Origin of the sequence: Cupriavidus sp. OTU4054 (genome assembly GCF_038440175.1) — a bacterium.
In the GTDB taxonomy this organism is placed as follows: domain Bacteria; phylum Pseudomonadota; class Gammaproteobacteria; order Burkholderiales; family Burkholderiaceae; genus Cupriavidus; species Cupriavidus pauculus_D.
Window position 1 is genome coordinate 115,344 of record NZ_JASATF010000008.1, and the last position, 104,474, is coordinate 219,817.

Genomic DNA, 104,474 nt, shown 5'->3' on the forward strand with positions numbered 1-104,474 from the left:
CGTCGAGCAGATCGCGGACCGGTTGTCGGATCTGGCCGATGCCATGCTCGAGGTCACGCTGCAGGCGGTATGGCGGCAACTGGCCACGCGCCACACCGAGACGCCGCGCTTTGCGGTGATTGCCTATGGCCGGCTCGGCGGCAAGGAGCTCGGCTATTCGTCGGACCTCGACATTGTGTTCCTGTACGACGATCCGCACGAACGCGCGCCCGAGGTCTACGCGGCCTATGCGCGGCGGCTCATCACCTGGCTCACCAGCCATACGGCGGCCGGCATGCTGTTCGATGTGGATACGCGCCTGCGGCCCAATGGGGAGGCGGGCCTGCTGGTGACGAGCTTCGATGCGTTCCGCCGCTACCAGTTCCGCGAGGGCGACAACACCGCGTGGGTGTGGGAGCATCAGGCGCTGACGCGCGCGCGCTTCTGTGCGGGCGATGCGGAGATCGGGGCGCGCTTCGAGTCGCTGCGCGAAGACGTGCTGCGCCAGCCGCGCGATGCCGATACGCTGCGCGCGGAGATCGTCGAGATGCGCGGCAAGGTGTCCGACGGGCATCCGAATCCCACCGGCCTGTTCGACCTCAAGCACGACCGGGGCGGCATGGTCGATATCGAGTTCACGGTCCAGTACCTCGTGCTCCTGCATAGCAGGGAGCACCCCGCGCTCACGCGCAACGCGGGCAATATCGCGCTGCTGCGCATCGCGGGCGAACTGGGGCTCATCGATGCGACGCTGGCGGGCGAGGTGGGCGACGCGTACCGGTTGTTCCGCGCGCGGCAGCACCAGATCCGGCTCGACGGCCACGCCCAGGCGCGCGTTCCGGCGGCCAGCGTCGCCAACGAGACCGCACGCGTGCGGGCGCTCTGGCAGGCGGTGTTCGGTGGCGGCTGATTGCTGGCGGCCGGGCAGGGCAGCGCGCCGTGACGACTGAGCCCACGGCCCCGGCCGCCGGGCCCGCATACCGGCGCACCGGCACCGGCGCGATGGTCCTGACCGTGGCGACCGTGGCCACGCTGTCCGCGCTGTTCACGTTCGTCCCATGGCTCCACGCGCATGGCCTCTACCTGCGCGATGCCGTGCGCGTCGACGGCCAGTGGTGGCGCGTCGTCACGGCGATGTGGGTACACCTGGGCTGGAAACACTGGCTGACCGATGTGGCCGCATGCGGCGGCCTGCTGCTGCTGATCGCCCGCGAAGCGCGACCCCGCGAACTGCTCGCGGTGCTCGCGATCTGCGGTATCGCCACGCAGGTCGCGATGTTGCAGATGGTATCGGTAGGGTGGTACGGCGGCCTGTCCGGCGCGCTGCACGGCCTCGCGCTCTGGGGCGGCCTGAGACTGCTTCAGGCGCCCGGCCTGTCGCGCGTGATCGGCGTGGTGATGTGTGTGGCCGTGCTGGTGAAGGTATGGGCCGAACAGTCATGGCTCGCCGCCATCGTCTTCGACCCCGCCTGGAACTTTGGCGTCGTCCGCTCGGCCCACGCTGCGGGCGCGATCGCGGGCCTTGCGTGCTGGGTGCTGCAGGAATGGTGGAGCAACCGGCGCGGCTAGGCCTGCCGGCTGGCTCCGCTCGGATCAAGCCCGCCGCCGTAACACGAACCCCGCCACACCTGCCGCCACGAGCAGCATCGCCAGCCACGGTGCCATGGCGCCACCGCCGCCACCGCCGCTATCGGTGCTCGGCGTCGCCACCGGCTGCGAAGCCGGCGGCGGCGTGGTGGCCGTCGAAGGCGGATTCGGCGCAAGCGCGACCGCCGCTTCGGCATCGAGCAACCCCGCCCCGCAAACCGCTGTCGACGTCCGCGTGCAGAACGTATTCGCCGGATGCGGGCGCGCGGAGGTTTTCAGCGTCGCGATGATCTGCGTGGGCGTCAGCGAAGGATTGACCGCGAGCATCAGCCCGATCACCCCGGACACCATCGGCGCGGCGAAGCTCGTGCCCTGTGCCGACGACACGTTGTAGGTGGTCGGCGACGACGTCCCGTCGTTGGCCAGCGTGCGAATGAACGACGAGCCGCCCACGCAGGCGCCGTTCTGCACCTTGGAGTTGCCGCATCCGCCGCCCGGCGCGCTGATCGCGACCTCGGGCCCGACGTTGGCGAAACTGGCGTTCTCGCCGTCGTTCGCATGCGCGGTCACGGCAATCGCCCCCGGGCAGTCGGCCGGCGCTTCCACCCCGCCTGCCACTTGCCCCGGCAGGGCATTGCCGGCGGCCGCGACGACCACGGCGCCGCGCGCGGCCAGGTCGGCAATCGCCTGCTGCTCCACCGAGCTGCAGGTCCCGCCTCCCAGACTCACGTTGATCACGCGCGCCGGCGTCGGATTGTCGGGTACCCCCGGCACCGACAGGCCGCCGGCCCACCGCATGCCATCGACGGTATCGGACAGCTGCGCCCCGCACCGCCCGGAGACACGCACCGGCTGGATCAGCGCATTCCAGTCGACACCGGCGATATTGGTCCCGTTGTTGGTGATGGCGCCCAGCACGCTGGCCACACGCGTGCCATGCCACGTGCTGTTCGTCGGCGTGGTCACCGTGCCATCGGAACACACGGTGCCGGCCGGCTCGTTGTCGCCCGGGTCGAGCGGATTGCTGTCGCGGCCATCGCCGTCGTTGGACACGGTCGGCTGCGTGATGAAGTCGTACCCGGGCACGATGCGGCCCGCGAGGTCGGGGTGGGGCAGGTAGCCCGTATCGACCACGGCGATCACGATCGCGTTGGTGCCGCGCGAGCGATCCCACGCCTTGGGGAGATTGACCCCACCCACGGCCACCTGCGGCGACTGGAGGTAGATCTGGTTCGCGACGAACTCGGGATCGCTCGGCACGGTGTCATGCACGCGCAGCCAGCGATCGGGCACCGCATCGGCAATGCGCGGGTCCTTGCGCAGCCGCGCGGCGACGGCCTCGGGATCTTCCCCGGAGGCGTTCGACACCGACAGCAACTGCAGCGCGCCGCCCATCCTGCGCTTGACCGAGAGCGCCACGCCCGTGCTGTCCTGTACCTGCTGCATGCGCCGGGACGTCTCGGCGGTGTTCTCGGACGGTGCCTGCCCGTCGCGCCAGCGCACGATGTAGTTGCCCGTGTAGCGCGGCGCGGGCTTCAGCCGCACCGCGGTGTCCGCATGCGCCGCGACCGGCACGGCCAGCGCGGCCGCCGCGGCCAGAAGCGCCAGCGAAGCCAGCGAAGCCAGCGAAGCCAGCGAAGCCAGCGGAGCCAGCGGAGCCAGCAACGGGCGCCCATCGCGCCATCGCCGCCATCGGCTCGGGCGGTGTGCAATGTTTGACCAGGACATTGACTGCGGCGCTGCTGTGGGCATCGAGGCCTCCTGTGTATGTTCTAGCGACAGCGAGAGATGGTGCGTGGGTAAGCGAGAATCCTGTGCCCGTCAGCCGGGCGGCATATCGCGCGTCTTCGGCATCGTGCGATGCGGCTTGAGCACGCGGTCCGGCTCGGCGGTCTCGATGCGCGGCGCGCCGCGCAGGACCGTCACGGCCTGGTCGAGCGTGGCATCGGTGGACTTGCTGATGGCCGTCACGAGCCACACGCCCCCGGACATCGGCCGCTTGACCACATAGCGGTACGGACCCGTAATGCCCGCGAGCAGCTTGCCCGCGTCCTCGGACACGATCACCTCGGGCGGCGTAAAGCGAACCATGATGTCGCCGATCGCGCGGTCGTCGGTAATGCTGCCCGCCGGCGGCGCATACGAGCGCGACTCGGAGGCACAGCCGGAAATCGCGCCCAGGGCGGCGGTCGCGGCGATGGCCGCGACGGCGGCCTTCGCGGCCAGCGCACGGCGGCGGGGGGCGGAGGGGTCTTGCGCGGAGGGATCTTGTGTTTTGCCAGTCATCATCGTTGTCTTGCTCCTCGGTCCGTCAGTATTTATCCGACCGCGCGCCGCGCGCGCCGGCCTTCCTTGTCGGACTTGTTACCTTTGTTCGTCACGTTGGCGGCGCTTCCGCCGCGGGCGCCCTGTGCAAGCATCTCCTCGGCATGTTGCAGCGTGGTGGCAGTCACGGTCGCGCCGCCGAGCATGCGCGCCGTCTCGGCCACGCGGCCCTCGGCATCGAGCGGCCGGATGCGCGAGCGCGTGATCGGGCCTTCCTTCCCGTCGCCATCGACGGTCTCCTTGCTGACGAGCAGATGCGTGCCCGCCTGCGCGGCCACCTGCGGCAGATGGGTGACGCACAGCACCTGCCGCGCGCGCCCGAGTTCCTGCAGCCGGCGGCCGACCACTTCGGCCACGGCGCCGCCGATACCGGTATCCACCTCGTCGAAGATCAGCGTCGGCGTGGGCGCGGCCTCGCTCGTGATCACCGAAATCGCGAGGCTGATCCGCGCCAGTTCGCCGCCCGACGCCACGCGCGCGAGCGGGCGCGCGGTCACGCCAGCGTGGCCGGCCACGAGGAATTCCACCTGCTCCAGCCCGTAGCTCTGGCCTTCCTCGAGCGCGTTCAGCGCGACCGAGAACGTTCCCCCGGCCATGGAGAGGCCCTGCATGGCCTCGGTCACGGCGGCGGACAGCGCTTCCGCGGCCCGCGCGCGCGCGGCCGACAGATGCTGCGCGAGCGTCAGGTACGCGCCCCGCGCGGCGGCCTCGCGCGCGGCAATCTTGTTCACGTCCTGCGCGGCCTGCAGGTCGTCGAGCTGCTGCCGCCGCGCGAGCAATTCGTCGGGCAGCTGTTCGGGGGGGAGGCGGTATTTGCGCGCGGTGGTGTGCAGCGCCTGCATGCGCGCTTCCACGGCCTGCAGCCGTTCGGGGTCGAGTTCCACGCGATCGACGTAGCGCGAAAGCGAGTGCGCGGCTTCTTCCGCCTGCACCTGGGCCGGCTCCAGCGCGGCCAGCACGTCGTTGAGCGCGGGATCGAGGTCCGCGAGCTGGCGCACCTTCTGCACGAGGCTGTTGAGCGTGGACAGCACCGAGCCGTCGGCCTCGTGCAGCGCGTCCAGCGCGGCGCGGCTGCCGTCGATCAGGCTGGCCGCGTGCGACAGCCGGTTGTATTCGGTCTGGATCTCGTCCCACTCGCCGGGCTGCGGCGCCAGCTTGTCGAGCTCGCCCACCTGCCATTCGAGCCGCTCGCGCTCCAGCTGCATCTCGCGCGATTGCTGCTCGGCGGCCTCGCGCAGCTTCACGCAGGCGCGCCAGGCCCGCCACGCTTCCGCCACGGCGGCGGTCTGCAGCGTCAGCCCCGCGTGGGCGTCGAACAGCAGGCGCTGCGCGTCGGGGCGGAGCAACTGCTGATGCGCATGCTGGCCATGGATATCCACGAGCTGGTCGCCGACCTCGCGCAACTGCGCGAGCGTCGCCGCGGCGCCGTTGATAAAGGCCTTGCCGCGGCCGCTCGCATCGACGGTCCGGCGCAGCAGCACTTCGCCGTTGCCATCGTCACCGCCGAGTTCGCGCTCGGCCAGCCAGGCATCGAGTTCGGGATGCGTGCCGAAGGTCGCGCCGATGCTCGCGCGCGCGGCACCCTCGCGCACCACGCCGGCGTCGGCGCGTTCGCCGAGCACGAGCGCGAGTGCATCGATCAGGATCGACTTGCCGGCACCGGTCTCACCGGTAAAGACCGTGAAGCCGGCGGAGAAGTCGAGGTCGAGCGTATCGACGATGACGAAGTCGCGGATGGACAGGCTGCGCAGCATCGTGGGCGGTGGGCGGGAAGGGTGACGGTGAGAGTGGCGAAAGTGGCCGGCGTGCCGGGGCCCGGGTCGGATCAGAGCCGGTTGTCCTCGGTCGGATACTCGTGCCAGTGCAGTTTCTTGCGCAGCGTGGCGTAGTAGTTGTAGCCGACCGGATGCAGCAATTGCACGGCTTTGTCGGAACGGCGCACGACGATGCGGTCCCCGGGCAGCAGCGACGTCAGCGACTGCATGTCGAAGTTCACGCTGGCGTCGCGCGCGGTCGCCACCTCGATCGTCACCTCCGCGTCATGCGGCAGCACGATCGGCCGGTTCGACAGCGCATGCGGGGCAATTGGCACGAGCACGAGCCCGGAGAGCGTAGGATGCAGGATCGGACCCCCCGCGGACAGCGCGTACGCGGTGGAGCCCGTCGGCGTGGACACGATCAGGCCGTCCGAACGCTGGTTGTACATATGGTAGCCGTCCACCGACACCGAGAGTTCGACCATGCCCGAGATGCCCGAGCGGTTCACCACCACGTCGTTGAGCGCCAGCGCCGTGAAGATGATCTCCTCGTCGCGGATCACCCGCGACTCCACCAGCATCCGCGTCTCGGCCTCGTAATGCCCGGACAGCATGGCGGGCAGCACGGTCGTGACGTCATCGAGCGGGATATCGGTCATGAACCCGAGCCGGCCGTGGTTGACGCCGATCAGCGGCACCCCGGCGCCGGCCAGTTGCCGGGCGATGCCCAGCAGCGTCCCATCGCCGCCGAGCACCACGGCCACGTCGGCGATACGGCCGATTTCCTCCGGCGTCAGCGCCGGATAGCCGGTCAGGCCGGTGGCCTGCGAGGTTTCGCGCTCGAAGACCACATCCTGGCCGTTGCGCGACACGCAGGACGCGATCTCCTCCAGCGGGCCTTCGATCCCGGCGGTGGAGTGGCGGCCCACGAGGGCGATGGTCTTGAACGGCGCGCGCGGCGCGTTGGCTTTGGGGGGTACAGACATGGCGGGATTAGACCATACCGATATGAACGTTGTCAGCAGCCGCTCCGGGGGATGGCGCAAGCCCGCCCAGAGGTGGAAAACTTGATTAGAATCTGGGCATTATGGACGAACGTTCGAAAACCCTTCTCAAGACGCTGATCGAGCGGTATATCGCCGAAGGCCAGCCCGTCGGCTCGCGTACGCTGTCGAAGTACTCGGGCCTCGACCTGTCGCCGGCGACGATCCGCAATGTCATGTCCGATCTCGAGGAGATGGGCTTTATCGCCAGTCCGCATACCTCGGCGGGCCGTATTCCCACGCCGCGCGGCTACCGCCTGTTCGTCGATTCGATGCTGACCGCGCGCCCGCTGGACCGGGCGCCCGAACTCGCGGCGCAGCTGGCGGACCTGGCCGGGCAGATCCAGGGCCAGCTGGCGGGGCCGCAGCAGACCCCGCAGCGCATGATCACGACGGCCGCGCATACGCTCTCGAACCTGTCCCACTTTGCCGGCGTGGTCATGACCCCGCGCCGCGCGCAGTCGTTCCGGCAGGTCGAATTCATGCGGCTGTCGGAAAAGCGCATCCTGCTGATCATCGTCAGTCCCGAGGGCGATGTGCAGAACCGCATCATCCAGACCGAACGGCCGTATACCCCGGCGCAGCTGATCGAGGCCGCCAACTACTTCAACACGCACTACACGGGCATGAGCTTCGACGCCGTGCGTAACCATATGCGCGTGGAACTGCAGGACCTGCGGCGCGACATGTCGTCGCTGATGCAGGCCGCGGTGGAGGCGGGCAGCAGCGCGATGGCCGAGGAAGACGATCAGGTCTTTATCTCGGGCGAGCGCAAGCTGCTCGAGGTCGAGGATCTCGCCTCGAGCATGGACAAGCTGCGCCGCCTGTTCGACGTGTTCGAGCACAAGACCAATCTGTTGCAGTTGCTGGACGTGTCCAGCCACGCGCAGGGCGTGCAGATCTTTATCGGCGGGGAAAGCCAGCTCGTGCCGCTCGAGGACATGGCCGTGATTACCGCGCCGTACGAGGTGGATGGCCAGATCGTCGGCACCCTCGGGGTGATCGGCCCCACGCGCATGGCCTACGAGCGCGTGATTCCCATCGTGGATATCACCGCGCGGCTGCTGTCCAGCGCGCTGAGCCAGAACTGAACGCCAGCGCCGCGCCGGCCGCACGGCCCGCGGCGCCAACGGAAACTCTATGACGTTTGCACCGGAACCGACCTACCAGCATGGGCAGGCCCCGCGCACCGCGATCCTGCTGATCAACCTGGGCACGCCCGATGCCCCGACGCCGAAAGCGGTCGGCCGCTATCTGGCGCAATTCCTCGGCGACCCGCGCGTGGTCGAGATTCCCCGGATCGCATGGCTGCCGATCCTCCATGGCGTGATCCTGCCGATCCGCTCGCGCGCGTCGGCCATGAAGTACGAGTCGATCTGGCTGCGCGAGGCCCATATGACCGGCTCGCCGCTGCTCGTCTACACCGAGCGGCAGGCCCATGCGCTGCAGCAGCTGATGACCCAGCACGGGCACGATGTCACGGTGGCCTGCGCGATGCGCTACGGCAACCCGTCCATCGGCTCGGTGCTCGAGGCGCTGCGCCGGCAGGGCACCGAACGGATTCTCGTGCTGCCGCTGTATCCGCAGTTCTCGGGCACCACCACGGCCACCGCGTTCGACGAACTGTTCCGCGTGCTCGGCGCGTGGCGTAATCAGCCCGAACTGCGGCTCGTGAAGCATTTTCACGATCATCCGGCCTATATCGGCGCGCTTCACCAGCAGGTCGGCGCATACTGGGCGCAGCACGGCACGCCGGACTTCGCGCGCGGCGACAAGCTGATCCTGTCGTTCCACGGGCTGCCGCGGCGCCTGCTCGATCTCGGCGATCCGTACCATTGCGAATGCCTGAAGACCGGGCGGCTGCTCGGCGAGGCGCTCGGCCTGCAGCCGGGGCAGTACCAGGTCACGTTCCAGTCGCGCTTCGGCAAGGCCGAATGGCTGCAGCCCTATACGGCGCCGACGCTGACGGAACTGGGCCGGGTGGGGACCGCGCGTGTCGATGTGTTCTGCCCGGGGTTTCCTGCGGACTGCATCGAGACGCTCGAGGAGATCGCGATGGAAGGGCAATCGGAGTTCCGGGTCGCCGGCGGGAAGGATTTCCACTTCATCCCGTGCATGAACGACGCACAGCCGTGGATCGTCGGGCTGGCCGAGATCGCGCTGCAACATCTGCAGGGCTGGCCGCTGCGCGCGCCGCATCCGCACGAACTGGACGCGCGCCGCGCGCGGGCGCAGACGCGCGGGGCCGCTGCCTGAGGGCATGACATGCATGTAGATTTCGAATCCGATGCGCGGCTGCGCATCGACAAATGGCTCTGGTGCGCAAGGTTCTTCAAGACGCGCTCGCTGGCGGCGGAGGCCGTGGAGCGTGGCCGCGTCGAAGTGAACGGCCAGGCGGTCAAGAATTCGCGCGAGGTCAGGCCCGGCGACACGATCGTGATCGAGGCGTACCAGCAGCGCTGGGAAATCGTGGTGCGGGGGATTGCCGCCGCGCGGGGCCCGGCATCGGTCGCGCAGACGCTATACGAGGAAACGGCCGCCAGCGCGGCAAAGCGGGAGCAGGCGGCCGAGCAGCGCCGGTATCAGAGCGAGCCGACGGCGCAGCTGCAGGGGCGGCCGACCAAGCGCGACCGGCGCCGGATCGACCATTTCAGGCACTGAGCAGGCACTGAGCAGACACTGGCCTGCGCTGCACCGGTACCGCGCGTCATCGTACGTAGTGAACGAGGTAGTGCTTGAAGACGGCCTTGCCGCTCCCGTACTCGGTTTCGCGCGGGGTAAAGGCACCCGAGACGCAGATAAACACGGTCATCAGCGCCAGCACGGCAATCAGGCAGAACGTCACCACAGGCATCTTGTGCATGACTAACCTTCTGAAGTCGAAATACGAACGATCAACAGAGCGATCCACGCCTACCTCCCGCATCATTTTTGTCATTTTTTCACCATGAATAGTAGTGTGTGCGCCGCAGCAAGGCAATGACGACCCGGTGACGATTCACCCGCGTTTGTAACGGCTTGTTTCGAAGGCTCTGAACCGCCACCCCTTGAAAAACAGCCGCCCGTCGCCAACTGCGCGCTACACTTGCCGATTCCCAAAGCCTTTTTTGCATACAGATTGATCGACATGGAAGAACAGAATCAGACGCCATCTCCCGCTGCCGCAGACGACGCCCAAGCCGCGCCCGGCGCACAGCAAACCGGCGGTGACGACCTGGTCGCGCAACTGACGCAACAGGTCGCCGACCTCGAAGCCAAGGCCAAGGAGCATTACGACCTGCTCCTGCGCGCCACCGCGGAAGGCGAGAACATCCGCCGCCGCGCGCAGGAGGACGTCGCCAAGGCCCACAAGTTCGCGATCGAAAACTTCGCGGACAATCTCCTGCCGGTCATGGACAGCCTGATGGCTGCCCTGGCCGACAACACCAACGATCTCGCCAAGCTGCGCGAAGGCGTGCAACTGACCGCGCGCCAGCTGGCCAGCGCCTTCGAGCGCGGCAAGATCGTCGAACTGAACCCGGTGGGCGAAAAGTTCGACCCGCATCGCCATCAGGCCATCTCGATGGTGCCGTCCGAGCAGGAACCGAACACCGTCGTCAACGTCCTGCAGCGCGGTTACCTGATCGCTGACCGCGTCCTGCGTCCGGCGCTGGTCACGGTCTCGGCCCCGCGCTAAGCCGCCGGACCCGGTTCACGCCAGCCCATCACGAACGCCCGGTGCCCTCGGCCCGGGCGTTCGGCTTTTCAGGAGGTCCTTCATGACCGAACAGACGTCTGCCACCCCGTCCGGCGCGACCGATACCGCCGCGCCCCATCTCGACCACCGAGCCTTCGAGGCATTCGGCATGCGCGAGGTCGATGGCGAAACCATCGACGCGGCCATTGCCGAGGCCGGCGACGACCTCGTCTGCGTGTTCTTCTGGGGCGTGGACTGCTTCAACTGCGAGATGGCCAAGAAGGCCATGCTCGCCAACCCCGAGCCGATCCGCGCGCTCAACGTGCACTGGCTCCATGCCAACGTCTACGCGCACCCGGAACTCGGCCGGCGCTTCGGCCTGCACGGCATTCCGGTCTTCATGTTCTTCCACAAGGGCAAGAAGCTCGGCCGCGCGACGGGCTGGCATGGCCACGGCCAGTTCGCGGCCGCGGTCGGCAACGCGCGCCTCAAGGCCGGCGGCAAACCGCTGGCGGGCTGACCCGTGAACGCCCCGTGAAAGCCTTTATATCGCGCATGCCGCGTCCACCTGTCGCCGGCCTCGTGCTGATCGCGGCCGCATGGACGATGGCCGGATGCACCATCATCAGTGCGACGGCCGCGGTCGGCAGCGCGGCCGTGTCCGTGGCCACCACGGCCGGTTCCGCAGCCGTGAGCGTGGCCTCGACCGCCGTCGAGACCACGTATTCCGTCACGAAAGCCGTGGTGACCAGCGGCGAGGAGGCAGCGCCCTGAGACACTCCGGCGCCGTTATCGGGACAACGCGTAGCCGATGCGGAACTGCCACGGCGACTTCTGGTTGTAGTCGATCAGTGATTCGCCGTAGCCATAGAACCATCCGGCCATCAGATAGCCCGCCGTGCCCGGCACCAGCCGCGCGAGCGGATAGGTCAGTGCCGCATTGACGCTGCCATAGCCCTTGCGCGTGCCCTTGCGCAGCGTGGCGGCCACCTCCCACGAATCGGGTTTGCCATACGCGATATTGAGGTCCATATAGCCGCGATAGTGCGCGATGTCCTCGTTGTCGCTCTTGCCCACGTACGCATACAGCTTCGGCGCGACGCGCCAGTGCCAGTCGGTCTGATCGCCGAAGTACATCGTCGGCGTCACGAACAGCGTGTTGATGCCGCGCGAGCTGTCGCCGCCCAGCCCGTTCGATTCATGCTCGAAACCCGTGGCGACCGACAGCCGGCTGATGACGCTGTTGCGGACGCCCGTATCGGACAGGTAGTAATAGAGGCTCGGCCGGTAGTTGGTGTCGCGGAAAGGCCGCGATTCGCCGCTCAGGTCCCAGAGCGAGAACTGCGTGTAGCCGAAATACAGGTTGTCGAGCACGGACTTCGACGCCGGGTCCTTGCCCTCGAAGATCCGGAACTTGAAGCTCAGCTGGAATTTCGCGTTCGCGCCGTTATGGCCGCCGAACATGATGTACATCGGCTCGTTGAACGACAGCCGCTGCGCGTCGCGCAGGTCCGCCGGCGCGGGACCGGCCTCGGCGGGCACCGTGGCGACCGTCGTCACGGGCCCCGTGGCGGCATCCGCGGGGGCGATCTCGGGCGCCGTGCCGTTGGCGGGCAGCGGCCCCGCGGCCCTGGGTGCCACGGCGGCAACCGCGGCAGCGCCATTCGCGTCGGCCGCGCGATTCAGCGTCACAAGCACGGGCGCGGCATCGATCCCGGCCACATCGAGCCGCACCTGCCCGCGCAGCGCGTCGGGCCACGGGGCGGTGTAGCGGATCGTGCGCGTCTCGCCATGCCTCAGTTGCAGCACGCCCGGTCCCGCGCCCACGCGGCGCGCTTCCACGCGGATCGGCGCGGTCATGTCGGCCGAGGCGGTCACCGCGAGCGTGGCGGGCACTTCGAAGCGCCGCGTTTCCGCGTCGCCGACGACGAGCAGCGTGACCGTGAGCGGCTGGGTACCGTCCACCACGCGCGGCGGCTGCAGCAAGGTGACGGCGGCCTGTGCCGCGAGCGGCGCAATCAGGAGCGCCGACGCAAGTGCGGCGGCGGTGAGGGAGCGCGTGTGGAGGGCGCGATGCAGCGGCACGCAGAACGGCCGGACGCGAACAGACGCGGCGCGGGAGGGCGCAGTGACGGTCATGGGATGGGCATTGCGCGTCCGGCGCCGAGAGAGTCGGGGCGGCACGCAACCTGTCAGATTGGCAATGCCGCAAAGGCTAGCACGTCACCGCAAAATCACTTGTCAGTGTTTGTCGGACGATGACGTCAGGCACCCGCCCGCCGTTTCACGGCGTCGATGTAGGCCTGGCCATCGGGCGGCAGGCCTGTGCGCTGGGCATTCCAGAGCATTTCGCCCAGGCATTCCATGACCTGATGCTGGGCCTCGTGCGGCGAATCGAGCCGGCGGGCCAGCGCCTCGTAGGCGGCGCGGATGCCGGGCGGCTGGTCGATCGACACCTGTTCGGAGATCGACAGATGCATCGACAGGTGCAGGAACGGATTGGTCTGGCCACGCTCGGGCGTGTACGCCTCGGCCAGCGCGCCTTCGGTATCGGTCAGCAGCTGGTGGTATTCGGGATGCTCGCCGATCCAGTCGACGGCCATGGCCTCGAGCGGCGTCAGGACACTGCCCGCGAGCTGCTTCTGCCAGGCATCGCAGAAGAACCGGCGGACTTCTTCTCGTGAGGGATTGAACATGATGGCCGCCATTGTAGACGATCAAAAGAATTGACGAACTTGCACAACGCCATTGTGCGGCGCGGCGGGACGTGCCGGTAAAATCGCACGGTCTTTTGCCCATAAACAGAGCCGCTACAACATGACAACGATCGATCCGGCCGTGATGGCCAAGCTGTTCACCGAAGCGCGTACCCATAACGTCTGGCAGGACAAGGGCGTCGACGACGCCGTGCTGCGCCAGATCTACGAAGCGATGAAGTTCGGCCCGACCGCCGCCAACAGCACGCCCGCCCGCATCGTCTTCGTGAAGTCGGCTGCGGAGAAGGCCCGCCTCGTGGAGTGTGTGTCGGCCGGCAATGCCGAGAAGACGCGCACCGCGCCAGTGACCGCGATCATCGCGTTCGACAACAACTTCCACGATCAGTTGCCGAAGCTGTTCCCGCATGCCGACGCGCGCTCGTGGTACGCGGGCTCGCCCGAGAAGATCGCGCGCGACGGGCTGATGAACAGCTCGCTGCAGGGCGGCTACTTTATCCTCGCCGCGCGCGCGCTCGGCCTCGATTGCGGCCCGATGGCCGGCTTCGATGCAGCCAGGGTCAACGCCGCGTTCTTCCCCGAGGGCAACTGGTCGGTCAACTTCCTCGTGAACCTGGGGTACGGCGTGGGCGACAAGCTGCATCCGCGCCTGCCGCGCCTGTCGTTCGAGGAAGCCTGCCGCATCGTTTGAGCGGCTTCGGGGGCAAAGCGCTCAGGCCCTGGGCGCTTCCGTCTTTTCCCGAAACTCGCAAAGCGGCTCGATCGCGCAATGCCAGCACTCCGGCTTGCGCGCCTTGCAGACATAACGTCCATGCAGAATCAGCCAGTGGTGCGCGTCATGCAGGAACTCGGCGGGCACCACCTTGAGCAGCTTCTGCTCGACGGCATCGACGTTCTTGCCCGGCGCAATGCCGGTGCGATTCGACACGCGGAAGATATGCGTATCGACCGCGATCGTCGGCTGGCCGAACGCCGTGTTCAGTACCACGTTGGCCGTCTTGCGTCCCACCCCCGGCAGCGCCTCCAGCGCCTCGCGATCGGGCGGCACCTTCCCGCCATGCCGTTCGACCAGAATCCGGCAGGTCTCGATCACGTGTTTCGCCTTGGTCTTGTAGAGGCCGATCGTCTTGATGTAGTCGATCAGTCCGGCCTCGCCGAGCGCGAGCATCTGCTGCGGCGAATGCGCGACCGGAAACAGCTTGCGCGTCGCCTTGTTGACGCCCACGTCGGTCGCCTGCGCGGATAGCAGGACCGCAATCAGCAACTCGAACGGCGAGCTGTACTCGAGCTCGGTGACGGGCGCCGGGTTGATCTCGCGCAGCGTCTCGAAAATGGCGTGAATCTTCTTGGCGTTCATGCGGGCATCAAGGCTTGTCGTTTTTCTTCGGGTCCGGTGTCAATCCGGCCCGCGCGCGGCGCGCCTCGGCCGCATCGATCTGGGCCTGCACCGCGGGCGAGACATCTTCCGTATTGCGCGGGCGTGTGCCAGCCGCCGCCTGCTTCTGCCGCGCGCGCTCGATCGCGGCCTGGATGATGGCCTGCTTGCGCGCCTGCGCGGCGCGTTCCTCGTCGCTCTGCGTCGGTTCCGCGCGCAGCGCTTCGAGCTTTGCGGCCGCCTTGGCCGCCAGTCGCGCGTCGTTTTCCTCGCGCTCGCGCACGAGCCGCACCTTGCGCGCGTCGTAGCGCGCGTGGGCAAGATCGGCCTGCGCCTGCGACCATGCGGCCCAGCCGGTACGCTCGCCCGTTACGGGCACCATGTCGATGCAATCGACGGGGCAGGGCGCCACGCACAGATCGCAGCCCGTGCACCAGTCCGGCAGCACCGTATGCATCTGCTTGGCCGCGCCGACGATTGCATCGACGGGACAGGCCTGGATGCAGAGCGTGCAGCCGATGCACAGGCTTTCGTCGATGCGCGCGACCGCGCGCGGCTGCTCGACACCGCGCGTCGCGTCGAGCGGCAGCGGCGCGGCGCCCAGCGCCGCCGACAGCCGCACGATGCCTTCGGCGCCGCCGGGCGGACACCGGTTCGCGAGCGCTTCGCCCGTCGCCATGGCCTCCGCATACGGGCGGCAGCCATCGAACCCGCACTTCGTGCATTGGGTTTGCGGCAATAGCGCTTCGAGCCGATCGGCAAGGGAGGCAGCGAGGGAGGCAGCGGGTGGGTTCACGACGGGCAAGGCTGGCTTCTGAAGGGCAATCGGGTGAGACGGCCTCTGTGGGCCGTGCGCGGCAAGGATTATCCCCGATTTCGTCCTGACCCAGAATCGGCGAACATGCGGACGATCATACGAAGGTCCCCCGGCGGGGAACCTGACCAAGCGATATGCCATAATCCGCCGCTATGACCGACCCGGAACGCATCACCAACGAGCCTAGAACCAAGCGGGATCCCGAAGGAACGCGGCGCCGCATCCTTGCCGCCGCCACCGAGGAATTCGCCAAGGGCGGTCTCGCCGGCGCCCGCGTCGACCAGATCGCGCGCCGCGCCGAAACCAACGAGCGCATGCTGTACTACTACTACGGCAGCAAGGAGGGGCTGTTCCTTGCCGTACTGGAGAAGCAGTACGCCGAATTCCGCGCCGACGAGGAGCGTCTGCATATCGTCGACGAAGATCCCGTCGCGGCCGTGCGCACGCTGGCCCGTTTCGTATGGGACTGGTATTACCAGCATCCGGAATTCATCCGGCTCGTGAACAGCGAGAACCTGCACGAGGCCAAGCACCTCAAGAAGTCCGCGCAGCTGCATCAGCTCGTGAACCCCGTGGTCAACGTGCTGGCCGACATCATCCGCCGCGGGCAGAAGCAGGGCGTGTTCCGCGAGAACGTCGACGTGCCGCAGTTCTACCTGACCATTTCCGCGCTGGGCTATTACGTGCTGTCGAACCGCTACACGATCAGCGCCGTGATCGGGCGCGACGTCGCATCGCAGGAGGAGCACGAGCGATTCGCCGCCCTCCACACGGATATGTTGCTCAGCTACCTGACGCGGCAATAAGGCGCAAAAAAACGCCCGCGGAAGCGGGCGTTTTTCTTAGCGATACTTGCGAATGAAGTCGCGCAGTTCCGGGTAGATGTTCTCGCGCCAGCGCCGGCCCGAGAAGATCCCGTAATGCCCGCACTTGGGCGCGATCAGATGTTGCTTGCGCGTCTTCGGAATACCCGCGCACAGGTCATGCGCGGCGGCCGTCTGGCCCATGCCCGAGATATCGTCGAGCTCGCCCTCGATCGTCAGCAGCGCGGTGCCCTTGATGTCCTGCGGCCGCACGGGCTCGCCCTCGATCTCCCACGTGCCGTTGGCGAGGCGAAACTCCTGGAACACCTCGCGAATCGTGTCGAGGTAGTACTCGGCGGCCATGTCGAGCACCGCGTTGTACTCGTCGTAGAAGCGCACGTGCGACTCGGCATCGTCCGCATCGCCCTCGACGAGGCTCAGGTAGTAGTCGTAGTGCGACGACAGATGGCGGTCCGGGTTCATCGCGACGAAGCCGGCATGCTGCAGGAAGCCCGGATAGACCTTGCGGCCGTGACCCGGATAGTTCGCCGGCACCGTGTAGATGACGTTGTTCTCGAACCATTCGTACGACTTGTTCGTCGCGAGCGAGTTGACCGCGGTGGGGCTCTTTCGCGCGTCGATCGGGCCGCCCATCATCGTCATCGTGCGCGGCGTCTTCTCGCCGGCCGAGGCCATCAGCGAGATCGCGGCCAGCACCGGCACCGTCGGCTGGCACACGGACACCACGTGCAGCTGGTCGGCGCCGATATGGCGGATGAATTCCTGGATGTAGCGGATGTAGTCCGCCAGATGGAAGTCGCCTTCGTCGATCGGCACCATGCGCGCATCGACCCAGTCCGTCACATAGACCTTGTGGTCCTGGAGCAGGGTGCGCACGGTATCGCGCAGCAGCGTCGAATGGTGGCCCGAGAGCGGCGCGCAAACCAGCACCGTCGGCTCGTCCTTGAGCAGCTTGATGGTGTCGGGATCATCCGCATAACGCTTGAAGCGCACGAGCTTGCAGAAAGGCTTTTCCAGCACCGTCTGCTCGACGATCGGGATGTCGCGCCCGTTGGAACGAACCGACTTGATGTCGAAGGCTGGCTTCTCGTATTCCTTGCCAAGCCGGTACAGCAACTCGTAACCGGCTGCCAGGCGCGGTGCGCCCGGAACGAGCGAAAGGGGGCTGAGGGGATTCGTGAACGTCTTCGCCGTTGCCTGCGCCCACGCTGTCAGCGGGTTCAGAAGCGAGCGCTGGAACTCGTGCAATTGATAAAGCATGCCGGATACCTATACCTTGGTGCCTGTGGTGCCGTATTGTTGGCCCCTCGTTGTGGCGATGGAGGCGCCAACGATTATGCCCGCAATCCATCGATCGTGCTTTGCAGCATATAACTGGAAGTTACATCGCCATGAGGAAAGCACAATAAGACAAACGCCTTAATTCCGCATGAGAATGTCTGACGGACATAAAAAAGGCGACCGGAGGTGATCCTCCGGTCGCCTTTCAGGCTACCTCGGCAGCGGTTTGGCTATCGAGCTTCCTGTTTCAATAAACGGCGGCGATGGCGTTGACCACGGCGTCGATGTTCCGGCTGTTCAGCGCGGCCACGCAGATGCGGCCCGTGCCGACGGCGTAGATGCCGTGCTCGTTGCGCAGGCGATCCACCTGGGCCGACGACAGGCCCGAGTACGAGAACATGCCGCGCTGGGCCTTCACGAACGAGAAGTCGCCCGGCACGCCCTTGGCGGCCAGCTTGTCCACGAGCGCGTTGCGCATCAGCTTGATGCGGTCGCGCATCTCGGCCAGTTCGGCTTCCCACATGGCGCGCAGTTCCGGGCTGTTCAGCACCGTGGCCACCACCGTGCCGCCGTGCGTCGGCGGGTTCGAGTAGTTCGTGCGGATCACGCGCTTGATCTGCGACAGCACGCGTTGCGCTTCGTCCTTGCCGGTCGTCACGATCGACAGGGCACCCACGCGCTCGCCGTACAGCGAGAAGCTCTTCGAGAACGAGCTCGAGACGAAGAACGGCAGGCCCGACTCGGCGAACAGGCGCACGGCGGCGCCGTCGGCGTCGATGCCCTCGGCAAAGCCCTGGTAGGCCATGTCGAGGAACGGGATCAGGTTGCGCGACTTCACGAGTTCCACCACCTGCTTCCACTGGTCGTCCGACAGGTCCACGCCGGTCGGGTTGTGGCAGCATGCGTGCAGCACGACGATCGTGTTGGCCGGGAACGACTTCAGCGATTCCACCATGCCGGCGAAGTTCAGGCCGTGGCTCGGCGCGTCGTAGTACGTGTAGTTGACCACGGGGAAGCCGGCCGCTTCGAACAGCGCGCGGTGGTTCTCCCAGCTCGGGTCGCTGATGGCAACCTTGGCATCGGGGTACAGGCGCTTCAGGAAGTCGGCGCCGATCTTCAGGGCACCGGTGCCACCGAGTGCCTGAGCCGTCACAACACGGCCTTCGGTGATCAGCGGCGATTCCTTGCCGAACAGCAGCGTCTGGACGGCCTGGTCGTAGGCGGCGATACCTTCGATCGGCAGGTAACCGCGCGGGGTGGCGGTGGTCAGGCGTGCCTTCTCGGCTTCCTGCACGGCGCGCAGCAGCGGAATTTTCCCTTCGTCGGTGAAGTACACGCCAACGCCCAGATTCACCTTGGTGGGACGCGTATCGGCGTTGAAGGCTTCATTGAGGCCCAGGATCGGGTCGCGCGGGGCCATCTCGACGGCAGAAAACAAACTCATTTGAGATCTCGTGGTCAGCTGTGTAACAAAACGGAGGGCGTAGAATGCTTCGGACTGCGCTGGCTGCAGCACGCCTTGAAGCGTACCGCACAAGCCCAAGATTCTAGCGTATTCGCCCGTTTTCCTGAGGTTTTTCCCTACCCTATGTCGAATCTCGCCGAAGCCGCCCCGGCCCTGGACGAAAGCAAGTTCATCTCGTTCCCGGGTTCCCCGTTCCAGCTGTACCAGCCGTATCCGCCCGCAGGCGACCAGCCCGAGGCGATCCGCCAGCTGACGGAGGGCGTGGGGGACGGTCTGTCCTTCCAGACGCTGCTCGGCGTCACGGGTTCGGGCAAGACCTACACGATGGCCAACGTGATCGCCCGCGTGGGCCGGCCGGCCATCGTGTTCGCGCCCAACAAGACGCTCGCGGCCCAGCTGTATTCGGAGTTTCGCGAGTTCTTCCCGCGCAATGCGGTCGAGTACTTCGTCAGCTACTACGACTACTACCAGCCCGAGGCCTACGTTCCGCAGCGCGACCTCTTTATCGAGAAGGACTCGTCGATCAACGAGCATATCGAGCAGATGCGGCTCTCGGCGACCAAGAGCCTGCTCGAGCGGCGCGACACGATCATCGTGGCGACGGTGTCGGCGATCTACGGTATCGGCAATCCGAGCGAATACCACAAGATGATTCTCACGCTGCGCGCCGGCGACAAGCTGAGCCAGCGCGACATCATCACGCGCCTGATCGCGATGCAGTACACGCGCAACGAAACCGACTTCCAGCGCGGCACGTTCCGCGTGCGTGGCGACACGCTCGATATCTTCCCGGCCGAGCACGCCGAGATGGCCGTGCGCGTGGAACTGTTCGACGACGAAGTGGAGACTCTCCAGTTCTTCGATCCGCTCACGGGCCGCGTGCGCCAGAAGGTGCCGCGCTTCACGGTCTACCCGTCGAGCCATTACGTGACGCCGCGCGATACCGTGCTGCGCGCGATCGAGGACATCAAGGTGGAGCTGCGCGAGCGGCTGGACTTCTTCTACAAGGAGAACCGCCTCGTGGAGGCGCAGCGCCTCGAGCAGCGCACGCGCTTCGACCTCGAGATGCTCGCCGAGCTCGGCTTCTGCAAGGGCATCGAGAACTATTCGCGCCATCTGTCGGGTGCCGCGCCGGGCGAGCCGCCGCCGACGCTCGTCGACTATCTGCCGCCCGACGCGCTGATGTTCCTCGACGAGTCGCACGTGCTCATCGGCCAGCTCAACGGCATGTACAACGGCGACCGCGCGCGCAAGACCACGCTCGTCGAATTCGGCTTCCGCCTGCCGTCCGCGCTCGACAACCGGCCGCTCAAGTTCGACGAGTTCGAGCGCAAGATGCGGCAGGTGACGTTCGTCTCCGCCACGCCCGCGCAGTTCGAGAACGAACACGCGGACCAGGTGGTGGAGCAGGTGGTGCGTCCCACGGGCCTCGTCGATCCGATCATCCACGTGCGGCCCGCGGGCACGCAGGTGGACGACCTGCTGTCGGAGATCCATATCCGCGTGGAAGCGGGCGAGCGCGTGCTGGTGACCACGCTGACCAAGCGCATGGCCGAGCAGCTCACCGAGTTCCTGTCGGAGAACGGCGTCAAGGTGCGCTACCTGCATTCGGACATCGACACCGTGGAGCGCGTGGAGATCATCCGCGACCTGCGCCTCGGCACGTTCGACGTGCTCGTCGGCATCAACCTGCTGCGCGAGGGCCTCGACATTCCCGAGGTGTCGCTGGTCGCGATTCTCGATGCGGACAAGGAGGGCTTTCTGCGCGCCGAGCGCTCGCTGATCCAGACCATCGGCCGCGCGGCCCGTAACGTCAATGGCACGGCCATTCTCTATGCGGACCGCATGACCGACTCGATGCGGCGCGCGATCGACGAGACCGAGCGCCGCCGCGTCAAGCAGATCGCGTTCAACGAGGCGAACGGCATTACACCGCGTGGCGTGGTCAAGCGCATCAAGGACATCATCGACGGCGTCTACAACCCCGACGAGGTCAAGGCCGAGCTGTCGGCGGCCGCGGAGCGCGCGAAGTACGAGGACATGAGCGAGAAGCAGGTGGCCAAGGAAATCAAGAAGCTGGAAAAGCAGATGCTCGACCATGCGAAGAATCTTGAATTCGAAAAGGCCGCGCAGGTGCGCGACCAGCTGGCCAAGCTCCGCGCACAGGTCTTCGGTGCGAGCGGCGATCATCTGTAAGTCGCGCGTTCGCGCTGCGCGTGGCGTACGCAAGTGCGCCGGGGCTCCTATAGTGGAGGGCGGAGCCCGATCGCGAACCAGGAGCGCGCCATGATGACGGAGTTCGAATATGGTGGTTATTCGGTAGTGGTACGGGCAATCCCGCATGCCAGCGGCGGCTACGCCGGGATGGTGCAGATTGCCGATGCGTTTGGCGAGCCCGCCGGTCCGACCTTCGAGACCGAGGCAGGCTCCGCGCCGACGCCGGAAGCTGCGCTTGCCCTGGGCGAAGCGTCCGCGATGCAGACGATCGACGCCGGCGAGGTGAACTGAGATCCCGGGCCAAGGGACCGCCGGCCAGACAGGAGACAACGTCATGGCCTATCGCAGTGAATGGAAGAAGAGGGTTTTCGAAACGCACGAAGTACAGGTGCTGGTGAAGCCCCGGTCGCAGAACGAATGGGAGTTCACGGTGCGCGTCTGTCGCGCCGGGACCAACATCCGGGCCGCGAGCACGCTGACCGAGTCGTCGTCGATCAGCGATCACTTCAAAACGCCGGAAGACGCGGAGGCCGCTGGCTTCGCACGGGGAAAGCAGATCTACGAACGGATGTAGCGGCAGCCAGTGTCGCGATGGGCGGGCCCTCGGTCGGAGCGCCCGCCTGCAGCCGTTTGCGTACGCGGGTAAAATGCCGTCGGCCGTGCGGTGGCGCCTCCTTAGCACATTTGCGGGAACCATGTGCCGCACCCGTCAATATGATGCACCGCGGTAGGGTTACTTGACTAAATTAGTCGGGAAAATTTATACTTGAGCGAATTGTTCAAGTATTCCCAACCCTGAGCATCATGAGACTCACGACAAAAGGCCGTTTCGCGGTGACCGCCATGATCGACCTGGCCATGCGCCAGGACCAGGGTCCCGTCACGCTAGCCGGCATCAGCCAGCGCCAGAAAATCTCCCTGTCCTACCTCGAGCAACTGTTCGGCAAGCTGCGCCGCCACGAAATCGTGGAAAGCGTACGCGGCCCGGGCGGTGGCTACAGTCTCGCCCGCAAGGCCGAGGCCGTGACCGTGGCGGACATCATCATCGCCGTCGATGAGCCGCTCGACGCCACCCAGTGCGGCGGCAAGGGCAACTGCCATGGCGACGAGGGTACCGGGCGCTGCATGACCCACGAACTGTGGGCGACGCTGAACCAGAAGATGGTGGAGTACCTCGATTCCGTCTCCCTCAAGGATCTCGTGGACCAGCAGCGGGCCAAGCAGCCCGCGGTGCTGCACGACATGCGCGAGGAGGCGACGGCCCAGCAGGCCGTGGCCGCGCCGCGCGGCAAGGTGGACAAGCAGGAAAAGCCGGCCCGGGCGCGGGTCGTGAACTCGGTCTTCAGTCTGGCGCAGTCCTGAGCGGTAACCAACGCTGCGTCAGAAGTTGTTATAAACTATCGATAAGCGCGATCGATTAGCAGTCCCTATAAGGCAGTCATAACGATGAGCACCCCACATTTCCCCATCTACATGGATTACTCGGCGACCACGCCGGTAGACCCGCGCGTGGCGGACAAGATGATTCCGTACCTGCGCGAGCAGTTCGGCAATCCGGCGTCGCGCAGCCACGCTTACGGCTGGGACGCCGAGCGCGCGGTGGAAGAAGCGCGCGAGCAGGTGGCCGCGCTGGTTGGCGCCGATCCGCGCGAGATCGTCTGGACCTCGGGCGCTACCGAGTCCAACAATCTGGCCATCAAGGGTGCCGCGAACTTCTACTCGGGCAAGGGCAAGCACATCATCACCGTGAAGACCGAGCACAAGGCCGTGCTGGACACCACGCGTGAACTCGAACGTCAGGGCTTCGAGGTGACGTACCTGGACGTGAAGGACGACGGTCTGATCGACATGGACGTGTTCAAGGCCGCGCTGCGCCCGGACACGATCCTGGTGTCCGTGATGCTCGTGAACAACGAGATCGGCGTGATCCAGGACATCGAGCAGATTGGCGAGATCTGCCGCGGCAAGGGCATCATCTTCCATTGCGACGCCGCGCAGGCGACGGGCAAGGTGACGATCGACCTGAGCAAGCTCAAGGTCGACCTGATGTCCTTCTCGGCCCACAAGACCTACGGTCCGAAGGGCATCGGCGCGCTGTACGTCCGCCGCAAGCCGCGTGTGCGCATCGAAGCGCAGATGCACGGTGGCGGCCACGAGCGCGGCATGCGCTCCGGCACGCTGGCCACCCACCAGATCGTCGGGATGGGCGAAGCCTTCCGCCTGGCGCGCGAGGAAATGGCCACCGAGAACGAGCGTATCCGCATGCTGCGCGATCGCCTGTGGCGCGGTTTCTCGGGCATGGAAGAGGTCTACCTGAACGGTTCGCTCGAACATCGCGTGCCGCATAACCTGAACGTCAGCTTCAACTTCGTCGAAGGCGAGTCCCTGATCATGGCGATCAAGGACGTGGCCGTGTCGTCGGGCTCCGCCTGCACGTCGGCTTCGCTGGAACCGTCCTACGTGCTGCGCGCGCTGGGCCGTAACGACGAACTGGCGCACAGCTCGATTCGTTTCACGGTGGGCCGTTTCACCACCGAGCAGGAAATCGACTTCACCGTCGAGCTGCTGAAGAGCAAGATCAGCAAGCTCCGCGATCTGTCCCCGCTGTGGGAGATGTTCAAGGACGGCGTCGATCTGAATTCGATTCAGTGGGCTGCGCACTAAGCGCCGAGACCCCCGGAACGACGACAAGAACAATCCCCATATAGCGATAAGCAAGAGGTAGCCAAATGTCTTACAGCAAAGAGGTTCTCGACCACTACGAAAATCCGCGCAACGTCGGTTCGTTCGACAAGAACGACGACGCGGTGGGCACCGGCATGGTCGGCGCTCCGGCCTGCGGCGACGTGATGAAGCTGCAGATCAAGGTGAACGAAGCCGGCGTGATCGAAGACGCCAAGTTCAAGACCTACGGTTGCGGCTCGGCCATCGCGTCGTCGTCGCTGGTGACCGAATGGGTCAAGGGCAAGACCGTCGATCAGGCGCTGGAGATCAAGAACACCCAGATCGCCGAGGAACTGGCGCTGCCGCCGGTGAAGATCCACTGCTCGATCCTGGCCGAGGACGCCATCAAGGCGGCGGTCGAGGACTACAAGAAGAAGCACGCGGGTGCCGAGCAGCAGGCAGCCGCCTGAACGCGGCCGCGGCTGCGAGATTGAACGAGGGCAACGATGATCACGATGACCGAAAAGGCGGCGAAGCACGTCGCGCGCTATCTGGAACGCCGGGGCAAGGGCGTGGGTCTGCGCCTGGGCGTGAAGACCACGGGCTGCTCGGGCCTGGCTTACAAGCTCGAGTACGTGGATGAACTCGCGCCGGAAGACGCGGTGTTCGAGTCGCACGGTATCAAGGTGATCGTCGATCCGAAGAGCCTGCCGTATATCGACGGCACCGAACTCGATTTCGCGCGCGAAGGGTTGAACGAAGGTTTCCGCTTCAACAACCCGAACGTGAAGGACGAGTGCGGCTGCGGCGAGTCGTTCCGCGTGTGATCGGTATCCGCGCGATGCGCGCCGGAGCAGTGGGCGCGCAAGCGGAGACAAAGGAGCGGGCGACCGCTCCTTTTTGTTGGGGAAGCATTTGAAAGACGCGCAGTTTCAAGACGACTATTTCGCGCTGTTCGGGCTGCCGGCCCGGTTCGAGGTGGACGAGGCCGCGCTGGACGCGGCCTACCGCACGGTCCAGTCGCAGGCCCACCCGGACCGCTTTGCCAACGCCGGCGATGCCGAGCGCCGTGTGGCCATGCAGTGGGCCGCGCGCGCGAACGAGGCGTATCGCACGCTGCGGCAGCCGCTCAAGCGCGCGATCTATCTGCTGTCCCTGCGCGGTGTCGATATCCAGGCCGAAAGCAACACGGCGATGGCGCCGGCTTTCCTGATGCAGCAGATGGAATGGCGCGAGGCGTTGCAGGACGCGACGGAAGCGCGTGACGAGGCACGCCTCGATGCACTGCTCCGCGCGCTGCGGCAAGAGAAGCGCGAGCGCCATGCGGCGCTGGGCGCGCTGCTCGATGGTGCTGACGATGCGGCGGCCGGTGCGGCCGCGCGCCAACTGATGTTTATCGAGAAGATCGAGCACGACACCAGCGAAGCGATCGATCGTCTCGAAGGGTAGACGGCGCCCGCGAAGTCCGTCGCGCGCCGCCCCCATATAAAACGCGAAGAATTACCATGGCACTGCTCCAGATTTCCGAACCCGGCATGTCGCCGGCCCCGCACCAGCGCCGGCTGGCCGTCGGGATCGACCTCGGCACCACGAACTCGCTGGTCGCCGCGGTCCGCCACAGCATTCCCGAAGTGTTGCCCGACGAGCGCGGCCGTCCGCTGCTGCCGTCCGTCGTGCGCTACCTGCCCGACCGTACCGCGCATATCGGCTATCGCGCGCAGGAAGAGGCGGTGCGCGATCCGAAGAACACGATCGTCTCGGTCAAACGTTTCATGGGCCGTGGCCTGCGGGACGTGGCCAATATCGAGCACAGCCCGTACGACTTCGTCGATGCGCCCGGCATGGTGCAGATCAAGACAGCCGCGGGCGTGAAGAGCCCCGTGGAAGTGTCGGCCGAGATCCTGGCGACGCTGCGCCAGCGCGCCGAGGATTCGCTCGGCGACGATATCGTCGGTGCCGTGATCACGGTGCCCGCGTATTTCGACGACGCGCAGCGCCAGGCCACGAAGGATGCCGCGCAACTCGCCGGCCTCGACGTGCTGCGCCTGCTCAACGAGCCGACCGCGGCGGCCATCGCCTATGGCCTCGACAACGCGGCCGAAGGGATCTACGCGGTGTACGACCTCGGTGGCGGCACGTTCGATATCTCGGTGCTCAAGCTGACGAAGGGCGTGTTCGAGGTGATGTCCACGGGCGGCGATTCCGCGCTCGGCGGCGACGACTTCGACCAGCGCCTGCTGTGCTGGATCGTCGAGCAGGCGGGGCTGCAGCCGCTGTCCGCCGAGGACACGCGCCTGCTGATGGTGCGTTCGCGCGCGGCCAAGGAAGCGCTGTCGGAAGCGGACAGCACGGTCATCGATGCGGTCCTCGCCAGTGGCGAGATCGTGCATCTGACGCTGGACGCGACCACGTTTATCGAGATCACCGCGCACCTCGTGCAGAAGACGCTGGCGCCCGTGCGCAAGGCGCTGCGCGACGCGGGCGTGGGCCCGGAAGACGTGAAGGGCGTGGTGCTCGTCGGCGGCGCCACGCGCATGCCGGCCATCCGCAAGGCCGTGGGCGATCATTTCGGCCAGACGCCGCTGACCAATCTGGATCCGGACAAGGTGGTCGCGCTGGGCGCGGCCATGCAGGCCAATCTGCTCGCCGGCAATTCCGCGCCGGGCGAGGACTGGCTGCTGCTCGACGTGATTCCGCTCTCGCTGGGCGTGGAGACGATGGGCGGCCTCGTCGAGAAGATCATCCCGCGCAACAGCACGATTCCGGTCGCGCGCGCGCAGGAGTTCACGACGTTCAAGGACGGCCAGACCGCGATGGCCATTCACGTGCTGCAGGGCGAGCGCGAACTGGCCAGCGACTGCCGTTCGCTCGCGCGCTTCGAGTTACGCGGCATTCCGCCGATGGTGGCCGGCGCCGCGCGCATTCGCGTGACGTATCAGGTCGATGCCGACGGTCTGCTGTCCGTGTCCGCGCGCGAAATGCTGTCGGGCGTGGAAGCGTCGGTTGCCGTGAAGCCTTCGTACGGCCTGGCCGACGACGATATCGCGCGCATGCTGCAGGAAAGCTTCCGCGAAGCCGAGCATGACATGAAGAGCCGCGCGCTCGCCGAAGAGCGCGTGGAAGCCGAGCGGCTCGTGGAAGCGACCACGCGCGCGCTGGAGTCCGACGGTACGCTGCTCGACGACGCCGAACGCGCGGCCATCGATGCGCTGATCGTCACCGTGCGCGAGACCGCGAAGGGCGACGACCATCGCGCGATCAAGGCGGCCGTCGATGCGCTGTCGCATGGCACCGACGAGTTTGCCGCGCGGCGCATGGACCGGTCGATCAAGAGCGCGCTCGCGGGCCGCAAGGTCCAGGAAATCGGCTAACCGGCGCCCCAGACACAGAAATACCCAGGAAGACCATGCCACAGATCATTGTTTTGCCCCACGTCGAATACTGTCCCGAGGGGACCGTGATCGAAGCCAGGACGGGCGTCAGCGTGTGCGACGCGCTGCTGGCCAACGGTATCGAGATCGAGCACGCGTGCGAGAAGTCCTGCGCCTGCACGACCTGCCACGTCATCGTGCGCGAAGGTTTCGACTCGCTGAACGAGGCCGAGGAGAAGGAAGAGGACCTGCTCGACAAGGCATGGGGCCTCGAACCCAATTCGCGGCTCTCGTGCCAGGCGATCGTCGCGGACGAGGACCTGACCGTCGAGATTCCGAAGTACACGATCAACCATGCCAAGGAAGGCCACTGAGGCCGGAGCACGCTCATGAAATGGACTGATACCTACGACGTCGCCGCGGCGCTGTACGACAAGTTCCCGGACGTCGATCCGGCCACGATCCGCTTCACGGACCTGCACAAGTGGGTGATGGAGCTCGATGGCTTCGACGATCTGCCCGACCGCTCGGGCGAGAAGATTCTCGAGGCGATCCAGCAGGCGTGGATCGAGGAAGCCGAGTAAGCTCCCTCGCAGGACCAGAAAAAGGCGCGTCGATCGACGCGCCTTTTTTCGTGGCGGAGCCGGTTCAACCGGTCAGCCGGTCACCAGTACGCCGCGCTCCATATGCACGCGCTGGCCAACCTGCACGCCCGGCTCCCGCTCGTAGGTGAACGTGCGATGCGTGCCGTCGTCCATCTTCACGCTGACGCGGTACTGCGTGTCCTTGTTCACGTGCTTCTCGACGACATTACCCGCGTAGCCGCCGGCGGCCGCGCCGGCCACGGTGCCGAGAATCCGGCCGTTACCGCGGCCGATCTGGTTGCCGAGCAGGCCACCGACCACCGCGCCGCCGACGGCGCCGAGGCCGCTCGTCGGCTTCTCGGTCTGGATCGGCGTCACGGCCACCACGCGGCCCGCGGTATGGCTGGGCTTGGCGGCGGGCGCCTGCTGTTCGACCGGCTGCGCGGCTTGCTGCGGCGGCGGAACGTTGTTGGCGGCCTGGGTGGAAGTGGCCGGACCGTAGGCGGGCGGGCGTGTCGTCGAGCCCGGCGGCGGCGTCTGCGCGGTCGTCTGCGAGGTGTATGCCGAGGCAGGTGCCGGCGCGGTCGCGACGGGGTCGGAGTCGGCACCCTGGCCCTGGTTGGCCTTGCTGATCGGCAGCACGCCGGTCACGGCCGCGACGGCCGTCAGGCTCGCAATGACAACGGCCACGGCGGCGGCGGCGATCAGCGGGTGGATACGGCGGGGGGAGGGCACAGGGCTTTGCATCTCTTGTTCTCCAAAGCGATCCGGAATGCCGGATGGATGAACATAGTTTGGCGCAACGCAAGCCGGAATGCCGTTGGATTTTGTAAGGAGTTGTGAGCCGAAAAGCGCCGTCAAATCAAGGGCTTGGCTCCGTTGTCGGTGCGTGTCCGACGATCGGTTGTAACAGGGGCCGAACCCCTCTCCGGGCGGAGAGGGGCCGAAACACCGGGGTCAGCGCCGGGTTACTCTTCGCGGCGCAGATGCGGGAAGAGAATGACGTCGCGGATATTGGGGCTGTCCGTCAGCAGCATGACCAGGCGGTCGATGCCGATGCCGCAGCCGCCCGTCGGGGGCATGCCATACTCGAGCGCGCGGATATAGTCGGCGTCGAAGTACATCGCTTCCTCGTCGCCGGCGTCCTTCTGCTCGACCTGCGCGCGGAAGCGCTCGGCCTGGTCCTCGGCGTCGTTCAGCTCCGAGAAGCCGTTGGCGATTTCGCGGCCCGTGATGAACAGCTCGAAACGCTCGGTAATGCCCGGCACCGTATCCGATGCGCGCGCGAGCGGCGACACCTCGACCGGGTAGTCGATGATGAACGTCGGCTCCCACAGCTGGCTTTCGGCCGTTTCCTCGAACAGCACCAGCTGCAGCGTGCCCACCTTGGCGTTCAGGAACTGCGGCGCGCTGGTGTTGACGCCGAACTTCTTGAGCTCGGCGCGCAGGAACTCCACGTCGGCCAGTTGCGCGTCGGTGTACTGCGGCGCGTATTTCTGGATCGCCTGCGTGATGGTCAGGCGGTGGAACGGCTTGGCGAGGTCGAGTTCGCGACCCTGATACATCACCGTCGCGCTGCCGCGCGCATCGATCGCGGCCTGGCGGATCAGGTTCTCGGTGAAGTCCATCAGCCAGCGGTAATCCGTATAGGCCGCGTAGAACTCCATCATCGTGAACTCGGGGTTGTGGCGCGGGCTCACCCCTTCGTTACGGAAGTTGCGGTTGATCTCGAACACGCGCTCGAAGCCACCGACGACCAGGCGCTTGAGGTAGAGCTCGGGCGCGATGCGCATGAACATCTGCATGTCCAGCGCGTTGTGGTGCGTGATGAACGGCTTGGCCGCGGCGCCGCCCGGAATCGGGTGCAGCATCGGCGTTTCCACTTCCATGAAGCCCGCGTCGGCCATATGGCGGCGCAGCGAGGAGATGGCGTTGGTGCGCGCGCGGAACGTGTTGCGCGTCTCGGGGGAGACGATCAGGTCCACGTAGCGCTGGCGGTATTTCGTTTCCTGGTCGGCCAGGCCGTGGAACTTGTCCGGCAGCGGACGCAGCGCCTTCGACAGCAGGCGCAGCTCGCGCACCTGCACCGACAGCTCGCCCTTGTTGGTGCGGAACAGTTCGCCGCGCGCGCTGATGATGTCACCGAGGTCCCAGTGCTTGAACGCCGCGTAGACGTCCTCGCCGACCTTGTCGCGCGTGATGTAGAACTGGATCTGGCCGCTGCCGTCCTGCACGGTGGCAAAGCTGGCCTTGCCCATCACGCGCTTGAGCATCATGCGGCCGGCAATCGCCACTTCGACCGGCGTGGCTTCGAGCGCGGCCTGATCGGTCTCGCCGAACTGCGCGTGCAGCGCGGCGGCCTGGTGCGTGGGGCGGAAATCGTTCGGGAAGGCCACGCCCTGCTGGCGCAGTGCCTGCAGTTTCTCGCGCCGCTCCGCGATGATCTTGTTCTCGTCGACGGCGGGCGTGTCGGAGGCGTTGGCGGGGGCGGCGGGATTGGCGCGCGTGGGTTCGGTCATGATGGTTCAGTAATTGCGAATATCGTCGAGTTCGGTCGTGCCGAAATCGGGGCGGGACAGATAGGCCGCGATGCGCTTTGCGGTCTCGTCGGGCGACGACAGCTTGTCGTTGGCCTTGAGGTCGCGGAAGCGCTGCACGTCGGCGAACTCCGCGTCGCGGATGGTCGCCTGCATGTCGGTGTCGACCACGCCGGGCGCCAGCGCCACCGCGCGGATGGTGCGCGGCGCGGGCACGTCGCGGTACTCGGCGTTGACCGAGCGGATAAACATGTCGAGCGCGGCCTTGCCGGCGCAGTAGGCGCTCCAGCCCTGCACCGGATTGCGCGCGGCGCCCGACGAGATCGCGAGGATCTTGCGCGGGCAGTCGAAGCGCGCGGTGTGTTCGATGAACGCGGCGGTCATCGTCATCGGCGCGGCCAGATTGGTCAGCAGATGCGGGATCAGCGAGTTCTCGTGCAGCTTCGTGATCGGGCCGATCGGCTCCACCACGCCGGCGTTGAGGATCAGCGTGATGCTCGCCGGGGTGTCGTCCACCGCGTCCAGCACGCTGCCGAGCCAGCCTGCGGCGGGGCCGGGCTGGGCCAGGTCCTGCAGATGCCAGGCCACCGGCACGCCGCTGGCCGAGGCCTCGGCCTCGAGCTCCGGGTTGCGGCTGCGGGCCACGCAGACCACGCGGTTGCCCGGCACGAGCAGCGCGCGCGTGAGGGCCGCGCCCAGCCCGCGCGAGGCGCCGGTCACGATATAAAGGTGTTTGGCTGCGCTCATGACAATCCCCGGATTTCTCGTCGATCGGTGTTGGTAAGTCTTGCTTTTGTGGAGCCGCCGCGCGCGCATCGATGGCGCGCGGCGGTCATGCGGATGCTGCTTACAGACCCTGCTTCAGGCTGGCCTCGATAAACGGATCGAGGTCGCCGTCGAGTACCTTCTGCGTGTTCGACATTTCGACGTTCGTGCGCAGATCCTTGATGCGGCTCTGGTCCAGCACGTAGGAACGGATCTGGTGGCCCCAGCCCACATCGGTCTTGCCCGCTTCCAGCTTGTCGGCTTCGGCCTGGCGCTTGCGCATTTCATGCTCGTACAGGCGCGACTTCAGCATCGACATGGCTTCGGCGCGGTTGCGGTGCTGCGAACGGTCGTTCTGGCACTGCACGACGATGCCGGTCGGGATGTGCGTGATCCGCACGGCCGAATCGGTCTTGTTGATGTGCTGGCCGCCCGCGCCCGAAGCACGGTAGGTGTCCACGCGCAGGTCGGCCGGATTCACCTCGACCTCGAACGAGTCATCGACCTCGGGATACACGAACACCGACGAGAACGACGTATGACGGCCGCCCGACGAGTCGAACGGCGACTTGCGCACCAGGCGGTGCACGCCGGTCTCGGTCCGCAGGTAGCCGAACGCGTATTCGCCTTCGACCTTGATCGTGGCGCTCTTGATGCCGGCCACGTCGCCCTCGGATTCCTCGAGCACCTCGGCCTTGAAGCCCTTGCGCTCGCAGTACTTGAGGTACTGGCGCAGCAGCATCGAGGCCCAGTCGCACGCTTCGGTACCGCCGGCGCCGGCCTGGATGTCGATGAACGCGTTGGCCTGGTCCATCTCGCCCGCGAACATGCGGCGGAATTCCATGTCGGCGACGATCGCTTCGAAGCCCTTGACGTCGGTCTCGATCGACTCGAGCGTTTCGTCGTCAGCTTCCTCGCGCGCGAGTTCGAACAGTTCGTCCGCGCCGCTCAGGTCGTCCGTGAGCTTGCTGAGCACGCCAACGACGCCCTCGAGCATTTTCTTCTCTTTCCCGAGGTCCTGGGCCTTCCTGGGGTTGTTCCAGACGTCGGGATCTTCCAGCAAACCATTGACTTCGTCGAGGCGTCCTACCTTGACATCGTAGTCAAAGATACCCCCGTAGATCTTCCGTTCGCGAACGGAGATCGGAGATGGCACCGGAGATGGCGTTGAGGCGTTCTGCTTCCATGATGTTCCTGCGCTTCCAAAACCGGGAATTATAGCGGATAGCGGGGCGACCGCTGCGAACGTCACTTGAGGGAAAATAGGGGCTCACCCCCGTATGGAAACCCAGACGCATGACGGTTATTGCATCACCCCGATTGGCTTCCCCCGAATCTGTCACATTGTCCCGCCGGCGCGCGCTTCTGGTGCTTGGCACCGGGGCCGCTTCCGCGCTGCTGGCGGCCTGCGGCACCACCGGCGGCCCCGCGCCGGACGGCTTCTATCGCGTCGAGCGCGGCGATACGCTGTATTCGATCGCGCGCCGCCACAAGCGCTCGGTGGCCGAACTGACGCGCTGGAACAATCTCGCGAGCGCGGACCAGATCGAGGTGGACCAGTTGATCCGCGTGCGGCCGCCCGCCGGCGCGGCGGCTGCCGCATCCTCCCCGGGACCCGCCTACAACCCGGCGCCGGCCCGATCCGAGCCGGCGCCGCAGGGCAAGGTGCCCACCACCACCATCCGCCTGCAATGGCCGGCCGACGGCCGTATCACCGGTCGCTTTGCGCCGCCGGGCGAAAAGGGCATCCGCATCGCGGTGCCCACCGGCGGCAAGGTGCGCGCGGCCGCGTCGGGCTGGGCCATTCACGTCGGCGAGATGCGCGGCTACGGCATGCTCGTGATCGTCAAGCACAACGACGACTGGCTGACCGTGTACGGCAACCTCGACAAACCGCTGATCAAGGAAGGGGCGCAGGTCTCGGCCGGGCAGGATATCGGCGTCATGGGGACCGACGCCGAACTGCACTTCGAGGTGCGCGGCGGCACGCAGCCGGTGGACCCGCTGCGCTACCTGCCCGCGCGCTGAGGGCGCTGCACGACGGCGCGGGGCGCTATGCCTGCGCGTGCTCGATCACGAGCTGCACGCGCGTGACGCCGTTGAACGTGTTGTTGTCGAGCCGGTAGGCGATGGTGGCGCTCGCGCTGCCGAGCGCCTCGGCGTGATTGAACCAGATGGCGTCGTAGCGCTGGCCGCCGCGGCCCAGCTGGAGCTTCAGGTGCTTGCCCTTGAGGATGGTTTCGCGCAGCACGTCGAACTCGCCGCTGAACGTCGGCGGCGGGAAGCCCTGGCCCCAGACCTGCTCCTCGAGCAGCGTCACGAAGGCCGGATCGAAGCAATCGGTGTCGATGTCGCCGTCCGTCTCCACCACGCGCGCGAGCTGGTCGTCGGTCAGCCATTCGCGGCCCACGGCCTCGAATGCGGCCATGAACGTGTCGAACTGATCGGCGCGTAGCGTCAGGCCCGCCGCCATCGCGTGGCCGCCGAACTTCACCAGCAGCCCCGGATGGCGCTTGGACACGAGGTCCAGCGCGTCGCGGAGGTGGAAACCCGGAATCGAGCGGCCCGAGCCCTTGATATGCAGATCGTCGCCGGGCGCGAACGTGATGGTCGGGCGGTGGAATTTCTCCTTGAGCCGCGACGCGACGATGCCGATCACGCCCTGGTGCCACGTGTCGTTGAACACGCTGACCGTGAAGCGCGACGCGGGATCGATGCCATCGAGCGGCGCCTCGAGGATCTTGAGCGCTTCCTGCTGCATGCCGGCCTCGATATCGCGGCGCTCGCGGTTCATGCCGTCGAGTTCCTGCGCGATGTTCCACGCGCGCTCGTGATCGTCGGTGAGCAGGCATTCGATGCCGAGCGACATGTCGGCGAGCCGACCGGCCGCGTTGAGCCGCGGGCCGAGGCCGAAGCCGAGGTCGAACGTGTTGGCGCGCGTGGCATCGCGCGCGGCGGCGCGGAACAGCGCGGCAACGCCCGCGTGCATGCGGCCCGCGCGCATCTGGCGCAGCCCCTGCGCGACGAGGATGCGGTTGTTCGCGTCGAGCTTGACCACGTCGGCCACGGTGCCGAGCGCCACGAGGTCCAGCAGCGTCTGCAGATTAGGCGCCCTGGCGGTCTCATACGCGCCGCGGCGGCGCAGTTCGGCCCGCACGGCCAGCAGCACGTAGAACATCACGCCCACGCCCGCGAGGTTCTTGCTCGGGAATTCGCAGCCCGGCTGGTTCGGATTCACGATGACCGCCGCCTCGGGCAGCACCGCGCCAGGCAGATGGTGGTCGGTCACGACGACGTCGATGCCGCGCGCATTGGCGGCGGCCACGCCATCGACGCTCGCAATGCCGTTGTCCACGGTCACGATCACGTCGGGGTTGCGCTGCGCGGCGAGTTCGACGATCTCGGGCGTCAGGCCATAGCCGTACTCGAACCGGTTGGGCACGATGAAATCGACTCGCGCGCCGAGCATGCGCAGCCCCCGCACGCCCACCGCGCAGGCGGTGGCGCCATCGCAGTCGTAGTCGGCGACGATCAGCAGCGATTTTTGCGCGGCGATCGCATCGGCGAGGTATTCGGCCGCGTGGGCGATGCCCTTCATCGCGGTGGGCGGCGTCAGCACGGCGAGCTCGGTCGCGAGTTCGTCCGGGTGGAGCACGCCGCGCGCGGCCAGAATGCGCGCCAGTGTCGGATGCAGGCCCGACGCGGCCAGCGTGTCGGCGTTGGGGGCGGAGTATTGGCGAATGGCGATCCGGGTCATGGGCAGAGGGGAAAGAGTCGGGTCAGGCCGCCATGGCCAGGTCGGACAGCAGCGCGCGCCAGTTGCCGCGTGCGCCCACGCCGCGCCAGAACTTGCGCAGATCCGCGCGGCGCACCGTGAACTCGGCAAAATGGTTCTCGCCGGCGAGCACGAGCGTCAGGGTCTGGATCTGTCCGGCGGCGAGCGCTTGCAGCGCGGGCGCGAACCAGTCCGCGTCGAGCGCGTGCATGCGGAGCAGCCATTCGTGCCAGTCCGACGCCAGATACGGTTCGCTCGCGCGTTCGACGAGGGCGAGCACGCTGCCCTCGGTATCGATATCGGCAAAACGGGCGGGCAGCGCGGCGGCACGGCTGCCGCCGGCCAGCGCGAGGCCGGTCAGGAAGGCGTCGTCGCTCAGGACCGTGTCGGCCAGTTTCGGCACCGGGCGCATCGTGCCGCCGCCGTGGAGCCAGACCGAATTGACGGGCAGCCGGCCCGCGGCCTGCCGCGCGTCGTTGACCGGATGGTCGTGCCACGTCATCTGGATCTCGTTCTGCAGGCGCCGCCAGTCGCGCGCGCGGGCGCCGGCCTGCAGCCAGATATCGATATTGCGGCCGGCCGCGCGCAGCGGCGTGGTGGCCTCGAGTTCGCCGAACGTGGCTTCGGGCAGGTACCAGCGGTCCGGGACGGGCGCCTCCAGCGGAATGCCGGCTTCGGTCAGCAGGTCGTCGATCGCCGCGCGCAGCGCCGTGGCGTCGTCCGCGCGGAGGTCGAGCTGCCCGGGATGCACGAGCACCAGGTGGTCGCGCGCCGCGTGGATATGGACCGGTTGCAGGCAGGCCCATGCGCCCTCCGTGGGGGCTGACGCACCCGGTGCTGTGTCCGATTGCCGCAGGTCGGCCATCCGCATGTAGGGCGCGGTGGGCACGCGATCGGTCGGCAGGCCGGCCCGGGCGGCCAGCCAGCGCTCCTGAGGCAGGCTGCGGAGAAACGGGTCGTCGTGACGCTCGCGTGGCCCCGGCGTGGCCCGGGTCAGCAACTTTCCGAGCGCGGGCAGCTCCAACTGCCGGAGCAGGGCGTCGGACACGCGCTCGTCGATGCCGTCGGCACCGTCGCCACCGGGGCCGGGCGGGACGGAAAAGGGGACAATCAGAGTCAGGTGCGTCATCATAGTGGCCGTGATTGTAAACTGTGCTCCTATTTCCGCGAATCAACAGGACCTCTCTTGAACTTTCCCTACGAGTGGCAGATCGGCTGGCGATACACGCGCGCAAGCAAGCGCGCCAGCCGCAATACATTCATCTCGTTCATCTCGATGATCTCGATGCTCGGTATCGCGCTCGGCGTGGCCGCGCTGATCGTGGTGCTGTCGGTGATGAACGGCTTCCAGAAGGAAGTGCGCGACCGCATGCTGTCGGTGCTGGCGCATATCGAAGTGGTCGGCGAGCAGCCGCTGAGCGACTGGCAGAAGACCGCCGCCGAGGCGATGCAGAACAAGGAGGTGATCGGCGCCGCGCCCTATGTGGCGGCGCAGGCGATGCTCACGCGCGAGGATGCCGTACGCGGCGTGCTGCTGCGCGGGGTCGATCCGGCCGAGGAGCCCAAGGTTTCCGATGTCGGCGCCCAGTTCACCGCGGGCAATATGAACGCGCTGGTGCCGGGCGGCTTCGATATCGCGCTCGGTAGCGAACTGGCCGCGGCCATGGGCGTGCGCGTGGGCGACAAGGTCACGCTGGTGGCCCCGCAGGGCACGATCACCCCGGCCGGCGTGCTGCCGCGCCTCAAGCAGTTCACGGTGGTGGGCGTGTTCTCGTCCGGCCACTACGAATTCGACAGCGCGCTCGCGCTGATCAATATCCAGGACGCGGAGACGCTGTTCCGCCAGGCCGGCCCGACCGGCGTGCGGCTCAAGCTCGTCGATATGCAACGCGCGCCGGAAGTGGCGCGGCAGCTGGCGACCACGATGACGGGCAACCTGTACCTGCGCGACTGGTCGCAGCAGAACCGCAACTGGTTCGCGGCCGTGCAGACCGAGAAACGGATGATGTTCATCATCCTGACGCTGATCATCGCCGTGGCCGCGTTCAACCTCGTGTCCACGCTGGTCATGACCGTGACCGACAAGCAGCCCGATATCGCGATCCTGCGCACGATGGGCGCGCAGCCGCGCTCGATCATGAAGATCTTTATCGTGCAGGGCGTGGCCATCGGCTTTATCGGCACGCTGCTCGGCGTGGCCGGCGGCACGCTGATCGCGACCAATATCGATGTGATCGTGCCCTTTATCGAGCGGCTGCTGCACGTGCAGTTCCTGCCGCGCGATATCTATTTCATCAGCGAACTGCCTTCGGATCCGCGCGTGAACGACATTGCCACGATCGGCGTCATTTCCTTCGTGCTGGCGACGCTGGCCACCATCTACCCAAGCTGGCGTGCCGCCCGCGTGAACCCGGCGGAGGCCCTGCGCTATGAGTGAAACCACGTTGCTGCAGGATCCGTCGGCCGTGCCGGCGGTGCCGGGGCTGGCCGTGCAACAGGGTGCGCCCGTGCTCGTGGCCGAGGGCCTGACCAAGCGGTTCCGTCAGGGCGGGCTCGACGTGGACGTGCTGCGCGGCGTCGATGTGCGCGTGGACGCGGGCGAGAAGGTCGCCATCGTCGGCGCGTCGGGGTCGGGCAAGAGCACGCTGTTGCATGTGCTCGGCGGGCTCGACAATCCCGATTCGGGGCGCGTGGCGCTGCTCGGCAAGCCGTTCACGGCGCTGCGCGAGAAGGAGCGCAACACGGTGCGCAATCGCTCGCTGGGCTTCGTCTACCAGTTCCACCATCTGCTGCCCGAGTTCACGGCGCTGGACAACGTCGGCATGCCGATGCGCATTCGCGGGCTGACCGAGCATGCGGCGCGCGAGGCCGCGCAGGCGATGCTCGATCGCGTGGGGCTGGGCGGTCGCGCAAAGCACCGGCCGGGCGAGCTGTCCGGCGGCGAGCGGCAGCGCGTGGCCATCGCGCGCGCGCTCGTGGGGCAGCCGGCCTGCGTGCTGGCCGACGAGCCGACGGGAAATCTCGACGACCATACGGCGGGCGGGGTGTACGACCTGATGCTCGAGCTGTCGCGCACGCTGGGCACGAGCTTCGTCATCGTGACGCACGATACGGACCTCGCGGGCCGTTGCGATCGCGTGCTGCGGCTGCGCGACGGGCATCTGCATCGCGAGCGCTGAGCGCATCCGGCCATGTGGATCGACACGCATTGTCATCTGGACGCGGGCGAGTTCGACGGTGACCGCGGTGCGGTCACCGATGCCGCCGGCGCGGCCGGCGTCTCGGGCATCGTGCTGCCGGCGGTGGCCGTGTCGAATTTCGGCGCGGTGCGCGCGCTGGCGCATGACGATGCGCGATGCGTGTATGCGCTGGGGATTCATCCGCTCTATACGCCGGGCGCGGGGCAGGCGGATCTCGATACGCTGCGGATGGAGGTGGAGGCGTCGATCGGCGATCCGCGCTTCGTGGCCATCGGCGAGATCGGGCTCGACTTCTTTGTGCCGGGGCTCGATGCCGCGCATCAGACCTGGCTTTATACCGAGCAACTGAAGATCGCGCGCGAGTTCGATCTGCCCGTGCTGCTGCATGTGCGGCGGTCGCAGGATCAGGTCTATGCGGGCCTGCGGCGCGTCGGGGTGAGGCAGGGCATTGCGCATGCGTTCAATGGCAGCAACGAGCAGGCGCGGCGCTATGTCGAGCATGGTATGAAGCTCGGGTTTGGCGGCAATATGACCTACGCGCGCGCGAAGCAGATTCGCAGGCTGGCGGTGGAGCTGCCGCTCGAGGCCATCGTGCTGGAGACCGATGCGCCCGATATCGCGCCCGCGTGGCTGTCCGATGGGCAGTTCGGCGAACAGCACAAGGCGCGCAATACGCCGGGCGAGGTCGTCGGCGTGGCGCGCGTGCTGGGCGAGTTGCGCGGTCTGCCGCTCGAGGCGCTGGCCCATGCGATGTGGGCCAATTCGGTCGCCGCGATGCCACGGCTGGCTGCGTTTGCGGCGACGATGGCGCCGCGGTGAGCGTCTGTTTCAGCTGGCGCCGGTTGTGCCGTTCGCGCGCCTGAGCTTGACCACGCGCGATACCTGACCGAGCGTGAAGCCGCTGTTGACGACATACGGCGCGCATTCGGGCGGCGTGGTCAGCGAGCCTGCGGCCGTGAAATGGCCGGCATAGCGATACTTGTCCGTTGCGCCCTTGATGAACACGGGCACGGGTTCCGTTTGCGCGGCCAGCGTCCTGCCGGCCGCGCGGGCCGCGGCGCTGCTGCTGCAGACGATGGCGTCGGGGGCGGCGGGGTTCAGGTCCGGGCGGAGGCAGACCGCTACCACCTTGCCGTTCCTGGTGGGCAGGAACGCCTGCTTGCTGCCGCCGCAGACGGTATGAATCTGTTCGCGCGTGTAGTCCTTGCCGATCTCAAACATTGAATATCTCCACGGAAATGCGCGGGGTGCATGGCCGCGACATTGGGACGGAGACGATATCGTTTCGCGCGTAAAGGCCCTGGCAATTCTTTGGCTGCGTGTGTAAACGCGGCGGAATCAATTCGCCACGTTCGCGCAACGCTTGGACACGTTTTCTTCGGCGTTTTCGCGTTACAACGCGGCTTTTCCGTTCGACGAAGGAGAGGCCGATGCGTGCTTGCCTGCTGGCATTCGTGGCTGGGTGCTGGTGGCTGCAGCAGCAGGGGGCGCTGGCGTCGTGGCACGGGTATGTGGGGGCGATGGCGGGGGTGTTGGTGTGGGCGCTAGGGTGGCGCTTCAAGGGGCGCGTGATGGCGCAGTCCGTGCAGGCGCGCGGGCCGAGGCGGTCGCTATGCCCGCTCGCGATGGCCACCGTGCTGGCCCTCGTGCTGGGCGCGGCATGGGCCAACTGGCGCGCGGCGGTGCGCATGGCGGATTGGCTGCCGGAGTCACTGGCCGGCCAGAACCTCGTCATCACGGGCGAAGTCGCGGGGCTGCCGGATGTGGCCGCGCACGGCACGCGCTTCCTCTTCGCTCCGGATACCGAGCCCGCCACGCACGGCGCATACGACGCGCTTGCCACGCCAGCGGCGCCCGGTGCGCTCGGTGCGCTCTTGCCCGAAGGGCGGGTCCCGCCCCGCGTGCTGCTCACCTGGCGCAATCCCCCAATCCCCCTCGTCCCCGGCCAACGCTGGCAACTGACCGTCCGCCTCAAGCGCCCACGCGGGCTCGCCAATCCGCATGGTTTCGACTACGCATACTGGCTCCTGAGCGAAGGCATCGGCGCCACCGGCCACGTGCGTGCCGCGCGCGCGGGCCCGATGCCCGGCGATGGCGCCCGCATCGCCCGCTGGCGTGCCGCACTGCGCGACCGCATGCACGCGGCCATGCCCGCCGACGCGCGGCTCGGCAGCGTGCTCGTGGCGTTGGCCATCGGCGACCAGCGGGGCATCGCCCAGGCGGACTGGGAGATATTCCGGCGCACCGGCATCTCGCATCTGGTGAGCATCTCGGGCCTGCATATCACGATGCTGTCGGGCGCGGTCGGCGGGATCGTGCACTGGCTTTGGCGCCATTCGTTCGGCCTTGGCCGCAGGTTGCGGCGCCCGTTGCCATTGTGCTGGCCCGCGCGGCAGGCGGCACTGGTCGCCGCCGTGGCGACCGCGCTTGCATATGGCCTGATCGCGGGCATGCAGATTCCCGCCATGCGCACGGTGGCGATGCTGACCGTCGCGGCCGTGGCACTCTGGAGCGGCCGCGCGCCGCCGGCCACGCTGGTGCTGACATGGGCCGCCGCCGTTGCCGTCGTCATCGACCCATGGGCGGTCATGGCCCCGGGGTTCTGGCTCTCGTTCGGCGCCGTGGCCGTGATCTTCCTCGCCGCAGCGCGACCCGAGCCGGCCGCCACAGCGAGGCCGGCAACGCGGCGCCGCCGCCGGTCGCCCGAAGCGATCCCCGAGGCGACCCCGGAGGCGACCCCGGAGGCGACCCCCGAGGCGACCCCCGAGGCGACCCCCGAGGCGGCCCCCAAAGCGGCCCTCAGGGCGGCCCTCAAGGCGGCTCCCGAGGCGACCCCCGAGGCGACCCCCGAGGCGGCCCCCGCAGCAGCCCTTCAAGCGGCCCCCGCAGCCGCGCCGCGCGCGAGCGATACCGCAGCGTCCGCCACTGCGAGCGACGCGCCGAAGCGTACCGGCGCGCATGCGATGCCCAGCATGTCCGGCGGCTTGCCGGGCCAGCACGGCTCGGCAAGTCGCGCATCGCATGACGTGGCGCGTGCCGCGCCGCGCGCGCCGGACTCCGCGGTGGGTGGCACGTCGAACGACGGGCCGAAACGTAGCCACGCTCATGCGACCGCCAGCATGTCCGGCGGGCCGAAGCGTGCCGGCGCCCATGCAGTGGCGCGCCTGTTCGGCGGCTTGCTGGGCGCCGGCGGCGCGGCGAATCGCAAGCCCCATGGCGCGGCGGCCCGCGCGGCCAGGGGTGTCGGGAGCGAGGCGGAGGCTGTTGCGGCGGACGACCTGGCGGAGGAGCCGTCGGCACTGCAGCGGCGGCTGTTGCGTTGGCGCGCAGCCCTCGTGAGCGCAGCGCGCGTACAGTGGGCCGTGACCATCGGGCTCGTGCCGTTTTCGCTGCTGCTGTTCGGGCAGGTATCGGTGGTCTCGGCCATCGCCAACGCCGTGGCGATCCCGATCGTCAGTATCGTCGTCACGCCGCTGTCGCTGCTCGGCGCCGTGGCGCCGCCGCCGGTGGCGCATCTCGCGCTGACGGTCGCGCATCAGGCCATGGCGTGGCTAGCCGATGCGCTCGCCTGGCTGGCCGCGCCCGCGTGGGCCGTGTGGGAAGCCGCGCAGGCAGGCCCGCTTGCCATGGGGCTCGCATCGATCGGCGTGTTCCTGCTGCTACTGCCCGATGGCGACCGCGCCATGCGCGCCTATGGCGCACTGCTGATGGCGCCGATGATCCTGGCCAGCGGCACGCCCGTGGCGCAGGGCGAGATGCGCGTGACCGCGCTCGATATCGGGCAGGGCACGGCGGTGCTTGTGGAAACGCAAGCGCACGCGTTGCTGTACGACACCGGGCCGGGCTATCTGTCGGGCACCAGCGCGGGCGCGCAGGTCGTGGTGCCGTATCTGCGCGCCACGGGCGTGCGGCGGCTCGACCGGCTGATCGTCAGCCACGAAGATGCCGACCATGCGGGCGGTGTGCGGGACATCGAGGCCGTGGTGCCAATCGGCAGGCGGGATGACGATGCGATGCCGGCGGGCGATGCACGCGGTGCCGAGACCGCGCGGCTGACCGGTTCGGCGCTGGGGCAAGTGTCCCTGCGCGACAAGGGCGCCGATCACACGGGCGGTGTGCGAGACGTCGAGACCGCGCGGCTGACCGGTTCGGCGCCGGGGCAAGTGTTCCTCCGCGACAAGGGCGCCGATCACACGGGCGGTGTGCGGGACGTCGAGACCGCGCGGCGGACCGGTTCGGCACTGGGGCAATTGTCCCTCCGCGGCAAGGGCGCTGACCACGCGGGCGGTGTGCGAGACGTCGAGACCGCGCGGCTGACCGGCGCGCCGCCGGGGCAGGCGTGGATGACGCGGTCATGGGCGCCATGCGAGGCGGGGATCGCGTGGGTATGGGACGGCGTGCATTTCGAGTTCCTGCACCCTCCGGCAACGCAATCCGGCAACCCCCGCGTCGCGAGCAATGCGCGCAGCTGCGTGCTGCGCGTGGCCACCGCGCGGCGCAGCGTCCTGCTGACCGGCGATATCGGCGTGGCCGAGGAGCGGGCCATGGTGCGGCGCGCGGAGGAGGAAGGGGCGCCCCTGCGCGCGGACATCCTCGTGGTGCCGCATCATGGCAGCGGCACATCGTCGGGCGCGGCGCTATTGCGTGCGGTCGCGCCCGAGATCGCGGTGTTTCAGCTGGGGTATCGCAACCGCTATGGCCATCCGCGGGCCGATGTATGGGCGCGTTACGAGGCCCGCGATATCAAGCGCTACCGCACCGACGAGACCGGTGCGATCACCATCGTCACGCGGGGCGACGCGTATGACGTCATTCCTTACCGCCAGCACGTCAGGCGTTACTGGCGCGACGCGCCACCCGCGCCGCGGTAGCGCGTGACGGCGCTTGCCAGCGCGGGATTGACCGATGGCCCCCCCCTTGCGTCAGGTGAGCCAGGTGGGTCAGGGGAGTCAGGCGCGCCGACGGGGCGGCACCGTGCGTGTGCCGCGCGCGGTGGGCTTCGCAAGCCTGGCACGCGCCGGCTTCGCGGCACCCGCCGCCGTAACGCCCGGCGCCGCCTCCCCATAAACCGCCGGCTCCGCCCCCGCAATCCGCCGCTCCCGCAAATGCGCCTTCGCGCGCTGCAACCCCTGCGCAACCGTGTCCGCGCGCTGCAGCGCCACCCCCGCCGCCAGCACATCGCCCAGCACGAGGTGAGAAATGCGCGACGTCATCGGCGTATAGATATCGCTGTCCTCCTCCACATCGGAGAACACGCAAATATCCGCGAGCCCCGCCAGCGGCGACCCGCTGTGCGTGAGCGCCAGCACGCTGGCCCCGCTTGCGCGCGCCAGTGTCGCCGCGGTCAGCATATCCCACGTGCGCCCGCTATTGGACACCAGCACCGCCACATCGCCAGGCCGCAACAACGCCGCCGACATGCTGAACACATGCGAATCGGAATAGGCCGTCGTCGGAATCCCGAGCCGGAAGAACTTGTGCTGGATATCGAGCGCCACAATCCCGGAATTGCCGCACCCATAGAACTCGATGCGCCGCGCATTGGCAAGCAGCGCGATCGCATGCTCGATCTGATCCGCCGACAGCGCATTCCGCACGGTCATCAGCGTCGCAATCGTGCGATCGAACACCTTGCCCGCGATATCGGCCGGCCGGTCGCTGGCCTCCACATCCTGATGGACGAACGGCGTGCCGCCCCCCACGTTCTGCGCAAACTGCAGCTTGAACTCGCGAAACCCGTCATAGCCAAGTGCCGCGCAGAACCGCGCGATGGTCGGCTGCGAAACGCCGGCGCGTTCGGCCAGTTCGGGCATGGAAAGGCGAATCACGCTCGCGCCGTGGCGGGCAATGTAGTCGGCCAGGCGGCGCTCGGAGGGACGGAGCGTGTCGTAGACGGCAAGAATTCGGTCGCGCATGATCGGTGTCGTATTTGTGTAGAGATTCTACACGCGAGGTGGCGCGATTCTCGGCCAGCAGACACCGGACTGCACCTAGGGCTTTCCCCAGTTCATGCCGGATATGCGCAGGAAAAAGCAGATTCGCCGCGCGTGACGGCTTCCGTGGCCCTAGCGCCCATGGATATAATGTAGAAAATCTACAGATACGGAACGTCCATGCCCCACGATTCCCAAGATGCCAATGTGGTTGCCGAAGTCGCCGCCGTCACCGAACGCGTGATCGCGCGCAGCCGCGCGAGCCGCGCCGCCTATCTGGCCCGCTGCGAGCGGACCCAGCAGGAACTCGGCCCGCTGCGCGGCATGTCGTGCGCGAACCTCGCGCATGGCTACGCGGCACTGCCGGCCAACGACAAGCTGCGCCTGCGCGTCGACCATGCGCCGAACCTCGGCATCGTCACCGCGTACAACGACATGCTGTCCGCGCACCAGCCCTATGAGCGCTATCCGGCCGTCATCCGCGAAGCCGCGCGCGCGGTGGGCGGGGTCGCGCAGGTGGCCGGCGGCGTGCCGGCCATGTGCGATGGCATCACGCAGGGCAATGCGGGCATGGAACTGTCGCTGTTCTCGCGCGATGCCATCGCCATGGGCACCGCGGTCGCGCTCTCGCACAATACGTTCGATGCGGCCGTGATGCTCGGCGTCTGCGACAAGATCGTGCCCGGCCTGCTGATGGGCGCGCTGCAGTTCGGCCATCTGCCCGTGGTGTTCGTGCCCGCGGGCCCGATGGCGAGCGGCCTGCCCAACAAGGAGAAGGCGCGCGTGCGCCAGCTCTACGCAACGGGGCAGGTCGGTCGCGACGCGCTGCTGGAAGCCGAATGCGCGGCCTATCACGGCGCGGGCACCTGCACGTTCTATGGCACCGCCAACAGCAACCAGTTCCTGATGGAGATCATGGGTCTCCATATGCCGGGCGCGGCGTTTATCCATCCGGACGCCGGTATGCGCGACGCGCTGACCGTGGCGGCCGCGCAGCGCGCGCTGGCCCTTACCGCGCGCGGAAACGAATACACGCCCATCTCGCGCATCGTCGATGAACGCGCGGTGGTCAACGCGATGATCGGCCTGCTGGCCACCGGCGGCTCCACCAACCACACGATCCACCTCGTCGCGATGGCGCGCTCCGCCGGTATCGTCATCGACTGGAACGACTTCGACCGCCTGTCGCGCGTGACGCCGCTGCTCGCGCGCGTCTATCCGAACGGCTCGGCCGACGTGAACCACTTCCATGCGGCCGGCGGCGTGGCCTACGTCATCGCCCAGCTGCTGGATGCGCGCCTGCTGCACGAAGACGTGGAGACCGTGGCCGGCCGCGGCCTCGCCCGCTATGCGCAGGAGCCCGTGATGACCGACGGCGCGCTGCAATGGCGCGACGGTCCGGCCACGAGCGGGGACGCCACCGTCCTCGCCCCGGCGTCGGCCCCGTTCTCGCACGAAGGCGGCCTGCGCCTGATGGCGGGTAACCTCGGCCGCGGCGTGATCAAGGTGTCCGCGGTCGCGGAGGAGCATCGCGTGATCGAGGCCCCGGCACGCGTGTTCGAATCGCAGGAAGCGCTGCAGGCCGCATTCGAAGCCGACGAACTCGATCGCGACGTCGTGGCCGTGGTGCGCTTCCAGGGGCCGAACGCCAACGGCATGCCCGAACTGCACCGGCTCACCCCCGCGCTCGGCGCGCTGCAGGATGCCGGGCACCGCGTCGCGCTGGTGACCGACGGCCGCATGTCGGGCGCATCGGGCAAGGTGCCCGCCGTGATCCACGTCGGCCCCGAGGCCCTGGCCGGCGGTCCGCTGGCGCGCGTGCGCGACGGCGACCTGATCCGCGTGGATGCGGTGGCCGGCACGCTGGAACTGGTCGGCGACGCCGAGGCGCAGGCGGAGTTCGCGGCGCGCACGCCCGCGGCCGCACCGGCCGACGACTTCGCGCGCTTCAGCCTGGGCCGGGGACTCTTCGGCCTGTTCCGCCGCCATGCGCGCACCGCGGAAGAGGGCGGCAGCGCGATGGACCTCTCCGAAGCGGACGCTGTCCAAACGGCACCGGTCGTCGCACAATAGGGACGCCCGTTTTATGCATTCCCGCCGGCGCGTGCCGGCGGGCACCCCCGTGCCCGGCATTCGAACGCCGCGCGAGGGCTACCGACAAGGATGGCACGACCATCCGACCATGATCGACGGAGCAGACATGATCTATATCCTGATGGGCGTTTCCGGCAGCGGCAAGACCACGGTCGGCCAGCTGCTGGCCAGCCGCCTGCACTGCGGCTTCCACGACGCCGACGAATTCCATAGCGCCGCCAACAAGGACAAGATGCACGCGGGCATTCCGCTGACCGACGAGGACCGCTGGCCGTGGCTGGCCGCCATGCGCGCGGCCATCGATGCGGCCATCGCGGAACGCCGTCCGCACGTGTTTACCTGTTCCGCACTGCGGCAGGTCTATCGCGACCGCCTGACGCCGCCCGATGGCGGCGTGACGTTCGTCTACATGAAGGGCGACGCCGAGACCATCGGCGGCCGCCTGTCCGTGCGCACGGACCATTTCTTCAACCCGGCGCTGCTGCAGAGCCAGTTCCAGACGCTCGAGGAGCCGCGCGACGCGCTGGTGCTCGATATCCGCCAGTCTCCCGAGGAACTGGTGCAGGACATCCTCGACCGCTGCCCGCCCACCTGCTGACGCGCGCCATTGCCAGGTTGGCAAGCATCTTGCTAGATTGTCGCCATGCATCGGGAGGGCCCCATCTTGCGGGATTTCCTGATGCGGATATGCTGATCGAGAGGCATCAAAAAAGCATCGATAACCCTTCCAACGAGAGGAGCGGCCATCATGGCGGCGCGTTTTTTCGACGAGATGCTTGAAGCCAGGGACGACGGTGGGATGAGCGTCGTGCAGGCAGGGGAGACATTGCCGGCCAGTGCCGTGCGCGCGCACTACCGGAGCTTTGCCGACTGGCTCGGACGCCAGCCTGGCGCGGTCATGGACAACAAGCGCGCGGAAGCGGACCTGATCTTCCGCCGCGTGGGCATCACGTTCGCGGTCTACGGCGACAAGGACGAGTCCAACAGCGGCACCGAGCGGACCATTCCGTTCGACGTGATCCCGCGTATCTTCCCCGCCAGCGAGTGGGCCACGCTCGAGCGTGGGCTGCGGCAGCGCGTGGCCGCGCTGAACCGCTTTATCCACGACATCTATCACGGCCAGGACATCATCCGCGCGGGCGTGATTCCCGCGGACCAGATCTACAACAACGCCCAGTACCGGCCCGAGATGCTCGGCATCGACGTGCCGCGCGATATCTATGCCCATGTGGCGGGCATCGACGTGGTGCGCGCGGGCGAGGGCGAGTTCTACGTGCTCGAGGACAACCTGCGCGTGCCGTCGGGTGTCTCGTACATGCTCGAGAACCGCAAGATGATGATGCGGTTGTTCCCGGAGCTGTTCGCGCGCAACCGCGTGGCGCCCGTCGCGCACTATCCCGACCTGCTGCTCGACATGCTGCGCGGCGTCTCGCCGCAGAACATCGCCGATCCGACCGTGGTCGTGCTCACGCCGGGGATGTACAACTCGGCCTACTTCGAGCATGCGTTCCTCGCACAGCAGATGGGCGTGGAACTCGTCGAGGGCAGTGACCTGTTCGTCGAGGACGAGCACCTGTACATGCGCACGACGCAGGGGCCGCAGCGCATCGACGTGATCTATCGCCGCGTCGACGACGACTTCCTCGACCCGCTCGCGTTCCGGCCGGACTCCGCGCTCGGCGCGGCGGGGCTGCTGTCGGTCTACCGCGCGGGCAACGTCACGATCTCCAACGCGATTGGCACCGGCGTGGCCGACGACAAGTCGATCTACCCGTATGTGCCCGACATGATCCGGTTCTACCTCGGCGAGGAGGCCATCCTCTCGAACGTGCCGACGTACATGTGCCGCCGCCCCGACGACCTGCAATACGTGCTCGACCATATGGGCGAACTCGTGGTCAAGGAAACGCACGGCGCGGGCGGCTACGGCATGCTCGTGGGTCCCGCCGCCACGCGCGCGGAGATCGATCAGTTTCGCGAAGTCGTGCGCGCGCGGCCGGAGCAGTACATCGCGCAGCCGACGCTGGCGCTGTCCACGTGCCCGACGTACGTGGAGTCCGGCATCGCGCCACGCCATATCGACCTGCGGCCGTTCGTGCTGTCGGGCAAGGAGGTGCGCATGGTGCCGGGCGGCCTGACGCGCGTGGCATTGCGCGAAGGCTCGCTGGTGGTGAACTCCTCGCAAGGGGGCGGCACCAAGGATACGTGGGTCTTGGAACGCTAACAGGTCATTCGCCGGGAGAACATCATGCTGAGCCGCACCGCCGACCACCTGTTCTGGATGGCCCGCTATACCGAGCGCGCGGAGAACACCGCGCGCATGCTCGACGTCAACTATCAGACCTCGCTGCTACCCCAGTCCGCCGAAGTGGCGGAGCAGGGCTGGTGGGCGATGCTCGATATTTCCGAGCTCACCAACGCGTTCGACAACAAGTACGGCCTGCTTTCGCGCGATGACGTCATCGACTTCATGGTGCGCGACATGACCAATCCGTCGTCGATCATGAGCTGCCTGCGCGCGGCGCGCGAGAACGCGCGCGCGGTGCGCGGCTCGCTGACGACCGAGGTCTGGGAAACGCTGAACACCACGTGGCTCGACGTCCAGCGCCAGATCGCCGACGGCGAGCTGCACAACGACCCCTCGCGCTTCTTCGAGTGGGTCAAGTTCCGCTCGCACCTCGCGCGCGGCGTGCAGTTCGGCACCATGCTCAAGGACGACGCGTTCCACTTCATGCGCCTGGGCACGTTCCTGGAGCGCGCGGACAACACCGCGCGGATTCTCGACGTGAAGTTCCAGGCATCGGGCAGCGACGACACCGATCCGAATCGCGAGCAGAACGACTTCTATCACTGGGCCGCGGTGCTGCGCTCGGTGTCGGGCTTCGAGGTCTACCGCAAGATCTATCGTGCCGTGATCACGCCGCAGCGCGTGGCGGAACTGCTGATCCTGCGGCCCGACATGCCGCGTTCGCTCGTGTCTAGCATGGACGAGGTGGTGTCGATTCTCGCGCTCGTGGCCAACCAGCAGTCGTCGGAGACCGAGCGTCAGGCTGGTAAACTCCACGCTGACCTGAAATATGCGCGGATCGACGATATCTTCGCGTGTGGTCTGCATGCCTACCTGACGAGCTTCCTGGAGCGCATCGGCGACCTCGGCAACGGTATCAGCCGGGATTTCCTGGTGCCGCTCGCTGCCTGAGGCACATACGATGCCCCCCGAGCGCGCGGCGCGCGCAGACTTGCCCACACGCGGGTCTGCGCGCTCGCATCTACCGTGAAATACAAGATTCATCACAAGACCGTCTACCGCTACGCGGAGCCCGTGCGCCGCAGCGTGCACGAACTGCGGCTGGAGCCGCGGACGGGCCCGCTGCAGTTGGTGCACGCGTGGCAAGTCTCGGCCCCGGGCAATCTGTCGGCAGCCCGTGACGGATTCGGCAACATCATCCACAACTTCACGCTGGCCGGCCCCGCCAGCCGCATCGAGATCGTCGCCGCGGGCGAGGTCGAGGTGATCGCGACGGCAGGCGCCACGGGCTTCCACGACCTGCCCGAGGAGGGCGAGGCACGTGTCTCGCCGCTGTACTTCGTCGCACCCACGCCGATGACGGCCGCGCCCGCGGAAATCCGCGCATTTGCCGCGCCGTTCCTCGCGGCCGGGCACGAACTGCCCGCGCTGCTCGCACTGGCCGACGGCATTGCCGGCCGGGTGCGCTACAAGGCCAATACGACCGATGTCGGCACGTCCGCGGCGGAGGCTTTCCACCTCGGCAGCGGCGTGTGCCAGGACCAGGCGCAGGTGATGGTCGGCGCGTGCCGCGCGTTCGGTATTCCGGCGCGGTATGTCAGCGGTTACTTCTACGATCCCGCCGCTACCGAGATGGCCAGCCACGCCTGGGCCGATATCTGCCTCGACCCCGAAAGCGGGCTCTGGTGCAGCATCGACGTGACGCACCGCTGCGTGACGGACGGCCGCCACGTGCGCCTTGCCGTGGGGCGCGACTATGCGTCCGCCGCACCAATCCGGGGCATTCTCGAGGGCGGTACCGGCGAGACCATGACCGTGACGATCGACATCTCCGAGGTGGCCTGACCCGGCTGCGCCATCCCTCAAACGGGCGCGAGCTTTCCCCGGGGCGCTAGAATGCAGGTTTATGCCGCACGCGCCATCGCGCGGGCGGGCGCCCCCAAAATCATAGCCATGACGTACTGCGTAGCCATGCGGCTGGATGCCGGCCTGGTATTCCTTTCCGATTCCCGCACCAATGCCGGTGTGGATGCGATCTCCACTGCACGCAAGATGACGGTGTTCGAGGAACCCGGCGACCGCGTGATGGTGCTCATGACGGCCGGCAACCTTGCCATCAGCCAGTCCGTGCGCCAGTTGCTGGCCGAAGGCCGCGACGAGAAGCGCTCCCTCTGGACCGCGCGGGACATGTACGAAGCCGCGACGATCGTCGGCGACGCGGTGCGCGCCGTGCACAAGCGCGATGCGCACGCGCTGCGCGACGCGGGCATCGAGTTCAATGTGAGTCTCGTGTTCGGCGGCCAGATCCGTGGCGAACGCACGCGGCTGTTCCATATCTACGCGGCCGGAAACTTCGTCGAGGCGACGCCCGAGAACTGCTACTTCCAGATTGGCGAGGCGAAGTACGGCAAGCCGATCATCGATCGCGTCGTGCATCCGTCGCTGCCGCTCGGGGAGGGTGCCAAGTGCGCGCTGATCTCGATGGATTCGACGCTGAAGTCGAATATCTCGGTGGGCCTGCCGCTGGACCTGCTCGTGTACGAGGCCGACTCGCTGCGCGTGACGCGCTTCGTCACCATCGACGAGAAGAATTCGTACTTCCGTATGATCCGCGACACGTGGGGGCAGCGTCTGCGCCAGGTGTTCGGCGAGATCTGCAACCCTGAATGGGATGCCGGCAAGCCCGCGGAATTCCCGCTCGCGCGTGACGACGCCGACCGCTGGGGACAGCCCGTACGAGCCAAGCGCGAACGCGCATGAAGGGCTCGCTCATGTATAATCCCGATTTCCCCGGCAAGCTCGGTTTATGACCAAATTCGTCTTCGTCACCGGTGGCGTCGTCTCTTCTCTCGGCAAGGGCATCGCTGCTGCTTCGCTCGCGGCCATTCTCGAGTCGCGCGGCCTCAAAGTCACCCTCCTCAAGCTAGATCCCTACATCAACGTCGATCCCGGCACGATGAGCCCCTTCCAGCACGGCGAGGTGTTCGTGACCGAAGATGGCGCCGAGACCGACCTCGACCTCGGCCACTACGAGCGCTTCGTTTCGGCCAAGATGCGCAAGTCGAACAACTTCACGACGGGCCAGATCTACGAGTCGGTGATTCGCAAGGAACGCCGCGGCGAGTACCTCGGCAAGACCGTGCAGGTCATTCCGCACATCACGAACGAGATCCAGGCATTCGTCGAACGCGGCGCCGCCGCGTCGCACGACGGCAAGGCCGACGTGGCGCTCGTGGAAATCGGCGGTACGGTCGGTGACATCGAGTCGCTGCCGTTCCTCGAAGCCGCGCGCCAGATGAGCCTGCGCCTCGGCCGCAACCACTGCGCGTTCGTGCACCTGACGCTGGTCCCGTTCATCGCGAGCGCGGGCGAGCTCAAGACCAAGCCGACGCAGCACTCGGTGCAGAAGCTGCGCGAGATCGGTATCTCGCCGACGGCGCTGCTGTGCCGCGCCGACCGTCCGATTCCCGACGACGAGCGCGCCAAGATCTCGCTGTTCGCCAACATCCCGCAGGAAGCCGTGATTTCGGTGTGGGATGCGGACAGCATCTACAAGATTCCGCAGATGCTCAACGAGCAGGGCCTCGACCGCCTGATCTGCGAGGAACTGCGCCTGGACCCGAAGCCGGCCGACCTGTCGATGTGGCAGCGCCTGGTGAACGCGCAGGAAAACCCCGAACACGAAATCCGCATCGGCATGGTCGGCAAGTACGTCGATCTGACCGAGTCGTACAAGTCGCTGATCGAGGCGCTGCGCCACGCCGGCATGCATACGTCGACGCGCGTGAACATCGAGTACATCGACTCGGAAGAACTCGAGTCGGGTCACCTCGAAGTGCTGCAGCCGCTCGACGCGATCCTGGTGCCGGGCGGCTTCGGCAAGCGCGGGACCGAAGGCAAGATCCGCGCGATCCAGTATGCGCGCGAGAACAAGGTGCCGTACCTCGGCATCTGCCTGGGCATGCAGCTCGCGGTCATCGAGTACGCGCGTCACGTGGCCGGCATGGCCGACGCGAACTCGACCGAGTTCAACCTCGAGACCGAGCATCCGGTCGTGGCACTGATCACCGAGTGGGTCGACCGCGAAGGCAAGGTCGAGCAGCGTACGGCCGAGTCCGACCTGGGCGGCACGATGCGCCTGGGCGCGCAGCGCGTGCCCACGAAGGAAGGCACCAAGGCCAATGCGATCTATGGCGCCGAAGTGAACGAGCGCCATCGTCACCGCTATGAGGTCAACAACCACTACGTGCCGCAGCTCGAGAACGCCGGCCTCGTGATTTCGGCGCGCACGCCGACCGAGAACCTGCCCGAGATGATGGAGCTGCCGGATACGCTGCATCCGTGGTTCGTGGGCGTGCAGTTCCACCCGGAATTCACTTCGACGCCGCGTGATGGCCATCCGCTGTTCAAGGCCTATGTGGAAGCCGCGCTGGCCAGCCAGCAGCGCAAGGGTGCCTGAGCCCGGGCCCCACTGAGGAGACATCATGAAACTGTGTGGATTCGACGTCGGCCTGAACCATCCGTTCTTCCTGATCGCCGGTCCGTGCGTGATCGAGTCCGAGCAGATGGCGCTCGACACGGCAGGTGAGCTGCGCGAGATCACGAAGGCGCTCGGCATTCCGTTCATCTACAAGTCGTCGTTCGACAAGGCCAACCGTTCCTCGGGCAAGACGTTCCGCGGTCCGGGCATGGAGCGCGGCCTCGAGATCCTGGCGACGGTGAAGCGCGAGATCGGCGTGCCGGTGCTTACGGACATCCACGAGGTGGACGAGGTCAAGCCCGTCGCCGCCGTGGTGGACGTGCTGCAGACGCCCGCGTTCCTGTGCCGCCAGACCGATTTCATCCGTGCCTGCGCGCAGAGCGGCAAGCCCGTGAATATCAAGAAGGGCCAGTTTCTCGCCCCGCACGACATGAAGAACGTCATCGACAAGGCCCGTGACGCCGCGCGCGACGCGGGTCTGCCGGACGACGTGTTCATGGCCTGCGAGCGTGGTGTCTCCTTTGGCTACAACAACCTCGTTTCCGATATGCGCGCGCTCGCGATCATGCGCGAGACGGGTGCGCCCGTGGTATTCGACGCCACGCACTCGGTGCAGCTGCCGGGCGGACAGGGTACGAGCTCGGGCGGTCAGCGCGAGTTCGTGCCGGTACTGGCCCGCGCCGCGGTGGCAACCGGTGTGGCGGGTCTCTTCATGGAGACCCATCCGGATCCGAGCAAGGCGATGTCCGACGGCCCCAACGCGGTGCCGCTGTCGCGCATGAAGGAACTGCTGGCCGTTCTCCGGGACCTCGATGCGCTGGTCAAGCGCGCGGGCTTCCTCGAGGACAACTTCGGCTGGCCCGCCGCCTGCGCGTAAGCCATGACGCTCCCATCGCCCGCGCCTGCCGCGGGCGATGTCGTTTCGGTGTCGGGTATCGGCAGTCAGTACTGAAACTTCGTACAGAATTCGCAGATACTGCATGGCCGCCGCGCGCAACTTGGCCTATGCTTTCCCGGTTTCCCAATCGAGCAGCATCAAGAATCAACAGTAGAGAGAGGAATTCATGAGTGCAATCGTAGATATCATCGGTCGCGAGGTTCTCGACTCGCGCGGCAATCCCACGGTCGAATGCGACGTGCTGCTGGAGTCCGGCGTGATGGGCCGTGCCGCGGTGCCGTCGGGTGCGTCCACGGGCTCGCGCGAAGCCATCGAGCTGCGTGATGGCGACAAGTCGCGCTATCTGGGCAAGGGTGTGCTGAAGGCCGTCGAACACATCAATACCGAAATCTCCGAAGCGATCATGGGTCTGGATGCCTCCGAGCAGGCATTCCTCGACCGCACGCTGATCGACCTCGACGGCACCGACAACAAGGGCCGCCTGGGCGCCAACGCCATGCTGGCCGTGTCGATGGCAGTGGCCAAGGCTGCCGCCGAAGAAGCCGGCCTGCCGCTGTACCGCTACTTCGGCGGTTCGGGCGCGATGCAGATGCCGGTGCCGATGATGAACATCGTCAACGGTGGCGCGCACGCCAACAACAGCCTGGATATCCAGGAATTCATGATCATGCCGGTGTCGCAGACGAGCTTCCGCGAAGCGCTGCGCTGCGGCGCCGAAGTGTTCCACGCGCTGAAGAAGATCCTGGCCGACAAGGGCATGTCCACGGCGGTCGGTGACGAAGGCGGCTTCGCGCCGAACTTCTCGTCGAACGAGGAGTGCCTGAACACCGTGGTGCAAGCCATCGAAAAGGCCGGCTACCGCGCGGGCGAGGACGTGCTGCTGGCGCTGGACTGCGCCGCGAGCGAGTTCTACCACGAGGCCGAAGACGTCTACCAGCTGGAAGGCGAAGGCCTGAAGCTGAGCTCGACGCAGTTCGCCGACTACCTGGCCAACCTGTGCGACAAGTTCCCGATCGTGTCGATCGAGGACGGCATGGCCGAAGGCGACTGGGACGGCTGGAAGACGCTGACCGAGAAGCTGGGCAAGCGCGTGCAGCTGGTCGGTGACGATCTTTTCGTGACGAACACGAAGATCCTGAAGGAAGGCATTGAGAAGGGCATCGGCAACTCGATCCTCATCAAGATCAACCAGATCGGCACGCTGACGGAAACGTTCGCCGCCATCGAGATGGCCAAGCGCGCGGGCTACACCGCCGTGATCTCGCACCGTTCGGGCGAGACCGAGGACAGCACGATCGCCGACATCGCGGTGGGCACCAACGCCGGCCAGATCAAGACCGGTTCGCTGTCGCGTTCGGACCGTATCGCCAAGTACAACCAGCTGCTGCGCATCGAGGAAGACCTCGGCGATATCGCGAGCTACCCCGGCAAGAGCGCGTTCTACAACCTGCGCTAAACCTTTGGCGGTTGCCTGCCGATAAGACGGCGCTGTCCTCGAGATGAGGGCGGCGCCGTTTTTCGTTGCATGTTGGAACACCTTTTACAGGCGTTCCTGCGCTTTTGCTTTGCATTCTCGTGCGGCATGCGCCATGATTGTGCCGGCTCATATCGCTCCGAATTTGACTAGCGCCCCTTGACTAGCGCCCCTTCCTGTCTCAGATGCGCCTGATCTCGCTGTTGCTGTTTATCCTGCTGCTGGCTATCCAGTACCCGCTCTGGCTGGGCAAGGGCGGATGGCTGCGCGTCTGGGATCTGAACCATCAGGTGGAAGAGCAGGCCAGCCGCAACCAGTCGCTGAAGCTGCGCAACGCCAAGCTTGAAGGGGAAGTGAAGGATTTGCAGGATGGCACGGGCGCGATCGAGGAACGCGCGCGCTACGAGCTCGGCATGGTCAAGGAAGGCGAAGTGTTCGTGCAGTTCGTCGCGCCGGCCCCGAAGGTCAGCGCCACGCCGCCGCTGCCGCCGCCGCCGAACTCGGTCGCCGGCATGGGCGGGCATCACTGAACCGCATCTCCCGCCGTTCGCTGCCAGTCACCCCCCAGTCACCCCGGTCACCCCCGGTCACCACCAGCCGTACGGGTAACCCCCCCAGCCGCCGCCCCAGTATCCCGGCGAGCCGACGCTGACGCCGTAGCCCCAGCGGCTGCCGCCACCCCAGCCGCCACCCCAGCCCCCGTAGTACATGTTCCAGTTCGTGTAGGGATACGCCGCGTAGGCCCACGCCTGCGCCTCCTGCTGGCGTGCGATGACCGACTCCTGGTCGCGCAGGATCTGCGCGTTGAGGGCGGTCAGCTGCTGCTTCTGCTCGGCGGTGACGGGCGGGGGCGGCACCGCGTTGGGCGCGAGCCGGGAGGTGAAGGGTGCGCCATTGACGTCACGCGGCAGGTCCGCCGCGCAGCCGCCAAGCAAGCCGCCAAGCAGGCCGGCCATCGACCCACCCAGTAGCAGCGCGGCCAACGCGCGGGAAACGATCTTCCGGTCTGGCAAGGTCTTCATCTCAGCCTCCTCCAAACAATGGCCGCGCTCGGGCGGTGCCTCAGTGGTGTTGATGCGCGCCGTCGCCCGCGCCGGTCGCGACCGGTGCCGTGAACAGCTGCGCGCTATCGACGGGGTCGAACTCGTAGCGCTGGCCGCAGAAATCGCAATGGATCTCGACGTGGCCGCGCTCCGCGATGATGCCTTCGATCTCCTCGCGGCCCAGCGATTGCAGCATGCCAGCGACTTTCTCGCGCGAGCACGAGCACTGGAAATGCGGCTGCATCGGCTCGAACACGCGCAGGCCCGTGGCCTCGATGTCTTCCCAGAACAGCTTGCGCAGCAGCGTCTCGGGCGTTTCCCCGAGCAGTTCTTCCTGCTTCAGCGTGGCGCCGAGCTGGCACGCGCGATCCCACGTGTCGAGGTCCTGCGCGCGGGCATCGTCGCTCAGCGGCTCGCCGGTCTCGCCGACCTGCGCGGGCGCGTTGCCGTAGGCTTCGAGCGTGCCGCCATACGATGGCAGCTTCTGCAGCAGCATGCCGGCCGCCACCTGGTCGTTGGCCGCGAGCCACAGGCGCGTGTCGAGCTGCTCGGACGCCTGCATATAGTGCTCGAGCACTTCGCTGACCGAGTTCAGCGGACCATGCGCGTCGGACAGCGGCACGATGCCCTGGTACGCCTGCTGGCCCGGCAGCTTGTCCTGCGGGTCGAGCGTGATCGCGAAGCGGCCTTGTCCCTTGACGTTGACCATCTGGCGCAGCGTGGCGTCGTCGGGGATCTCGGCGCCCTCGGCCAGCTTGGCCGTGGCGCGCATCGACAGGTCGGACAGGCATTCGACCACGAGCATGCGCACGGGGCCGTCGCCGTGGACCTGCATGACCAGCGCGCCGTTGAACTTGAGGTTGGCGGACAGCAGCGCCGCGGCCGCCATCATCTCGCCCAGTACGTGCCGGACCGCCAGCGGATAGGCGTGGCGGTTCAGCACTTCCTGCCAGGTGGCTTCCATGCGTACGAGTTCGCCACGCACGGGGGCGGCGTCGAACAGGAATTTCTGGAGAATGTCGGGGTTGGTGGAGGCGGTCACTAAGCGGTCCTTCTGGTTTGCTTCAATCAATTCAGTCGATGCGCTTCAGCGCGACCTTGTAGGTCGCCTGGCGCTTGGCATAGGTTTCTGCATTGCGGTACAGGTTGGCCACGTCCTCGTCCGTCAGCTGGCGCACGACCTTGGCGGGCGTGCCGATGATCAGCGAGCGATCCGGGAACACCTTGCCTTCGGTCACCAGCGCGCCGGCGCCGACGAGGCATTCCTTCCCGATCACGGCGCCGTTCAGCACCACGGCCTGGATGCCGATCAGCGAGCCGTCGCCGACCGTGCAGCCATGCAGCATGGCCTGATGGCCGACCGACACCTTGTTGCCGAGCGTCATCGGACGGCCCGGGTCGGTGTGCAATACCGCGCCTTCCTGCAGGTTCGTGTCCTCGCCCACCACGATCGGCTCGTTGTCGCCGCGAATCACCACGCCGGGCCATGCACTTGCACGCGCCTTGAGCGTCACGTTGCCGATGATCGTCGCTTCCTTCGCCACGTAGGCATCGTCGTCGATGATGGGGGTGAGGTCGCCGAGCTGGTAAAGCGCCATGGAGTCTCCTGCCTGAGGCATTCGTGATAAGTGGGGGTGGCCGCGCGGATTTCAAATTTCCGGCCGATGCGGGAACTGCCGGCTCGCATCGCCGCCGCCGTTAAAATGGCGGCCATACGAGATTTTACGCCGATGCCAGTGATCCCACCCGCCTTGCCGTCACATCCACCGCTGCCGCGCCCCGTGCGCGCGCAGGCGCTCGAGCTGCTATGCATGAACGATGCCCGGGCCAAGGCGGCGGCCACGCGGGCGCTGTACGCGGCGCTGGAGGGTAGCGGGGAGGGCGCGGCCGGTGCAGGTTCGATCGACACCGATGCATGCATCGTTGCAGATCCTGCCCGCGCGCTGCCGGGGCGGCCCGAGCGGCCCGAACTCGTGCCGCCGCAGCATGTGGAGCGGCGGCGGTCGATCCACACGACGGCCGGGCGCGCCAATCTGATCCATGCGCTGTGCCATATCGAATTCAACGCGATCAACCTCGCGCTCGACGCGGTATGGCGGTTTTCGGGAATGCCGGCGGCGTTCTATACCGACTGGATGCGCGTGGCGGACGAGGAGGCCTACCACTTCACGCTGCTGGCGGACCATCTCGAGACGCTGGGCGCGCGCTACGGCGATTTCACGGCGCACAACTCGCTCTGGGAGATGTGCGACAAGACCGCCGGCGACGTGCTGGCGCGCATGGCGCTGGTGCCGCGCACGCTCGAGGCGCGCGGGCTCGATGCATCGCCGCCCGTGCGGGCCAAGCTGGCCGAGGCGGGGGATGACGCGGCCGCCGCGATCATCGACATCATCCTGCGCGACGAGGTTGGGCACGTGGCGATCGGCAATCGCTGGTACCGGTATCTGTGCGCGCGGCGCGGGCTCGATCCGGTGGCGACCTACCCATTGCTTTCGCGGCAATACGGCGCGCCGAAGCCGCGGGGACCGTTCAACGTCGAGGCGCGGCGCGCGGCCGGGTTCGATGACGATGAACTGGCCTGGCTCGAGGGGGCGGCCGGCTAGACCGCCATCTCTTATCGTTTGCCCGCGCGCTCTTCCTCCAGCAGCCGCAGCACGCGCCGCTGGATCTTGCCCGTGGTCGTCATCGGCAACTGGTCGATGAATTCGATTGCCTTCGGGTACTCGTACGGCGCGAGTTGGCCGCGCACGTGCTGCTGCAGTTCGACGATCAGCGCCGCGTCGCGTTCCGCCGAGCGCTGGACCGACGGCGTCAGCACGATGAACGCCTTGACGATCGCGCCCCGTTCGGGATCGGGCGACGGCACCACCGCGCAATTGGACACCGCCGGATGCTTGAGCAGGCAGTTCTCGATCTCGCTCGGCCCGATGCGATAGCCCGAGGACTTGAACACGTCGTCCGCGCGGCCCTGATACCAGAGGTAGCCATCGGCATCCATGCGCGCAAGGTCCCCCGTGCGGCACCAGCGCAGCCCGTCGCGTTCCACATACTTGTTCTGCGTGGCCGCCTCGTTCTTCCAGTAGCCGAGGAAGAACACCGGATCCGGATGGCCGTGAATATCGGTCGCGCAGACCGCCACCTCGCCGTCCTCGCCGGCGGCCACGGGCGCGCCATCCTCGTCGATGATCGCCACGCGGTGCCCCGGGTAGGGCCGACCCATCGACCCCGGCCGCGCGGGCCAGCCAAGGCGTCCCTCGTCGTGCTGCGCCGTGCAATTCCCGACGATGTAGTTCATCTCGGTCTGCCCGAACATCTCGTTGACCACGATGCCGAGCGCGTCGCGGCACCAGCTGAACACGGTCTCGCCGACGGCCTCGCCCGCGCTCATGATCGCGCGCAGGCGCAGGTCGTAACGCTTCGCCGGCTCGGGGCACGCCTTCATCATCTGCTTGAGCGCGGTCGGGAACAGGAACGTATTGGTGACGCGATAGCGTTGCAGGATCTCGAACGCGCGCTCCGGCGTGAAGCGGCCCTGATAGCCGACGATCGGCTTGCCGAAATAGAGCGCGGGCATCAGCGCGTCCCACAATCCGCCCGTCCATGCCCAGTCGGCCGGGCTCCAGAACACGTCGTGGTCCTGCGGATACCAGTTCTGCGAGCACACGAAGCCGGTCAGGTTGCCGATGAGCGCGCGGTGCGGCAGCAGCGCGCCCTTGGGCGGCCCCGTGGTGCCGCTCGTGTAGATGAGCACCGCGGCCTCGTCCGCTTTCGTGACCTCGGCCGTGAACGTCGGCAACTGTGCCGCGAGCAGCGTGTCCCAGTCCCGATCGCCGCGGCCTTGCGCATCGCCGACGGCGATCACGGTCGCGAGCGTCGGGCACTCGTGGCGCGCGGCGAGCAGATTGTCGATCGAGGTCTCGTCGACGATGGCCACGCGTGTCTCGCTGTGATCGATGCGATACGAGAGCGCCTCCGGGCCGAACAGCATCGAGAGCGGCATGGCCACCGCGCCAAGCTGATAGACGGCCATGCCCGCGATGACGGTCTCGATGCGCTGGGGCATGACGATGGCGACGCGATCCCCGCGCCGCACGCCGAGGTTGCGCAGCGCGCGCGACAGGCGGTTGGCCTCGGCCTGGATATAGGCGTAGGTGTGCGCGCCGCGCCGGCCGTCCTCGTGCTCGGTATAGACCGCCACGCGCAGCATCGTGTTGCGGTCGCGCGCCCAGCGGCCGCAACATACCTCGGCAAGGTTGAATTCATCGGGCACGTTCCAGCGGAATGTGTCGTGCAGCGCGCGATAGTCGTCGCGGCGGTCCGCGGGCAGGGCGGTCATGCGGGTGTCTCCGGTTGTCGTTCGCGTCCGTTTTACCGCATAATCGCCGGGTAAAACGAACGATCGTTCTATTCTTGTCCCGACGCCCCGCGCCGGGCCGCGGTACGAGGAGCACCATGACCATCACGGAAACATCGCGTTCGGAATTTATCACGCTGCGCGGTCTGCGCACCCATGTCCGGCACTGGGGGCGGGACGGCGCCCGCAAGCTGTTCATGCTCCATGGCTGGATGGACGTCGCCGCGTCGTTCCAGTTTCTCGTCGATGCGCTCGCGCACGACTGGCACGTCATCGCGATGGACTGGCGCGGTTTTGGCGAAACCGACTGGCCGAGCCGCTATCCGGGCACCGAGTCGTACTGGTTCGGCGACTACGTGGCCGATCTCGAGGCCCTGGTCGACCACTATCAGCCCGAGGGACAGGTCGATCTGCTGGGCCATAGCATGGGCGCGAATCTCGTCTGCATCTACGCGGGCGTGCGGCCGCAGCGCGTGCGCCGCGTGGTGGATCTGGAAGGCTTCGGCATGACGCGCACGCATCCCGCGCAGGCCCCGGGCCGGCTGGCCAAATGGCTCGACGAACTTCGCGAGCGGCCGCAGTTGCGTACCTATGCGAGCGAGCGCGAGGTGGCCGAACGTCTGCAGAAAACCAACCCGCGCCTGCGCGACGATCGCGCGGCGTTCCTCGCGGCGCACTGGTCGCGCCGGAATGCCGACGGGCAATGGGCGTTACTGGCCGATCCCGCGCACAAGATGGTGAATCCGCAGCTGTACCGGATCGACGAAATCATGGCGATCTGGGAGCAGGTCACGGCGCCGGTCCTGCATGTGGAAGGGCGCGATTCCCCCACGCTGGCGCGGCTCGCGCACAAGGAGCCGATTCCCGAATTCCGCGAGCGCTTCCGCGCGTTCCGCGACTTCCGCGAGGCCACGGTCGATGACGCGGGCCATATGATCCATCACGATCAGCCGGAAGCCGTGGCGCGCCTCACCGAGGCCTTCCTGCTGGGTTAGCGAGGCATGCTCACGCGGTCGTGAGCTTCGCCTTCAGCGCGGGGTTGTTGCTCGTGTGCATGTGGACCAGCGCCTTGTCCGGGAACGCGTAGTGATAGGCCTTGCGCAGCGCGAGCGCGGCTTCATGGAAGCCGGACAGGATGAGCTTCTGCTTGTGCGTGTAGTAGGCAATGTCGCCGGCCGCGAACACGCCGCGCCGCGAGCTTTCGTACGTCGTGGTGTCGACGAGCACGCGGCCCGCGTGCATGTCCATGTCCCATTGCGCGATCGGACCGGGCTCCGACACCAGGCCGTATAGCGCGATGACGTCGTCGGCGGGGATGTCGCGATCGCCGTCGCGCGTCTTGACGACCACCGAGGTCAGCGCGCCGTCGGTGGTGGACAGCCCGCCGAGCATGCCCATCACGAAATCCATCTCGCCGGCCTCGACGGCCGCGCGCATCGACGCCACCGTGTGATCGGCCGCGCGGAAGCCCTCGCGGCGATGCAACAGCGTGACGCGCGCCGCGACATTGCGCAGGGCGAGCGCCCAGTCCAGCGCGGAATCGCCGCCGCCCGCGACGATCACGCGCTTGCCCGCGAAGCGCGACAGTTCGCGCACCGCGTAGTGGATATGCCTGTCTTCCAGCGCGGCCGCTTCGGGCACCGACACGCGTTGCGGCGCGAACGCGCCCGCGCCCGCGCATACCAGCACGGCCGCCGCGTCGAAGCGCTTGCCGGCATCGGTCGTGACGAGCAGGCGTGGATGGCCGTCTTCACCGGTGATGTCGGTCACGCTGTCGGCGCGCTGGCCAAAGTGCATCGGCGGCGCGAACGGCGCGCATTGCTCGAGCAGGCGATCGACGAGCTCCTGCGCATTGCAGCCCGGAATCGCCGGGATGTCGTAGATGGGCTTTTCGGGATAGAGCTCCGTGCACTGGCCGCCCGCGCGGTCTAGCACATCGACGATCTCGCAGGAGAGGCCCAGCACGCCGGCCTGGAACGCGGCGAACAGGCCGACGGGGCCGGCGCCCACGATCAGCACGTCGGTACGAACGGTTTCAGGAGCGGGGGAGGTGGACATGGCGGATGGCGGAAAGGGCAAAAAGAGAATGGCGCGAAAAGAATGGCGCGAAAGGAATGGCGGGAAAATCGCTTAGGGAAACTGCGCAAAGCGCCCGCGGGGCGGCGCCCATGGCGGGCTTCGTGCCGCCGCGATGCCGTCACTATACCGCGCGGCGCACCCCCGGCCGCCCGTGCCAGCAATGGCGGCAGGGCTATCCGCGTCAGGCCGGGGATCGGTCGCGCGGAAAGTGCACCGTCAGGAGTAGAATGACGGCATGCAAAACGCCCACGCGATCAACGCCGACCTGCACTGCCATTCCACCGTTTCCGACGGTACGCTCGCCCCCGCCGCGGTGGCGGCGCGTGCCAGTGCCGGTGGCGTGGCATTCTGGGCGCTGACCGATCACGATGAACTGGGCGGCCAGGCCGAAGCGCGCGCCGCGGCGGAAGCGCATGGCATGCGCTATGTGCCCGGCGTGGAGATCTCGGTGACCTGGGCGGGCCAGACCGTCCATATCGTGGGCCTGCAGATCGACGCGACCCATCCGGACCTCATCGATGGCCTGGCGCGCACGCGCGACGGCCGCGCGCGCCGTGCCGCCGACATCAGCGACGCGCTCGCGCGCATCGGCATCGAGGGCGCCTATGCGGGCGCGCTGCGCCACGTGGGCAATCCCGACCTGATCTCCCGCACGCACTTCGCGCGCTGGCTCGTCGATGAAGGCTATTGCGAGTCCATCAGCGAAGTCTTCGACAAGTACCTGTCCGAAGGGCGTCCCGGCTATGTCGGCCATCGCTGGGCCACGCTGTCCGACGCGGTGGGCTGGATCCTCAAGGCCGGCGGCATTGCCGTGATGGCGCACCCGGGCCGGTATCACTACACGGACCTCCAGCACGACGCACTGTTCGACGAATTCACGCAGCTCGGCGGCCGCGCCGTCGAGGTGGTAACCGGCAGCCATACGCCGGATCAGTTCCAGCGCTACGCCGACGTGGCGCGCCATTACGGCCTGCTGGCATCGCGTGGCTCGGACTTCCACGGCCCGGGCGAAGGGCGCGTGGAAATCGGCACGCTGCCGCCGCTGCCTTCCACGGTCACGCCGATCTGGCACAACTGGTGACCGGTCGATGTCTCAGTACTTCGATATCCATCCGCAGAATCCGCAGTCGCGGCTCGTCAAGCAGGCGGTGCAGATCGTCCGGCAGGGCGGGCTTATCGCGCTGCCCACGGACTCCAGCTACGCGCTGGCCTGCCAGCTCGACGACAAGGCCGCGGTGGAGCGGCTCCGCCGGCTGCGCGGCATCGACGACAAGCATCACCTCACGCTGATGTGCAGCGACCTGTCCGAGCTCGGCAACTTCGCGCGCGTGGACAACCGGCAGTACCGCTGGCTCAAGGGCGCCACCCCGGGGCCCTACGTGTTTATTCTCGAGGCGACCAAGGAAGTGCCGCGCCGGCTCTCGCACCCGGCGCGCAAGACGATCGGCGTGCGTGTGCCCGACCATCCGATTCCGCTGGCGCTGCTGGCGGACCTGGGGCAGCCGCTGATCTCCGCGACACTCCAGATGCCCGGCGACGACGTGCCGATGAACGACCCGGCCGAAATCCGTGCGCGGCTGGAAAAACAGCTCGACCTCGTCATCTGCGGCGGGCCCGCGCCCGCGCAGCCGACCACCGTGATCGACCTGACCAGCGGCGAGCCGGAGCTGGTGCGCGCGGGTCGCGGCGATCTCGCTTATTTCGGGCTGACGGAGTCGGTCTGACGGCGCACGGTCCGGACGCGCGGGCGTCGGCGCGCTGGGTACAATAGCCGTCATGGATTCCTCTCTCGTCCAGACCTTCGCGGTCTACGCGCTACCCGTCCTCTTCGCCATCACGCTGCACGAGGCCGCGCATGGCTACGTGTCGAAGCATTTCGGCGACAACACCGCCTATGTGCTCGGCCGCGTGAGCCTGAACCCCGTGCGGCATATCGATCCGATCGGCACCATCGCGGTCCCGCTGCTCCTGTATTTCCTGACCAAGGGCCAGTTCGTGTTCGGCTACGCCAAGCCCGTGCCGGTGGTGTTCAGCCGCCTGCGCAATCCGCGCTGGCACGGCATGTGGGTGGCGCTGGCGGGGCCCGGCAGCAACCTCATCCAGGCCTTTGCGTGGGCGCTCGTCACGATCGGGCTGGTCTGGGCGCGCGTGCAGGAACCGTTCTTCGCGGACATGGCGCGCGCGGGCGTGCTGGTCAATCTGGTCATGGCGGCGTTCAACCTGTTTCCGATTCCGCCGCTGGACGGCGGGCGCGTGCTGACGGCGCTGCTGCCGCAGCGCATCGCGATGGCGGTCGGGCGCATCGAGCCGTACGGCATCTTCGTCGTGATGGCGCTGGTCGCGGCCGGCGTGATCACGCAGATATGGATGTGGCCGGTGATCAAGCTGCTGGCCTCGCTCGTCGAGCTGATGCTCCAGCCATTTACGCTGCTGTTGCAATGAGCGCGCCCTCGACGTGGGTCACGCGCTGGGCCCATCTGTTTCCGGCCGGCGGCCGCGTGCTCGATCTGGCCTGCGGCAGCGGCCGCCATGCGGCATGGCTGGCCGCGCGCGGCTTCGACGTGCTGGCCGTGGACCGCGACGCGGCCGCGGTGGCCGCGCTGCCGGCGACCGTCACCGGGCGTGTGGCGGACCTGGAGCAGGGCGCCTGGCCGCTCGGCGACGTGGCGCCGCTCGATGGCATCGTCGTCACCAACTACCTCCATCGGCCGCTCTGGCCGCACCTGCTGGCCGCCGTGGCGCCGGGCGGGGTGTTCGTCTACGAGACCTTCGCGGCGGGCAACGAGACGGTCGGCAAACCGTCCCGGCCCGATTTCCTGCTCCGCCCCGGTGAACTGCTGGAGGTGGTTCGCGGTCAATTGCGCGTGATCGGCTACGAGGACGGGGTGCTCGAGGCGCGCGGCGCCGGCGCCTCGCCCGCGTTCGTGCAGCGAATTTGTGCGGTGCGGGAGGTTCCGGTGGCTGGCGATGCACCTCCTCCGCGTCACGTCCTGCCCCCGGTCGCCTTTTAGACGTTTTCCCTCATCCCGGGGGTGGTCGGAACCGCGAACGGTTCCGGTACAATCCCGGTTATTCGTATCCCGGATTTCCCGAACTTATGACTCAGATTACCGGCAGCATCGTGGCCATCGTGACCCCGATGCACGAGGATGGCAGCCTGGACTACCCGGCCCTGCGCGCCCTGGTGGACTGGCACGTGGCCGAAGGCACCGACGGCATCGTGATCGTCGGCACGACCGGCGAGTCGCCGACCGTCAATGTCGACGAGCACTGCGAGCTGATCCGCGTCGCCGTCGAGCAGGCCAACAAACGCATCCCGATCATCGCCGGTACCGGTGGCAACTCCACGAAGGAAGCCATCGAACTGACGGCCTTCGCCAAGAAGGTGGGCGCCGACGCCTCGCTGCAGGTGGTGCCTTACTACAACAAGCCGACGCAGGAAGGTATCTACCGCCATTTCCGCACGATCGCGGAAGCGGTGGATCTGCCGGTGCTGCTGTACAACGTGCCCGGCCGCACGGTCGCGGACATGACCAACGAGACCATCCTGCGTGCCGCGCAGGTGCCCGGCATCGTCGGCGTGAAGGAAGCGACCGGCAATATCGACCGTGCCGCGCAGCTGATCAAGGACGCGCCCGCGCACTTCGCCGTGTACAGCGGTGACGATCCCACGGCGGTCGCGCTGATCCTGCTCGGTGGCAAGGGCAATATCTCGGTGACGGCCAACGTGGCGCCGCGCAAGATGCACGAGATGTGCGCGGCGGCGCTGAAGGGCGATGTCGTGACCGCGCGCCGTCTGCACATGGAACTGATCGACCTCAACAAGGCGATGTTCGTCGAGGCGAATCCGATTCCCGTGAAGTGGGCCCTGCAGCAGATGGGCCGCATGAAGAGTGGCATCCGCCTGCCGCTGACGCCGCTCTCCGAGAACCAGCACGAGTACGTGCGCCGCGCGCTGGCTGCCGCCGGCCTGCTCGGTTGAAGTATCCAAACCGTCCGGCCCTGGCCCGACCTGCCGATATCCCGTTGAATAGGATTGTGTGTCAATGAAACTGAAGCTTAACCGCCGTGGCGCGACGCAAGTCGGTCGCCGCGCCGCAGTGGTCGCGCCTGTGCTGGCCATGACCCTGATTGCCGGCTGCAGCAGCATCAACGAAGCGATGCAGCCGGACAAGATCGACTACAAGTCGCAAGGCAAGAAGACCGCGTCGCTCGACGTGCCGCCCGATCTGACCAAGCTCGACGGCGATCGCCGCTACACGGTGCCCGACGCGGCCGGTACGTCCACGCTGTCGACGTACAACCAGGCCAACAAGGTCGCCCGCGAACAGACCGGTACCGAGAACGTGCTGCCGAGCGCGAGCGGTATCCGCATGGAACGCGACGGCAACCAGCGCTGGCTCGTGATCAGCAACGGCATGCGCGCGGACCAGCTGTGGCAGTCGCTGCGCGGCTTCTGGCAGGAGAACGGTTTCCTGCTGGTGCAGGACTCGCCCGAGACCGGCATCATGGAAACGGACTGGGCCGAGAACCGCGCGAAGATCCCGCAGGATTTCATCCGCAACACGATCGGCAAGGTGTTCGACGGCCTGTACTCGACGTCGGAACGCGACAAGTTCCGTACGCGCGTCGAGCGTTCGCAGAACGGCCAGCTCGAAGTGTTCATCAGCCACCGTGGCGCGCAGGAGCAGCTGACCGGCGTGGAGAAGACCCAGACGGTGTGGACCCCGCGTCCGGCCGATCCGGATCTGGAAGCCGAATTCCTCTCGCGTCTCGCGCAGCGCCTGGGCGTGCAGAAGGAAAAGGCCGACCTGATGGCCAAGAACCCGACGCCGGTGGGCAACAGCGCCGCCGCGCAGGCCACCCCGGCCGTGTCGCCCGCGGCGACCGGCATTGGTGCCGTCGCGGCAACCGGTGCGGCCAGCGCCGATGGCGAAAAGTCGTTCCTGTCGCAGGTCAACGGCTCGCCCGCGCTGCAGATCCCCGAGCCGTTCGATCGCGCCTGGCGTTCGGTCGGCCTGTCGCTGGACCGCGTGAACTTCACGGTGGAAGATCGCGATCGCGCGCAGGGCCTGTACTACGTGCGCTACGTCGATCCGCGCTCCGAAGTGGATAGCCGCGGTTTCTTCTCGCGCATCTTCTCGAAGGCCAACGACGGCAAGACCGCGAAGAAGTATCGCGTCGCGCTGAAGGGCAACGGCACGGGCACCACGGTGACCGTGCAGAACGATGCGGGCCAGCCGGAGAACACCGAGATCGGCAAGCGCATCCTGTCCCTGCTGGACGAGCAGCTGCACTGATGGCGACTGTCGTGCGAGCGCATCGATGATGCGCTTTGCTTTTTTGGGTAGCGGCAGCGAGGGCAACTCGCTGCTGATCGAGTCGTTCGACGGCACGCGCACGACGCGCGTGCTGCTCGACTGCGGCTTCGGTATCCGCGAGACCGCCCGGCGGCTCGAACGCCTCGGCGTGACGCCCGATCAGCTCGACGGCCTGCTCGTGACGCACGAGCACGGCGATCACATCGGGTCTGCCTATTCCTTCGCCGCCAAGCATCGCTTGCCGGTCTACACGAGTCACGGTACCTGGATGGCCACGTCGCATCTGCGTGGCGCCGATGTCGCCGACGTGCGCGTGTGCTGCGCCGATCGCGGGTTCGACATCGAGGGGTTGCACGTGCAGCCCTACACGGTGCCGCACGATGCGCGCGAGCCGCTGCAGTTCGTGCTGACCGATGGCGACGCGCGGCTCGGTGTGCTGACCGACGCGGGCATGGAAACGCCGTATGTGATCGCGAAGCTCGCGGGCGTGGATTCGCTCGTGCTCGAGTGCAATCACGACCGCGAGATGCTGCGCAACTCGGCGTATCCGTACTCGCTCAAGCGGCGCATCGGCGGAGATTTCGGCCATCTGGCCAACGAGATTGCCGCGAGTATCCTGCAGCAAGTGCAACATGGCGGACTGCGCCGCGTGGTTGCCGCGCATCTGAGCAAGCAGAACAATACCCCCGAGCTTGCGGCGGGCGCGCTTGCCGAGGTGTTGGGTGCCGCGCTTGAAGATATTCTGATTGCCGATCAGGAGCTGGGGCTCGGATGGCAGCCGGTGCGGGATTGAGAACCGCATCGCGCGCAAAATGAAAGCCAGTTGAAAGGTTAATCAAACGGCAGTATGCGGGGCGAATGCGAGTGTCGAATGCGAGCGTCGAGCGAGGCGAGGCAGGAAACAAAAAAGCCGGCTTAAAGCCGGCTTTTTTGTTCGGAACGAACCGATTACTGCTTGGCTGCGGGAGCCGAAGCGTCAGCGGCCGGAGCCGATGCGTCAGCAGCCGGGGCTTCAGCAGCGGGAGCCGAAGCGTCAGCAGCCGGAGCAGCGGCGGGAGCCGATGCGTCAGCGGCAGGAGCAGCAGCAGCCGGAGCTGCGGTGTCAGCGGCCGGAGCGGCAGCTTCTTCCTTCTTGCCGCAAGCGGCGAGAGCAACAGCGGCCAGCAGGGAAGCGATCAGGAGAGACTTCTTCATTGTTCGTCCTTTAACTTTTATAAAACCAAAACAGGCGATGAATAATTACCGGTAATTATCGCTCTTCAACTGCAAAATCTTCTTCCGCAGCTGCCAGAAGCAAAAGCTGAGGCTGTTCTCAAACTGCCTATCTGCAGATATGCAGCGGTACACAGTACCAGCCAGCGGGCGATTATATCCGCGTTTTCCCGGCTTGTGTACAGGCGAAATTATACGGTTCGCTTTGTTACGACTTATTACACCCGTGCTGGCAATAGTTGCAACCAGCCCTCCATCGTCCAGTCATGGAACGTGTCGAGAAGGTCGGGCAGCGGCGCGCACGCCGTCACCTCTTCAGGCGTCAGGCAACGCTTGTCGGCAAGCCGACGCAGCCATTTGGCCAACGCCGCGGGCGGCTCGTACGCTTCCCCGTTGAGGAAGAAATGTGTCTTGTCGTAGAGCGCTATCGAAGCAGGAGCAAGGACTACGCCATGTGACTGCGCGAGCCTGGCGTACTTGCGCGCGGTGAGTTCGGCGACCTCCGCGAACTCGACACCTGGCTTGGGTTCCGACAGATGCGTGCCGAGGAATTCGGACACCATGCCGGGGGTCCAGCGCATGGCCGCAAGACGCTCGGCCACGGCGCGCGTGAGATTGGCGGGCAGTTGCGCGGGATGCACGGTGGCGGCTTCACCCGCGTCCGTATAGCGGCCGGAGAGGTCCTCGTTGTCTTCCACGGTTTCCGACAGCCACGCCAGGAAGTGACCCGCGAGTTCGCGGAATGCGGGCGCGCGGAAGCCGATGGACGCGGTCATGCATTCGCCCTCGGCCACGCCGTCGTGCGCATATTGCGGCGGCAGATAGAGCATGTCGCCGGGCTCGAGCACGAACTCTTCTTCCGCGGTGAAGTCGGAAAGAATCTTGAGCGGCAGATTGGGCACGAGATCGAGCTTCGTCTGCGACGAGATACGCCAGCGGCGCCGGCCCGAGACTTGCAGCAGGAATACGTCGTACGAATCGAAGTGCGGACCGACGCCGCCGCCATCGGTGGCGTAACTGATCATCACGTCGTCGAGCCGCGCGTCGGGAATGAAGCGGAACTGGCTCATGAGTTCCGCGGCGGCCAGGCTGTGCAGATTCACGCCCTGAACCAGCAGCGACCATTGGCGCGTCTTGCGCGAAGGCAGGTTCTCTTCGGCGAACGGGCCGTGGTCGAGCTTCCAGCGGTTGCGAAAGTACGACACCATGCGTGACTCGACGTCATCGCGATCGGCCAGCGAAAAAAGCGCTTCGCGCGACACCGGTGGCACGATTCCCGGCACAGCCTGTCGAATCAGTAGCGGTTTGCGGTGCCAGACGTCGCGCATGAATGCCGCGGGCGTCAAGCCGCCGAGAAGTGGGAGCGGCGCATCGGGATCAATGGGGCCCGCAGGCAAGGCCTGCGCGTATAATGCGGAATCGCTCATGGAGTCAAGAATTGAAAATCGCTAAGAACACGGTGGTGTCCGTGGTGTACAAGCTCTCGGACGCGCAGGGCAATCTGATCGAGGAATCGGACGACCCGATGGTCTATTTGCACGGCGGCTATGATGGCACGTTCCCCAAGATCGAGGAAGCGCTCGACGGCCACGACGCAGGTTTCGAGACGCAACTGCAGCTCGAGCCCGAAGATGCGTTCGGCGATTACGATGCCGAGCTCGTCAAGGTGGAGCCGCGCGATCGTTTCCCCGAGCCGCTCGAAGTGGGCATGCAGTTCGAAGGCGTGCCCGAGGATGGCGACGAGGATGATTCCATCGTCTACACGGTGACGGACGTGGCCGAAGACAAGGTCGTGCTCGACGGCAATCATCCGCTGGCCGGCATGGCGCTGCGTTTCTACCTGAAGGTTGCCGACGTGCGCGAAGCCACCGCCGACGAAGTCGAGCACGGTCACGCGCACGGCGCGTCGGGCGTCGAAGTCGTCGATGACGACGAGGACGATGGCGACAGCGGCCGTCACACGCTTCATTGAGCCCATGCACTGAGCGGAAGCAGTACCTGCAAAAAAGCCGGCCTAGCGCCGGCTTTTTTGTTGCCTTGTTGCCTAGTCCTTCGGGCCGTCCTGCAGCCGCACCTGGAATACCGACTTCGTGCCCGGCGTCACCATCAGCTCTGTCCACTGCGTGGGCGTGCCCACCGGCAGCGACACACGCGTGAAGTTGGCGACGATCTTGCCCGCGTTGTCGCGCAGCGGCTTGTCGACGCTGAAGCCGCCGAGGCTCGCATGCACGAGCAGGACCTGGCCGTCGAAGTGCGCGCTTAACTCGCGTAGCTGCTTCTTGAACTCGAGGTAGCCGTCGCGCGATCCGTGCCGCAGAAAGCCGTCGAGAATCGAAGGCTTGCCGCGTTTTTCCCAGCCGTTGCCGAACTGCGGATCGCCGTGGACGACGACGACCACGCCCGCGAGGTCGCGCTGTTCGGCGATCGAGAATGCGCGCGACAGCCATTGGCGGTTTGCTTCGCGACGATCTTCGAACTCGCTGTTGCGGCCGCCTTCGGTGCGGTAGTGGTTGTTGTCGCCGGGCACGTTGAGGCCGACCACAAGCACGTTGCCCGTGACCAGGCGCGCGTTCTCGCGAAAGCTGCGGAACAGCGCCTGATCCGATTGCCGCACGACGGGCAGCGTGCGGCGGCCCAGCGTGGCATCGGCGGGGAAGAACAGCTCCCGCAGGCGATTGAGCCGTTCGACCGCATCGAACTGGCCGTTGATCGGGTGCTGGCATTCGGCCCAGTCGGTCTCTCCCGGCACGAAGAGCAGGGGTACCGGCGAGTCGTCGAGCAGGCGTTCGCGCGAGGACAGCAGGGCGTCGCCGCAAGATTCCGTATCGCCCTTGATGCCGCCCGCGTGGATGACCAGATCGACCTGGCGGTTGCCGAGCTGATTGAGCAGTGTGGCGGTTTCCGCTTCGGCCGCGGGCCACTGCGGGACGTCGGCGAGTAGCGCGATGCGCAGTGGCTTGACGGTGGGGGCGGGGGGCGGTGCGACCCTGGATGTGCTGGCGGCGAGCGCGGGGAGGGGGGTGAGCACTGGCCCTGTCATCGCGAGCGTCAGCAGCGACGCGCATGCCGCGCGTCGCGCCTGCGACGGGATGCACGACATGACGCGCGACATGAGGCGCGACATGAGTCCCGGCCGCCGTGATGCGAACATGATCAGCCGTTGCCCTCGGACAACGCCTTGAGCCGGTACAGCGCGTCGAGCGCATCGCGCGGCGTCAGGCGGTCCGGATCGATATCGAGCAGCGCATCGAGCGCCGCGGCCTGCGCGGGCGACACGGTATCGGTATTGCCGTACGCGTGATCGTGGCCGTCGCCCGCGTCGTCGTCCTCGGGCGGCGTGGCCGGTGCCGCGAACAGGTCCATCTGCGGCGTGGGCGTGGCGTCGGCCGATTGCTGCTCGAGCCATGCCAGATGCTTGCGCGCGGCGCGGATGACCGGTTGCGGCACGCCGGCCAGCTGCGCGACCTGCAGGCCGTAACTCTGGCTCGCGGGGCCATCCTGTACCGCGTGCAGGAACACGATGCCATCGCCGTGTTCGACGGCAGACAGGTGCACGTTGGCGGCCTGCGGGAATTCCTGCGGCAGTTGCGTGAGCTCGAAGTAGTGCGTGGCGAACAGCGTATGGCTGCGGTTGTGCGTCAGCAGATGGCGCGCGATGGCCCATGCCAGCGCAAGGCCATCGAACGTCGAGGTGCCGCGGCCGATCTCGTCCATCAGCACGAGGCTTGCCGGTGTGGCGTGATGGAGAATGCCGGCGGCTTCGGTCATCTCGACCATGAACGTCGAGCGGCCACCCGCCAGATCGTCGGCCGCGCCGATACGCGTGAAGATGCGGTCGATCGGGCCGATGACCGCGCGGCGCGCGGGCACCCATGCGCCGACGCACGCGAGCAGCACGATCAGCGCGGTCTGGCGCATGAACGTCGACTTACCGCCCATGTTCGGGCCCGTGATCAGCAGCAGCTTGCGCGCTTCGTTCAGCTGCGCGTCGTTGGCGATAAACGCCACCGATTCCGCGGCCAGCTGGCCCTCCACCACGGGGTGGCGGCCCTGCACGATGTCGATCACGTTCTCGCCGACGCGTTCGGGCTGCGTCCAGTCGAGCGTCTGCGCGCGCTCGGCCAGTGCGGCGATCACGTCGAGCCGGGCAAGGGCGCCGGCCACGCGCTGCAGGCCGCCGATATGCGGCAGCAGTTGCTGCAGCAGCGCGTCGTACAGCAGCTTCTCGCGCGCCAGCGCGCGGTCCTGCGCGGACAGTGCCTTGTCCTCGAACGATTTCAGTTCCGGCGTGATATAGCGCTCGGCATTCTTGAGCGTCTGGCGGCGGCGATAGTCGTCGGGCACCTTGTCGGCCTGCCCGTTGGTGACCTCGATATAGAAGCCATGCACGCGGTTGTATTCGACGCGCAGGTTCGCGATGCCCGTGCGCGCGCGTTCGCGCGTTTCCAGGTCGATCAGGAACTGGCCGCAGTTTTCCGAGATATCGCGCAGTTCGTCGAGGTCTGCATCGTAGCCGCGCGCAATCACGCCGCCGTCGCGCACGACGGTCGAAGGTTCCTCGGCCACGGCACGCACGAGCAGGTCCAGGCAGTCCTGCGGCACGGCAAGGTCGCCGACGGTCTGCACGAGCAGCGGGGCCGCGTCGTCGAGCGTGACGCTGGCCTGGACTTCCGGCAATGCACGCAGCGTGTCGCGCAGCGAAGACAGGTCGCGCGGCCGCGCCGACAGCAGCGCGAGCCGCGACGTGATGCGTTCGACGTCGGCCAGCCGGCGCAGCACGCCGCGCACGCGGTCCGGGCCCTGCGAGATCAGCGCGCCGATGGCCTGCTGGCGCGCTTGCGGAATCGCGGTGTCGCGCAGCGGATGATGGAGCCAGTGGCGCAGCGCGCGGCTGCCCATCGTCGTGGCGCAGGTATCGAGCAGCGAGAACAGCGTGGGCGATTCGCCGCCGCGCAGCGTCTCCGTCAGTTCGAGGTTGCGGCGCGTGGCGGTGTCGAGGCCGATGAACTCCGATTCGCGCTCCACCAGTACGCCCTGCACGTGGCGCAGCGACTGGCCTTGCGTGGTGGCGGCATAGTTGAGCAGGGCGCCCGCGGCGCCGAGCGCGGCACCGAGGCCCGCGCAGCCGAACGGTTCGAGGCTGGCCACACCGATCTGCTCGCGCAGGCGGCGCGTGCCCGCGTCCTGATCGAAGTGCCATTCCGGCAGGCGGGTGCGCGCGCAGGCGAGTTGCGGCAGGTCGATGCCGTCGGCATGCAGGAGTTCGGCGGGGCGGATGCGCTCGAGCTCGCGCGCGAGCTGCGCGGCCTCGCATTCCATCAGGCGCAGTTCGCCGCTCGCGAGATTGAGCCAGGCGAGGCCCGTCTTGCTGACGCCGCGGCGCGTGGTCTGCTGGTGCACGGCCATCAGGAACGTGTCGACCTTGTCCGGCAGCAGCGCGGCGTCGGTCAGCGTGCCGGGCGTGACGATGCGCACGACCTTGCGCTCCACCGGACCCTTGCTCGTGGCCGGATCGCCAATCTGCTCGCAGATCGCCACGGATTCGCCAAGCTTCACGAGCTTGGCAAGGTATTGGTCTACGGAATGAAACGGAATGCCGGCCATGCGGATCGGCACACCGCCGGACTGCCCGCGCGAGGTCAGCGTGATATCGAGCAGACGCGCGGCCTTCTCGGCGTCGTCATGAAACAGCTCGTAGAAATCGCCCATCCGGTAGAACAGCAGCGTGTCCGGGTGGTCGGCCTTGAGACGCAGGTACTGCTGCATCATCGGCGTGTGCTGCTTGTCCTTGGCGGACGCTACCCGCTTGGCATCGTTCGCGGCAACCTCGGCGTCGCCGAGGTCTTCTTCTTCGTTGCGTTGGGATAGGGCTTCAGCAGACATGCATTCCTCTCGGGCGGCCACGCGCCATGGGGCGGGCCGCCTGTCAGTCAGGATAAAACGCGCATTTTACTGCCTGCGGCGTCGAATGCCTTGATCCTGTGCGCGACTTTTACGAGAGACAGGTACGCGGAACGCTTATTCGGCGCGGGGCGCCGTGAGCTTTTTCGCGCTGGCCAGCACCGCCAGCACTTCCGCGCTGAACACCTCCGGCACTTCTTCGGGGATGTTGGGGGAGGTCAGGGCGTTGCGGCCCGCCTCGGCGAGCGCCGTGAGCAGGCCGTCGAGGTCCCGTTTGCTGTCGCGGGCGATCAGCGCAAACGCGAGCGAGAGCATCTCGCGGTGGGCCTGGATGATCGCCATGTAGGGCGTGGCGTTGTTTTCCATACGGGTATCAGATAGCGGGCGTGGAGGGCTTGGCGTTGTCGAGCGAGAACGGCGTCAGCAGGCGAACCATCTGGGCAAAGGCCTTCGGGTTGCCGGCGAGGATCTCGCCCTGTTCGATCTGGCGCGCTTCGCCGGCATAGTTGCCGACCAGGCCGCCCGCTTCGGTGATGAGCAGCATGCCGGCGGCCATGTCCCACGGCTTGAGGCCGCGCTCGAAGAAGCCGTCCAGACGGCCGCAGGCCACGTAGGCGAGGTCCAGCGCGGCGGCGCCGGGGCGGCGCAGGCCCGCGCAGCTGCGCGTCATCAGCGCGAACATCTCGAGGTATTCGTCCATGCCTTCGAGGTCACGGAACGGGAAGCCCGTGCCGATCAGGCAGTCGGCCAGCTTGTCGCGGCGCGTGACGCGGATGCGGCGGTTGTTCAGGAAGGCGCCGGCGCCCTTGGTCGCGGTGAAGAGTTCGTCGCGCGTCGGGTCGTAGACCACGGCCTGCACGGGCTGACCCTTGTGCAGCTGGCCGATGGACACCGCATATTGCGGAAAGCCGTGGATGAAGTTGGTGGTGCCGTCGAGCGGGTCGATGACCCAGGTGTATTCGTGGTCGGTCAGCTCGCCTTCGGTCCAGGACTGGCCCGACTCTTCCGCTAGAATGGCGTGCTCCGGGTAGGCGGTGCGGATGATCTCGATGATCGCGGCCTCGGCGGCGCGGTCTACTTCGGTCACGAAGTCGTTGTGTTGCTTGCGGGAAACCCGCACCAGATCGACGTCGATCGAAGCGCGGTTGATGATGGAACCCGCCTTGCGGGCCGCCTTGACGGCGATATTGAGCATCGGATGCATGAATCTCTCCAGGCCGGTGCGGATCGCGATCGCAGCGCGGCGGCAACACAACGAATTGTCGAAGAACGAACGACGTGGCCATGTGGCCGCGTCGGCAATGAAGGCTGCATTGTACAGGACGCCAGCCGATGACACACGGGGCCGTTGCGCCCCGGTTCTTGCCCACATGAATTCAGAAAGCCAATCTTCCTCCGCTGCCATGACCGACCCCGCCGGGAGTGCCGCATCCGACATTTTCGGGCGCGTGCGCTTCGTGCTCGTGGAGACGAGCCACCCCGGCAACGTCGGCTCGGTCGCGCGCGCCATCAAGACGATGGGGTTTGGCGACACGCCGGGGAGCCTGGTGCTGGTGTCGCCGCGCGAGCCGGATGTGCTGACCCATCCGGACGCGGTTGCCATGGCGAGCGGGGCCGACGACGTGCTTGCGCGCGCCCATATCGTGGACAGTATCGAGCCCGCGCTGACCGGCGCCAGCCTGACCGTGGCGATGACCGCGCGCCAGCGCGAGTTCGCCCCGCCGCGGCTGCTGCCGCGCGACGCGGCCGCGCAGGCCCGCGCGCTGCTCGCGGGCGCCGCCCCGTTTGGCGCGACCACAGCCGGCGTGGCCTTCGTGTTCGGCAACGAGCGCTACGGCCTGCCGAACGACGTGGTCGAGCGTTGCTCGGCGGTCACGCATATCCCGGCCAACCCGGCCTATGCCTCGCTGAACCTCGCGCAGGCCGTGCAGCTGATCGCCTACGAGATGCGCCTCGCCTTGCTGGAGGCGGGTCAGGCGCCCGCGGCGGTGGCGCACGGTGCGCTCAATATCGGCTATGCTGGTGAGCCCGCCACGGCGGAGCAGATCGAGTCGATGTTCGATCATCTGCAGACGGGCCTGGTCGCGATCGGGTTTCTCGATCCGGACAACCCGCGCAAGCTGATGCCGCGGCTGAGGCGGTTACTGGCCCGCAGCGGGCTGGAACGCGAGGAAGTGAATATCCTGCGAGGCGTCGCGCGGCATATGCTGCGCGTCGGCGATCGCAAGGCAGGGGACAACAAGGCGGGCGACGAGCAGGATCTGTAAAGGAGCGAGAAGCGTGGCGGAGATTCCGGCGTACTACATGCGAGGCGGCACGAGCAAGGGCATGTTCTTTCTGGCGGACGATCTGCCGAAGGATGCCGAAGCCCGCGATGCACTGCTGCTTCGCGTCATCGGTTCGCCCGACCCGTATGCGCGCCATGCCGACGGCATGGGCGGCGCCACCGCCAGCACGAGCAAGGTCGCGCTCGTGCGAGCCTCGCGTCGCGAAGACTGCGATATCGAATTCGTGTTTGGCGCCGTGTCGGTCGATGCCGCGCATATCGACTGGACCGCGAACTGCGGCGATCTGCTCGCCGCGGCCGGTCCGTTCGCGATCTGGCGCGGCTTTGTGCCCGCGCGCGATGGCGGCGCCACCGTGCGCATCTGGCACGCCAATGTCGGCCAGACCATCCATTCCCATGTGCCCTGCCGCAATGGCCATCCGGTGGAGTCGGGCGAGTTCAGCGAGGACGGCGTGCCGTTTCCCTGCGCGGAGATCGTGCTCGCCTACCAGGACCCGCCCGAGGTCGTGCATCACAGTGCGCGGCGCCTGATGACGGGCATCGTGCACGTGCCGGAGCGATGTTGAGCGCGCATGCGCGAATGTCCCTGACAGCGTCAGGGCTCGGCGTCGGGCGGGCAAATCTCTTACACTCCTTGATCCTGCGCTGACCCTGGCCGCTGATTCACCCCCACTCAGACCGGCCAACGACCATGCCGGCGATCGCCCGCAGCGGTGCCTCGGACCTTCGTTCCGATGGACGCCGCGTGCCGCGCGGCGCACGGCACGGCATCACGACAAGACAAAGATGTTCACACGCCTGAAGGAAGATATCGACTCGATCATGCTGCGCGACCCTGCCGCGCGCAGCCGCCTCGAGGTCCTCACCTGCTACCCCGGCCTTCACGCCGTCCTGTTTCATCGCGTGGCGCATGCCTGCTGGCGCGCGGGCCTTCATTGGCTTGGCCGCTGGATTTCGCACTGGTCGCGCTTTCTCACCGGCATCGAGATCCATCCGGCCGTCCGCATGGGCCGCCGCGTGTTCATCGATCACGGCATGGGCGTCGTCATTGGCGAGACCGCCGAGATCGGCGACGACTGCACGATCTACCAGGGCGTGACGCTCGGCGGTACGTCGCTCTACAAGGGCCAGAAGCGGCATCCGACGCTCGGACCCGGCGTCGTGGTCAGCGCGGGCGCCAAGGTGCTCGGGGGCTTTGAAGTGGGCGCGGGGGCGCGCGTGGGATCGAACGCAGTGGTGCTCAAGCCGGTACCGCCGGGCGCGACCGCCGTCGGTATCCCGGCGCGGATCATCCTGCCCGATGCGCCGACGCAACAGCAGGGGGCCAGGCAGGAGTTCTCGGCATACGGCATCACGCCCAATGCGGACGATCCGGTATCGCTCGCGCTCAAGAGCCTGATCGACAATGCCGCGCAGCAGGACGAACGCATCAAGTCCGTGCTGGCCGCGCTCGACCGGCTGGGCGAGCACCTCGAGAACACGCCCAACGATCGCTTCGATGCGAGTGAGCTGCGCAGCCTGATGAAATAAGGCCTAGTCGGCCTGACTGAGTTCGGTGAACCCGTTCGCGTCCAGCTGAAGCACGGCCGCGCGCGGGTTGCGGGTATCGAGGTCCCAGTCGGTCAGCACCCAGCGATCGTTCTCGCCATGCTGGTGATGCGCGGGACGATGCGTGTGGCCATGCACGACGGTATGCGTGCCGGTGGCCGCAAGCAGGGCATCCACCGCCGCCGGCGTGGCATCGCCATACATGACCTGATGCGTACGGCTCGCCTCGCTGTCCGCGCGCAGCCGGCGCGCCACGCCCAGCCGCATCGACAGCGGCATGGCCAGGAACAGCCGTTGCACCCAGCGCTTGCGCGTCCAGAGGCGAAAGCGGTTGTAGCGTTCGTCGTCGAGGCACAGCATGTCGCCATGGCTCAGCGCCACGCGCCGGCCGCCGCAGACGACGACGGCGGGATCGGGCAGCAGCGTGGCCCCGGCCGCGGCGGCAAAGCGCCTGCCGAGCAGGAAGTCGCGGTTGCCGTGCATCAGGTACACGGGCACGCCGCAGGTGGTCAGGCGACGCAGCAGCTGCGCGATATCGCGCGCGAACGGCGTGTTCAGCGCGTCGTCGCCGACCCAGAATTCGAAGAAATCGCCGAGGATGAACAGCGCGCGCGCATTGGCGGCCGCACGGTCGAGCAGGCGCTCGAACGCGGCGCGCGTGCGCGGCATGCCTTCGGTCAGATGAAGGTCCGAAACGAACCACGCCGGCGCCGGCACCTCGATCGGTGCGGCCACCGGCGTGAAATCAAGCATCTCTGATGTCGATACTTGCAAGGCGGGTCGCGATTACTCGAGGACCACGGCCTTCTGGATCACGACGTCCTCGAGCGGCACGTCCTGATGGAAGCCCGAGCTGCCCGTGCGCACGCCCTTGATCGCGTCGACGATCTCGGTGCCTTCGCTCACCTTGCCGAACACGGCATAGCCGAAGCCCTGCGGCGTGGGCGCGGTGAAGTTCAGGAAGTCGTTATCCACCACGTTGATGAAGAACTGGGCCGTGGCCGAGTGGGGCGCGTTGGTACGGGCCATCGCCACCGAGTAGCGCTCGTTCTTCAGGCCGTTGCCGGCTTCGTTCTCGATCGGCGCGTCGGTGTCCTTCTGCTTCATGCCGGGCTCGAAACCGCCGCCCTGGATCATGAAGTTCTTGATGACGCGATGGAAGATCGTGTTGTCGTAGTGACCCTTGCGCACGTACGCGAGGAAGTTTTCCACGGTCTTGGGCGCCTTGGCTTCGTCGAGTTCGATGACGATATTGCCCTGGTTGGTCTGCAGCTGGACTTTGCTCATGGTATTCCTCTGTTCGTAGCCGGCGAGGCCGGCATTACTTGGTGACGATGGTGGCCGATTCGATGACGACCGGCGCGGCCGGCACGTTGCGCATCGAACCGTAGGCCGTGGTCGGTACGGTCTTGATCTTGTCGATCGTGTCCATGCCGTCCACCACCTTGCCGAAGACGGCGTACCCGTTGCCATCGGGCTGCGGGTAGTCGAGGTTCGGATTATCCACCACATTGACGAAGAACTGCGCCGTGGCCGAATTCGGATTCGACGTCCGCGCCATCGCCACGGTGCCGGCAGTGTTCTTCAGGCCATTCTGCGACTCGAGCGGAATGGGCGCGCGCGTGGGCTTTTCCTTCATGTCGCGGTCGAAGCCGCCGCCCTGCACCATGAAGCCGTTGATCACGCGATGGAACGTGGTGCCGGCGTAGAAGCCGCTGCGCACGTACTCGAGGAAGTTCGCGACGGTCTTCGGTGCGGCGTCGGGGTACACCTCCACCGTGAAATTGCCCTTGTTGGTGACAAATTGCACGCGTTCGGTCTTTTGCGTCGCAGCAGCCGACGCGCCTTGCGCGAGCGCGGCAAACGGGGACAGGGCAACGGTGGCGGCCGCGAGGCCGGCGAGCACGATGCGGCGGGAAACGGTCATGAACGTAACTCCGGTTTAACGATTATCCGATTTGGCAGGCTTGCGGGGCGCCTTCGACGAAGATTTCGGCGCGGGCGTGGCGGCCGGTGCCGAGGCCGGCGCGGCGTCGGCGCTGCTATCCGACCCGCCTGCCGGGGCGCTCTCGCGCACGTGACGCAGCGACTCGGCCGCGCGCGCGTCGCCGGGGTTGCGGCGCAGCGCGTTGTTGTAGGCCTGCTCGGCCATGCGGCGGTACACGTCGCCCAGATTCGTATAGGCGACGCCGAAGTCCGGACGCGCCTCGATCGCGAGCAGCAGTTCGGACTCGGCGCGCTTGAGGTCGCCGCGCTTGGCGTACAGCAGGGCGAGGTTGTTGTGCGGCTCGGGCAGTTCGGGGAAGTCCTGCGCCATTTCGGCAAACGCGCGCATCGCCTCGTCCTCGCGGCCGGACTGCGCCAGCGCCCAGGCGCGCTCGAAGCGGGCCTGCGCATTGCGCGGATTGGTCGCGAGCACACGATCGAACGCCGCCACCGCGTCGCTGTAGCGCTTTTCGCGCAGCGCCTTCTCGGCGGGCACCATGCCGGGGTCCTTCGACACCGGGCCGGTGGCCGGCGCCGGCGGCGGCTGCAGCGAGAGCGGGCCATTCTGCGCGGCGGCGGGCTGCGCGGCGAAGGCCGCCAGCATGGCAAGCGTCGCGGCCACGCGCGCGAACGGCGCGGCGGAATATCGACCGCCAGCGGCTGAGGGTCGACCGGCGGTCGAGGTAGGCAGAGGCAAGCTCATGTAAGTGCGGTCCGTTATACTCCGCGGCATTCTAGCAAAGGGCGGCCGTCCCCCCGCACAAGGCCGTTCCGGTAAGATAGGCGCCTCGACGCAGGTCCCGCGGTTTCACCACTGAACTTCCTTCATGCAGCAACTGAACATCTACAACACGCTCGCGCGTGAGAAGCAGCCTTTCGTGCCAATCGAACCGGGCAAGGTCCGCATGTATGTCTGCGGCATGACCGTTTACGATTACTGTCACGTCGGCCACGCGCGCGTGATGGTGGTGTTCGACATGGTGCATCGCTGGCTGCGCGCCGCGGGCTATGACGTCACGTACGTGCAGAACATCACGGACATCGACGACAAGATCATCCGCCGCGCGGCCGAGAATGGCGAGACCATCGGCCAGCTGACGACGCGTTTCATCCAGTACATGCACGAGGATGCCGCGGCGCTGGGCATCATCCGTCCCGACTACGAGCCGCGCGCGACCGACTACGTGCCGCAGATGCTGAACCTGATCGAGAAGCTCGAGGCCAACGGCCTCGCGTATCAGGCCAGCGACGGCGACGTCAATTATTCGGTCCGCAAGTTTCCCGGCTACGGCAAGCTCTCGGGCAAGTCGCTCGAGGATCTGCGTGCCGGCGAGCGCGTGTCGGCCAACGACGCCAAGCAGGACCCGCTCGATTTCGTGCTGTGGAAGTCCGCGAAGGAATCGGAGCCGCCCGAGACCAAGTGGGCGTCGAAGTGGGGCTCGGGCCGTCCGGGCTGGCATATCGAATGCTCGGCCATGAGCTGCACGCTGCTGGGCGAGCATTTCGATATCCACGGCGGCGGCGCCGACCTGCAGTTCCCGCACCACGAGAACGAGATTGCGCAGTCCGAGGGCGCGAGCGGCAAGCCGTTCGTCAACCTCTGGATGCACAACGGTTTCGTGCGCGTGAACGACGAGAAGATGTCGAAGTCGCTCGGCAACTTCTTCACCATTCGCGAAGTGCTCAAGCAGTACGACGCCGAGGTCGTGCGCTTCTTTATCCTGCGCGCGCACTATCGCAGCCCGCTGAACTATAGCGATGCCCACCTCGACGACGCGCGCGGCGCGCTGACGCGCCTGTACACGGCGCTCAAGGAGACGCAGCCGGGCGGTTGCGCGGTGGACTGGGAAGAGCCGCACGCGAAGCGCTTTGCGGACGCGATGAACGACGACTTCAATACGCCCATCGCCATGTCGGTGCTGTTCGACCTCGCGAGCGAGGTCAATCGCACGGGCTCGACGGTGGCCGCGCGCCAGCTCAAGGGGCTGGCCGGCACGCTGGGTCTGCTCGAGCGCGATCCGCACACGTTCCTGCAGGGCGGCCACGTGACCGATGGCCTGACGCCCGACGAGATCGAGTCGCGCATTGCGGCGCGCAAGACGGCCAAGGTCGAGCGCAACTTCGCCGAGGCCGACCGCATTCGCGCGGAACTGCTCGAAGCGGGGGTGGTGCTGGAAGACAAGCCGGGCGGCGCGACCGAGTGGAGGCGTGCTTGAACGCTGCCGCGCGCAAGCCCACGGTAGCTGGCAAGTCCGCGAGCAGGCCGGCCTCGAAGGCATCCGGCAAGGGGGCGGGCAGCGCGCAGGGCAAGGCGCCCGCGAAGGTGCTCGCCAAGGTTGCCGCGACCGTGACCGGGAAAGAGGCCGCCAAGACCGCGGTTGCGAAGCGTACCGACAAGGCGACCGGCAAGAGCGCCGCCGCCGCGAAGGGCGCCCGCGCCGCCAGGCCGGCGTTGCCGGAAGCCGAGGGCATGCCCTTACCGGTGGAGACGGTCGTCGATGCGGTGCGTCCCGCCTACTGGGATGAAGCGTGCGCGGACCTGATGAAGCGGGACCGCATCCTGCGCAAGATGATCCCGACATACGGCCCCGCGCATCTGATCTCGCGCGGCGATCCGTTCGTCACGCTCGCGCGCTCCGTCGTTGGCCAGCAGATCTCCGTCAAGGCCGCGCAGGCCGTGTGGGACAGGCTCGTGACGATGTGCCCGCGGCTGACGCCCGCGCAGTTCCTCAAGGCCGGCAACGATCAGCTCGCCAGTTGCGGATTGTCGCGGCGCAAGGCGGAATACATCATCGATCTTTCCGAACATTTCAAGGCCGGACGCGTCCATGTCAATGAGTGGGCCGCGATGGAGGACGAGGCGGTCATCGCCGAGCTCACGCAGATTCGCGGTATCGGGCGCTGGACGGCGGAAATGTTCCTGATGTTCAACCTGATGCGCCCGAACGTGCTGCCGCTCGACGACGTTGGCCTGATCAATGCAATCTCGGCCAATTACTTCAGTGGCGAGCCGGTGACCCGGAGCGAGGCACGTGAAGTGGCCGCCAATTGGGAGCCGTGGCGCACGGTAGCGACGTGGTATATGTGGCGCAGTCTGGACCCGGTTCCAGTGACGTATTAGGAGTGTCTGGCAGGGCCGGCAGGGAAAATTTGCCGGGAAGTGTAGGAAGTTCAACTTTCAGGGCGGTCGGACCGGGTTCTTTTTCCGGTAGAATGCGCCCCTTCACAGACAGGTCCGCGTTTCTATGAAAACCACCTTCCTGGATTTCGAACAGCCGATTGCCGAGCTCGAGGCAAAGATCGAAGAACTGCGTTTTGTTCAGGACGATTCGGCCGTCGATATTTCCGAAGAGATCTCGCGGCTGGCTGGCAAGAGCCAGCAGCTCACCAAGGATATCTACGCCAACCTGACCCCGTGGCAGGTTGCGCAAATCGCCCGTCACCCCCAGCGTCCCTATACGCTGGACTATGTGCGGGAGATCTTTACCGACTTCCATGAACTGCACGGCGACCGTGCGTTTGCCGACGATCTGTCGATCGTGGGCGGTCTGGCGCGCTTCAACGGCCAGGCCTGCATGGTCATCGGTCACCAGAAGGGCCGCGACACGAAGGAACGCGCGCTGCGCAACTTCGGCATGTCGAAGCCCGAGGGCTATCGCAAGGCCAAGCGACTGATGGAGCTGGCCGACAAGTTTGGCCTGCCGATCTTCACGTTCGTGGACACGCCGGGCGCGTTCCCCGGCATCGACGCGGAAGAGCGTGGCCAGTCGGAAGCGATCGGCCATAACCTCTACGTGATGGCCGGCCTGAAGGTGCCCCTGATCGCGACGATCATCGGCGAAGGCGGTTCGGGCGGCGCGCTCGCGATTGCCGTCGGCGATGTGGTGCAGATGCTCCAGTTCGCGACGTATGCGGTGATCTCGCCGGAAGGCTGCGCGTCCATTCTCTGGAAGACCGCCGCGAAGGCGCCGGAAGCCGCCGAGGCACTGGGCCTGACCGCGCATCGACTGAAGGCGCTGGGCCTGATCGACAAGATCATCAACGAGCCGCTCGGTGGCGCGCATCGCGACCCGAAGAACATGGCGACGATGCTCAAGCGCTCGCTGGCCGAATCGCTGCGCCAGTTCCAGGGCATGAGCGTGAAGGAACTGCAGGCGCGCCGTCATGAGCGTCTGCTCGCGTATGGCAAGTTCAAGGAAACCGGCGCGACCGAATGACGGTGGCGCCAACGCGGTGACATCCACGATGTCACCGGACCTGATCGACAAGGTCGCACGGGCTGTGCAAGCCAGTGCGGCCTTTGTTGTTTCGGCTCCCAGCGATGTTGCGTCCATCGCTTTGCCGATTGCCGTGGCCCTGTCCGGCGGCCGGGACTCCGTGGCGTTGCTCCACGCCGCGCGCGATGCCGCCGCGCGGCTCGGCGCGACCGTCGTCGCATTGCACGTGCATCATGGCCTGCAGGCGGAAGCCGATGCATGGGACGCGTTCTGCGCGACGCTGTGCGGCGAGTGGGGCGTGCCGTTCCATACCGAACGCGTACAGGTCTCCGCGCTGGGCGGGGAGGGCATCGAGGCGGCCGCGCGACGCGCGCGCTACGACGCGCTGGGCCGCATGTGCCGCGCGGCCGGTGCCCGCGTGCTGATGTTCGCGCATCATCGCGACGATCAGGTGGAAACGGTGCTCCTGCGCCTGTTCCGCGGTGCCGGCGTTGCGGGTCTCGCCGGGATGCCGGCAATGCGCGCGCTCGATCCCGCCGGCGACGTGCAGCTGCTGCGCCCGTGGATCGACGTGCCGCGCGCGGAGATCGATGCGTACTGCGCGCGCCATGCGCTGCGCTGGATCGAGGATCCTTCCAACACCGATACGCGGTATGCGCGCAATGCGCTGCGCGCCCATCTGCCTGCCCTCGTGGCGGCGTTTTCCGGATTGCAGGAGAACGTGGTGCAGGCCGCCGCGCATATCGCGCAGGCCGCGGACATGCTCGACGCCATGACGCAGCACGACCTCGCGCCGCTGGTGCGGGCGGGGCGCGATGGCGATACCTACGGCGAACTCGATCTGCCAGGATTGCGCGCGTTGCCGCCCGCGCGGGCGGACGCGGTGCTGCGGACCTGGCTGCGCGACCTGGGCGCGCAGCCGCCTTCGACGGCGCGGCTCGCGGATATGCGCAGGCAACTGATCGACCATGACGGTGGCGAGCCGGCCATCGCGCACGACGGGCTCGTGCTCCATCGTTTTCGTGACCGCGTGCTGGCCTGCCGGCCGCCGCTTGCCGCGGTGCCGGATGTGTTCGCGTTTGCGTGGCAGGAAGCTGCCGAGGTTGCCGTGCCGGACTGGCGCGGTGTCTTGCGTTTTACGCGCGACGACACGTTCGGCGTGCCCGAGGCCGTGCTGCGGGCGCCGATGCGCGTGACGCCGCGCGCCGGCGGCGAGCGGATCGTGCTGCGGCCGGGCGGCCCGGCGCGCGCGCTCAAGCAGGCCTATCAGGAAGCCGGCGTGCCCGCGTGGCGCCGCGAGTGCCTGCCGCTGCTGTGGGCGGGGGAGGCGCTGGTGCTCGCGGCCGGGCTCGGACAGCATCGTCGCTGGCCGGACGCCGCGCCGGCGCCACGGTGGCGGGTGGAGTGGGTGCCGGATCGGCTGGAAAATCGCCCCGGCGCCACTCCCTGATCACGCCGATGCAAGCCTGGCCTTGCCGGAGCGGCGCCGTTCGTGTATTTTCAAGGGCTTTGCACAATCGCTGGCGTCGACAAGAAGATGGCTCTCATCGTTCACAAATACGGCGGCACTTCGATGGGTTCCACGGAACGCATCAAGAATGTCGCCAAGCGCGTGGCCAAGTGGCACCGCGCGGGTCACCGCGTAGTCGTGGTGCCTTCGGCCATGTCGGGCGAGACCAATCGCCTGCTGGGCCTTGCCAAGGAACTCTCCGCGCAGCCTGACCCGCGTGAACTGGACATGCTGGCCTCGACCGGCGAGCAGGCCAGCGTGGCCCTGCTCGCGATCGCGCTGCATGGCGAGGGCATCGACGCCGTGAGCTACACGGGCTGGCAGGTTCCCGTGAAGACGGATTCGGCCTACACGAAGGCGCGCATCCAGTCGATCGACGACGAACGCATCCGCGGCGACGTGGACGCTGGCAAGGTGGTCGTGATCACCGGGTTCCAGGGCATCGACGAAGAGGGCAATATCACGACGCTGGGTCGTGGCGGCTCGGATACGTCCGCCGTGGCCATCGCGGCCGCGATCAAGGCCGACGAATGCCTGATCTATACCGACGTGGATGGCGTGTACACGACCGATCCGCGCGTGGTCGAGGACGCCCGCCGGCTGGACCAGATCACCTTCGAGGAAATGCTGGAAATGGCGAGCCTCGGTTCCAAGGTGCTGCAGATCCGCTCGGTGGAGTTCGCCGGCAAGTACCGCGTGAAGACGCGCGTGCTGTCGTCGCTGACCGACCCCCTGATGCCGCTCGAGCAGGAAATGCATTCGGGCACGCTGATTACTTTTGAGGAAGAGTCTGACATGGAAGCAGCCGTCATCTCCGGCATCGCATTTGCCCGTGACGAGGCCAAGATCACTGTCCTGGGCGTGCCGGACAAGCCGGGCATCGCCTACCAGATCCTGGGCCCGATCGCCGACGCGAACATCGACGTCGACATGATCATCCAGAACCAGTCCGTGGACGGCAAGACCGATTTCACGTTCACCGTGCCGCGCGGCGACTACCAGCGCGCGCTGACGATCCTCAACGATGGCGTGAAGGCGCATATCGGCGCCGGCAGCGTGACGGGCGACCCGAAGGTGTCGAAGGTCTCCGTGGTTGGCGTGGGCATGCGCTCGCACGTCGGCATCGCCAGCAAGATGTTCCGCACGCTGTCGGAAGAGGGCATCAACATCCAGATGATCTCGACGTCGGAGATCAAGATCTCGGTGCTGATCGACGAGAAGTACATGGAGCTCGCCGTGCGCGCGCTGCACAAGGTGTTCGAACTCGATCAGGCGTGATCGAATTTCGCCAGGAATTTTCTGGCGAGCGAAATTGTGGTCAATGTCATCGATTTGGCGTTGACCAATTGAAAGTCACTCGCTAGAATACGCGCTTCGTTGTGTGGACTCCCTCGCACAACGCAAGTTTGGGAGACGTGGCCGAGAGGTCGAAGGCACTCCCCTGCTAAGGGAGCATCCGGGCCAAAACCTGGATCGAGGGTTCGAATCCCTCCGTCTCCGCCAGTAATTGCGGCGAACCCCGGAAGATCGCGGTCTTCCGGGGTTTTGTTTTTCTGGCGCGGGTTTCCGGTACATACACTGCCACGCGGGTGTTACACACGGACCAGCGAGAAGACATGGCACACCTCATCAAACGCGGCAGTACGTACTACATTCGCCGCCGTATCCCCAAGCACCTCACGCCCCTCTATCCGGGCAAAGCCGAAATCGTTAGAAGCCTCCGCACCAAGGACCGGGCCGAAGCATTGCGCTTGTCCCGAGCCATATCTGTGGAATTGGATAACGAGTTTGCGACGGCAGAGCAGACCATGACGCAGCGTCCGCAGCCGATGCCAGCAGACAGCATCGACCCGGCCTATTGGGACGAGGCAGCGAGCCATGAGCAGGCCGAGGAAACAGCGGCGCATTGGGATGCCGAGGACGAGCAGCAGGAAAAGGACGAGGCCGAGGCGGACCGGCTGGAGCGGGTTTGGGCCATCGTAGAGCGGCGTAGGTCCGAGGCAGGGCATGCCCCGATTCCACCCGCCATTCGCCAAGCTGTTTCCACGCAGAATGCGCCCACGGCCCAGCAAGCCAAGACCAAGACATCGGGCCTCACGCTTGAGCAAATCATCCCGCTCTGGCAGCGCGACAGACAGCCCACGGCCAAGACTGTGGACGCAGTGACGCGCGCCGTGCGAGAGGCGAGAGACCCCGATATCCACACCATTACGCGAGCGGCCATCATCGCCATGCGTTATCGCTGGATTGAGGCGGGCAACAGTGTCGCCACGACGAACAAGACAATTGGATTTATCCGTCTGCTGCTGGGTGTCGCCAAGTCTCGCGGCTTGATCGAAGCGAACCACGCAGAGGGTGCAGAACTGCCGCCGCCTAAGCGCGCGGTCGAGCTACGTCTGCCCTACAGCCCCGAGCAGGCGGAGGCCGTCATGGATGCCACCAAGGGCATGCGCGAATCGGACCCGGCTATGTACTGGCTACCACGACTGGCCCGCTGGACAGGTGCCCGGCTGAACGAATTGCACCAGCTACGCCGCGAGGATTTGCAGACCCGCGAGGGAAATGCCTGGCCTCATGATTGCCGATGAGGGTGAGCACGACGAGGGTGCGGCAATGCGCCTCAAGAATCAAGGTAGCCGCCGATGGGTGCCACTGGCCGAGCCAGTGCGAGACTTCGTGGAATGGGCGCAGGCTCGGCAGGATGGTCCGCTATTCCCCGCCAAGGCGGATATGCACGGCATCGTATCCGCCGCCTTTTCGAAGCGGTACGGGCGATTGCTGCGCAATACCCTCAAGATCACGGACAAGCGCATCACCTTCCATTCTTGGCGGCATGGGTTCGCCGACATGTGTCGGACCGCTGGTGTTACGCCGGACGTGCGAATGGCCCTGATGGGGCACGCTGAACAGGGAGTATCTGCCGCCTATGGGGCAGGCGATGGAATGCCTGCCACACGGTTACTCGAAGCGATAAATCAAATCAGTCGGTAGACTAGAATTTATCGTCTTCAACGAATCGAATTCCTTTCTGTGCTGCTAAGGAGGCGATACCTGCTATGTCGTCTTGGCTAGCATTTCCCGCGCTTTCGCTGTCAACGTTTGACGGCTTTGCCTTCTTGGCCGCGTTCATCTTGTCCCGAATGGCACGGATGCTTTGGTGCTTTAGCTGTCTTTCGTGGCGGGCAACGTACCAGTCCTCTACTAGGAGTTCAATTAGCCAAACAAGGTGTGCCGCCTCGTCTGCGTCAACCTCGACGATAACGTTGATATCCTTTTCCATATGTGCGCCGATATTGCCAATGCTGCGCACGGCATCGATCGACTTCCACGTCTCGGCATCGACTTTATCTTCGATTGCCTTAATCTCCTCAGCGAGAGTCCCCTTACTTATTCCAAAGAAATCGCGAATAATTCCTTGCAGGCATCGCCTTGATAGGGTTGCCGACGCTTTCGGGCTGAGGCTCTGAATCAGGCAGGCTTCGTTGTAGTCCTCAACGATCGGATGAGGAACATAGTCTGGCATTGGCTTGGCAGCGGAAGCTGGGCGCAGAGTCCAAGTCTGCCTGGCCGCGCCCCTAGGGGCATACGAGCCACCTCCAGGCGGGGTCGCATACCTGTAGAGAGCAGCCTTTAGTTCATACTCTCGGCACGCCGGGTTGGGGCAAGTGATGACGGTAGTAACTAGGACCGAGTTGCCATCCTTATTGCCCTTGTCGAAAACATGATGATCAACAGACCGATTGTTTATGGTAATGGTTGCGTGGTGACCGCAGAAAGGACATTGCCAAGAATACGAATCAGACATCATTTCCCTTTCTTAGAGAATTGGCGTGGTGTGAAAATCCTATCACACTTTGAATAATCTGCATTTTGGTTCGGGCAAAAAATCCGTTTTGCTAATCCGCGCGCAGTTGTGAAATCAAATGACTCGCGCGCTCCCCCGTACGCCCCCGCGCATCCCACGCGCAACAACCCTCTAGCATGACCGGGGCACCAGTCCCGGAGCTAGTAGCACGGCCACAGGTCACGCTCTGCGCGGGGCATCCCTTGGCGTGGCAAGGCTTAACAGGCATCGCATGATTAACATTGACGACCCGCGCGTCAGCTTCGATCCCGAGGACTATCAGAAAATTTTCAGTCATCCTACCTTTACAACGCACGCGACGCCCGCCCAAGGCGCAGCGGGAGGCATCGCGGCCCACTGGATGCCGTTGATCGCCTGTTTCTCTAAGGCACGACTGGAAGAAATCGCGCAACTCAGGCGGGAAGACTTTAAGAGGGAGTCCGGGGCCGACTATTTCGCGATCCACAACGCGAAAGGTAGTACGAAAAATAAAGCGTCCAATCGCGCAGTCCCTGTTCATCCGGTACTGACTCGGCTTGGACTGCTCGACTATGTGGCATCGCTGCCGAGCCCAGACGCGCCTCTGTTTCCCCTCCTCAAGCTGAGCAAGCTGGGGAAGCTCAGCGGCAGCTGGGGGGCATGGTTCGCGAAATTTCTGCGTCATGAGATTGGCATCACGGATACGCGAAAGACGTTTCACTCGTTTCGGCATGGCTTCGCTACAAACTGGCGAATACGTCGGCTGGACGAGCCCGTCCGTTTCGTGATCGACGGGCATGCCCTGGGCTCGGTTGGCGCCAAGTATGGCCACACGCCCATAGAAACGCGGGCATATTGGATGGACAAGCTGGTGATCAAAGGTTTCCCGCTTTAGCGAGGGCGTGCGGCTTGCGATCGAAGGCGTGCTGCCCAGTCGAAATAAACGAAGTTGGGCCGCTCACCGTGGCGCTCGCTGCATCAGCGAAGCCAGCGGGACGCTGAGTGCCACGGCGATGCGTGCCAGGGTGTGCAGGGTGGGGGCGCCCTCGCCGCGTTCGATGCGACTCACGGCGGACGTCTGCAGGCCCGCATGCCGGGCGAGTTCGCTTTGATTTCAGCCGAGCATCTTGCGTCGGATACGTACCGACTTGCCAAAGGCCTGCTCGATCGTCGTGATCTGGCTCGCCATGGCAGTGTGACAGCCTACAGGCCGGATCTCTTGAGGAGTTGGGAGGGGGCGATATCGAGCGCGGCCGAAATCCGGATGAGATTGAGCACGGACAGATTGCGCTCGCCGCGCTCGATGCGGCCCATATGGCTGCGGTCGATGCCCGTCGCAAGGGCCAGCGCTTCCTGAGACACGCGAACTCCAGGCGGCGAGCGCGGACCACCGCGCCAATGGCGGTTAAGTACCCTGCGTCATCCTGTTTGCCCGAGAGTTGGCTGGCGCGGTACCGCTTGCGCGCGCAGCGTCGCGGCAGTCGGCACCGTACTCGGAAGGCGACGAGCCGCCCGTGAGTGGTCTTACGGCTGGCAAGCCGCGGCCGCCAGGGTCAGGCGCGGGCAGCGCTGGAACGCTACCCGTTGCACCGCGACCTCCCTGTCAGCCGCGCTCGCTGGAACCCCGCTACGCCCCTGATCGGTAGCCTGAATGGTGGCGAAACCGGCTTCACGCCCCTGCGCACGCCGGTCACGCGTGCGCGGCGTCAGCCTCTTCCGCCGGACGCGCCACCGCCGCATCGGCAGTCGCCTTTTGTACGCGCACGGCATTCGTGCCCGCATCGTAGGCGATCGTCACCTTGTCGCCATCGCGTACATCGCCCCGCAGCAGCGCATCCGCGAGTTGCGACTCCACTTCCGCCCGGATCTTGCGCTTTAGCATCCGTGCGCCGAACTCGGGGTCATAGCCGATATCGGCGAGGTGATCCCGCAGCGAATCGTCGAACGATAGCTCGATGTTCTGTCCGGCCGCGGTGCGCTGCACGCGCGCGAGTTGCAGATCGACGATGCTGCGGATCTGTGCCTTGCCCAGCGCGTGGAACACCACCACTTCATCGACGCGGTTCAGGAACTCGGGCTTGAAATGATGCCGCAGCACCTCCATCAGGCGGTCGCGCAGCGCAGGGTAGTCCAGCTGCGCCTTGTCGGCACGCATGTTGTCCTGAATCATCTGCGACCCGATATTGCTCGTCGCGATGATGATCGTGTTCGTGAAATCCACCGTGCGTCCCTTTCCGTCGGTGAGACGGCCTTCGTCGAACAGCTGCAGCAGGATGTTGTGCACCTCCGGGTGCGCCTTCTCGATCTCGTCGAGCAGCACCACGCTATACGGCCGGCGGCGGACTCGTTCGGTCAACTGACCGCCTTCTTCATAGCCGACATATCCAGGGGGAGAGCCCACCAACCGCGACACCGTATGCCGCTCGGCGTACTCGCTCATGTCGATACGCACCAGTTGGTTCTCGTCGCCGAATACGGCGGCGGCAAGGGCTTTGGCAAGCTCCGTCTTGCCCACGCCGGTCGGCCCCAGAAACAGGAAGCTCGCGATGGGCTTGCCGCCTTCCGTGAGACCGGCGCGGGAGAGCCGGACGGCCCTCGCCACCGCGCTCACGGCCTCGTCCTGGCCGACCACACGCTCCATCAGGCGGTCTTCGAGGCGAAGCAGCTTCTCCCTGTCCTCGGCGGTGAGTTCGGACACCGGAACGCCGGTGAGCGACGCTACGACCTGCGCGATGTCTTCTGCCGTCACCTCCTGCGAACTTGTGCCGCGTTCTTTTTTCCACGCTTCGGTTGCATCGTTGAGGCGCTCCTGCTCGGCGCTGAGCTTGTTTTCCAGTTCCTTCGCCTTGTCGAACTGCTTGGCGGCGCTCGCCGCGTCCTGTTCCTGACGCGTGCGGCGGATGCTGGCCTCGATATCGCGCAGCTTCGTCGGCCTGGAGTTCGAGGCGATTCGTACGCGGGCAGCCGCCTGGTCGAGCAGGTCGATGGCCTTGTCCGGCAGGAATCGCGCGGCGATATACCGGTCCGACAGCTTCGCCGCGGCCGAGATGGCCTCCTCGCTGATCTTCACCTTGTGGTGGGCCTCGAGGCGATCCCGGAGGCCGCGCAGGATCTCGATGGTTTCCGCGACGCTCGGTTCGGGGACGTTCACTGGCTGGAAGCGGCGCTCGAGCGCCGAGTCCTTCTCGATGTACTTCTGGTATTCATTAAGCGTCGTGGCGCCCACGAGGTGCAGTTCGCCGCGTGCGAGCGCGGGCTTGAAGACGTTGCCGATATCCAGTCCACCTTCACCGCCACCCTGGCCGGCACCCACGATCGTATGCAGCTCATCGATGAAGACGATGAGCCTGTCCTGATTCGCGACGATCTCGTCGAGTACCTGTTTCACGCGCTCTTCGAACTCGCCACGATATTTCGCGCCCGCCACCACGCTGTTGATGTTCAACTCGACGACACGCTTGCCCCGCAGCACTTCCGGGACCTGATCCTGCGCGATGCGCTGGGCGAGTCCCTCTACGATCGCCGTCTTGCCGACGCCCGGCTCGCCGATCAACACCGGGTTGTTCTTGCGCCTGCGGGCCAGCACCTCGATCGTGGTTTCGATCTCCTTGTCGCGGCCGATCACCGGATCGAGCTTGCCGCGCCGCGCGAGGTCGCTGAGATCGCGCGCATACTTGTCGAGCGTCGGCGTGGTGGATCGCCCCTCGACGGTGCCTTCCTCCGCGCCTTTGCCGACCACTTTGACGGTCTTCTGCCGGAGCGCATGCGAAGACAGCCCGTATTTGCGCAGCAACTCGCCCGCGAAGCCATCTTCCTCTTCGACGAGTCCGATCAGGATATGCTCCGGCCCGACATAGCTGTGGCCGAGCTCCCGCGATGCGGTCAACGCATTCTCCAGCGCGCTCTTCGCGCGCGGCGACACGCCGATGTGTTCATCGTCGGCTCTCTCCCCGCGGTTGCCCCGTGGCGCGCTCTGATCGACCGTCCTCTTTATCTCTTCCGGGTCCAGCTTGAACTCGCGAAAGATCTCCTGCACCACGTTATTGTCGGTGAGCGCAAGCAGCAGGTGTTCGGTATCGACTTCGGACTTGCCGAGATCGACAGCCTTTTGGGCGGCAGCCTGCAGGCGGTCCAGGCCGCTCTCGCTAAGGAACGTCTGGAGGTCGACGGCTTCGCGCGCGCGGCGATGCCGACGCGGACGACCGCCGGGTGAGCCCCCGCGCGTGGCCGCACCTGCGTCGCCGTTGCCGTCCTCCCCGGCACTTGTCCGCGACTCGTCGGCCTTGCCGACGGCATGCAAGCCGCTCCGGCCGCCTTCCAGCGGCGACAACATGTCGTCGAAGAGGCTATCGAAGAGGCCGCCGCGGAAAAGCGACTCGAGCGGCGAGAGGCTGCGCTGGTTGCGCGCCATGAACTCGACGTAGTGCTGGTTGCACAGCGTCAACTGGCGACGCTGACCGTTCTCGGTAATCGTAATCTGCGAGGTCGCCGGCTTTCCGCAAACACTGCAAGTTGCCATGATGATCTCCGTTGAAGAGGGCAGTTGAGGATTGAGGGCGAGGGCCTGCTAAAGAGCCCTCGAGGTGCAGGGCTGTCAGCCCTTGGCGTACTCGAACACCGGCAGCTTCTTCAGCGCGTCCTTGCTTGCGCCGGGGAGAATGGCCTTCGGTGCGATCTGTTTGAAATGCTGAACGGGGATCGCGACACGATGCGTGGCCACGCCGAGAAAGCCACCGACATCGATGACCGCGGTCGAAAGCGAACCATCCGGTGCCACGATGAGGTCATCGACCCGGCCGATCTTCTCGTTCTTTTCGTTATAGACATCGGTGTGGATCATCTTCGATGCACGCCAGCCCGTTGCCACCAGTTGGGCCTCGGTAACGGTTACCCCGAGCGTCGCCTTGCCGGCGATGGGCGGATCCTGCGCGGTCGCGGTGCCGGTCAACAGGCCCCCAGCGGATAGCGCGAGCACAAGCGTTGACAGCTTTGCGACTGAAGTCAGGCGGGTCTTCATGGTGTTCTCCGATATGCGCACAGGGAGGATGGACGCCGGGCGTGCGGCGCCCTCACGAGTGCAGTGGGACGTTCCGCCGGTTGCGAAGGACGGACCGCCAGTTCCGCGCGCCAAGGCCCAGGACGAGGAGCATCACGCCCGTGACAATCGCGTAGGTGCTGACCATCCAGACGAGGGCGAGCGCGCCGGCACCGGGGGCCAGCAACACGACGACGCCGAACAGCACCGACAGGATGCCGATGGCAAACAGCAGCCAGTGGTTGCGCCCGCGCCGCTTCAGCCGCATTGCGGCGGTGAGATCGAGCACGCCCGTGACGATGGCGTTCGCGCCCATGACAGCGATCAGCACGAGCGTCGTCAGACCTGGCACGGCGATGGCGATCACGCCCGCGGCAATACTGCACAGGCCCAGCAGCAACGGGATCCACCAGTCCGAGCGTATTGCGCGATGTCGCACCGCCGCGCCGACTGCCGCGGCGCCTGCGATAACGACATAAGCCGCGAACATCGCGCCGAGCACCAGCAGCGTGAGACCAGGCCAGAGAAGCGCGAGGACACCAAACACGATGCCTGCGGCGCCGCGCAGCGCCAGCATCCACCATGCACGTCCGAGCAGTTCTTCCATTGTTGGGTACCTCGGTCGAGTCGACAGGGGCCCGGCTGGCAAGGCAGGCGGGATGGGTGAGCCGTGACTGTGCTCAAGCTTATGTCCGGGCGTCATGCGGTTCTTCCGCGTTTCTGCGCAGAGGTTTCGGAATCCTGCGCCCCCGGGCATCACCCGCGCTCCTCGTTCTCCCGCGCGGCCAGCTCGGCGGCCACCGCATCGACCGCGTCGTCGCGTTGCCGCATCAGCCAGTAGACGCTGCCGAGCGCGAGTAGTCCCGCGGCGAGTGCGACGATGTGAGGCGGGTCCGTGGCCGGGTCGAGGATGATGAACTTGCGCGCGATCGCCAGTATCGCAACGAGGATCACCGTCTTGACCTGTACGATGTGACCTCGCCGTAGTACGACGTGGGTAATCGAATGCTTGAACTCCATCGCGATCAGGAGCGTCATCACCATCCCGAAGACCGCCTGGAAGACCGCATGGTCGAGAATATCGATGGCTCCCGAAAACAGCAGTGCGATGACGGCGCGAATCAACTGCCAGAGCGATACGAGAATGACGACCGAGATCACGAGGCTCAAGATGTGGGAGATGATCTGCTCGAAGCGCTCATAGAACGTCAGCATGCGCCATTGCAGCCGCAGTTTGTCAAGATTCAAGGGAGTGGTCGGCCTCATCTTCGGACTCGTTGGGTTCCGGCCAGCCGGCAGGCTGCCATCCGCCTGCCTGCCTGACCAGAATGAGTTCGGGAATCAGGCAGTCGAAGCTATGGAGCGCCCGGTCCTTGACGAGTCTCCAGAACTCGACTTTGAAGATTGCAAGCCCCGCCTCGAAATTGACCAACGCAACGGGCGCGGCCAGGATGGCCGCCTCATGGGCGCTTTCCGTAAAGATCCGCTTCATATCGTCATGCCGGTGCGGCCAGATGACCGTCGCATAGAGAAAGTTCTGCGCCGACCTCGTGTGTAGCGTCGGCATGGACACATGGACGCCACAGCTGGGGTGCCTCAGATACCCGAGTTCGTGCACGCATCTCTTTTCGTCCATCAGCCGGATGGACGTGATACGGCTCTTGTGCAAATCCATGAACTGGCAATCGCTCTTCTTGACGCGAGCGAGTTCCTGCGCGCGTGTCGCCACGGCCTGGTCTTCGGACTCTCCGTGCAGGATCGTCACGACGTTCTTCGACGCCATCGCGGGGGGAATGCCCTGCAAGTACTCCTCCCCGATATAGACGAGTCGGTAACCGTCATCGCCAAGATTTTTTTCGCGTTCCGGACATAGCTCGGGGATGATGGATTGTGCGTTGCCCTCATAGACGGCATGAAGCCATTCCACGTCGTCGAACTTCTTCTGTACGCCGCGCCAGGTGAACGTGGGATCCAGAAAGAGGCCGAACTCCTCGCCGCTGAGTCCCGGTGGATGATCACGATTGAAGTCACCGAGCCGTGCCGCCAGATAGGGCAGCGCCGCACCGTGGCGCGCAGGGGAGTAGGCCAGAAACGCATCGGCGATGGTCTGACCCAAACCGGCATCGAGCGAGCCCTGAAGGCCGAGGATGGTGTTGGCGTGGACAGCAAGGGTGGTCCGCATGGGAACCAGGACGAAGCAATCGGCAAGCGGCTGCCTGAAGCGCTCGATACGGTATTGCCGGCGTATCGCCGAGACGATCTGGACCTCGCCGAGCGCGCCGGGCAAACGATGCTGGGCGCGCGCCGTGAGCGCACGCGCGGACAGCCGCGATGGCTCGGGTAGCATGTTGAAGCTATCGCCGTTCCTGCGCGGTTGGCAGACCCAGTCGAGCAGTCGGCTGGCGCTCAGCTGGACGGGATCCGTGATCGCTTCCATGGTCAACTCGTATCGTTAGCTTATGCGGGGCGCCCTGGCACGAACGCCTCACCAGACGCGTGTATCGGCTCCCGCGCCGGTAGCATTCCGCGCGGGAAAGCGCGGCACCACATGCGTGCCAAGCTCCTCGACGACCTCGGCTGCGCCGCGGCCTCCGTACTTCAAATTGAGGATGACATGATCGACGCCGATGGCCTGCAGGACATCCAGCAAGTCGATCAGATGGCTTCTGCCAAGCCTGAACCCGAGGTGAATCGGTGATGGCGCGGCCGTCGGCGATGCATCGAGGTCGACATACAGCGACTGCATGAACGGCTTGTACACGCTACCGGATTGCGCGATCACTTCCTGCCGCCATTTGTCGATGCTCGTTCGCTGGAGGTGAGGCGGGCGGGGATAAGTGATCCACCCACAGCTGTGCCTGGCGATCCAGTCGAGCGATTGGCGGCTATGCCCGGTCACGAACAGCGGAATCTCGTTCGTCGTGGGCTTTGGAATCAGGTCGGCCCCGATCAGCTCGCCTTCGCTCCAGCGCACGGGCTCGAAGCTCGTGCGCTGCACCTGTCGGATCACCGCTATCCTTTCGCGGAAGATATCGGCTCGCTTTTCCGGGTCGATGTTGAATGCCGGGAACTCGACTGGGCGATCTCCGGAGGCCACCCCCAGAAGCAGCCGGCCATGACTCAGTTGATCGACGCTCGCGACCGCCTTGGCCGTATGGAGGGGATTGCGCAGCGGTAGCACGATCGACGCCGTGCCGAGGGCGATGTTCGAAGTGTGGGCGGCGATAAATCCCATATAGACCCACGGATCGAACACCTGGCCCACATCGCCAAAGCTCGGATCTCTCAGTGGCACATCGCGAAACCATAACGCCGCAAAACCGGCCGCCTCGGCTCGCTTGACCAGCGCGACCTGGTTGAGCATCGTCGGCCGATCTCCCTCGAACGCTTCAATGGGAAAAAACAATCCAAGGCTGAGCGTCCCTGGCGAGAAGGCACGTTCGAAACCCCGATGCCGCTGGTAAGGAACAGTACTGGGCTGGAACATCTGCATCCCCCTCACCAAGACACCAGGACAACCAGAGACCACGAGGACTTCCTGTGCCAAGGCTAGACCCACGCCGGAGGGATGTCTGTCGCGATTCTGCCGTGTTTTGTTGGCCTTCTGCCATCGTGTCTCATGGCCCTCGCATCGCGCCGATGACAGCAGGAACGTGACATCGTGGAGCAGTAACCGACAAGAACCGCGCGCAGTGTCGCGGCTAGACTGCGTATAGACCCAGGGGCCTCGTCTCTCTCGGCCCAAGTCGATCACACAAGGAACGAATATGCCCGATAAGGAAGCCGGCCCCCTGTACAAGCTGTTCAAGCCTATAAAGGTCGGCCCGTACAAGCTGCCTCATCGCGTCGTGATGGGTCCGTTGACGCGTTCGCGCGCACTCCGGCCGGGCAACATTCCGTCGCAGCTCAACGCTTGCTATTACGCCCAACGCGCGACGGCCGCGCTCATCGTCAGCGAGGCGACCCAGGTATCGATGCAGGGGCAGGGCTATGCATGGACGCCGGGCATACACAGCCCGGCGCAGGTCGAAGGCTGGCGGCTCGTGGCGGACGCCGTGCACGAGGCGCAAGGGCTGATGTTCATGCAGCTGTGGCACGTAGGACGGATCTCGCACCCGTCGCTGCAACCCGATGAGATGCTGCCCGTCGCGCCCTGCGCGCTCCAGCCGAAAGCCGAGGCGTTCATCGAGAACGAGCGGGGCGAAGGGGTCATCGCGCCTTGCGTCAAGCCTCGCGCACTGCAGCCCGAAGAGATGCCGTATGTCGTGCGCCAGTACTTCCGCGGTGCGCGCAACGCGAAGGCCGCGGGCATGGATGGCGTCGAGGTCCATGGCGCGAACGGTTATCTGCTCGACCAGTTCCTGCTGTCGGGCACGAACAGCCGCGCGGACGAATACGGCGGATCGATCGAGCGCCGGGCCAGGTTGTTGCTCGAGGTCGTCGAGACGGTTTGCGAAGTGTGGGGGCCAGACAGAGTGGGCGTCAGGCTCTCGCCGCTTGGCACCTTCAACGACATGCACGATGACGATCCGGAGGCCACCTTCTCTTACGTCGTGGAGAAGCTGAATCGATACGGCCTGGCTTACTTGCACATCGTGAACCCCGCGTTGGCGTCGACGGGAGAGGATGTGGCCGCCATCGAGCGCGCGAAACGCATGAGCCAGATGATACGCCGCACGTATCGCGGTGTGCTGATGGTCGCCGGCGGGTTCGACGGGCGCGATGCGGAAAAATGGATCGAGGATGGCAACGCGGATCTGATTGCGTTCGGACGATTGTTCATTGCCAACCCCGACCTGCCTGAACGCTTGCGGCTACACGCGGCGCTCAATTCGCCGGATCCCACCACCTTCTACGGCGGCGGCGAGCGCGGATATACCGACTATCCGACGCTCGCGCAGGAGCGCGGGGAATCCCCTCGCTCCGTCACCGACGGGCGCTGGAGGTAGGCCGCGGAGAGGCAACAAGTCTTTGCAGGAATACGGAAGAGGTACCACCCCCAAGCGCCTGGCTTTGAGGTCACTGTCATCACAAACACAAGGAGTTGAATCATGGCTGCGAGCGGCAATCGCGTAATCACGTTCATGGGTCCGATGAAGATGGAGCTTCAGACCTTCGACTATCCAAAGCTGATCACCCCGACGGGCAAGAAAGCCGAACACGGCGCCATCCTCAAAATCGTGACGACGAACATCTGTGGCAGCGACCAACACATCTACCGGGGCCGCTTTGCCGCGCCCAAGGGGATGGTGATGGGTCACGAGATGACGGGGGAGGTCATCGAGGTCGGGAAGGGGGTCGAGTACATCAAGGTGGGCGACCTGTGCTCGGTGCCGTTCAACGTCTCCTGCGGGCGTTGCCGCAATTGCAAGGAGCGGCACACCGATGTGTGCATGAACGTCAACGACGCCGTCGATTGCGGCGCGTATGGCTTCAATCTCGGCGGCTGGCAGGGCGGCCAGTCCGACTACCTCATGGTGCCTTACGCCGACTGGAACCTGCTGCCTTTCCCGGACAAGGATCAGGCGATGGAGAAGATCCGCGATCTCACGCTGCTGTCGGACATCCTGCCGACTGGCTTCCATGGCCTGATGGAGGCTGGGGCCAGAGTCGGCTCGACGGTCTATATCGCCGGGGCCGGGCCCGTGGGCCGGTGTGTCGCGGCGGGGGCCCGCCTGATCGGCGCGTCCTGCATCATCGTGGCCGATAGTAATCGGGAGCGGCTGGACCTGGTGAAGAACAATGGTTGCGAGATTGTCGATCTCACCAGCGACACGCCGGTGCCCGACCAGATCGAAGCGATCCTGGGCAAGCGGGAAGTCGATTGCGGCGTGGATTGCGTCGGGCTCGAAGCGCACGGCAGCGGCCCGGAGGCGAACAACGAGCACTCGGAGGCGGTCATCAACACGCTGATTGAAGTGGTACGGGCAGGCGGGGCGATGGGCATCCCCGGCATCTACACCGACGCCGATCCGAAGGCGAGCACCGAGCTGACAAAAAAGGGGCAGCTTCCCGTTGCGTTCGGCAAGGCGTGGATCAAGTCGCCGAGACTCATGGCGGGGCAGGCACCGATCATGCACTACAACCGCGACCTGATGATGGCGATCCTGTGGGGCCGGATGCCCTACCTCGGCGCGATGCTGAACACCGAGCTGATCTCGCTCGAGGAAGCGCCGGAGGCCTACAAGACCTTCAGCGACGGTTCGCCGAAGAAGTTCGTCATCGATCCGCATGGCAGCGTAAAGAAGGCTGCCTAGACAACAGCCGCCCATCATGAAAGCCGTGGTCTATAACGAGTCGGTGCCGCTCGATTCGCCGGATGCCCTGATCGACACCACGTTGCCGGAGCCAGTGCCGGCCGGGTACGACCTGTTGGTGGAGGTGCGTTCGGTGTCGGTGAACCCGGTCGATACCAAGATCCGGGGCGGCGTGCTGCCGCCCCCGGTGGAACCGAAGGTGTTGGGCTGGGATGCGGCCGGTGTGGTTCGCGCCGTGGGGGACCGCGTCACCCTATTCAAACCCGGTGATCGGGTCATGTACGCCGGTTCGCTGTTGCGCGCGGGCACCAACAGCGAGCTGCATCTGGTCGACGAGCGCATCGTCGGTCCAATGCCGAAGCGCCTCAGCTTCGAGGAAGCGGCCGCGCTGCCGCTGACTGCGGTCACGGCGTGGGAGTTGCTGTTCGACCGATTGCAGGTGCGCGAGGGCAAGAACCCGATCGGGGTGCTGGTGGTCATTGGCGGCGCGGGCGGCGTCGGCTCGATATTGATTCAACTGGCGCGCCAGTTGACGGGCCTGACCGTGGTCGCCACGGCATCCCGGCCGGAGACACGGGAGTGGGTGCGCGAGCTTGGCGCGCACCATGTCATCGACCACACGAAGCCCATGGCGGCGCAACTGCGCGGCCTTGGTATCGACGAGGCCGATTACATGGCGGATTATGTGGCAAGCCTGACCCACACCGACAAGCACCTCGTCGACATCGCCGAGATGCTGGCACCGCAAGGCAAGCTGGGCCTGATCGATGACCCCGAGTCGCTCGACGTGCCGATCCTCAAGCCGAAGAGCATCTCGCTACATTGGGAACTGATGTATACGCGCTCGATGTACCAGACGGCGGACATGATCGAGCAACACGCCATTCTGGTCCGGATCGCCGCGCTGGTCGATGCCGGCGTGCTGCGCACAACCCTGGCGGACCTTTTCGGCACCATCAACGCGACAAACCTGCGCCGCGCCCATGCCTTGATCGAGAGCGGCAAGGCGCGCGGCAAGATCGTGCTATCCGGTTTCTGATGTTACGTGCGCGCTTCTATTCGAGCTTCGTTTTGCCTAACTGGCACCAGGCGTACGCCGGAGAGTCGTGTCGTTCTGGGCGAACATGTGCAAACCGGAAAGCGCGGGGCGTGTAGCCTGTGTATTGATGAAACACCGCGGTGAAGTGTTGCTGCGTCCGATAGCCTGCCCGAGCAGCGACATCGATGAGGGGAATGACTCCTTCGATAAGCATCAACTCCGCATACTTCAGCCGTTTCGTAGTCAGGTAGAGGTGCGGTGTAAGGCCAGTCGCGTTTTTGAAAGCATGCGCGAAATGCGACGCGCTCATATGCACGACCGCCGCGAGGCGCTCGACCGGAATGTTCTCCGCGATATGCTTGTCTATGAAATCTTCTACGACACTTAGCTTTAGATGCGAGAGCGCTGCACCCTCTTCGTGTGTACCAGCGCGCCCGTATCGGGCCGCGAGATGAAGCGAAATTACGGCAGCGAAGGCGACGAAGCACTCCGGGTCCGGCTTTGTACCGGCATGCAGCGTTGAAATCTTGTCGGCCACCTCGCGTAGGAATGGGTCCCACGCCGTGACCCAGCAAGGAATATCACAGGTCGTGGTACCGTAACCAATACTGGCGGTTTCCCTCAACCTGGCCAAATTGAGCGCGAGCACAAGGCCACGAGGATCGTCCTCATCGTCTAATTCGATGCAAGCGCTCGCGGGCACGATAGCAATGAACGGCGCACTGACGCTGATATGGTGACAAGAGCGGGCAGTGTCTCCGACGACGCTCGCATGTGCGGTGGTCCGGTCTGCCGGGATGACACACGAGATCCATTGTGCAGGCTTTATGGAACAGTCCGTACAGCACATACCGATCGCGTGGCAGTAGAGGCCACGCGACTCCGAAGAAACAGACATTTGCTCCATGGGGCGCCATCTCCAGGAAGGACGATAGTGGGACATCGAAGTCTAGTCCCTGCAGTCATCTTCCTTAGGTTTACTTACACATTCTTCCGGCACGCCACGGTGTCAGGCCCGTGATGGAAGGATTGACGGGGCCGGAGCGTCGGCGGCGGTGGTCGGCGCCGCTGGCCGGCCGCCTCAATGCGTTCTCAGATGCGCCTGAACTTCGCGCGCATCGAAAGCCGATAGATCTTCGTTGATGACTTCGAAGATCATCTGAAGCGTTTCCGCGCTGAGATGCTTGCGAAGCATGCCCAGAAATCTTGGCTCCACGGCGAGTCGCAAGCGATGATACCTATGCTCGAGCCGTCCCTGTTCGAGGCGTTCGGCGATGGTCTTCGCAAACTTCTCGCGTTCCCTATCTCTAAGCGTGATCCCACCTGGAACAACATTGACGAGGTCTTCGATTTCCCGTAATTCCAGTTTTAGCCCAGCGGTCTCGAAGATTCGAGCACGGCCACCGTCGGCGACGACGACCCAAGTAATATCGGCCATGGTGTACCTCTGAGAGGTGATCGGCTGATGCTCCCAACCGGGTAGGCGTACACCATTTTAGGTGGCGGCCCGGAGCGGCGCGGAGCCGAACGGGATGAGTCGCAGTTTTCAGTAAAAAGAGCGCATTCCGTGCCTGTCGCGGCGGCGAGCCGGCCAACGCCGTCGCGCGCCAGCTCATCTCCATCCGCCGCTATTCCTCCTGAAACGCTACGTCTCGCTTTGCCTTGATCGACGGCATGGCCACAATGATCACCAGCAGCGCAGCGGCGATCAGCAGGCCGAGCGACAGCGGGCGCGTCACGAACACCGTGAAGGCGCCGCGGGACAGCAGCAGCGACCGA

At 66.2% G+C, this 104,474-nt stretch carries 103 protein-coding genes, 1 tRNA gene and 3 pseudogenes (1 of these 107 only partly in view); 61 read left to right on the forward strand and 46 right to left on the reverse strand.

What is annotated here, in order from left to right:
* Together glnE and rrtA are read left to right on the forward strand one after the other, a co-directional pair.
* Positions 1 to 889, forward strand: partial view of a bifunctional [glutamate--ammonia ligase]-adenylyl-L-tyrosine phosphorylase/[glutamate--ammonia-ligase] adenylyltransferase gene (glnE, locus tag AAHB16_RS12155; RefSeq protein ID WP_342051012.1) — the end only. Its footprint begins 1,946 nt before the window's first position; the window shows 889 of its 2,835 coding nt (coding positions 1,947–2,835); its start codon lies beyond the left edge, outside the window; the stop codon is at positions 887 to 889.
* Positions 890 to 981: 92 nt separating this feature from the next.
* Positions 982 to 1,548: a rhombosortase gene (rrtA, locus tag AAHB16_RS12160; RefSeq protein WP_342051013.1), complete on the forward strand. Its 567-nt coding sequence runs from the start codon at positions 982 to 984 to the stop codon at positions 1,546 to 1,548.
* 24 nt (positions 1,549 to 1,572) lie between these two features.
* On the opposite strand, the gene mprA is transcribed toward rrtA, so the two are convergent.
* The 4 genes from mprA to AAHB16_RS12180 form a co-directional block, all read right to left on the reverse strand.
* Positions 1,573 to 3,231 carry an MprA protease, GlyGly-CTERM protein-sorting domain-containing form gene (gene mprA, locus AAHB16_RS12165; protein WP_342050972.1) on the reverse strand — a complete coding sequence of 553 codons (1,659 nt, stop codon included), beginning with the start codon at positions 3,229 to 3,231 and terminating at the stop codon, positions 1,573 to 1,575.
* A 156-nt stretch (positions 3,232 to 3,387) separates the two neighbouring features.
* Positions 3,388 to 3,852 (reverse strand): hypothetical protein, encoded by a 465-nt coding sequence (locus tag AAHB16_RS12170; RefSeq protein WP_342051014.1) that lies wholly within the window; start codon positions 3,850 to 3,852, stop codon positions 3,388 to 3,390.
* 32 nt (positions 3,853 to 3,884) lie between these two features.
* The gene (recN, locus tag AAHB16_RS12175; RefSeq protein ID WP_150372289.1) at positions 3,885 to 5,645 is read right to left on the reverse strand and encodes a DNA repair protein RecN; all 1,761 of its coding nucleotides are present in this window, start codon (positions 5,643 to 5,645) and stop codon (positions 3,885 to 3,887) included.
* 71 nt (positions 5,646 to 5,716) lie between these two features.
* Positions 5,717 to 6,634 carry an NAD kinase gene (locus AAHB16_RS12180; protein WP_150372288.1) on the reverse strand — a complete coding sequence of 306 codons (918 nt, stop codon included), beginning with the start codon at positions 6,632 to 6,634 and terminating at the stop codon, positions 5,717 to 5,719.
* 101 nt (positions 6,635 to 6,735) lie between these two features.
* On the opposite strand from AAHB16_RS12180, the gene hrcA reads away from it, so the two are divergent.
* From hrcA to AAHB16_RS12195, 3 genes are read left to right on the forward strand one after another with little or no spacing between them, the layout of a single operon-like run.
* Positions 6,736 to 7,782: a heat-inducible transcriptional repressor HrcA gene (gene hrcA / locus AAHB16_RS12185; protein WP_342050973.1), complete on the forward strand. Its 1,047-nt coding sequence runs from the start codon at positions 6,736 to 6,738 to the stop codon at positions 7,780 to 7,782.
* Between the two features lie 49 nt (positions 7,783 to 7,831).
* Positions 7,832 to 8,947, forward strand: coding sequence for a ferrochelatase (gene hemH / locus AAHB16_RS12190; protein WP_342050974.1), 1,116 nt, complete (start codon positions 7,832 to 7,834; stop codon positions 8,945 to 8,947).
* Positions 8,948 to 8,956: 9 nt separating this feature from the next.
* Positions 8,957 to 9,352 carry an RNA-binding S4 domain-containing protein gene (locus tag AAHB16_RS12195; protein WP_342050975.1) on the forward strand — a complete coding sequence of 132 codons (396 nt, stop codon included), beginning with the start codon at positions 8,957 to 8,959 and terminating at the stop codon, positions 9,350 to 9,352.
* A 46-nt stretch (positions 9,353 to 9,398) separates the two neighbouring features.
* On the opposite strand, the gene AAHB16_RS12200 is transcribed toward AAHB16_RS12195, so the two are convergent.
* On the reverse strand, positions 9,399 to 9,554 hold the full coding sequence (locus tag AAHB16_RS12200; RefSeq protein WP_191002123.1) for a hypothetical protein: 156 nt from the start codon (positions 9,552 to 9,554) through the stop codon (positions 9,399 to 9,401).
* 264 nt (positions 9,555 to 9,818) lie between these two features.
* Here AAHB16_RS12200 and grpE point away from each other — a divergent pair, with 264 nt between their 5' ends.
* From grpE to AAHB16_RS12215, 3 genes are all read left to right on the forward strand, one after another.
* The gene (grpE, locus tag AAHB16_RS12205; protein WP_150373840.1) at positions 9,819 to 10,367 is read left to right on the forward strand and encodes a nucleotide exchange factor GrpE; all 549 of its coding nucleotides are present in this window, start codon (positions 9,819 to 9,821) and stop codon (positions 10,365 to 10,367) included.
* 82 nt (positions 10,368 to 10,449) lie between these two features.
* Positions 10,450 to 10,887: a thioredoxin family protein gene (locus AAHB16_RS12210; protein WP_150372284.1), complete on the forward strand. Its 438-nt coding sequence runs from the start codon at positions 10,450 to 10,452 to the stop codon at positions 10,885 to 10,887.
* A gap of 14 nt (positions 10,888 to 10,901) precedes the next feature.
* Positions 10,902 to 11,141 (forward strand): hypothetical protein, encoded by a 240-nt coding sequence (locus AAHB16_RS12215; RefSeq protein ID WP_342050976.1) that lies wholly within the window; start codon positions 10,902 to 10,904, stop codon positions 11,139 to 11,141.
* Positions 11,142 to 11,156: 15 nt separating this feature from the next.
* Here the strand turns inward: AAHB16_RS12215 and AAHB16_RS12220 are convergent, their stop codons facing one another.
* Together AAHB16_RS12220 and AAHB16_RS12225 are read right to left on the reverse strand one after the other, a co-directional pair.
* Positions 11,157 to 12,506 carry a phospholipase A gene (locus tag AAHB16_RS12220; protein WP_342050977.1) on the reverse strand — a complete coding sequence of 450 codons (1,350 nt, stop codon included), beginning with the start codon at positions 12,504 to 12,506 and terminating at the stop codon, positions 11,157 to 11,159.
* Positions 12,507 to 12,631: 125 nt separating this feature from the next.
* Complete coding sequence (locus AAHB16_RS12225; protein ID WP_150372281.1) at positions 12,632 to 13,063, reverse strand: DUF1841 family protein; 432 nt, start codon at positions 13,061 to 13,063, stop codon at positions 12,632 to 12,634.
* A gap of 121 nt (positions 13,064 to 13,184) precedes the next feature.
* Between AAHB16_RS12225 and AAHB16_RS12230 the strand changes: the two genes are divergently transcribed.
* The gene (locus AAHB16_RS12230) at positions 13,185 to 13,772 is read left to right on the forward strand and encodes a malonic semialdehyde reductase (protein WP_150372280.1); all 588 of its coding nucleotides are present in this window, start codon (positions 13,185 to 13,187) and stop codon (positions 13,770 to 13,772) included.
* A gap of 21 nt (positions 13,773 to 13,793) precedes the next feature.
* Here AAHB16_RS12230 and nth read toward each other — a convergent pair whose 3' ends face one another.
* Both nth and rsxB read right to left on the reverse strand, forming a co-directional pair.
* Positions 13,794 to 14,438 carry an endonuclease III gene (nth, locus tag AAHB16_RS12235; RefSeq protein WP_150372279.1) on the reverse strand — a complete coding sequence of 215 codons (645 nt, stop codon included), beginning with the start codon at positions 14,436 to 14,438 and terminating at the stop codon, positions 13,794 to 13,796.
* A 7-nt stretch (positions 14,439 to 14,445) separates the two neighbouring features.
* Entirely contained in the window at positions 14,446 to 15,252 is an 807-nt protein-coding gene (gene rsxB, locus AAHB16_RS12240; protein ID WP_191002235.1) for an electron transport complex subunit RsxB, read from the reverse strand.
* Positions 15,253 to 15,443: 191 nt separating this feature from the next.
* Here rsxB and AAHB16_RS12245 point away from each other — a divergent pair, with 191 nt between their 5' ends.
* Positions 15,444 to 16,079 (forward strand): TetR family transcriptional regulator, encoded by a 636-nt coding sequence (locus AAHB16_RS12245; RefSeq protein WP_150373839.1) that lies wholly within the window; start codon positions 15,444 to 15,446, stop codon positions 16,077 to 16,079.
* A 36-nt stretch (positions 16,080 to 16,115) separates the two neighbouring features.
* Here the strand turns inward: AAHB16_RS12245 and AAHB16_RS12250 are convergent, their stop codons facing one another.
* On the reverse strand, positions 16,116 to 17,357 hold the full coding sequence (locus AAHB16_RS12250; protein ID WP_150372277.1) for a polyhydroxyalkanoate depolymerase: 1,242 nt from the start codon (positions 17,355 to 17,357) through the stop codon (positions 16,116 to 16,118).
* 268 nt (positions 17,358 to 17,625) lie between these two features.
* Positions 17,626 to 18,822, reverse strand: a complete 1,197-nt coding sequence (locus AAHB16_RS12255) for an amino acid aminotransferase (protein WP_342050978.1) — start codon at positions 18,820 to 18,822, stop codon at positions 17,626 to 17,628.
* Positions 18,823 to 18,966: 144 nt separating this feature from the next.
* Between AAHB16_RS12255 and uvrB the strand changes: the two genes are divergently transcribed.
* The 11 genes from uvrB (at position 18,967) to iscX (ending at position 27,679) form a co-directional block, all read left to right on the forward strand.
* Positions 18,967 to 21,039: an excinuclease ABC subunit UvrB gene (gene uvrB / locus AAHB16_RS12260; protein ID WP_150372275.1), complete on the forward strand. Its 2,073-nt coding sequence runs from the start codon at positions 18,967 to 18,969 to the stop codon at positions 21,037 to 21,039.
* Positions 21,040 to 21,129: 90 nt separating this feature from the next.
* Complete coding sequence (locus tag AAHB16_RS12265) at positions 21,130 to 21,351, forward strand: hypothetical protein (RefSeq protein WP_150372274.1); 222 nt, start codon at positions 21,130 to 21,132, stop codon at positions 21,349 to 21,351.
* A 43-nt stretch (positions 21,352 to 21,394) separates the two neighbouring features.
* The gene (locus tag AAHB16_RS12270) at positions 21,395 to 21,634 is read left to right on the forward strand and encodes a hypothetical protein (protein ID WP_150372273.1); all 240 of its coding nucleotides are present in this window, start codon (positions 21,395 to 21,397) and stop codon (positions 21,632 to 21,634) included.
* 230 nt (positions 21,635 to 21,864) lie between these two features.
* Positions 21,865 to 22,422, forward strand: coding sequence for a Fe-S cluster assembly transcriptional regulator IscR (gene iscR, locus AAHB16_RS12275; protein WP_150372272.1), 558 nt, complete (start codon positions 21,865 to 21,867; stop codon positions 22,420 to 22,422).
* Between the two features lie 78 nt (positions 22,423 to 22,500).
* Entirely contained in the window at positions 22,501 to 23,724 is a 1,224-nt protein-coding gene (locus tag AAHB16_RS12280) for an IscS subfamily cysteine desulfurase (RefSeq protein WP_317889540.1), read from the forward strand.
* A gap of 65 nt (positions 23,725 to 23,789) precedes the next feature.
* On the forward strand, positions 23,790 to 24,194 hold the full coding sequence (iscU, locus tag AAHB16_RS12285) for a Fe-S cluster assembly scaffold IscU (protein ID WP_150372270.1): 405 nt from the start codon (positions 23,790 to 23,792) through the stop codon (positions 24,192 to 24,194).
* Between the two features lie 36 nt (positions 24,195 to 24,230).
* Positions 24,231 to 24,551: an iron-sulfur cluster assembly protein IscA gene (gene iscA / locus AAHB16_RS12290; protein WP_109581584.1), complete on the forward strand. Its 321-nt coding sequence runs from the start codon at positions 24,231 to 24,233 to the stop codon at positions 24,549 to 24,551.
* An 88-nt stretch (positions 24,552 to 24,639) separates the two neighbouring features.
* Positions 24,640 to 25,173, forward strand: coding sequence for a Fe-S protein assembly co-chaperone HscB (gene hscB / locus AAHB16_RS12295; RefSeq protein WP_342050979.1), 534 nt, complete (start codon positions 24,640 to 24,642; stop codon positions 25,171 to 25,173).
* Between the two features lie 56 nt (positions 25,174 to 25,229).
* The gene (hscA, locus tag AAHB16_RS12300) at positions 25,230 to 27,095 is read left to right on the forward strand and encodes a Fe-S protein assembly chaperone HscA (RefSeq protein WP_150372268.1); all 1,866 of its coding nucleotides are present in this window, start codon (positions 25,230 to 25,232) and stop codon (positions 27,093 to 27,095) included.
* A 35-nt stretch (positions 27,096 to 27,130) separates the two neighbouring features.
* Positions 27,131 to 27,469, forward strand: coding sequence for an ISC system 2Fe-2S type ferredoxin (gene fdx, locus AAHB16_RS12305; protein WP_150372267.1), 339 nt, complete (start codon positions 27,131 to 27,133; stop codon positions 27,467 to 27,469).
* A 15-nt stretch (positions 27,470 to 27,484) separates the two neighbouring features.
* Positions 27,485 to 27,679, forward strand: coding sequence for a Fe-S cluster assembly protein IscX (iscX, locus tag AAHB16_RS12310; RefSeq protein ID WP_150372266.1), 195 nt, complete (start codon positions 27,485 to 27,487; stop codon positions 27,677 to 27,679).
* Positions 27,680 to 27,751: 72 nt separating this feature from the next.
* Here iscX and AAHB16_RS12315 read toward each other — a convergent pair whose 3' ends face one another.
* The 4 genes from AAHB16_RS12315 to prfB form a co-directional block, all read right to left on the reverse strand.
* Positions 27,752 to 28,426, reverse strand: coding sequence for a glycine zipper 2TM domain-containing protein (locus tag AAHB16_RS12315; protein ID WP_150372265.1), 675 nt, complete (start codon positions 28,424 to 28,426; stop codon positions 27,752 to 27,754).
* Positions 28,427 to 28,647: 221 nt separating this feature from the next.
* Entirely contained in the window at positions 28,648 to 30,198 is a 1,551-nt protein-coding gene (lysS, locus tag AAHB16_RS12320; RefSeq protein WP_150372264.1) for a lysine--tRNA ligase, read from the reverse strand.
* Between the two features lie 6 nt (positions 30,199 to 30,204).
* Positions 30,205 to 30,963 carry an SDR family oxidoreductase gene (locus AAHB16_RS12325; protein ID WP_150372263.1) on the reverse strand — a complete coding sequence of 253 codons (759 nt, stop codon included), beginning with the start codon at positions 30,961 to 30,963 and terminating at the stop codon, positions 30,205 to 30,207.
* Positions 30,964 to 31,063: 100 nt separating this feature from the next.
* Positions 31,064 to 32,168 (reverse strand): peptide chain release factor 2 gene (prfB, locus tag AAHB16_RS12330; protein WP_342050980.1). Its coding sequence is split into 2 segments (ribosomal slippage): positions 31,064 to 32,086 and positions 32,088 to 32,168, totalling 1,104 coding nucleotides; the frame shifts between segments, so codons are not numbered across the junction.
* A 109-nt stretch (positions 32,169 to 32,277) separates the two neighbouring features.
* Here prfB and AAHB16_RS12335 point away from each other — a divergent pair.
* Positions 32,278 to 33,009, forward strand: coding sequence for a LysM peptidoglycan-binding domain-containing M23 family metallopeptidase (locus AAHB16_RS12335; RefSeq protein WP_342050981.1), 732 nt, complete (start codon positions 32,278 to 32,280; stop codon positions 33,007 to 33,009).
* Positions 33,010 to 33,034: 25 nt separating this feature from the next.
* Here the strand turns inward: AAHB16_RS12335 and recJ are convergent, their stop codons facing one another.
* Complete coding sequence (gene recJ / locus AAHB16_RS12340; RefSeq protein WP_342050982.1) at positions 33,035 to 34,738, reverse strand: single-stranded-DNA-specific exonuclease RecJ; 1,704 nt, start codon at positions 34,736 to 34,738, stop codon at positions 33,035 to 33,037.
* A gap of 22 nt (positions 34,739 to 34,760) precedes the next feature.
* Positions 34,761 to 35,888, reverse strand: a complete 1,128-nt coding sequence (locus AAHB16_RS12345; protein WP_342050983.1) for a hypothetical protein — start codon at positions 35,886 to 35,888, stop codon at positions 34,761 to 34,763.
* A gap of 54 nt (positions 35,889 to 35,942) precedes the next feature.
* On the opposite strand from AAHB16_RS12345, the gene AAHB16_RS12350 reads away from it, so the two are divergent.
* Genes AAHB16_RS12350 through AAHB16_RS12360 form a run of 3 tightly spaced genes read left to right on the forward strand, consistent with a single transcriptional unit; the run spans position 35,943 to position 38,775 of the window.
* Positions 35,943 to 37,193 carry a lipoprotein-releasing ABC transporter permease subunit gene (locus tag AAHB16_RS12350; protein ID WP_150372258.1) on the forward strand — a complete coding sequence of 417 codons (1,251 nt, stop codon included), beginning with the start codon at positions 35,943 to 35,945 and terminating at the stop codon, positions 37,191 to 37,193.
* Complete coding sequence (gene lolD, locus AAHB16_RS12355; RefSeq protein WP_150372257.1) at positions 37,186 to 37,935, forward strand: lipoprotein-releasing ABC transporter ATP-binding protein LolD; 750 nt, start codon at positions 37,186 to 37,188, stop codon at positions 37,933 to 37,935. Before AAHB16_RS12350 ends, lolD begins: the two co-directional genes overlap by 8 nt.
* Positions 37,936 to 37,947: 12 nt before the next feature.
* The gene (locus tag AAHB16_RS12360; protein WP_342050984.1) at positions 37,948 to 38,775 is read left to right on the forward strand and encodes a TatD family hydrolase; all 828 of its coding nucleotides are present in this window, start codon (positions 37,948 to 37,950) and stop codon (positions 38,773 to 38,775) included.
* Positions 38,776 to 38,784: 9 nt separating this feature from the next.
* On the opposite strand, the gene AAHB16_RS12365 is transcribed toward AAHB16_RS12360, so the two are convergent.
* Positions 38,785 to 39,177 carry a hypothetical protein gene (locus AAHB16_RS12365; protein ID WP_342050985.1) on the reverse strand — a complete coding sequence of 131 codons (393 nt, stop codon included), beginning with the start codon at positions 39,175 to 39,177 and terminating at the stop codon, positions 38,785 to 38,787.
* A gap of 209 nt (positions 39,178 to 39,386) precedes the next feature.
* Between AAHB16_RS12365 and AAHB16_RS12370 the strand changes: the two genes are divergently transcribed.
* Complete coding sequence (locus AAHB16_RS12370) at positions 39,387 to 42,827, forward strand: ComEC/Rec2 family competence protein (protein ID WP_342050986.1); 3,441 nt, start codon at positions 39,387 to 39,389, stop codon at positions 42,825 to 42,827.
* Positions 42,828 to 42,905: 78 nt separating this feature from the next.
* Here AAHB16_RS12370 and AAHB16_RS12375 read toward each other — a convergent pair whose 3' ends face one another.
* Positions 42,906 to 43,871: a MurR/RpiR family transcriptional regulator gene (locus AAHB16_RS12375; RefSeq protein WP_342050987.1), complete on the reverse strand. Its 966-nt coding sequence runs from the start codon at positions 43,869 to 43,871 to the stop codon at positions 42,906 to 42,908.
* A gap of 198 nt (positions 43,872 to 44,069) precedes the next feature.
* On the opposite strand from AAHB16_RS12375, the gene edd reads away from it, so the two are divergent.
* The 10 genes from edd to ftsB all read left to right on the forward strand — a co-directional run bounded on the left by edd (position 44,070) and on the right by ftsB (position 55,613).
* A complete protein-coding gene (gene edd / locus AAHB16_RS12380; RefSeq protein WP_342050988.1) occupies positions 44,070 to 45,962 on the forward strand; it encodes a phosphogluconate dehydratase in 1,893 nt (630 codons plus the stop codon).
* 127 nt (positions 45,963 to 46,089) lie between these two features.
* A complete protein-coding gene (locus tag AAHB16_RS12385) occupies positions 46,090 to 46,581 on the forward strand; it encodes a gluconokinase (protein ID WP_342051015.1) in 492 nt (163 codons plus the stop codon).
* 150 nt (positions 46,582 to 46,731) lie between these two features.
* Positions 46,732 to 48,207 (forward strand): circularly permuted type 2 ATP-grasp protein, encoded by a 1,476-nt coding sequence (locus AAHB16_RS12390; RefSeq protein ID WP_150372252.1) that lies wholly within the window; start codon positions 46,732 to 46,734, stop codon positions 48,205 to 48,207.
* Between the two features lie 24 nt (positions 48,208 to 48,231).
* Positions 48,232 to 49,182 (forward strand): alpha-E domain-containing protein, encoded by a 951-nt coding sequence (locus AAHB16_RS12395; RefSeq protein ID WP_342050989.1) that lies wholly within the window; start codon positions 48,232 to 48,234, stop codon positions 49,180 to 49,182.
* Positions 49,183 to 49,257: 75 nt separating this feature from the next.
* The gene (locus tag AAHB16_RS12400; RefSeq protein ID WP_150372250.1) at positions 49,258 to 50,076 is read left to right on the forward strand and encodes a transglutaminase family protein; all 819 of its coding nucleotides are present in this window, start codon (positions 49,258 to 49,260) and stop codon (positions 50,074 to 50,076) included.
* Positions 50,077 to 50,184: 108 nt separating this feature from the next.
* Positions 50,185 to 50,991, forward strand: coding sequence for a peptidase (locus tag AAHB16_RS12405; protein WP_150372249.1), 807 nt, complete (start codon positions 50,185 to 50,187; stop codon positions 50,989 to 50,991).
* A 46-nt stretch (positions 50,992 to 51,037) separates the two neighbouring features.
* On the forward strand, positions 51,038 to 52,690 hold the full coding sequence (locus AAHB16_RS12410) for a CTP synthase (protein ID WP_150372248.1): 1,653 nt from the start codon (positions 51,038 to 51,040) through the stop codon (positions 52,688 to 52,690).
* Positions 52,691 to 52,715: 25 nt separating this feature from the next.
* On the forward strand, positions 52,716 to 53,588 hold the full coding sequence (gene kdsA, locus AAHB16_RS12415) for a 3-deoxy-8-phosphooctulonate synthase (RefSeq protein ID WP_150372247.1): 873 nt from the start codon (positions 52,716 to 52,718) through the stop codon (positions 53,586 to 53,588).
* Between the two features lie 187 nt (positions 53,589 to 53,775).
* Positions 53,776 to 55,065, forward strand: a complete 1,290-nt coding sequence (eno, locus tag AAHB16_RS12420) for a phosphopyruvate hydratase (RefSeq protein ID WP_150372246.1) — start codon at positions 53,776 to 53,778, stop codon at positions 55,063 to 55,065.
* A gap of 203 nt (positions 55,066 to 55,268) precedes the next feature.
* Entirely contained in the window at positions 55,269 to 55,613 is a 345-nt protein-coding gene (ftsB, locus tag AAHB16_RS12425; RefSeq protein ID WP_150372245.1) for a cell division protein FtsB, read from the forward strand.
* A gap of 57 nt (positions 55,614 to 55,670) precedes the next feature.
* Here the strand turns inward: ftsB and AAHB16_RS12430 are convergent, their stop codons facing one another.
* The 3 genes from AAHB16_RS12430 to AAHB16_RS12440 are packed head-to-tail and all read right to left on the reverse strand — an operon-like array spanning position 55,671 to position 57,724.
* Entirely contained in the window at positions 55,671 to 56,105 is a 435-nt protein-coding gene (locus tag AAHB16_RS12430; protein WP_446718089.1) for a hypothetical protein, read from the reverse strand.
* Between the two features lie 40 nt (positions 56,106 to 56,145).
* Positions 56,146 to 57,168 carry an Hsp33 family molecular chaperone HslO gene (gene hslO / locus AAHB16_RS12435; protein WP_150372244.1) on the reverse strand — a complete coding sequence of 341 codons (1,023 nt, stop codon included), beginning with the start codon at positions 57,166 to 57,168 and terminating at the stop codon, positions 56,146 to 56,148.
* A 31-nt stretch (positions 57,169 to 57,199) separates the two neighbouring features.
* Entirely contained in the window at positions 57,200 to 57,724 is a 525-nt protein-coding gene (locus AAHB16_RS12440; protein ID WP_150372243.1) for a gamma carbonic anhydrase family protein, read from the reverse strand.
* A gap of 132 nt (positions 57,725 to 57,856) precedes the next feature.
* Between AAHB16_RS12440 and AAHB16_RS12445 the strand changes: the two genes are divergently transcribed.
* The gene (locus tag AAHB16_RS12445) at positions 57,857 to 58,729 is read left to right on the forward strand and encodes a ferritin-like domain-containing protein (protein WP_150372242.1); all 873 of its coding nucleotides are present in this window, start codon (positions 57,857 to 57,859) and stop codon (positions 58,727 to 58,729) included.
* Positions 58,730 to 58,740: 11 nt separating this feature from the next.
* Here the strand turns inward: AAHB16_RS12445 and AAHB16_RS12450 are convergent, their stop codons facing one another.
* Positions 58,741 to 60,462 carry an acyl-CoA synthetase gene (locus tag AAHB16_RS12450; protein ID WP_150372241.1) on the reverse strand — a complete coding sequence of 574 codons (1,722 nt, stop codon included), beginning with the start codon at positions 60,460 to 60,462 and terminating at the stop codon, positions 58,741 to 58,743.
* Positions 60,463 to 60,578: 116 nt separating this feature from the next.
* On the opposite strand from AAHB16_RS12450, the gene AAHB16_RS12455 reads away from it, so the two are divergent.
* On the forward strand, positions 60,579 to 61,475 hold the full coding sequence (locus AAHB16_RS12455) for an alpha/beta fold hydrolase (RefSeq protein ID WP_342050990.1): 897 nt from the start codon (positions 60,579 to 60,581) through the stop codon (positions 61,473 to 61,475).
* Positions 61,476 to 61,485: 10 nt separating this feature from the next.
* Here AAHB16_RS12455 and AAHB16_RS12460 read toward each other — a convergent pair whose 3' ends face one another.
* Positions 61,486 to 62,538 (reverse strand): NAD(P)/FAD-dependent oxidoreductase, encoded by a 1,053-nt coding sequence (locus AAHB16_RS12460; protein WP_342050991.1) that lies wholly within the window; start codon positions 62,536 to 62,538, stop codon positions 61,486 to 61,488.
* 256 nt (positions 62,539 to 62,794) lie between these two features.
* Between AAHB16_RS12460 and AAHB16_RS12465 the strand changes: the two genes are divergently transcribed.
* The 7 genes from AAHB16_RS12465 to AAHB16_RS12495 all read left to right on the forward strand — a co-directional run bounded on the left by AAHB16_RS12465 (position 62,795) and on the right by AAHB16_RS12495 (position 68,673).
* Positions 62,795 to 63,640: a 3',5'-nucleoside bisphosphate phosphatase gene (locus AAHB16_RS12465; protein ID WP_150372238.1), complete on the forward strand. Its 846-nt coding sequence runs from the start codon at positions 62,795 to 62,797 to the stop codon at positions 63,638 to 63,640.
* A gap of 7 nt (positions 63,641 to 63,647) precedes the next feature.
* On the forward strand, positions 63,648 to 64,283 hold the full coding sequence (locus AAHB16_RS12470; RefSeq protein ID WP_342050992.1) for an L-threonylcarbamoyladenylate synthase: 636 nt from the start codon (positions 63,648 to 63,650) through the stop codon (positions 64,281 to 64,283).
* Between the two features lie 52 nt (positions 64,284 to 64,335).
* Positions 64,336 to 65,001 carry a site-2 protease family protein gene (locus tag AAHB16_RS12475; RefSeq protein ID WP_342050993.1) on the forward strand — a complete coding sequence of 222 codons (666 nt, stop codon included), beginning with the start codon at positions 64,336 to 64,338 and terminating at the stop codon, positions 64,999 to 65,001.
* Positions 64,998 to 65,570, forward strand: a complete 573-nt coding sequence (locus tag AAHB16_RS12480) for a class I SAM-dependent methyltransferase (protein WP_342050994.1) — start codon at positions 64,998 to 65,000, stop codon at positions 65,568 to 65,570. Before AAHB16_RS12475 ends, AAHB16_RS12480 begins: the two co-directional genes overlap by 4 nt.
* 86 nt (positions 65,571 to 65,656) lie before the next feature.
* A complete protein-coding gene (dapA, locus tag AAHB16_RS12485; protein WP_150372234.1) occupies positions 65,657 to 66,541 on the forward strand; it encodes a 4-hydroxy-tetrahydrodipicolinate synthase in 885 nt (294 codons plus the stop codon).
* Positions 66,542 to 66,605: 64 nt separating this feature from the next.
* Positions 66,606 to 67,859, forward strand: a complete 1,254-nt coding sequence (gene bamC, locus AAHB16_RS12490; RefSeq protein ID WP_150372233.1) for an outer membrane protein assembly factor BamC — start codon at positions 66,606 to 66,608, stop codon at positions 67,857 to 67,859.
* A 25-nt stretch (positions 67,860 to 67,884) separates the two neighbouring features.
* Positions 67,885 to 68,673, forward strand: a complete 789-nt coding sequence (locus AAHB16_RS12495) for an MBL fold metallo-hydrolase (protein WP_150373836.1) — start codon at positions 67,885 to 67,887, stop codon at positions 68,671 to 68,673.
* Positions 68,674 to 68,828: 155 nt separating this feature from the next.
* Here the strand turns inward: AAHB16_RS12495 and AAHB16_RS12500 are convergent, their stop codons facing one another.
* Together AAHB16_RS12500 and AAHB16_RS12505 are read right to left on the reverse strand one after the other, a co-directional pair.
* On the reverse strand, positions 68,829 to 69,074 hold the full coding sequence (locus tag AAHB16_RS12500) for a hypothetical protein (RefSeq protein ID WP_150372232.1): 246 nt from the start codon (positions 69,072 to 69,074) through the stop codon (positions 68,829 to 68,831).
* Between the two features lie 236 nt (positions 69,075 to 69,310).
* Positions 69,311 to 70,519, reverse strand: coding sequence for a cupin domain-containing protein (locus AAHB16_RS12505; protein WP_342050995.1), 1,209 nt, complete (start codon positions 70,517 to 70,519; stop codon positions 69,311 to 69,313).
* Between the two features lie 11 nt (positions 70,520 to 70,530).
* On the opposite strand from AAHB16_RS12505, the gene AAHB16_RS12510 reads away from it, so the two are divergent.
* The gene (locus tag AAHB16_RS12510) at positions 70,531 to 71,064 is read left to right on the forward strand and encodes an FKBP-type peptidyl-prolyl cis-trans isomerase (protein ID WP_150372230.1); all 534 of its coding nucleotides are present in this window, start codon (positions 70,531 to 70,533) and stop codon (positions 71,062 to 71,064) included.
* A 72-nt stretch (positions 71,065 to 71,136) separates the two neighbouring features.
* On the opposite strand, the gene AAHB16_RS12515 is transcribed toward AAHB16_RS12510, so the two are convergent.
* The 4 genes from AAHB16_RS12515 to AAHB16_RS12530 form a co-directional block, all read right to left on the reverse strand.
* Complete coding sequence (locus AAHB16_RS12515; protein ID WP_446718091.1) at positions 71,137 to 72,132, reverse strand: hypothetical protein; 996 nt, start codon at positions 72,130 to 72,132, stop codon at positions 71,137 to 71,139.
* A gap of 113 nt (positions 72,133 to 72,245) precedes the next feature.
* A complete protein-coding gene (mutS, locus tag AAHB16_RS12520; RefSeq protein WP_342051017.1) occupies positions 72,246 to 74,861 on the reverse strand; it encodes a DNA mismatch repair protein MutS in 2,616 nt (871 codons plus the stop codon).
* Between the two features lie 249 nt (positions 74,862 to 75,110).
* The gene (locus AAHB16_RS12525) at positions 75,111 to 75,359 is read right to left on the reverse strand and encodes a hypothetical protein (protein WP_342050997.1); all 249 of its coding nucleotides are present in this window, start codon (positions 75,357 to 75,359) and stop codon (positions 75,111 to 75,113) included.
* Between the two features lie 7 nt (positions 75,360 to 75,366).
* On the reverse strand, positions 75,367 to 76,197 hold the full coding sequence (locus AAHB16_RS12530) for an inositol monophosphatase family protein (RefSeq protein ID WP_342050998.1): 831 nt from the start codon (positions 76,195 to 76,197) through the stop codon (positions 75,367 to 75,369).
* Positions 76,198 to 76,396: 199 nt separating this feature from the next.
* On the opposite strand from AAHB16_RS12530, the gene AAHB16_RS12535 reads away from it, so the two are divergent.
* The 3 genes and pseudogenes from AAHB16_RS12535 (at position 76,397) to cysE (ending at position 78,810) form a co-directional block, all read left to right on the forward strand.
* Positions 76,397 to 77,260 carry an RNA methyltransferase gene (locus tag AAHB16_RS12535; RefSeq protein ID WP_342050999.1) on the forward strand — a complete coding sequence of 288 codons (864 nt, stop codon included), beginning with the start codon at positions 76,397 to 76,399 and terminating at the stop codon, positions 77,258 to 77,260.
* 13 nt (positions 77,261 to 77,273) lie between these two features.
* Positions 77,274 to 77,777: pseudogene (locus AAHB16_RS12540) on the forward strand (PrpF domain-containing protein); the annotation flags it as partial.
* A gap of 289 nt (positions 77,778 to 78,066) precedes the next feature.
* On the forward strand, positions 78,067 to 78,810 hold the full coding sequence (cysE, locus tag AAHB16_RS12545) for a serine O-acetyltransferase (RefSeq protein WP_150372226.1): 744 nt from the start codon (positions 78,067 to 78,069) through the stop codon (positions 78,808 to 78,810).
* Positions 78,811 to 78,813: 3 nt separating this feature from the next.
* Here the strand turns inward: cysE and AAHB16_RS12550 are convergent, their stop codons facing one another.
* Genes AAHB16_RS12550 through AAHB16_RS12565 form a run of 4 tightly spaced genes read right to left on the reverse strand, consistent with a single transcriptional unit; the run spans position 78,814 to position 81,517 of the window.
* Positions 78,814 to 79,581, reverse strand: coding sequence for a UDP-2,3-diacylglucosamine diphosphatase (locus AAHB16_RS12550; RefSeq protein ID WP_150372225.1), 768 nt, complete (start codon positions 79,579 to 79,581; stop codon positions 78,814 to 78,816).
* A gap of 33 nt (positions 79,582 to 79,614) precedes the next feature.
* Positions 79,615 to 80,115, reverse strand: a complete 501-nt coding sequence (locus tag AAHB16_RS12555) for a peptidylprolyl isomerase (RefSeq protein ID WP_150372224.1) — start codon at positions 80,113 to 80,115, stop codon at positions 79,615 to 79,617.
* Positions 80,116 to 80,149: 34 nt separating this feature from the next.
* A complete protein-coding gene (locus tag AAHB16_RS12560) occupies positions 80,150 to 80,755 on the reverse strand; it encodes a peptidylprolyl isomerase (protein ID WP_150372223.1) in 606 nt (201 codons plus the stop codon).
* Between the two features lie 15 nt (positions 80,756 to 80,770).
* On the reverse strand, positions 80,771 to 81,517 hold the full coding sequence (locus AAHB16_RS12565) for a tetratricopeptide repeat protein (RefSeq protein WP_411859784.1): 747 nt from the start codon (positions 81,515 to 81,517) through the stop codon (positions 80,771 to 80,773).
* A 124-nt stretch (positions 81,518 to 81,641) separates the two neighbouring features.
* Here AAHB16_RS12565 and cysS point away from each other — a divergent pair, with 124 nt between their 5' ends.
* The 8 genes from cysS (at position 81,642) to AAHB16_RS12605 (ending at position 89,532) form a co-directional block, all read left to right on the forward strand.
* Entirely contained in the window at positions 81,642 to 83,030 is a 1,389-nt protein-coding gene (gene cysS / locus AAHB16_RS12570; protein WP_150372221.1) for a cysteine--tRNA ligase, read from the forward strand.
* Positions 83,027 to 83,935 (forward strand): DNA-3-methyladenine glycosylase family protein, encoded by a 909-nt coding sequence (locus AAHB16_RS12575; RefSeq protein ID WP_342051000.1) that lies wholly within the window; start codon positions 83,027 to 83,029, stop codon positions 83,933 to 83,935. The genes cysS and AAHB16_RS12575 overlap by 4 nt, the downstream gene beginning before the upstream one ends.
* A gap of 124 nt (positions 83,936 to 84,059) precedes the next feature.
* The gene (locus AAHB16_RS12580) at positions 84,060 to 85,031 is read left to right on the forward strand and encodes an acetyl-CoA carboxylase carboxyltransferase subunit alpha (RefSeq protein ID WP_150372220.1); all 972 of its coding nucleotides are present in this window, start codon (positions 84,060 to 84,062) and stop codon (positions 85,029 to 85,031) included.
* A gap of 28 nt (positions 85,032 to 85,059) precedes the next feature.
* On the forward strand, positions 85,060 to 86,481 hold the full coding sequence (gene tilS, locus AAHB16_RS12585; protein ID WP_446718090.1) for a tRNA lysidine(34) synthetase TilS: 1,422 nt from the start codon (positions 85,060 to 85,062) through the stop codon (positions 86,479 to 86,481).
* An 87-nt stretch (positions 86,482 to 86,568) separates the two neighbouring features.
* On the forward strand, positions 86,569 to 87,819 hold the full coding sequence (locus AAHB16_RS12590) for an aspartate kinase (RefSeq protein ID WP_150372219.1): 1,251 nt from the start codon (positions 86,569 to 86,571) through the stop codon (positions 87,817 to 87,819).
* Positions 87,820 to 87,950: 131 nt separating this feature from the next.
* Positions 87,951 to 88,044: transfer RNA gene (locus AAHB16_RS12595), tRNA-Ser, on the forward strand.
* A gap of 113 nt (positions 88,045 to 88,157) precedes the next feature.
* Positions 88,158 to 89,129, forward strand: a complete 972-nt coding sequence (locus AAHB16_RS12600; RefSeq protein ID WP_342051002.1) for a DUF6538 domain-containing protein — start codon at positions 88,158 to 88,160, stop codon at positions 89,127 to 89,129.
* A complete protein-coding gene (locus tag AAHB16_RS12605; protein ID WP_191002119.1) occupies positions 89,116 to 89,532 on the forward strand; it encodes a hypothetical protein in 417 nt (138 codons plus the stop codon). The genes AAHB16_RS12600 and AAHB16_RS12605 overlap by 14 nt, the downstream gene beginning before the upstream one ends.
* Position 89,533: 1 nt before the next feature.
* Here AAHB16_RS12605 and AAHB16_RS12610 read toward each other — a convergent pair whose 3' ends face one another.
* The gene (locus tag AAHB16_RS12610) at positions 89,534 to 90,064 is read right to left on the reverse strand and encodes a DUF4145 domain-containing protein (protein ID WP_223851285.1); all 531 of its coding nucleotides are present in this window, start codon (positions 90,062 to 90,064) and stop codon (positions 89,534 to 89,536) included.
* Positions 90,065 to 90,617: 553 nt separating this feature from the next.
* On the opposite strand from AAHB16_RS12610, the gene AAHB16_RS12615 reads away from it, so the two are divergent.
* The gene (locus AAHB16_RS12615; RefSeq protein ID WP_150372216.1) at positions 90,618 to 91,259 is read left to right on the forward strand and encodes a hypothetical protein; all 642 of its coding nucleotides are present in this window, start codon (positions 90,618 to 90,620) and stop codon (positions 91,257 to 91,259) included.
* A 63-nt stretch (positions 91,260 to 91,322) separates the two neighbouring features.
* On the opposite strand, the pseudogene AAHB16_RS32750 reads toward AAHB16_RS12615, so the two are convergent.
* From AAHB16_RS32750 to AAHB16_RS12650, 8 genes and pseudogenes are all read right to left on the reverse strand, one after another.
* Positions 91,323 to 91,463: pseudogene (locus AAHB16_RS32750) on the reverse strand (helix-turn-helix domain-containing protein); the annotation flags it as partial.
* A 104-nt stretch (positions 91,464 to 91,567) separates the two neighbouring features.
* The gene (locus tag AAHB16_RS12620) at positions 91,568 to 91,726 is read right to left on the reverse strand and encodes a helix-turn-helix domain-containing protein (RefSeq protein ID WP_317889526.1); all 159 of its coding nucleotides are present in this window, start codon (positions 91,724 to 91,726) and stop codon (positions 91,568 to 91,570) included.
* 328 nt (positions 91,727 to 92,054) lie between these two features.
* Positions 92,055 to 94,883: an ATP-dependent Clp protease ATP-binding subunit gene (locus tag AAHB16_RS12625; protein WP_342051003.1), complete on the reverse strand. Its 2,829-nt coding sequence runs from the start codon at positions 94,881 to 94,883 to the stop codon at positions 92,055 to 92,057.
* A gap of 75 nt (positions 94,884 to 94,958) precedes the next feature.
* The gene (locus tag AAHB16_RS12630; protein WP_150372214.1) at positions 94,959 to 95,381 is read right to left on the reverse strand and encodes a PRC-barrel domain-containing protein; all 423 of its coding nucleotides are present in this window, start codon (positions 95,379 to 95,381) and stop codon (positions 94,959 to 94,961) included.
* A gap of 52 nt (positions 95,382 to 95,433) precedes the next feature.
* On the reverse strand, positions 95,434 to 96,006 hold the full coding sequence (locus AAHB16_RS12635) for an HdeD family acid-resistance protein (RefSeq protein ID WP_342051004.1): 573 nt from the start codon (positions 96,004 to 96,006) through the stop codon (positions 95,434 to 95,436).
* A gap of 149 nt (positions 96,007 to 96,155) precedes the next feature.
* On the reverse strand, positions 96,156 to 96,665 hold the full coding sequence (locus AAHB16_RS12640; protein ID WP_150372212.1) for a phosphate-starvation-inducible PsiE family protein: 510 nt from the start codon (positions 96,663 to 96,665) through the stop codon (positions 96,156 to 96,158).
* On the reverse strand, positions 96,637 to 97,836 hold the full coding sequence (locus AAHB16_RS12645) for a hypothetical protein (protein WP_342051005.1): 1,200 nt from the start codon (positions 97,834 to 97,836) through the stop codon (positions 96,637 to 96,639). Before AAHB16_RS12645 ends, AAHB16_RS12640 begins: the two co-directional genes overlap by 29 nt.
* Positions 97,837 to 97,884: 48 nt before the next feature.
* Positions 97,885 to 98,886: an LLM class oxidoreductase gene (locus AAHB16_RS12650; protein ID WP_342051018.1), complete on the reverse strand. Its 1,002-nt coding sequence runs from the start codon at positions 98,884 to 98,886 to the stop codon at positions 97,885 to 97,887.
* A 280-nt stretch (positions 98,887 to 99,166) separates the two neighbouring features.
* On the opposite strand from AAHB16_RS12650, the gene AAHB16_RS12655 reads away from it, so the two are divergent.
* From AAHB16_RS12655 to AAHB16_RS12665, 3 genes are all read left to right on the forward strand, one after another.
* Positions 99,167 to 100,348: an alkene reductase gene (locus AAHB16_RS12655; protein ID WP_150372210.1), complete on the forward strand. Its 1,182-nt coding sequence runs from the start codon at positions 99,167 to 99,169 to the stop codon at positions 100,346 to 100,348.
* A gap of 102 nt (positions 100,349 to 100,450) precedes the next feature.
* The gene (locus tag AAHB16_RS12660) at positions 100,451 to 101,656 is read left to right on the forward strand and encodes an alcohol dehydrogenase catalytic domain-containing protein (RefSeq protein WP_342051006.1); all 1,206 of its coding nucleotides are present in this window, start codon (positions 100,451 to 100,453) and stop codon (positions 101,654 to 101,656) included.
* Positions 101,657 to 101,672: 16 nt separating this feature from the next.
* Entirely contained in the window at positions 101,673 to 102,695 is a 1,023-nt protein-coding gene (locus tag AAHB16_RS12665; RefSeq protein ID WP_342051007.1) for a zinc-binding alcohol dehydrogenase family protein, read from the forward strand.
* Positions 102,696 to 102,711: 16 nt separating this feature from the next.
* On the opposite strand, the gene AAHB16_RS12670 is transcribed toward AAHB16_RS12665, so the two are convergent.
* From AAHB16_RS12670 to AAHB16_RS32755, 3 genes and pseudogenes are all read right to left on the reverse strand, one after another.
* The gene (locus AAHB16_RS12670; protein WP_342051008.1) at positions 102,712 to 103,602 is read right to left on the reverse strand and encodes a helix-turn-helix transcriptional regulator; all 891 of its coding nucleotides are present in this window, start codon (positions 103,600 to 103,602) and stop codon (positions 102,712 to 102,714) included.
* Between the two features lie 174 nt (positions 103,603 to 103,776).
* The gene (locus tag AAHB16_RS12675; RefSeq protein WP_342051009.1) at positions 103,777 to 104,133 is read right to left on the reverse strand and encodes a host attachment protein; all 357 of its coding nucleotides are present in this window, start codon (positions 104,131 to 104,133) and stop codon (positions 103,777 to 103,779) included.
* A gap of 190 nt (positions 104,134 to 104,323) precedes the next feature.
* Positions 104,324 to 104,474: pseudogene (locus AAHB16_RS32755) on the reverse strand (tripartite tricarboxylate transporter permease); the annotation flags it as partial.

Excerpts from the sequence above, each read along its gene's own strand:
- AAHB16_RS12460 (WP_342050991.1), bottom strand. The coding sequence starts at position 62,538 with ATGTCCACCTCCCCCGCTCCTGAAACCGTTCGTACCGACGTGCTGATC.
- rrtA (WP_342051013.1), top strand. The coding sequence starts at position 982 with ATGGTCCTGACCGTGGCGACCGTGGCCACGCTGTCCGCGCTGTTCACG.
- AAHB16_RS12195 (WP_342050975.1), top strand. The coding sequence starts at position 8,957 with ATGCATGTAGATTTCGAATCCGATGCGCGGCTGCGCATCGACAAATGG.
- edd (WP_342050988.1), top strand. The coding sequence starts at position 44,070 with ATGCCCCACGATTCCCAAGATGCCAATGTGGTTGCCGAAGTCGCCGCC.
- uvrB (WP_150372275.1), top strand. The coding sequence starts at position 18,967 with ATGTCGAATCTCGCCGAAGCCGCCCCGGCCCTGGACGAAAGCAAGTTC.
- AAHB16_RS12605 (WP_191002119.1), top strand. The coding sequence starts at position 89,116 with ATGATTGCCGATGAGGGTGAGCACGACGAGGGTGCGGCAATGCGCCTC.
- AAHB16_RS12660 (WP_342051006.1), top strand. The coding sequence starts at position 100,451 with ATGGCTGCGAGCGGCAATCGCGTAATCACGTTCATGGGTCCGATGAAG.
- kdsA (WP_150372247.1), top strand. The coding sequence starts at position 52,716 with ATGAAACTGTGTGGATTCGACGTCGGCCTGAACCATCCGTTCTTCCTG.
- AAHB16_RS12525 (WP_342050997.1), bottom strand. The coding sequence starts at position 75,359 with ATGGAAAACAACGCCACGCCCTACATGGCGATCATCCAGGCCCACCGC.
- AAHB16_RS12470 (WP_342050992.1), top strand. The coding sequence starts at position 63,648 with ATGTCTCAGTACTTCGATATCCATCCGCAGAATCCGCAGTCGCGGCTC.
- tilS (WP_446718090.1), top strand. The coding sequence starts at position 85,060 with ATGTCACCGGACCTGATCGACAAGGTCGCACGGGCTGTGCAAGCCAGT.
- AAHB16_RS12475 (WP_342050993.1), top strand. The coding sequence starts at position 64,336 with ATGGATTCCTCTCTCGTCCAGACCTTCGCGGTCTACGCGCTACCCGTC.
- AAHB16_RS12550 (WP_150372225.1), bottom strand. The coding sequence starts at position 79,581 with ATGCTTGATTTCACGCCGGTGGCCGCACCGATCGAGGTGCCGGCGCCG.
- AAHB16_RS12665 (WP_342051007.1), top strand. The coding sequence starts at position 101,673 with ATGAAAGCCGTGGTCTATAACGAGTCGGTGCCGCTCGATTCGCCGGAT.
- AAHB16_RS12655 (WP_150372210.1), top strand. The coding sequence starts at position 99,167 with ATGCCCGATAAGGAAGCCGGCCCCCTGTACAAGCTGTTCAAGCCTATA.
- AAHB16_RS12395 (WP_342050989.1), top strand. The coding sequence starts at position 48,232 with ATGCTGAGCCGCACCGCCGACCACCTGTTCTGGATGGCCCGCTATACC.
- cysE (WP_150372226.1), top strand. The coding sequence starts at position 78,067 with ATGTTCACACGCCTGAAGGAAGATATCGACTCGATCATGCTGCGCGAC.
- AAHB16_RS12530 (WP_342050998.1), bottom strand. The coding sequence starts at position 76,197 with ATGCATCCGATGCTCAATATCGCCGTCAAGGCGGCCCGCAAGGCGGGT.
- AAHB16_RS12335 (WP_342050981.1), top strand. The coding sequence starts at position 32,278 with ATGACGGTTATTGCATCACCCCGATTGGCTTCCCCCGAATCTGTCACA.
- iscR (WP_150372272.1), top strand. The coding sequence starts at position 21,865 with ATGAGACTCACGACAAAAGGCCGTTTCGCGGTGACCGCCATGATCGAC.
- AAHB16_RS12495 (WP_150373836.1), top strand. The coding sequence starts at position 67,885 with ATGATGCGCTTTGCTTTTTTGGGTAGCGGCAGCGAGGGCAACTCGCTG.
- AAHB16_RS12610 (WP_223851285.1), bottom strand. The coding sequence starts at position 90,064 with ATGCCAGACTATGTTCCTCATCCGATCGTTGAGGACTACAACGAAGCC.
- AAHB16_RS12230 (WP_150372280.1), top strand. The coding sequence starts at position 13,185 with ATGACAACGATCGATCCGGCCGTGATGGCCAAGCTGTTCACCGAAGCG.
- AAHB16_RS12440 (WP_150372243.1), bottom strand. The coding sequence starts at position 57,724 with ATGGCGCTTTACCAGCTCGGCGACCTCACCCCCATCATCGACGACGAT.
- AAHB16_RS12270 (WP_150372273.1), top strand. The coding sequence starts at position 21,395 with ATGGCCTATCGCAGTGAATGGAAGAAGAGGGTTTTCGAAACGCACGAA.
- grpE (WP_150373840.1), top strand. The coding sequence starts at position 9,819 with ATGGAAGAACAGAATCAGACGCCATCTCCCGCTGCCGCAGACGACGCC.
- AAHB16_RS12560 (WP_150372223.1), bottom strand. The coding sequence starts at position 80,755 with ATGACCGTTTCCCGCCGCATCGTGCTCGCCGGCCTCGCGGCCGCCACC.
- AAHB16_RS12430 (WP_446718089.1), bottom strand. The coding sequence starts at position 56,105 with ATGAAGACCTTGCCAGACCGGAAGATCGTTTCCCGCGCGTTGGCCGCG.
- AAHB16_RS12555 (WP_150372224.1), bottom strand. The coding sequence starts at position 80,115 with ATGAGCAAAGTCCAGCTGCAGACCAACCAGGGCAATATCGTCATCGAA.
- AAHB16_RS12515 (WP_446718091.1), bottom strand. The coding sequence starts at position 72,132 with ATGACAGGGCCAGTGCTCACCCCCCTCCCCGCGCTCGCCGCCAGCACA.
- AAHB16_RS12385 (WP_342051015.1), top strand. The coding sequence starts at position 46,090 with ATGATCTATATCCTGATGGGCGTTTCCGGCAGCGGCAAGACCACGGTC.
- bamC (WP_150372233.1), top strand. The coding sequence starts at position 66,606 with ATGAAACTGAAGCTTAACCGCCGTGGCGCGACGCAAGTCGGTCGCCGC.
- AAHB16_RS12455 (WP_342050990.1), top strand. The coding sequence starts at position 60,579 with ATGACCATCACGGAAACATCGCGTTCGGAATTTATCACGCTGCGCGGT.
- AAHB16_RS12210 (WP_150372284.1), top strand. The coding sequence starts at position 10,450 with ATGACCGAACAGACGTCTGCCACCCCGTCCGGCGCGACCGATACCGCC.
- AAHB16_RS12625 (WP_342051003.1), bottom strand. The coding sequence starts at position 94,883 with ATGGCAACTTGCAGTGTTTGCGGAAAGCCGGCGACCTCGCAGATTACG.
- AAHB16_RS12180 (WP_150372288.1), bottom strand. The coding sequence starts at position 6,634 with ATGTCTGTACCCCCCAAAGCCAACGCGCCGCGCGCGCCGTTCAAGACC.
- dapA (WP_150372234.1), top strand. The coding sequence starts at position 65,657 with ATGACTCAGATTACCGGCAGCATCGTGGCCATCGTGACCCCGATGCAC.
- hscA (WP_150372268.1), top strand. The coding sequence starts at position 25,230 with ATGGCACTGCTCCAGATTTCCGAACCCGGCATGTCGCCGGCCCCGCAC.
- AAHB16_RS12200 (WP_191002123.1), bottom strand. The coding sequence starts at position 9,554 with ATGCACAAGATGCCTGTGGTGACGTTCTGCCTGATTGCCGTGCTGGCG.
- AAHB16_RS12640 (WP_150372212.1), bottom strand. The coding sequence starts at position 96,665 with ATGAGGCCGACCACTCCCTTGAATCTTGACAAACTGCGGCTGCAATGG.
- nth (WP_150372279.1), bottom strand. The coding sequence starts at position 14,438 with ATGAACGCCAAGAAGATTCACGCCATTTTCGAGACGCTGCGCGAGATC.
- lysS (WP_150372264.1), bottom strand. The coding sequence starts at position 30,198 with ATGACCGAACCCACGCGCGCCAATCCCGCCGCCCCCGCCAACGCCTCC.
- hrcA (WP_342050973.1), top strand. The coding sequence starts at position 6,736 with ATGGACGAACGTTCGAAAACCCTTCTCAAGACGCTGATCGAGCGGTAT.
- AAHB16_RS12650 (WP_342051018.1), bottom strand. The coding sequence starts at position 98,886 with ATGTTCCAGCCCAGTACTGTTCCTTACCAGCGGCATCGGGGTTTCGAA.
- eno (WP_150372246.1), top strand. The coding sequence starts at position 53,776 with ATGAGTGCAATCGTAGATATCATCGGTCGCGAGGTTCTCGACTCGCGC.
- AAHB16_RS12500 (WP_150372232.1), bottom strand. The coding sequence starts at position 69,074 with ATGAAGAAGTCTCTCCTGATCGCTTCCCTGCTGGCCGCTGTTGCTCTC.
- AAHB16_RS12505 (WP_342050995.1), bottom strand. The coding sequence starts at position 70,519 with ATGAGCGATTCCGCATTATACGCGCAGGCCTTGCCTGCGGGCCCCATT.
- iscA (WP_109581584.1), top strand. The coding sequence starts at position 24,231 with ATGATCACGATGACCGAAAAGGCGGCGAAGCACGTCGCGCGCTATCTG.
- ftsB (WP_150372245.1), top strand. The coding sequence starts at position 55,269 with ATGCGCCTGATCTCGCTGTTGCTGTTTATCCTGCTGCTGGCTATCCAG.
- AAHB16_RS12265 (WP_150372274.1), top strand. The coding sequence starts at position 21,130 with ATGATGACGGAGTTCGAATATGGTGGTTATTCGGTAGTGGTACGGGCA.
- AAHB16_RS12635 (WP_342051004.1), bottom strand. The coding sequence starts at position 96,006 with ATGGAAGAACTGCTCGGACGTGCATGGTGGATGCTGGCGCTGCGCGGC.
- fdx (WP_150372267.1), top strand. The coding sequence starts at position 27,131 with ATGCCACAGATCATTGTTTTGCCCCACGTCGAATACTGTCCCGAGGGG.
- AAHB16_RS12465 (WP_150372238.1), top strand. The coding sequence starts at position 62,795 with ATGCAAAACGCCCACGCGATCAACGCCGACCTGCACTGCCATTCCACC.
- AAHB16_RS12445 (WP_150372242.1), top strand. The coding sequence starts at position 57,857 with ATGCCAGTGATCCCACCCGCCTTGCCGTCACATCCACCGCTGCCGCGC.
- AAHB16_RS12370 (WP_342050986.1), top strand. The coding sequence starts at position 39,387 with ATGCGTGCTTGCCTGCTGGCATTCGTGGCTGGGTGCTGGTGGCTGCAG.
- AAHB16_RS12325 (WP_150372263.1), bottom strand. The coding sequence starts at position 30,963 with ATGAGCGCAGCCAAACACCTTTATATCGTGACCGGCGCCTCGCGCGGG.
- AAHB16_RS12365 (WP_342050985.1), bottom strand. The coding sequence starts at position 39,177 with ATGTTTGAGATCGGCAAGGACTACACGCGCGAACAGATTCATACCGTC.
- AAHB16_RS12315 (WP_150372265.1), bottom strand. The coding sequence starts at position 28,426 with ATGCAAAGCCCTGTGCCCTCCCCCCGCCGTATCCACCCGCTGATCGCC.
- AAHB16_RS12450 (WP_150372241.1), bottom strand. The coding sequence starts at position 60,462 with ATGACCGCCCTGCCCGCGGACCGCCGCGACGACTATCGCGCGCTGCAC.
- lolD (WP_150372257.1), top strand. The coding sequence starts at position 37,186 with ATGAGTGAAACCACGTTGCTGCAGGATCCGTCGGCCGTGCCGGCGGTG.
- recJ (WP_342050982.1), bottom strand. The coding sequence starts at position 34,738 with ATGACCCGGATCGCCATTCGCCAATACTCCGCCCCCAACGCCGACACG.
- AAHB16_RS12615 (WP_150372216.1), top strand. The coding sequence starts at position 90,618 with ATGATTAACATTGACGACCCGCGCGTCAGCTTCGATCCCGAGGACTAT.
- AAHB16_RS12535 (WP_342050999.1), top strand. The coding sequence starts at position 76,397 with ATGACCGACCCCGCCGGGAGTGCCGCATCCGACATTTTCGGGCGCGTG.
- AAHB16_RS12250 (WP_150372277.1), bottom strand. The coding sequence starts at position 17,357 with ATGCTTTATCAATTGCACGAGTTCCAGCGCTCGCTTCTGAACCCGCTG.
- AAHB16_RS12645 (WP_342051005.1), bottom strand. The coding sequence starts at position 97,836 with ATGGAAGCGATCACGGATCCCGTCCAGCTGAGCGCCAGCCGACTGCTC.
- AAHB16_RS12480 (WP_342050994.1), top strand. The coding sequence starts at position 64,998 with ATGAGCGCGCCCTCGACGTGGGTCACGCGCTGGGCCCATCTGTTTCCG.
- AAHB16_RS12170 (WP_342051014.1), bottom strand. The coding sequence starts at position 3,852 with ATGACTGGCAAAACACAAGATCCCTCCGCGCAAGACCCCTCCGCCCCC.
- mutS (WP_342051017.1), bottom strand. The coding sequence starts at position 74,861 with ATGATGCAGCAGTACCTGCGTCTCAAGGCCGACCACCCGGACACGCTG.
- AAHB16_RS12375 (WP_342050987.1), bottom strand. The coding sequence starts at position 43,871 with ATGCGCGACCGAATTCTTGCCGTCTACGACACGCTCCGTCCCTCCGAG.
- AAHB16_RS12580 (WP_150372220.1), top strand. The coding sequence starts at position 84,060 with ATGAAAACCACCTTCCTGGATTTCGAACAGCCGATTGCCGAGCTCGAG.
- AAHB16_RS12565 (WP_411859784.1), bottom strand. The coding sequence starts at position 81,517 with ATGAGCTTGCCTCTGCCTACCTCGACCGCCGGTCGACCCTCAGCCGCT.
- AAHB16_RS12590 (WP_150372219.1), top strand. The coding sequence starts at position 86,569 with ATGGCTCTCATCGTTCACAAATACGGCGGCACTTCGATGGGTTCCACG.
- AAHB16_RS12600 (WP_342051002.1), top strand. The coding sequence starts at position 88,158 with ATGGCACACCTCATCAAACGCGGCAGTACGTACTACATTCGCCGCCGT.
- iscX (WP_150372266.1), top strand. The coding sequence starts at position 27,485 with ATGAAATGGACTGATACCTACGACGTCGCCGCGGCGCTGTACGACAAG.
- AAHB16_RS12255 (WP_342050978.1), bottom strand. The coding sequence starts at position 18,822 with ATGAGTTTGTTTTCTGCCGTCGAGATGGCCCCGCGCGACCCGATCCTG.
- AAHB16_RS12390 (WP_150372252.1), top strand. The coding sequence starts at position 46,732 with ATGGCGGCGCGTTTTTTCGACGAGATGCTTGAAGCCAGGGACGACGGT.
- hemH (WP_342050974.1), top strand. The coding sequence starts at position 7,832 with ATGACGTTTGCACCGGAACCGACCTACCAGCATGGGCAGGCCCCGCGC.
- iscU (WP_150372270.1), top strand. The coding sequence starts at position 23,790 with ATGTCTTACAGCAAAGAGGTTCTCGACCACTACGAAAATCCGCGCAAC.
- AAHB16_RS12225 (WP_150372281.1), bottom strand. The coding sequence starts at position 13,063 with ATGTTCAATCCCTCACGAGAAGAAGTCCGCCGGTTCTTCTGCGATGCC.
- AAHB16_RS12220 (WP_342050977.1), bottom strand. The coding sequence starts at position 12,506 with ATGACCGTCACTGCGCCCTCCCGCGCCGCGTCTGTTCGCGTCCGGCCG.
- AAHB16_RS12360 (WP_342050984.1), top strand. The coding sequence starts at position 37,948 with ATGTGGATCGACACGCATTGTCATCTGGACGCGGGCGAGTTCGACGGT.
- AAHB16_RS12675 (WP_342051009.1), bottom strand. The coding sequence starts at position 104,133 with ATGGCCGATATTACTTGGGTCGTCGTCGCCGACGGTGGCCGTGCTCGA.
- AAHB16_RS12630 (WP_150372214.1), bottom strand. The coding sequence starts at position 95,381 with ATGAAGACCCGCCTGACTTCAGTCGCAAAGCTGTCAACGCTTGTGCTC.
- AAHB16_RS12410 (WP_150372248.1), top strand. The coding sequence starts at position 51,038 with ATGACCAAATTCGTCTTCGTCACCGGTGGCGTCGTCTCTTCTCTCGGC.
- AAHB16_RS12405 (WP_150372249.1), top strand. The coding sequence starts at position 50,185 with ATGACGTACTGCGTAGCCATGCGGCTGGATGCCGGCCTGGTATTCCTT.
- AAHB16_RS12345 (WP_342050983.1), bottom strand. The coding sequence starts at position 35,888 with ATGATGACGCACCTGACTCTGATTGTCCCCTTTTCCGTCCCGCCCGGC.
- AAHB16_RS12670 (WP_342051008.1), bottom strand. The coding sequence starts at position 103,602 with ATGGAGCAAATGTCTGTTTCTTCGGAGTCGCGTGGCCTCTACTGCCAC.
- recN (WP_150372289.1), bottom strand. The coding sequence starts at position 5,645 with ATGCTGCGCAGCCTGTCCATCCGCGACTTCGTCATCGTCGATACGCTC.
- cysS (WP_150372221.1), top strand. The coding sequence starts at position 81,642 with ATGCAGCAACTGAACATCTACAACACGCTCGCGCGTGAGAAGCAGCCT.